The 113,732-nt window shown below is 63.2% G+C and carries 103 protein-coding genes (2 of these 103 cut by a window edge); 50 read left to right on the plus strand and 53 right to left on the minus strand.

Annotated elements, in window-relative coordinates:
- On the plus strand, positions 1–632 hold the end of the coding sequence (locus ACMDCR_RS31755; protein WP_413990435.1) for a bifunctional aspartate transaminase/aspartate 4-decarboxylase. Its footprint begins 994 nt before the window's first position; the window shows 632 of its 1,626 coding nt (coding positions 995–1,626); its start codon lies beyond the left edge, outside the window; the stop codon is at positions 630–632.
- Between the two features lie 195 nt (positions 633–827).
- A complete protein-coding gene (aspT, locus tag ACMDCR_RS31760; RefSeq protein WP_413993778.1) occupies positions 828–2,519 on the plus strand; it encodes an aspartate-alanine antiporter in 1,692 nt (563 codons plus the stop codon).
- 176 nt (positions 2,520–2,695) lie between these two features.
- Here the strand turns inward: aspT and ACMDCR_RS31765 are convergent, their stop codons facing one another.
- From ACMDCR_RS31765 to ACMDCR_RS31775, 3 genes are all read right to left on the minus strand, one after another.
- On the minus strand, positions 2,696–3,184 hold the full coding sequence (locus tag ACMDCR_RS31765; protein ID WP_413990436.1) for a DUF992 domain-containing protein: 489 nt from the start codon (positions 3,182–3,184) through the stop codon (positions 2,696–2,698).
- Between the two features lie 319 nt (positions 3,185–3,503).
- Complete coding sequence (locus ACMDCR_RS31770; RefSeq protein ID WP_413990437.1) at positions 3,504–4,142, minus strand: response regulator transcription factor; 639 nt, start codon at positions 4,140–4,142, stop codon at positions 3,504–3,506.
- Between the two features lie 78 nt (positions 4,143–4,220).
- A complete protein-coding gene (locus ACMDCR_RS31775) occupies positions 4,221–4,898 on the minus strand; it encodes an ATP-binding protein (RefSeq protein WP_413990438.1) in 678 nt (225 codons plus the stop codon).
- Positions 4,899–5,607: 709 nt separating this feature from the next.
- Between ACMDCR_RS31775 and ACMDCR_RS31780 the strand changes: the two genes are divergently transcribed.
- The 7 genes from ACMDCR_RS31780 (at position 5,608) to ACMDCR_RS31810 (ending at position 12,870) form a co-directional block, all read left to right on the plus strand.
- On the plus strand, positions 5,608–6,720 hold the full coding sequence (locus tag ACMDCR_RS31780) for an efflux RND transporter periplasmic adaptor subunit (protein WP_413990439.1): 1,113 nt from the start codon (positions 5,608–5,610) through the stop codon (positions 6,718–6,720).
- A 4-nt stretch (positions 6,721–6,724) separates the two neighbouring features.
- The gene (locus tag ACMDCR_RS31785; protein ID WP_413990440.1) at positions 6,725–9,934 is read left to right on the plus strand and encodes an efflux RND transporter permease subunit; all 3,210 of its coding nucleotides are present in this window, start codon (positions 6,725–6,727) and stop codon (positions 9,932–9,934) included.
- Complete coding sequence (locus ACMDCR_RS31790; protein WP_413990441.1) at positions 9,931–10,359, plus strand: hypothetical protein; 429 nt, start codon at positions 9,931–9,933, stop codon at positions 10,357–10,359. Before ACMDCR_RS31785 ends, ACMDCR_RS31790 begins: the two co-directional genes overlap by 4 nt.
- Positions 10,360–10,490: 131 nt before the next feature.
- Positions 10,491–10,883, plus strand: coding sequence for a hypothetical protein (locus tag ACMDCR_RS31795; protein ID WP_413990442.1), 393 nt, complete (start codon positions 10,491–10,493; stop codon positions 10,881–10,883).
- A gap of 16 nt (positions 10,884–10,899) precedes the next feature.
- Complete coding sequence (gene ppk2 / locus ACMDCR_RS31800; RefSeq protein WP_413990443.1) at positions 10,900–11,694, plus strand: polyphosphate kinase 2; 795 nt, start codon at positions 10,900–10,902, stop codon at positions 11,692–11,694.
- Between the two features lie 57 nt (positions 11,695–11,751).
- On the plus strand, positions 11,752–11,970 hold the full coding sequence (locus tag ACMDCR_RS31805; RefSeq protein ID WP_413990444.1) for a hypothetical protein: 219 nt from the start codon (positions 11,752–11,754) through the stop codon (positions 11,968–11,970).
- A gap of 393 nt (positions 11,971–12,363) precedes the next feature.
- On the plus strand, positions 12,364–12,870 hold the full coding sequence (locus ACMDCR_RS31810; protein ID WP_413990445.1) for a hypothetical protein: 507 nt from the start codon (positions 12,364–12,366) through the stop codon (positions 12,868–12,870).
- A gap of 294 nt (positions 12,871–13,164) precedes the next feature.
- Here ACMDCR_RS31810 and ACMDCR_RS31815 read toward each other — a convergent pair whose 3' ends face one another.
- The 5 genes from ACMDCR_RS31815 to ACMDCR_RS31835 form a co-directional block, all read right to left on the minus strand.
- Complete coding sequence (locus ACMDCR_RS31815) at positions 13,165–13,779, minus strand: OmpA family protein (protein WP_413990446.1); 615 nt, start codon at positions 13,777–13,779, stop codon at positions 13,165–13,167.
- Between the two features lie 35 nt (positions 13,780–13,814).
- Positions 13,815–14,252 (minus strand): hypothetical protein, encoded by a 438-nt coding sequence (locus ACMDCR_RS31820; protein ID WP_413990447.1) that lies wholly within the window; start codon positions 14,250–14,252, stop codon positions 13,815–13,817.
- Between the two features lie 221 nt (positions 14,253–14,473).
- Entirely contained in the window at positions 14,474–16,150 is a 1,677-nt protein-coding gene (locus tag ACMDCR_RS31825) for a SulP family inorganic anion transporter (protein ID WP_413990448.1), read from the minus strand.
- 167 nt (positions 16,151–16,317) lie between these two features.
- Positions 16,318–17,235, minus strand: a complete 918-nt coding sequence (locus ACMDCR_RS31830; RefSeq protein WP_413990449.1) for a DUF2950 domain-containing protein — start codon at positions 17,233–17,235, stop codon at positions 16,318–16,320.
- Between the two features lie 12 nt (positions 17,236–17,247).
- The gene (locus tag ACMDCR_RS31835) at positions 17,248–18,597 is read right to left on the minus strand and encodes a DUF3300 domain-containing protein (RefSeq protein ID WP_413990450.1); all 1,350 of its coding nucleotides are present in this window, start codon (positions 18,595–18,597) and stop codon (positions 17,248–17,250) included.
- A 724-nt stretch (positions 18,598–19,321) separates the two neighbouring features.
- Here ACMDCR_RS31835 and ACMDCR_RS31840 point away from each other — a divergent pair.
- The 4 genes from ACMDCR_RS31840 (at position 19,322) to ACMDCR_RS31855 (ending at position 25,074) form a co-directional block, all read left to right on the plus strand.
- On the plus strand, positions 19,322–20,533 hold the full coding sequence (locus tag ACMDCR_RS31840) for an acetate/propionate family kinase (RefSeq protein ID WP_413990451.1): 1,212 nt from the start codon (positions 19,322–19,324) through the stop codon (positions 20,531–20,533).
- A gap of 52 nt (positions 20,534–20,585) precedes the next feature.
- A complete protein-coding gene (locus ACMDCR_RS31845; RefSeq protein ID WP_413990452.1) occupies positions 20,586–20,783 on the plus strand; it encodes a hypothetical protein in 198 nt (65 codons plus the stop codon).
- A gap of 134 nt (positions 20,784–20,917) precedes the next feature.
- Positions 20,918–22,606, plus strand: a complete 1,689-nt coding sequence (locus tag ACMDCR_RS31850) for an ABC transporter ATP-binding protein/permease (protein ID WP_413993779.1) — start codon at positions 20,918–20,920, stop codon at positions 22,604–22,606.
- Positions 22,607–22,668: 62 nt separating this feature from the next.
- The gene (locus ACMDCR_RS31855; protein ID WP_413993780.1) at positions 22,669–25,074 is read left to right on the plus strand and encodes a phosphoketolase; all 2,406 of its coding nucleotides are present in this window, start codon (positions 22,669–22,671) and stop codon (positions 25,072–25,074) included.
- Between the two features lie 78 nt (positions 25,075–25,152).
- On the opposite strand, the gene ACMDCR_RS31860 is transcribed toward ACMDCR_RS31855, so the two are convergent.
- The 3 genes from ACMDCR_RS31860 to ACMDCR_RS31870 all read right to left on the minus strand — a co-directional run bounded on the left by ACMDCR_RS31860 (position 25,153) and on the right by ACMDCR_RS31870 (position 28,480).
- Entirely contained in the window at positions 25,153–25,926 is a 774-nt protein-coding gene (locus tag ACMDCR_RS31860; protein WP_413990453.1) for a CDP-diacylglycerol diphosphatase, read from the minus strand.
- Between the two features lie 852 nt (positions 25,927–26,778).
- Entirely contained in the window at positions 26,779–27,024 is a 246-nt protein-coding gene (locus ACMDCR_RS31865) for a DUF982 domain-containing protein (protein ID WP_413990454.1), read from the minus strand.
- Between the two features lie 703 nt (positions 27,025–27,727).
- Positions 27,728–28,480 carry a LuxR C-terminal-related transcriptional regulator gene (locus ACMDCR_RS31870; RefSeq protein WP_413990455.1) on the minus strand — a complete coding sequence of 251 codons (753 nt, stop codon included), beginning with the start codon at positions 28,478–28,480 and terminating at the stop codon, positions 27,728–27,730.
- A gap of 595 nt (positions 28,481–29,075) precedes the next feature.
- Between ACMDCR_RS31870 and ACMDCR_RS31875 the strand changes: the two genes are divergently transcribed.
- The gene (locus ACMDCR_RS31875; protein WP_413990456.1) at positions 29,076–29,363 is read left to right on the plus strand and encodes a DUF982 domain-containing protein; all 288 of its coding nucleotides are present in this window, start codon (positions 29,076–29,078) and stop codon (positions 29,361–29,363) included.
- On the opposite strand, the gene ACMDCR_RS31880 is transcribed toward ACMDCR_RS31875, so the two are convergent.
- Complete coding sequence (locus tag ACMDCR_RS31880; RefSeq protein WP_413990457.1) at positions 29,357–30,196, minus strand: c-type cytochrome; 840 nt, start codon at positions 30,194–30,196, stop codon at positions 29,357–29,359. The two genes, ACMDCR_RS31875 and ACMDCR_RS31880, sit on opposite strands and share 7 nt — an antisense overlap.
- A gap of 475 nt (positions 30,197–30,671) precedes the next feature.
- On the opposite strand from ACMDCR_RS31880, the gene ACMDCR_RS31885 reads away from it, so the two are divergent.
- The 4 genes from ACMDCR_RS31885 to ACMDCR_RS31900 all read left to right on the plus strand — a co-directional run bounded on the left by ACMDCR_RS31885 (position 30,672) and on the right by ACMDCR_RS31900 (position 34,073).
- Positions 30,672–30,821, plus strand: coding sequence for a hypothetical protein (locus tag ACMDCR_RS31885; RefSeq protein WP_413990458.1), 150 nt, complete (start codon positions 30,672–30,674; stop codon positions 30,819–30,821).
- Between the two features lie 145 nt (positions 30,822–30,966).
- Positions 30,967–31,680 carry an SDR family NAD(P)-dependent oxidoreductase gene (locus ACMDCR_RS31890; RefSeq protein ID WP_413990459.1) on the plus strand — a complete coding sequence of 238 codons (714 nt, stop codon included), beginning with the start codon at positions 30,967–30,969 and terminating at the stop codon, positions 31,678–31,680.
- Positions 31,681–31,683: 3 nt separating this feature from the next.
- On the plus strand, positions 31,684–31,977 hold the full coding sequence (locus ACMDCR_RS31895) for a DUF3303 domain-containing protein (RefSeq protein WP_413990460.1): 294 nt from the start codon (positions 31,684–31,686) through the stop codon (positions 31,975–31,977).
- 146 nt (positions 31,978–32,123) lie between these two features.
- Positions 32,124–34,073: a PAS domain S-box protein gene (locus ACMDCR_RS31900; RefSeq protein ID WP_413990461.1), complete on the plus strand. Its 1,950-nt coding sequence runs from the start codon at positions 32,124–32,126 to the stop codon at positions 34,071–34,073.
- A gap of 84 nt (positions 34,074–34,157) precedes the next feature.
- On the opposite strand, the gene ACMDCR_RS31905 is transcribed toward ACMDCR_RS31900, so the two are convergent.
- A complete protein-coding gene (locus ACMDCR_RS31905) occupies positions 34,158–34,970 on the minus strand; it encodes a YihY/virulence factor BrkB family protein (protein ID WP_413990462.1) in 813 nt (270 codons plus the stop codon).
- Positions 34,971–35,547: 577 nt separating this feature from the next.
- Here ACMDCR_RS31905 and ACMDCR_RS31910 point away from each other — a divergent pair.
- Positions 35,548–36,258: a DUF1223 domain-containing protein gene (locus tag ACMDCR_RS31910; RefSeq protein ID WP_413990463.1), complete on the plus strand. Its 711-nt coding sequence runs from the start codon at positions 35,548–35,550 to the stop codon at positions 36,256–36,258.
- A 121-nt stretch (positions 36,259–36,379) separates the two neighbouring features.
- Complete coding sequence (locus tag ACMDCR_RS31915; RefSeq protein ID WP_413990464.1) at positions 36,380–37,312, plus strand: threonine/serine dehydratase; 933 nt, start codon at positions 36,380–36,382, stop codon at positions 37,310–37,312.
- A gap of 81 nt (positions 37,313–37,393) precedes the next feature.
- On the opposite strand, the gene ppa is transcribed toward ACMDCR_RS31915, so the two are convergent.
- The 4 genes from ppa to ACMDCR_RS31935 form a co-directional block, all read right to left on the minus strand.
- Positions 37,394–37,930: an inorganic diphosphatase gene (gene ppa / locus ACMDCR_RS31920; RefSeq protein ID WP_413990465.1), complete on the minus strand. Its 537-nt coding sequence runs from the start codon at positions 37,928–37,930 to the stop codon at positions 37,394–37,396.
- Between the two features lie 111 nt (positions 37,931–38,041).
- The gene (locus ACMDCR_RS31925; protein ID WP_413990466.1) at positions 38,042–39,091 is read right to left on the minus strand and encodes an ABC transporter ATP-binding protein; all 1,050 of its coding nucleotides are present in this window, start codon (positions 39,089–39,091) and stop codon (positions 38,042–38,044) included.
- Positions 39,088–40,614: an ABC transporter permease gene (locus ACMDCR_RS31930; RefSeq protein ID WP_413993781.1), complete on the minus strand. Its 1,527-nt coding sequence runs from the start codon at positions 40,612–40,614 to the stop codon at positions 39,088–39,090. Before ACMDCR_RS31930 ends, ACMDCR_RS31925 begins: the two co-directional genes overlap by 4 nt.
- Positions 40,615–40,841: 227 nt before the next feature.
- The gene (locus ACMDCR_RS31935; protein ID WP_413990467.1) at positions 40,842–41,867 is read right to left on the minus strand and encodes an iron ABC transporter substrate-binding protein; all 1,026 of its coding nucleotides are present in this window, start codon (positions 41,865–41,867) and stop codon (positions 40,842–40,844) included.
- A 474-nt stretch (positions 41,868–42,341) separates the two neighbouring features.
- On the opposite strand from ACMDCR_RS31935, the gene ACMDCR_RS31940 reads away from it, so the two are divergent.
- Positions 42,342–42,935, plus strand: coding sequence for a hypothetical protein (locus ACMDCR_RS31940; protein WP_413990468.1), 594 nt, complete (start codon positions 42,342–42,344; stop codon positions 42,933–42,935).
- A gap of 198 nt (positions 42,936–43,133) precedes the next feature.
- Here ACMDCR_RS31940 and ACMDCR_RS31945 read toward each other — a convergent pair whose 3' ends face one another.
- Positions 43,134–43,643 carry an N-acetyltransferase family protein gene (locus tag ACMDCR_RS31945; RefSeq protein ID WP_413990469.1) on the minus strand — a complete coding sequence of 170 codons (510 nt, stop codon included), beginning with the start codon at positions 43,641–43,643 and terminating at the stop codon, positions 43,134–43,136.
- Positions 43,644–43,834: 191 nt separating this feature from the next.
- On the opposite strand from ACMDCR_RS31945, the gene hemH reads away from it, so the two are divergent.
- Together hemH and ACMDCR_RS31955 are read left to right on the plus strand one after the other, a co-directional pair.
- Positions 43,835–44,884 (plus strand): ferrochelatase, encoded by a 1,050-nt coding sequence (gene hemH / locus ACMDCR_RS31950; protein WP_413990470.1) that lies wholly within the window; start codon positions 43,835–43,837, stop codon positions 44,882–44,884.
- A 137-nt stretch (positions 44,885–45,021) separates the two neighbouring features.
- Positions 45,022–45,798 (plus strand): DeoR/GlpR family DNA-binding transcription regulator, encoded by a 777-nt coding sequence (locus ACMDCR_RS31955; RefSeq protein WP_413990471.1) that lies wholly within the window; start codon positions 45,022–45,024, stop codon positions 45,796–45,798.
- A gap of 49 nt (positions 45,799–45,847) precedes the next feature.
- On the opposite strand, the gene ACMDCR_RS31960 is transcribed toward ACMDCR_RS31955, so the two are convergent.
- The 4 genes from ACMDCR_RS31960 to ACMDCR_RS31975 all read right to left on the minus strand — a co-directional run bounded on the left by ACMDCR_RS31960 (position 45,848) and on the right by ACMDCR_RS31975 (position 50,598).
- Positions 45,848–46,651, minus strand: a complete 804-nt coding sequence (locus ACMDCR_RS31960; protein ID WP_413990472.1) for an HAD family hydrolase — start codon at positions 46,649–46,651, stop codon at positions 45,848–45,850.
- Entirely contained in the window at positions 46,644–47,966 is a 1,323-nt protein-coding gene (locus ACMDCR_RS31965) for an iron-containing alcohol dehydrogenase (protein ID WP_413990473.1), read from the minus strand. Before ACMDCR_RS31965 ends, ACMDCR_RS31960 begins: the two co-directional genes overlap by 8 nt.
- Positions 47,967–48,226: 260 nt before the next feature.
- Entirely contained in the window at positions 48,227–48,922 is a 696-nt protein-coding gene (locus ACMDCR_RS31970; protein ID WP_413990474.1) for a 4-hydroxythreonine-4-phosphate dehydrogenase, read from the minus strand.
- A gap of 233 nt (positions 48,923–49,155) precedes the next feature.
- Complete coding sequence (locus ACMDCR_RS31975) at positions 49,156–50,598, minus strand: xylulokinase (protein WP_413990475.1); 1,443 nt, start codon at positions 50,596–50,598, stop codon at positions 49,156–49,158.
- Between the two features lie 222 nt (positions 50,599–50,820).
- On the opposite strand from ACMDCR_RS31975, the gene ACMDCR_RS31980 reads away from it, so the two are divergent.
- Entirely contained in the window at positions 50,821–52,254 is a 1,434-nt protein-coding gene (locus ACMDCR_RS31980; protein ID WP_413990476.1) for an APC family permease, read from the plus strand.
- 96 nt (positions 52,255–52,350) lie between these two features.
- Here ACMDCR_RS31980 and ACMDCR_RS31985 read toward each other — a convergent pair whose 3' ends face one another.
- On the minus strand, positions 52,351–52,965 hold the full coding sequence (locus tag ACMDCR_RS31985) for an invasion associated locus B family protein (protein ID WP_413990477.1): 615 nt from the start codon (positions 52,963–52,965) through the stop codon (positions 52,351–52,353).
- Between the two features lie 232 nt (positions 52,966–53,197).
- On the opposite strand from ACMDCR_RS31985, the gene ACMDCR_RS31990 reads away from it, so the two are divergent.
- Positions 53,198–53,410: a hypothetical protein gene (locus ACMDCR_RS31990; RefSeq protein WP_413990478.1), complete on the plus strand. Its 213-nt coding sequence runs from the start codon at positions 53,198–53,200 to the stop codon at positions 53,408–53,410.
- A 90-nt stretch (positions 53,411–53,500) separates the two neighbouring features.
- Here ACMDCR_RS31990 and ACMDCR_RS31995 read toward each other — a convergent pair whose 3' ends face one another.
- Positions 53,501–54,829: a cytochrome-c peroxidase gene (locus ACMDCR_RS31995; protein ID WP_413990479.1), complete on the minus strand. Its 1,329-nt coding sequence runs from the start codon at positions 54,827–54,829 to the stop codon at positions 53,501–53,503.
- Positions 54,830–54,978: 149 nt separating this feature from the next.
- Between ACMDCR_RS31995 and ACMDCR_RS32000 the strand changes: the two genes are divergently transcribed.
- Both ACMDCR_RS32000 and ACMDCR_RS32005 read left to right on the plus strand, forming a co-directional pair.
- Positions 54,979–56,478, plus strand: coding sequence for an acid phosphatase (locus tag ACMDCR_RS32000; protein WP_413993782.1), 1,500 nt, complete (start codon positions 54,979–54,981; stop codon positions 56,476–56,478).
- A 402-nt stretch (positions 56,479–56,880) separates the two neighbouring features.
- Positions 56,881–57,828, plus strand: a complete 948-nt coding sequence (locus ACMDCR_RS32005) for an IS110 family transposase (protein WP_413987661.1) — start codon at positions 56,881–56,883, stop codon at positions 57,826–57,828.
- 24 nt (positions 57,829–57,852) lie between these two features.
- On the opposite strand, the gene ACMDCR_RS32010 is transcribed toward ACMDCR_RS32005, so the two are convergent.
- The 5 genes from ACMDCR_RS32010 to ACMDCR_RS32030 all read right to left on the minus strand — a co-directional run bounded on the left by ACMDCR_RS32010 (position 57,853) and on the right by ACMDCR_RS32030 (position 61,565).
- Positions 57,853–58,920, minus strand: coding sequence for a threonine aldolase family protein (locus ACMDCR_RS32010; protein WP_413990480.1), 1,068 nt, complete (start codon positions 58,918–58,920; stop codon positions 57,853–57,855).
- A gap of 70 nt (positions 58,921–58,990) precedes the next feature.
- Complete coding sequence (locus ACMDCR_RS32015; protein ID WP_413990481.1) at positions 58,991–59,494, minus strand: DoxX family protein; 504 nt, start codon at positions 59,492–59,494, stop codon at positions 58,991–58,993.
- Between the two features lie 19 nt (positions 59,495–59,513).
- Complete coding sequence (locus ACMDCR_RS32020) at positions 59,514–60,296, minus strand: DUF2063 domain-containing protein (protein WP_413990482.1); 783 nt, start codon at positions 60,294–60,296, stop codon at positions 59,514–59,516.
- 1 nt (position 60,297) lies between these two features.
- Positions 60,298–61,161, minus strand: a complete 864-nt coding sequence (locus ACMDCR_RS32025; RefSeq protein WP_413990483.1) for a DUF692 domain-containing protein — start codon at positions 61,159–61,161, stop codon at positions 60,298–60,300.
- A gap of 122 nt (positions 61,162–61,283) precedes the next feature.
- Entirely contained in the window at positions 61,284–61,565 is a 282-nt protein-coding gene (locus ACMDCR_RS32030; RefSeq protein WP_413990484.1) for a DUF2282 domain-containing protein, read from the minus strand.
- 506 nt (positions 61,566–62,071) lie between these two features.
- On the opposite strand from ACMDCR_RS32030, the gene argC reads away from it, so the two are divergent.
- Complete coding sequence (gene argC, locus ACMDCR_RS32035; RefSeq protein ID WP_413990485.1) at positions 62,072–63,031, plus strand: N-acetyl-gamma-glutamyl-phosphate reductase; 960 nt, start codon at positions 62,072–62,074, stop codon at positions 63,029–63,031.
- Positions 63,032–63,084: 53 nt separating this feature from the next.
- Here the strand turns inward: argC and ACMDCR_RS32040 are convergent, their stop codons facing one another.
- From ACMDCR_RS32040 to ACMDCR_RS32050, 3 genes are read right to left on the minus strand one after another with little or no spacing between them, the layout of a single operon-like run.
- Positions 63,085–63,618 carry an AAA family ATPase gene (locus tag ACMDCR_RS32040; RefSeq protein WP_413990486.1) on the minus strand — a complete coding sequence of 178 codons (534 nt, stop codon included), beginning with the start codon at positions 63,616–63,618 and terminating at the stop codon, positions 63,085–63,087.
- Positions 63,615–64,502 carry an ROK family protein gene (locus ACMDCR_RS32045; RefSeq protein ID WP_413990487.1) on the minus strand — a complete coding sequence of 296 codons (888 nt, stop codon included), beginning with the start codon at positions 64,500–64,502 and terminating at the stop codon, positions 63,615–63,617. The genes ACMDCR_RS32040 and ACMDCR_RS32045 overlap by 4 nt, the downstream gene beginning before the upstream one ends.
- Before the next feature lie 16 nt (positions 64,503–64,518).
- Complete coding sequence (locus ACMDCR_RS32050) at positions 64,519–65,433, minus strand: tagatose-bisphosphate aldolase (RefSeq protein ID WP_413990488.1); 915 nt, start codon at positions 65,431–65,433, stop codon at positions 64,519–64,521.
- Between the two features lie 260 nt (positions 65,434–65,693).
- Between ACMDCR_RS32050 and ACMDCR_RS32055 the strand changes: the two genes are divergently transcribed.
- Both ACMDCR_RS32055 and ACMDCR_RS32060 read left to right on the plus strand, forming a co-directional pair.
- Positions 65,694–66,587 carry a sugar-binding transcriptional regulator gene (locus ACMDCR_RS32055; protein ID WP_413990489.1) on the plus strand — a complete coding sequence of 298 codons (894 nt, stop codon included), beginning with the start codon at positions 65,694–65,696 and terminating at the stop codon, positions 66,585–66,587.
- 86 nt (positions 66,588–66,673) lie between these two features.
- Positions 66,674–67,843: a M20 aminoacylase family protein gene (locus tag ACMDCR_RS32060; protein WP_413990490.1), complete on the plus strand. Its 1,170-nt coding sequence runs from the start codon at positions 66,674–66,676 to the stop codon at positions 67,841–67,843.
- A gap of 31 nt (positions 67,844–67,874) precedes the next feature.
- Here the strand turns inward: ACMDCR_RS32060 and ACMDCR_RS32065 are convergent, their stop codons facing one another.
- The 4 genes from ACMDCR_RS32065 to ACMDCR_RS32080 are packed head-to-tail and all read right to left on the minus strand — an operon-like array spanning position 67,875 to position 73,026.
- Positions 67,875–68,438, minus strand: a complete 564-nt coding sequence (locus ACMDCR_RS32065) for a sarcosine oxidase subunit gamma (RefSeq protein WP_413990491.1) — start codon at positions 68,436–68,438, stop codon at positions 67,875–67,877.
- Entirely contained in the window at positions 68,431–71,436 is a 3,006-nt protein-coding gene (locus ACMDCR_RS32070; RefSeq protein WP_413990492.1) for a sarcosine oxidase subunit alpha family protein, read from the minus strand. Before ACMDCR_RS32070 ends, ACMDCR_RS32065 begins: the two co-directional genes overlap by 8 nt.
- Positions 71,433–71,768, minus strand: coding sequence for a sarcosine oxidase subunit delta (locus tag ACMDCR_RS32075; protein ID WP_413990493.1), 336 nt, complete (start codon positions 71,766–71,768; stop codon positions 71,433–71,435). Before ACMDCR_RS32075 ends, ACMDCR_RS32070 begins: the two co-directional genes overlap by 4 nt.
- A 7-nt stretch (positions 71,769–71,775) precedes the next feature.
- On the minus strand, positions 71,776–73,026 hold the full coding sequence (locus ACMDCR_RS32080) for a sarcosine oxidase subunit beta family protein (RefSeq protein ID WP_413990494.1): 1,251 nt from the start codon (positions 73,024–73,026) through the stop codon (positions 71,776–71,778).
- A 439-nt stretch (positions 73,027–73,465) separates the two neighbouring features.
- Here ACMDCR_RS32080 and ACMDCR_RS32085 point away from each other — a divergent pair, with 439 nt between their 5' ends.
- A complete protein-coding gene (locus ACMDCR_RS32085; protein ID WP_413990495.1) occupies positions 73,466–74,464 on the plus strand; it encodes a GlxA family transcriptional regulator in 999 nt (332 codons plus the stop codon).
- 135 nt (positions 74,465–74,599) lie between these two features.
- Here ACMDCR_RS32085 and ACMDCR_RS32090 read toward each other — a convergent pair whose 3' ends face one another.
- The 4 genes from ACMDCR_RS32090 to ACMDCR_RS32105 all read right to left on the minus strand — a co-directional run bounded on the left by ACMDCR_RS32090 (position 74,600) and on the right by ACMDCR_RS32105 (position 78,387).
- Positions 74,600–75,259, minus strand: a complete 660-nt coding sequence (locus ACMDCR_RS32090; protein WP_413990496.1) for a DUF1345 domain-containing protein — start codon at positions 75,257–75,259, stop codon at positions 74,600–74,602.
- Positions 75,256–76,167 (minus strand): polyprenyl synthetase family protein, encoded by a 912-nt coding sequence (locus ACMDCR_RS32095; RefSeq protein ID WP_413990497.1) that lies wholly within the window; start codon positions 76,165–76,167, stop codon positions 75,256–75,258. The genes ACMDCR_RS32090 and ACMDCR_RS32095 overlap by 4 nt, the downstream gene beginning before the upstream one ends.
- Positions 76,168–76,306: 139 nt before the next feature.
- The gene (gene phbB / locus ACMDCR_RS32100) at positions 76,307–77,032 is read right to left on the minus strand and encodes an acetoacetyl-CoA reductase (RefSeq protein ID WP_413990498.1); all 726 of its coding nucleotides are present in this window, start codon (positions 77,030–77,032) and stop codon (positions 76,307–76,309) included.
- A 182-nt stretch (positions 77,033–77,214) separates the two neighbouring features.
- Positions 77,215–78,387 (minus strand): acetyl-CoA C-acetyltransferase, encoded by a 1,173-nt coding sequence (locus tag ACMDCR_RS32105; protein WP_413990499.1) that lies wholly within the window; start codon positions 78,385–78,387, stop codon positions 77,215–77,217.
- Between the two features lie 221 nt (positions 78,388–78,608).
- Here ACMDCR_RS32105 and phaR point away from each other — a divergent pair, with 221 nt between their 5' ends.
- Positions 78,609–79,220, plus strand: coding sequence for a polyhydroxyalkanoate synthesis repressor PhaR (gene phaR, locus ACMDCR_RS32110; protein WP_413990500.1), 612 nt, complete (start codon positions 78,609–78,611; stop codon positions 79,218–79,220).
- A 15-nt stretch (positions 79,221–79,235) separates the two neighbouring features.
- Here phaR and ACMDCR_RS32115 read toward each other — a convergent pair whose 3' ends face one another.
- The 4 genes from ACMDCR_RS32115 to ACMDCR_RS32130 form a co-directional block, all read right to left on the minus strand.
- The gene (locus ACMDCR_RS32115) at positions 79,236–80,906 is read right to left on the minus strand and encodes an EAL domain-containing protein (RefSeq protein ID WP_413990501.1); all 1,671 of its coding nucleotides are present in this window, start codon (positions 80,904–80,906) and stop codon (positions 79,236–79,238) included.
- Positions 80,907–81,055: 149 nt separating this feature from the next.
- Positions 81,056–81,655 carry a TetR/AcrR family transcriptional regulator gene (locus ACMDCR_RS32120; protein WP_413990502.1) on the minus strand — a complete coding sequence of 200 codons (600 nt, stop codon included), beginning with the start codon at positions 81,653–81,655 and terminating at the stop codon, positions 81,056–81,058.
- Between the two features lie 7 nt (positions 81,656–81,662).
- Positions 81,663–82,835 carry a cell division protein ZapE gene (gene zapE, locus ACMDCR_RS32125; RefSeq protein WP_413990503.1) on the minus strand — a complete coding sequence of 391 codons (1,173 nt, stop codon included), beginning with the start codon at positions 82,833–82,835 and terminating at the stop codon, positions 81,663–81,665.
- A 2-nt stretch (positions 82,836–82,837) separates the two neighbouring features.
- Positions 82,838–83,470: a glutathione S-transferase family protein gene (locus ACMDCR_RS32130; RefSeq protein WP_413990504.1), complete on the minus strand. Its 633-nt coding sequence runs from the start codon at positions 83,468–83,470 to the stop codon at positions 82,838–82,840.
- A 195-nt stretch (positions 83,471–83,665) separates the two neighbouring features.
- On the opposite strand from ACMDCR_RS32130, the gene ACMDCR_RS32135 reads away from it, so the two are divergent.
- From ACMDCR_RS32135 to ACMDCR_RS32150, 4 genes are all read left to right on the plus strand, one after another.
- Complete coding sequence (locus ACMDCR_RS32135) at positions 83,666–84,061, plus strand: polyketide cyclase (RefSeq protein WP_413990505.1); 396 nt, start codon at positions 83,666–83,668, stop codon at positions 84,059–84,061.
- 293 nt (positions 84,062–84,354) lie between these two features.
- Complete coding sequence (gene ykgO, locus ACMDCR_RS32140; RefSeq protein WP_150941987.1) at positions 84,355–84,480, plus strand: type B 50S ribosomal protein L36; 126 nt, start codon at positions 84,355–84,357, stop codon at positions 84,478–84,480.
- A 98-nt stretch (positions 84,481–84,578) separates the two neighbouring features.
- On the plus strand, positions 84,579–85,136 hold the full coding sequence (locus ACMDCR_RS32145; RefSeq protein WP_413990506.1) for a tetratricopeptide repeat protein: 558 nt from the start codon (positions 84,579–84,581) through the stop codon (positions 85,134–85,136).
- Positions 85,137–85,398: 262 nt separating this feature from the next.
- Entirely contained in the window at positions 85,399–86,397 is a 999-nt protein-coding gene (locus ACMDCR_RS32150; protein ID WP_413990507.1) for an alpha/beta fold hydrolase, read from the plus strand.
- A 306-nt stretch (positions 86,398–86,703) separates the two neighbouring features.
- On the opposite strand, the gene pyk is transcribed toward ACMDCR_RS32150, so the two are convergent.
- The 3 genes from pyk to ACMDCR_RS32165 form a co-directional block, all read right to left on the minus strand.
- The gene (gene pyk / locus ACMDCR_RS32155) at positions 86,704–88,140 is read right to left on the minus strand and encodes a pyruvate kinase (RefSeq protein ID WP_413990508.1); all 1,437 of its coding nucleotides are present in this window, start codon (positions 88,138–88,140) and stop codon (positions 86,704–86,706) included.
- Positions 88,141–88,371: 231 nt separating this feature from the next.
- The gene (locus ACMDCR_RS32160) at positions 88,372–89,037 is read right to left on the minus strand and encodes a DUF1036 domain-containing protein (protein WP_413993783.1); all 666 of its coding nucleotides are present in this window, start codon (positions 89,035–89,037) and stop codon (positions 88,372–88,374) included.
- Between the two features lie 78 nt (positions 89,038–89,115).
- Positions 89,116–90,030, minus strand: coding sequence for a DMT family transporter (locus ACMDCR_RS32165; RefSeq protein ID WP_413990509.1), 915 nt, complete (start codon positions 90,028–90,030; stop codon positions 89,116–89,118).
- 80 nt (positions 90,031–90,110) lie between these two features.
- On the opposite strand from ACMDCR_RS32165, the gene ACMDCR_RS32170 reads away from it, so the two are divergent.
- Positions 90,111–90,896 carry an N-formylglutamate amidohydrolase gene (locus ACMDCR_RS32170; RefSeq protein WP_413990510.1) on the plus strand — a complete coding sequence of 262 codons (786 nt, stop codon included), beginning with the start codon at positions 90,111–90,113 and terminating at the stop codon, positions 90,894–90,896.
- Positions 90,897–90,948: 52 nt separating this feature from the next.
- Positions 90,949–91,197 (plus strand): DUF2312 domain-containing protein, encoded by a 249-nt coding sequence (locus tag ACMDCR_RS32175; protein ID WP_284310172.1) that lies wholly within the window; start codon positions 90,949–90,951, stop codon positions 91,195–91,197.
- Positions 91,198–91,307: 110 nt separating this feature from the next.
- On the opposite strand, the gene ACMDCR_RS32180 is transcribed toward ACMDCR_RS32175, so the two are convergent.
- A complete protein-coding gene (locus tag ACMDCR_RS32180) occupies positions 91,308–92,519 on the minus strand; it encodes an ROK family transcriptional regulator (RefSeq protein ID WP_413990511.1) in 1,212 nt (403 codons plus the stop codon).
- 177 nt (positions 92,520–92,696) lie between these two features.
- On the opposite strand from ACMDCR_RS32180, the gene ACMDCR_RS32185 reads away from it, so the two are divergent.
- The 7 genes from ACMDCR_RS32185 to ACMDCR_RS32215 all read left to right on the plus strand — a co-directional run bounded on the left by ACMDCR_RS32185 (position 92,697) and on the right by ACMDCR_RS32215 (position 100,544).
- Positions 92,697–93,896: an ROK family protein gene (locus tag ACMDCR_RS32185; protein WP_413990512.1), complete on the plus strand. Its 1,200-nt coding sequence runs from the start codon at positions 92,697–92,699 to the stop codon at positions 93,894–93,896.
- Positions 93,893–95,146 (plus strand): M20 family metallopeptidase, encoded by a 1,254-nt coding sequence (locus ACMDCR_RS32190; protein WP_413990513.1) that lies wholly within the window; start codon positions 93,893–93,895, stop codon positions 95,144–95,146. The genes ACMDCR_RS32185 and ACMDCR_RS32190 overlap by 4 nt, the downstream gene beginning before the upstream one ends.
- A gap of 38 nt (positions 95,147–95,184) precedes the next feature.
- The gene (locus tag ACMDCR_RS32195; protein WP_413990514.1) at positions 95,185–96,246 is read left to right on the plus strand and encodes a substrate-binding domain-containing protein; all 1,062 of its coding nucleotides are present in this window, start codon (positions 95,185–95,187) and stop codon (positions 96,244–96,246) included.
- Positions 96,247–96,376: 130 nt separating this feature from the next.
- Entirely contained in the window at positions 96,377–97,444 is a 1,068-nt protein-coding gene (locus ACMDCR_RS32200) for a substrate-binding domain-containing protein (RefSeq protein WP_413990515.1), read from the plus strand.
- A 174-nt stretch (positions 97,445–97,618) separates the two neighbouring features.
- Positions 97,619–98,563, plus strand: a complete 945-nt coding sequence (locus tag ACMDCR_RS32205) for an ABC transporter permease (RefSeq protein WP_413990516.1) — start codon at positions 97,619–97,621, stop codon at positions 98,561–98,563.
- A gap of 10 nt (positions 98,564–98,573) precedes the next feature.
- Positions 98,574–99,767 carry an alanine racemase gene (locus ACMDCR_RS32210; protein WP_413990517.1) on the plus strand — a complete coding sequence of 398 codons (1,194 nt, stop codon included), beginning with the start codon at positions 98,574–98,576 and terminating at the stop codon, positions 99,765–99,767.
- A 9-nt stretch (positions 99,768–99,776) separates the two neighbouring features.
- Positions 99,777–100,544, plus strand: coding sequence for an ATP-binding cassette domain-containing protein (locus ACMDCR_RS32215; RefSeq protein ID WP_413990518.1), 768 nt, complete (start codon positions 99,777–99,779; stop codon positions 100,542–100,544).
- 103 nt (positions 100,545–100,647) lie between these two features.
- Here the strand turns inward: ACMDCR_RS32215 and ACMDCR_RS32220 are convergent, their stop codons facing one another.
- From ACMDCR_RS32220 to ACMDCR_RS32240, 5 genes are all read right to left on the minus strand, one after another.
- Entirely contained in the window at positions 100,648–101,937 is a 1,290-nt protein-coding gene (locus ACMDCR_RS32220; protein ID WP_413990519.1) for a threonine/serine ThrE exporter family protein, read from the minus strand.
- 184 nt (positions 101,938–102,121) lie between these two features.
- Positions 102,122–103,750: an NAD-dependent malic enzyme gene (locus tag ACMDCR_RS32225; protein ID WP_413990520.1), complete on the minus strand. Its 1,629-nt coding sequence runs from the start codon at positions 103,748–103,750 to the stop codon at positions 102,122–102,124.
- 51 nt (positions 103,751–103,801) lie between these two features.
- The gene (gene fumC / locus ACMDCR_RS32230; protein WP_413990521.1) at positions 103,802–105,208 is read right to left on the minus strand and encodes a class II fumarate hydratase; all 1,407 of its coding nucleotides are present in this window, start codon (positions 105,206–105,208) and stop codon (positions 103,802–103,804) included.
- Between the two features lie 15 nt (positions 105,209–105,223).
- Positions 105,224–106,519 (minus strand): chloride channel protein, encoded by a 1,296-nt coding sequence (locus ACMDCR_RS32235; RefSeq protein WP_413990522.1) that lies wholly within the window; start codon positions 106,517–106,519, stop codon positions 105,224–105,226.
- Positions 106,520–106,738: 219 nt separating this feature from the next.
- Positions 106,739–106,933 (minus strand): hypothetical protein, encoded by a 195-nt coding sequence (locus ACMDCR_RS32240; protein ID WP_413990523.1) that lies wholly within the window; start codon positions 106,931–106,933, stop codon positions 106,739–106,741.
- A gap of 432 nt (positions 106,934–107,365) precedes the next feature.
- Here ACMDCR_RS32240 and ACMDCR_RS32245 point away from each other — a divergent pair, with 432 nt between their 5' ends.
- The 5 genes from ACMDCR_RS32245 to ACMDCR_RS32265 form a co-directional block, all read left to right on the plus strand.
- Positions 107,366–108,244: an MBL fold metallo-hydrolase gene (locus ACMDCR_RS32245; RefSeq protein ID WP_413990524.1), complete on the plus strand. Its 879-nt coding sequence runs from the start codon at positions 107,366–107,368 to the stop codon at positions 108,242–108,244.
- Positions 108,245–108,347: 103 nt separating this feature from the next.
- Positions 108,348–109,724 (plus strand): NAD(P)/FAD-dependent oxidoreductase, encoded by a 1,377-nt coding sequence (locus ACMDCR_RS32250; RefSeq protein WP_413990525.1) that lies wholly within the window; start codon positions 108,348–108,350, stop codon positions 109,722–109,724.
- Positions 109,724–110,956, plus strand: coding sequence for an NAD(P)/FAD-dependent oxidoreductase (locus ACMDCR_RS32255; RefSeq protein ID WP_413990526.1), 1,233 nt, complete (start codon positions 109,724–109,726; stop codon positions 110,954–110,956). The genes ACMDCR_RS32250 and ACMDCR_RS32255 overlap by 1 nt, the downstream gene beginning before the upstream one ends.
- A 10-nt stretch (positions 110,957–110,966) precedes the next feature.
- On the plus strand, positions 110,967–112,385 hold the full coding sequence (locus tag ACMDCR_RS32260; RefSeq protein ID WP_413990527.1) for an FGGY family carbohydrate kinase: 1,419 nt from the start codon (positions 110,967–110,969) through the stop codon (positions 112,383–112,385).
- Between the two features lie 534 nt (positions 112,386–112,919).
- Positions 112,920–113,732 carry the 5' portion of a DMT family transporter gene (locus tag ACMDCR_RS32265; protein WP_413990528.1) on the plus strand. Its footprint extends 75 nt past the window's final position, so 813 of the gene's 888 nt are visible here — the first part of the coding sequence; the start codon lies at positions 112,920–112,922; the stop codon falls past the right edge of the window.

Consider the following 113,732-nt stretch of genomic DNA (forward strand, 5'->3'; position numbering starts at 1 on the left):
TGGCCGTTGCTCAAGACAACATATTCGACAAGATGATAGGCGCGATGCCGGAGGCGACGCAAAAGGTCGTCGAGGCCCGGTACAAGGCGCTGACCCCGAAGCCGCGGGATATCAAGTTCATTGATCGTATCGTCGCCGACAGCCGCGACGTGGCATTGAATCACACCGCCGGGCTGTCCTTGCCACAGCAGGTGATGATGTCCCTCTTCGGCCTCGTCGAGATGATGGACGACGCCAAGATCTACCAGAAGGCCTGCATGGCGATCTGCCAGCGCCGCTTCGACAAGCTGATGAACGGGATGGGAATTGAGTTTCATGCCCGCCCCTATTTCGACCGGTATTACGGCATTATCGACTACGAATACTGGGCGCGGAAATACGTAGGCGATGAAGTTACCGACTGGGTTAAGCAGAACGTTCATCCGCTCGATATCGCCTTCAAGCTCGCCGAAGACCACGGCATCGTGGTTCTGAATGGGTCCGGTTTCGATGCGCCAAACTGGTCGGTGCGTGTGTCGTTCGCCAACCTTCCCGACGAAGCCTACGACTCCATCGGGCGCGCAATAAGAGCGGTCGCACGTGGCTACCTGCAGGCTTACCGCGCAGCCAAGGGCGAACTCGCGCAGCCGTAGCCGGCCCACAAATCCCGCTCTGCACTTTGATGGGCCAAAGCCGCGGCCGCCCTGCGGAGCCCTGTAGCATCGCCTAGAGCAAAACGCGTTTAGGCGCAAACGCCGCTTTGCTCTAACTCTTTGTTTCGACGCGTCTTTGCGATTCTTGACGATTCCGTCAAATCGCAAAACGCTTTAGCAGGAGGTCATGTCGTCATGCTCGAGTGGCTCGCCGAAACACTTCGAAAATATCCCGAGATCGCGATCTTCCTGTCGCTCGCCGTCGGCTATTTCGTTGGCAAGTTCACCTACCGCGGCCTGGGCCTCGGAGCCGTCACTGCGACCTTGCTTGCTGCCGTGATCATCGGCCAACTCGGCATTACCATTTCACCAAATGTCAAATCGGTCTTCTTTCTGATGTTCCTCTTTGCAGTCGGATATGGTGTCGGCCCACAATTTGTGCGTGGCATTGCGTCCGACGGCCTGCCACAAGCCGCCTTTTCGGTGATCGTGAGCATCTATTGCCTGGCAATTCCGGTGATCGTTGCCAAATTGGCGGGTTATGAGGTTGGCTCGGCGGCTGGTCTTTATGCCGGGTCTCAAACGATTTCGGCCTCCATGGGCCTGGCCACCGACGCCATAAACCGCCTTGGACTGCCACCCGACAAGGCCACGGCAATGCTCAACGCGATGCCGATCGCCTATGCCGTTACCTACATCTTTGGCACGGCGGGTTCCGCGATTGTTCTGGCTCTCATTGGGCCACGACTGCTTGGCATCGACCTTGCGGCTGCCTGCAAGGACTATGAAACGCGCCACAGCGCCGCCTCGGAACTTGGTGGGGCCGGTTCAGCCTGGCACCGCTTCGAACTGAGGGCGTATCGGGTCAAGGCCGACGGACCGGCGGCTGGCTTGACGGTGATCGAAGCAGAGGCGCTGGTACCGAACGCGCGAGTATTCATCGAACGAATCCGTCGGGACGCTACGATCATGGAGGCTACCGCCGATACGAAGCTGCAGGCGGGGGACATCGTGGCCGTGGTCGGCCCACGCGAGGTCTTGGTGAATGTACTCGGCCAGGCCGCGGAAGAGGTGAATGATCCCGAGTTGCAGAATGTTCCTGCCGAAGGTGTCGACGTGTTCGTCACAAGCAAGGAGCTCAGCGGCAGGAAACTCTCGGAGATCGCCAAGCTCCCCGCCGCGCGCGGTGTGTTCCTTCGGAAAATTGTTCGGGGCGCAACGGCGACCACCATCCCGATTTTGCCGGACACGATCATCAATAGAGGCGATATCCTGACGCTTGTTGGGCGCTCCAAGGATCTTGCGGCGGCCACAAAAAATATCGGTCACGCCGACCGCGTCACAGACATCGCCGACGTTGCGTTCATCGGCGCGGCGATAGCGCTGGGCGCGCTTGTCGGCTCGCTCGTCTTGAATATTGCAGGCATCCCTTTGACGCTCTCCACTGCCGGCGGCGCGTTGATATCGGGCCTTGTATTCGGCTGGCTGCGATCTGTGCGTCCAACATTCGGACGAATTCCATCGTCAACCGTATGGTTCATGAACTCGGTTGGACTGAACGTCTTCATCGCAGTGGTCGGCATCAGCGCTGGACCTGGGTTCATTGCCGGCCTGAAGGAACTCGGCATCAGCCTCTTCCTCTGGGGCGTGCTCGCGACAACCATCCCACTGATCCTGGCCATGTATACGGGCAAATACCTGTTCAAGTTCGATCCGGCGATTCTGTTTGGGGCCTGCGCCGGTGCGCGAACCACGACAGCGGCTCTCGGCATGATCACCGATGCCGCCAAAAGCCAGGTGCCTGCGCTTGGCTATACGGTGACCTATGCTATTGGCAACACGCTCCTCACGATCTGGGGAATGGTGGTCGTGATGCTGCTTGGCTAGCGGGCGTCTTGGTTCATTCGGGAGTCTTCTGGCGGTTGCCAGTCAAACTCCGGGCTCTTCGGGCGATCAATCGATAGCTAGGAATGCGTCATTGCCTCCAATGCCATTGCGCAGAAAAAGGGCAAGGCCTTGCCGCCTTGCCCTCCGAGACTGAGATAATCTTATCCTGTCCGCCCTCACGGAGCCTTCTGCAGCGAGATCTGGCCAACGCCTGCGGCGATATTCAGGCCCGTCTGGCCGGAGACTGAGAGGGGTTGCAAGGCAATGGATTTGCCCGATCCACCGATCAGGACGTTGGCGCCTAACCCGGCAGCGAAAGTGGCCTCGGCCGTCGCACCGACATAGGTGCCACCGAGATCGGTCCGATGCGGTCCCGCCTCGAACACACCCCATGCGATGGTGCCCACCTTCGTCACCCCAATATCGAGGCCGAATTTCTGGATATGGCCGACATAGCGCTCGGGATGATGTTTCGCGGCCCTGAACACGCAGTCGAGGTCTTTCTTGGAGGTCACGATCAAGCCGATGCCTGCGCCTACCTTGCAAGTGAGAGTGCCCGTATGCACCCGCCTGGCTTCGGCATGCGCGAAAGTGACGCCGGCTGCCATGGCCCCGGTCACGATACAGATATGCCAGAAGAGTTTGCGTTTGCTAGTTTTCATCATCCATTTCCTTCGGCTCAATCAGCTCTGCGATAAACAATGACGTCTGTTGTCCTTTGTACCAAGATGTCCCGCATCACCTCCAAGTTGCATGAACAAGATGTAAACTGATTATTTCACGTACGTCTATAACTAGCTCCAGCCCAACGCTGACGAATTAGCAAAAAGAGAAGACTCTATATTATTATTAACGAGCCGCTTCGGCTCAGATCTAAAAATACTCATAGGTTATGACTCATAGAGCCTGTCAGTCAGCCATCGATGTCGTTGTGAGAATAAGGCGAACCCGTCCCCTGCCCCGGCAGAGAACGGGTGTTCTTCGTCAATCGTAGGCATAGCTTTCCATGGCAGCGGCGATCGCGAGGGCCTGCCTTTTCAGGGTCTGCAACGGGTCCTCCGAGGCGCGCCTGGCTATCGACAAGGTGCCCAGCCGCTCGGCGATCGAGACCAACTCCGCAAGGGAACGAACCTGCATCTTTTCCATCACCTTGTGCCGGTGGGCCTTGATAGTCCGTTCAGTTGTACCAAGTTCATAAGCGATCTGCTTGTTCAGCTTCCCCTGCACGACGAGTTCATAGACTTCCTTCTCGCGGGGCGTCAGCGTGCCGACGCGCACACGCAACAAGCGCAGTTGCGCCTCCCGCTCCCGAACCGCGGAGAACGTTCCCATTGCGTGGTTGATCGCATTGAGAAGGGCATCCTTGGGCACGGGCTTTGTTAGGAAGTCCTCCGCGCCAGCTTTTATCGCCCGCACACTCATCGCAATGTCGCCATGCCCGGTCAGGAAGACGATGGGAAGGGTGGACCCGAGCTTTGCCAGGCGCTCCTGCAGTTCTGGGCCGCTCAGGCCGGGCATCTGCGCGTCGAGCAGGATGCAGGACGGTATGTTGTTGTCGGGCCTTCTCTTCAGGAACTCGCCGGCGGACCGATATAGTTCGACATCATAGCCAAAGGTGCGCAACAGACGGCCAAGTGCGGTTCGGAACGACATGTCGTCATCGATAAGGTGTATCAGTATGCGCATTGGAATCACCCCCGTTTATTGAAGCAAAGGAAGTCTTGCTTGAAACTCGGCTCCCCCCCGGGGCCGAATCTCCACCCAAATCTGCCCGCTATGGGCAGCTACAATCTTTCGGGCAATGGAAAGACCCATTGCCATTCCTTCGGACATTCTCGTATAGTAAGGCTTAAGGACGTTGTTCAACTTTGCCGGATCGACGCCCGGTCTATTGTCGACAATCGATATTTCTGCGGATACCTGATTCAGCCTCGCGGCAAGACCCGCGATCTCGCGACGCCCATTTGTCTTTTGCCTCATCGCGTCGAGAGAATTCATCACGAGATTGCGGAGCACCTGCTCAAGCTGAATTTCGTCCCCCCTCCCCTTCAATGGCCCGACGGAGCATTTCGCACGAAGATGGTTCTGCGGCCTGTCCTCATAGGCAGGCCGGTTGAAACGGCGAAGATCAAGGTTCTCCACATGAAGCGTGATGGGCTCGGTGGCATCCCAGTTCACGGTCTTGCGCATTGCGGAAAAGTTCTCCGCGTAGAAGGGGCTGCGCACATCCGATTGCGCGCGCACCAGAATGGCGCCAACAGCCACCCCCCTTGCCAGGAAAATTCTTGCAGCAAGAAATACCACGATATAGAGCATAAACTTGTCTAATGAGCACATCTGACAGTCACTGTACACGCCATCGCGGATAGTCAATTGCATTAAAGCATGCATATTAAGTTGTGGCACTACATATTGATGAGCCACGATGACGCTATATCGCAAGCAGGGGTTGGCATATATTTATATATGGTATTATTATACCCTGACCGCGATATCTCCTCGTATCAGATGCCGTAAAATACGCAAAATAATCCAGATTCACCAAAAAACACGAAAATTGAGGGGGCCCGCTATTGCCCCAAAGTACAATGCCTATTTGGACAATAGAGGCCAATTGTTCAGCGTTGTAGCCTTTTTCAGAGTAGGCACAGCACGGACGCCTAGTGCATAAAAATTTGCCATAACGCCTAAATATTTATCACAAATGCCCTCCTCTGTCACGCGAACGTTCGGCATTCCGTCACCACATGCCTCACGACATAGAGATAGTTTAAAATATTACCTCGTTCTTCTAATACATGTTTGATCTATTTTAAAGTATAAAATAGAAAATGGAAACAAGGAGGTTCTGATATATAAGACCTGCAAATATATATACCTGGTATGGCCGTTTGATTGAAAAAATAATCTCCAGGAGATTATAACCAAGATACCATGATCCGTGCAATATCTGAGCTATGTGATCCAGGAGATAGAACAACGTTTCGACGTCATATACGCTCAAGCAACCAATGACTTAGCGTAATGTGCTTTTCGAGGTGGGAGGTGAAAAGTGATAGATTTTGGAACCAAAAGTCTATCCGTTGCTTTGAAAAGAACAACGGCTTTCACTTTGCTCGCCGTCAGTCTTTCTGTGCCATTCCCGCCAGTGCTCCTGGCGGCGGAGGATACAGGGGTTGCGGTCGTGGCGGCACCGGCGGAGCGCAAGCCGATCTCAAACGCTCAGGAGTTCGTAGGACGCATAGACGCTCCCGAGAAAGTGTCCATCCGCGCTCGTGTCAAAGGCGTACTCGAGGAGGTGCTCTTTCGCGAAGGCGATACGATCAAGGCGGGAACGCCGCTCTACAGGATAGAGAAAGCCCTATTCAACGCCGATGTTGAACAGGCTCAGGGCACGCTCGAGCGAACTCAGGCCGAACTCACCCTTGCCAGCATCCAGCGCCAGCGCGCGCAACAATTGCTCGAGCGTAATGCCGGAACCGCCGTCGCTTTCGACCAGGCCGTTGCCCAGGAGGCACAGGCCAAGGCGGCCACGACCTCAGCCGGAGCCAATCTCGACACGGCCAAGATCAATCTTGGCTATACCGACATCACCGCGCCCATCGACGGCCGCATCGGACGCACGGCCGTGTCGAAGGGTAACGTGATCGGGCCTGACAGCGGCGAGCTGACGACCATGGTCAGCCAGGATCCGATGTATGTCACCTTTCCTGTGAGTCAGCGGGATATCATGGCCGCGCAGAAGGCCAACAAGGTCAACGATCCGAAATCGATCAAGCTTCGCATCCGTTTTTCAGATGGAACGCTCTACGACCAGATCGGCCAGATCAGCTTCGTGGATGTGAGCGTGGACCGCTCCACCGACACCCTGATCGTGCGAGGCGATATCGCCAATCCTGGCAAGACCCTGGTCGATGGGCAACTGGTGAAGGTTGAGCTGGAGGCCGGCAAGCCGGAAGAGCGTGTCGTCGTTCCCCAGGCCGCCCTGATCGCCGACCAGCAGGGTGTCTATGTCTTTATAGTCGAGGACGGCAAGGCTGCGATCCGGCGACTCAAGACGGCAGGGAGCAGCGGCCCGAACGTTGTCGTGTCGAGCGGCCTTGATGGAGGCGAACTGGTCGTCACAGATGGCTTCCAGAGCCTGCGTCCCGGCATCGCCGTACGAGCAAGCCCGCCCCCAGCCTTGAACACCGGAGGCTAGGTCGATGCTTTCATCGGTTTTCGTTGATCGGCCGCGGCTTGCCATCGTCATTGCAATCGTCACCGTTATCGCCGGGCTGCTCTCGCTACTGGCCATCCCGGTCGCGCAGTATCCGGACATCGTGCCGCCGCAGGTTTCGGTAACGACCAATTACCCCGGTGCCTCCGCCGATGTGGTGGATTCCACCATCGCTCAACCGATAGAAGCGCAGGTCGTTGGTGTCGACAAGCTCATGTACATGAAGAGCGTGAGCGGCAATGACGGAAGCTATACCCTTACCGGTTCCTTCGAACTGGGAACGGACCCGGACATCAATACCGTCAACATGAACAATCGCGTCCAGACCGCGATTTCGAAGCTGCCCCAGGACGTCCAGAAGCAAGGTGTGACCGTCAAGAAGAAGTCATCGGCTCTGCTCGGTGTGCTGGCGGTCTACTCGCCGAAGCACAGCTACGACCCGCTCTTCATCTCAAACTATGTCACCATCAATATTCTCGACGAAATCAAGAGTACGCCTGGTGTCGGCGACGCCACCCTCTGGGGGCCGCAGGATTATGCCGTGAGGGCCTGGATCCGCACCGATCGCCTCGCCGGCCTCAACCTCACCACCAATGACATCATCAAGGCCATCCAGGCGCAGAACATCCAGGCAGCCGTAGGGCGCGTCGGCGCACGCCCGATATCCGACGACCAGCAACTGCAGCTGAACCTGCAGACCAAGGGACGCCTGTCCTCGATCGCGGAATTCAATGCCATTGTTCTCCGGACCAACCCGGACGGCTCTCTCCTGCGTCTGGGCGATGTTGCCCGGGTGGAGATGGGAGCGGCCAATCTCGACCGCGAGACCCTGTTCAATGGCGGCCCCTCCTCGGTGCTCGCCATCTACCAGTCGCCGGGCGCCAATGCGATTACCACGCTCGACGCCATCAAGACCCGCATGGGGGAGCTTGCAGCACGCTTTCCAGACGATCTGGAATGGAAGATCACCTACGATCCCACGGTTTTCGTGAAGGACACTATTCACGAGGTACAGAAGACCCTGATCGAGGCGTTCATCCTCGTCATCATCGTGGTCTATCTCTTCCTTGGCAGCATCCGCGCAACGCTGATCCCCACACTCGCCGTGCCCGTCAGCCTCATCGGCACCTTTATCGTTCTCAATGCGATCGGCTATTCCGCCAACACGGTTTCGCTCCTCGCTATCGTGTTGTCGATAGGCATCGTCGTCGATGACGCCATCGTGGTCGTCGAGAACGTCGAACGCGTGATGGAGGAGAATCCTTCGCTCTCGGCGGCAGAGGCCACCAAGAAGGCAATGAGCGAAATCACCGCACCGATAATTGCCATCACCCTCGTATTGCTGTCGGTTTTCGTGCCGGTGGCCTTCATCCCCGGCCTGTCGGGAGAACTGTTCCGCCAGTTTGCGGTCACCGTGGCCGTGGGCATGTTCCTTTCCGCCATCAACGCCCTTACCTTGTCCCCTGCGCTCTGCGGCGTGCTGCTCAAATCCGGCCATCACGGCCCCAAGCGTGGCCCGATCGGCGTGGTCATGCGGGCTATCGATCACGTCCGCGACGGCTATGGCGCGGTCGTAGCCCGGCTGGTTCGCTTCGCCATCATTGGCCTTGTCTGCGTAGCGGCATCCATTGGAGGAATCTACGTCTTCGGCAAGGCGACACCGACCGGCTTCCTGCCGGAAGACGACCAGGGTGCTTTCTTTGTTGTCGCACAACTGCCCGGCGGCGCCTCGCTGAGCCGGACCACCGATGTGATCACGCAGACCGAAAAAGCCCTGCGCGAGGAAACGGCGGTCGCCGACTTCACCTCCGTGATCGGCCTCAACTTCATCGATAATTATTCGCAGCCAAATGCCGCCTTCATCGTCGTCACCTTGAAGCCCTTTGAAGAGCGTTCGGGAGAAGGACAGGGTGCCGCGGCCATCCTGGCGCGCCTCGGCGCGCGCCTGCGCCAGATCCAGGGCGGCACCGTCGTGCCGATTGCGCCACCCCCGATCATCGGCCTTGGTACGGGCGGCGGCTTCACCTATGTGCTTCAAGACCTGCGCAGTTCCGACCCCAAGACCCTGGCGCAGGTGCTGCGCGGTCTCATGGTCGCCGCCAACCAGGATCCCCAACTCTCGCGGGTCTTCAGCACCTATTCGGCGACCAATCCATCAATTTATCTCGATATCGACCGCGACAAGGCGCAGATCCTGGGCCTTTCCCTCAGCGACGTCTTCCAGGCGCTCCAGACATCTCTCGGCGGCTTCTATGTCAACGACATGAACCTCTTCGGCCGTACCTGGCAGGTTCAGGTGCAGGCCGAGGCTTCCGATCGTACCTCCGTCGACGATATCTACAGGATCAATGTCCGCAACGCCCAGGGCAACATGATCCAGATGCGCTCGCTTGTCGAAGCGCGGGTAGTTGTCGGTCCACCGGCGCTCATCCGCTACAACAACAAACGGGCCGTGACGATCCAGGGCTCACCGGCTGCGGGCGTGTCCTCCGGCCAGGCCCTGGCGGCCATGGAGAAGGTTGCGGCGGCGACACTTCCAGACGGCTATAGCGGTGCCTGGACGGATACGGCCTTCCAGGAGAAACGCGCTGAAGGCAAGACGGCCATCATTCTCGGCTTTGCCGTGCTGTTCGCCTTCCTCTTCCTCGTAGCCCTCTACGAGAGCTGGACGATCCCGGTGCCAGTGCTCCTCTCGGTCACGGTGGGCATCCTCGGCTCCTTCGCGGCAATCGTGATAGCCCACCTCACGCTCGACCTCTACGGCCAGATCGGCATGATCGTTCTGATCGGCCTTGCCGCCAAGAATGGCATCCTGATCGTCGAATTCGCCAAGGAGCAACGCGAGCGCGGCATACCGCTGCTCAAGGCTGCGACCGAGGGGGCACGGCTGCGCTTCCGCCCAGTGATGATGACGTCCCTCGCCTTCATCCTCGGGCTCTATCCGCTGGTTGTCGCGCACGGCGCCTCTGAGATCGCCAGGCGCAATGTCGGCACGCCCGTGTTCGGCGGCATGATCCTGGCCTCCTTCGTCGGCATCTTCGTGATCCCGCCGCTCTACGTCCAGTTCCAGGCCTTGCGCGAGCGGCTACGGCCCGGCTCACGTCCCAAGACCCCGGAACAGCCACAGCCTGAATCCGCCAAGGACAAGGAACCGGTTCTCCCCGCAGTTACGCTCCAGACAGGAGGGCACTCATGAAAAAAACGGCAGTTCTACCGGCCATGACCGTATTCGGCTTGCTCGCCCTCGGGGCGGGTGGTGCCAACGCAGACAAATCGCCCGGACTGTCGTCACTGCAAGGTGCCTGGGTTGAGCAAAGCATGAACTGCGAACAGGTCTACCGACCAGCCAAGCGTGGCATGGCCTATCGCAAGGATGTCAGCGTTTTCGCACCGGCCATCCTCGTATCCGGCCGCCGGCTATCGACCCCCGGTGCGAGCTGCAGCATCCAGAAAGTCTCCAACAAGGGCGACCGGATGATCCTGGATCTCGCCTGCACCACCACCATCACGACCAGCCACGTCAAGGCCTATGTCTCGGTCTCGGACGACGGAGCAGCACTCTATCGCTACAACGACGATATTGAAAAAGTCGGCAGCAGATACGATTCCTGCAAACCATGAACAACAATCAACCCATGGGAGGCTGAACCATGAACTCTCAAGCTTCGCCCAAACCTCCGAATACGGAGGTACTTCACGATGACAGCTTCATGTCCGCCGATGATCTGCGGAAATACATGACCGAGATGCGAATGGCTCAAGCTTCCAAAGAGCTCAACGCCATGAACAAGGCGGAGGAAGCTCGTAAGGAGCTCATGCGCTCCCTCGAGGCCCATGTCGATGTGACGCCGGAGAAGATCGTCGAGATCAAGCAGCGCCTGCGTGGAGTGATCCAGCGCGCGATCGAGAACGGGGAATCGGAGGCGATGGTGATGCGCTTTCCCAATGCCCTGTGCAGCGACGGCGGCCGGGCCATCAACAACACGGAGCCGGACTGGCCGGATACGCTAACCGGCCGCCCCCGGCAGGCCTACGAGTTCTGGAAGGAACATTTACAGCCGATGAAATACAAGCTGAAAGCAATGATCATCGAGTTTCCCGGCGGCTTTCCCGGCGATGTCGGCTTCTTCCTGAGCTGGTCGTGACACAAGGAGCAACGGGATGGACAAGAAGGTCGAGAAGCCGCTGGGTGACAAGGCCTATCTCAGCGCCCTGAAGCAGGCCCATATCGAGTTGGTCAAGCTTCAGGAGTGGGTGAAGCACAGCGGCACCAAGGTCTGCATCGTGTTCGAAGGTCGGGACGGCGCCGGCAAGGGCGGCACGATCAAGGCTATCACCGAGCGCGTCAGCCCCCGTACATTCCGCGTGGTCGCGCTCGCACCGCCAACCGAGCGTGAAAAATCACAGATGTATGTGCAACGCTATTTGCCTTATCTGCCGGCGGCTGGTGAGGTGGTGATCTTCGATCGCAGCTGGTACAACCGCGCCGGCGTCGAAAGGGTCATGGGCTTCTGCACCGATGACCAGGCTAGGAGTTTCCTCAACGCCGTTCCCGGGGTCGAGAGGGCCATCGTCGACTCCGGCATCATCCTTCTCAAATACTGGCTCGAGGTGAGCCCCGAGGAACAAACCCGACGCATCGAGGCACGCATCACCGATCCACGTAAGATCTGGAAGTTGTCGCCGATGGACCTGAAGTCCTACAGTCGTTGGTTCGACTACTCCCGTGCGCGCGACGAGATGTTCACCGCAACCGATACGGAATGGGCGCCCTGGTATGCGGTCCATTCGGATGACAAGAAGCAGGCGCGTCTCAATGTCATAGCTCACATCCTCGAATCCATCCCCTACAAGGAGGTGCCGCGCGAGAAGATCAAGTTACCTAAACGCCAGAAATCCGATGGCTATGAGGAACCGATCTTCGCCAGGCATTGGGTGCCGGATGCGCATGCCTAGCTGAGCAGCTGGTGGTTCATCGTCGCGACGAGGTCGGAGCGGAGAATCCATGGCAAATTGCTGACCCCGAGCGCGGCCGCGATCGCGGCAGTATTGTTCTCCGTCCTCATTTTGTCGGCCCTGCCGCTTCTGATCCACATGGTCGGGCCGGGCCTGAATTACTCCGGCGAGCGGCTCCGCAGCGACGCTTGGAAGGTCGCGCTCGCCCATAATCTGATCCCCTGCGCCGGCGTCGCCTTCCTTTGGTTCATCCATGGGCTCAGACACATGCTCTGAGATGCGGAGGACCGCCTCCTCGCGACCGTATTCCTCGGGAGGGGCTTGCTTTTCGTGGGCCCGCTCTTCGTGGCAGTCTCTGCACGCGGGGCCTGGAATAGACCCACGGCGTTACCCGATGTCATCACCTCAATCGGAATGCGTGATTGGGCTCATATCGGTCGATGATCAAGGCCCTTGGTATAAATCGCTCGCGCGGGGACCGCAGCTGAGACGCTCGATTCTATTGCGAGTCTGGACGAGAGGCCAGCCGAGCGCCGGCCGATTCAAAACGGACTCTTATTACATTTGTAACAACGTAGCGGCTGTCAGAAATGAAATTGAAACGTTGTTGGGAATATTCTCAGCCTTTGAGACAGTAATATGTTGATCTCGTATAACATTGAGGCAGAAATGACAATCAATGCTGCGTGCTGTTACCTTGACGACAGCAAGAGATGGAGCAAAGAATTCACCGGAAGTGCCGATCTAGGCACCAGCGACAATAAACATGCGGAGAGAGCCGCTTACGACGCAGCTGCCTCGAAAAAGTCTAATGCGACGACTTTCATCATAGTACAAAATGCCTTCCCGTGTATCAAATGTACGATGCACTTTTTAGGAGAATCAAAAAAGGGTAAGAAGTTTATTTTTCACTGCGAAAGCAATGTTGGTCACTATGCCAAAGAGTGTGGCTTTCTATCCAGACCTTTCGTGAAGGATCCTGACAATCCAAGTTATAGCGAAGCACAGTTGAACGGATTCATGTACTTCAAAGAGGGAAAGATAACCGCGAAGGGTAAGATGTTTACAATCGAGGGTGAAACCTCGAGCGATCCCAAGATTACGTCTTCACGAGCTGTGGGTGGTGATCTTAGACCTCCCGAACTCATCTCATTGCCCGACGCAAAGAAGGGGTAATACTAAAGGCCTCGATTTTTGACTCAGGGGGATTCCGCAACTCATCATGACCTGATCCCATGGCGTTGGGAGCGGTGAAACTATGATCGGATTACACGCCAGCCGAGTTCCAGTGGCTGGCGGCCAGTGGTAAGCATGCCAATAAGAGCCCGCGGGCTGGTGTCGCTGGCAGCGGTGTTGGAAGGACGCGGCCGCAAGGAGGAGGCGCGGATTGGCGGCGTGGGCCGGTCAAACGCTGCGCGACTGGGTTCACCAATTCAGCGAGCATGGTCCGGATGACCTCCAGGAAAGGCATCATTGCTTTGGCGGAAGCCACTTGCCGATATTGATGATCTGGACGCGACGATTGATGGGATTTGTCGGGTTCTTGGTGTCCTGCAGCGCCTCTTCTCCGAGGCCGACCGCTTCCAACCGGGACGGATCCACCCGGAAGGTTGTGATCAGGGCTTGGGTAACGGCATCGGCTCGTGCCTGGCTGAGCTTCATGTTGTCGGCGCGATCACCGCTGGCATCTGTATTGCCGGCCACTACGAATTTGTAACCGCCGAGAATGGGATGATGCAGGGCATCAGCAATGGCCCCTAGCGTAGCGTAGGATTCAGGCCGGATGATCGCGGAATTTAGCGCGAACTGAATCTGCACATTGATCTGCGCCAGATTATTCAGGCGAACACCCATGGGTTTCCAGGTCTGCGGCAATCCCGGATTGTCTTTCATGTGCTGGAGTGCGGCTTGCTGGATGATGGCGCCGCTCAATCCCTCAGGCGCAGCATTTGCAGCCTTCGTCAGGTTTCGCAGCATCTGGTCGCCACCGATCTTGGTTTGGGCGGAAGCTGCCAAGGGGAACATGCCAGAAGCCGATACGCAAACGGAGACGGCAATGACAAGACTGTTGAGACGGGACGTCATGAAATTGGCCTTTCTATGGACATGGGACATCGCACTTAGTTCCAACCGGCGTCTGCCAGCGCCTGCGTACAATCGGCACTGACAACGCGTTTGGACTTGTTCAGACAGCCCAGGAAATGCCCGTTGCCATAGGCGACACCGTTGCAGTATTGGCGCGCATCGGCCTTGCAGACATTTGGTACGGCAGCTTGAGCGGCTGCGCGTTTGGCAAGGGAAGCGGAAACCGTCTTATAATCCGCGACGCATCGTGGACTGAGCTTGGCCTGGGCCTGCATCATGCAATCATGGAGCGCGCCGCCGCCCATGTTCGCGGACGGACAGAACCTCGCTATGTCCTTGCTGCAGCTGCTGGCGATCAGGGCGCCAGCCTGGGAATAGCTCATCGTCTGAGCCGAAGCAGCCCCGAAGCCACCAGTCGCCATGAGCGCCGTGGCAAGTGCAATCGTCATCAATTTCATCGTCTGTCCCCGCAAGGTTTTATCTGGCTACGCAGCTCACTATCAACGACACGAGCAACTCATCTCCTCCGCCCTGATTATCTCCAAGGAACAGAATTGAAGCCTGCCCCGTTACTTCATCTACAGTTTCAGTTACCTATCTTTACACTCGATCAGCTCGAAGAACCTTCAGCTCCACGACAAAGAGCGTCACCACGCAATCGGGAAACCCAAGTGCGGCCGACATCCGCAACTTCCTACTTCTGCGACGAACGGTGCCTGAACGCGATCACGGCCTCCTCAAGATCGTCGAAGATCATGGCTTCGCCAATACTCTCGATGGTTCCCGCCCTTGAGAGAACTTCCATCGGCTCATGATGAAGTTGGGCGATGCCAAGCCGCAGCCCCTGCTCTGCAAGATCAGACCGCAAATCACCCAGCATTGCCGCTGCCGTCGAGTCGACTTGCGCAACAGCGCTGGCGTCGAGCACGAACCACCGCGTATTCGCCGGAAGCGCCTTCGCCACCTCGATGAGACGGGTTCGGACATAGTCGACATTGAAGAAGAGGAGGCTGCCCTGCACCAAGCAGACCGCCAGCCCCGGAATGGGAGCGGCATTCATCGATCGATGCAGCTTGTAGAAGCCCCGCCGCCCAGGCACGCGCCCCAACATTGCGTCACGCGGCCGCATCTCCTTGAGGAGCACATAGAGCAGTGTCGCAGCGACCGCGATAACCACACCGTTGAGCACGCCAAGGCTGATGGGCCCGGCCATGCCGATCAGCGCAAAAAGGAACTCCATCCGGCTGACCTGCCAGATCTGACGGAGGCCGGCCACGTCCAGGAGGCTCATTGCGGCGGCGACGAGGATGGCGCCGAGGGCAGGAATGGGCAGCAGCCGCACGGCGTCCTGCAAGTAGAGCAGCATGGCGGTGAGCGTCAGCGCCGCGACAAGGCCCGAAATCTGCGACTGGCCACCGACTGACAGGTTCACCGCCGTTCGAGAATCGGAGATCGTCACCGGAAAGCCGCTGAACAGACCGGAGGCGACATTGGCGGCTCCCAGCCCGACAAGCTCGGCATTGGCGTCGACTTCAAATTTGTCGCGCGCGCCGAAACTGCGAGCACCGACAATTCCGGAGCCAAAGCTGACGAGCCAGACGGCGCCAGCTCCGAGAATGATCTCCTTGACAGGCAAATTGGCATTGAAAGGAAAGGACGGGCTCGGAAAGACGCGCGGCAGATCGCCCACGACAGCGATGCCCATTCCGCTGAAATCGAAGAGGGCGGAGGCTGCGATAGACACCGCCACGACGACCAGCGGCGCCGGCACCGGCGAGCGCCAGCGCGTCAACAGCGTCAGGAAAGCGATGAGACCACCCCCCAGCGCCAGGGAAGGCCAGTGTATGAGCCCTATTTTCTGCAACAGCTCCCAAAGGGGTGGGAACAGCCCGTCCGCCTCGATACGCACGCCAGTCAGGCGCCGGATCTGCCCGATGATGATCGAGATTGAAACGCCGCTGATGAAGCCTACCAGGATTGGCCGTGACAAGAAGGCCGCGATGACGCCGAGCCGAAGCAGTCCCGCGGCGATGCAGAAGACCCCCACCGTCACCGCCAGGGCCGACGCCGCAACAACACGATCGGCGGGCGATGCCAGCGGCATAGTGGCGAGAGCCGCCGCGAGAACCGTCATCGTCGCGGCATCCGGCCCAACCATGAGTTTGCGGGAGGGCCCGAACAGGGCGTAGCCGATCAAAGGCAGTATGCTCGAATAGATTCCCACTTCCGCCGGGAGGCCTGCGATGGCCGGATAGGCAATGGCACTCGGTATTGCCACGGCCGCCACCGCCAGGCCCGCCGTAAAATCAGACCGCAGGAAGGCCACTCTATAGCCGCGGAAACCGCCGAGGACCGGAAGCTGTGTCAGCATCGACCGATCCTTCCGAAAATTGGGAGCAATCCCACATCACGGCGCGATGAGTGGTTCAGCTTCATCAGGCGCTCCAAGGTCGGCCAGCGGCGGAGAGGAGAGGTCAATGACAGGCGGCGAACCGATCGGCCCGCTCGATGAAGGCCACCTGCCCCGTCCATACGACCTCATTCATGCACCACCTCCCAGCCTTTGGTGGGATCGAAGGTTTCGATGTGCACGGCCTGGGGCGTGGTGTCCGGCCCTAGATTGCGCTGATAGACCACCCCCTGTTGATCACACAGGAAGGTCATCACGCCGGTTTCCCCCCAGCGCTCGGGATAGGCGATCATCGCAAACCCGGCGAGCATTCGGCCGCCCACGATGTAGCTGTAGGCACCGCCCGGAGCGGCCGCACCCTGCTTCGTCAGGATACGGTAGATATAGCCGTAATAGGGTGTCGGCTTATCATTCGAGGCGACCTTCTCGACCGCCGCGGCGGCGATGGTATCGCCAAGGGGGCTTTGGTCGCGGGGACTCTCCGACTGCCACCACAGACCATCATGCCGGCCAGCTGAACTGATGAACCGGCGAGCAAATTGCCGGACTGGCTCATCGTCGTGCAGGCTGTCATAATATTCGCGCTGCGCCCCGACATAATCCCCGCAGGCGGCGATGGCGGTCAATTCGTTCCGGCCGATTGCCCTGTCGCGGATCTCCTGCTTGCCGGCGGCAAGATCAAAGGTCCACTTGCCGTCCTTTTCCCGGAGGGGGACCGGAAAGCTCCAGCCATCTTGACCGAAAGTCAGGGTCGCAATGCCCGGCTTTTCCTGAACGACCCCTCTGCCGGCGTTGGCGAGAGCAAGGAAGTCGTCGATGCGTTCGCGGTCGACGTCCTGGTCGCCTGAACTGAGGATTTCTTTGGCACCTTTTCCGAATATGTCGTCCAGCGCCCCCTTGCCAGGGTTGCGGGCTGCATCGACCAGCGCATCGCCTGCCTCCTGAGGTGAGGCGAACACCCGCTGCGCCAGGCACGCCTGGCTGCCGCTTACCAGAAGGGCGGCGCTGAGAAGGGAACCGGCCAGTCCTAACTTAAGATTGAACATCGCTCCGCCTCCCTATCGACGCCGTCCACCACCGCCGCCGAAGCGCCGGCCACCACCGCCGCCCCCGAAGCCCCCGCGACCTCCGCCCCCGCGACCTCCGCCACCAAAGCCCCCGCGACCTCCGCCACCAAAGCCGCCGCGACCTCCGCCAAAGCCGCCGCGATTGAAACCACCGTAACCCGAAGGACGGAAAGCGCTGTTCCGGCTGGCCAAGCCACGCTGCGAGGCGAAGTTGGAGGCCCGGCCGCCCATGCGCGCGTCACCAAAGGCCGTATTGCGAGCTGGGCGATTGGCGCCCGGCCGGCGCGCGGGCCTTTGCTGGGCGCGATTTCCCTGCCCGCGATTGGAGATGCCGCCCCCTGGCCGATTGTTGCCGAGGCCGTTGCCGATCTGGCCGCGATTACCGCCCTGGTTCATGCGATCGGCAACGCCGACCCTGTCATTACCCGGGCGCGGGCTGCCGAGACCGGGTTTAGTGCCCTGTCCCGGACGATAACGGCCATTATCCGGCCGCCACGGCCGCGAGTCGCCGCCGATGTCAATCTTGTTGCCGATATTGATGTCACCGGCTGGGAGATGAGCGGGGCGGTTCCCTCCATAGCCCGGATAGCCACCATAACCCGGCGGATAGCCGCTCCAGCGCGGTGGATAGACCCAGCCATTGTTCCAGTTCCAGTAGTTGGACAAGCCGGCGCCCACGGCGACGCCGAGACCGAAACCAAGCAGCCCGGCACCGACAGTGTAAGCCGTAGAGTAATCATATTCCGGCACGTAGATCACACCCGGCTCAGCTGGTTCGACCGCGATATAGGACTTGCCGTTCTGGGTCTCCGTCTTCACCCGTTGCTGCTTGGTCGTCTTGAGCGTGCCGGCGGCCTGTGCCGCCTGCCGAAGCTCCTGGATCATGGCGGCGACATCAGCGGGCTGGTTGACGAAGGCGTCGCCGAGGTCACTGGTCGCGTTGAGATCCGTGTTGAGCAAATCGATCACCGTCGGAAATCGCGCCAAGGCTTTGACTGTTGGATCCAGGTCCAGCCGGTCAAGATCGGCAAAGTCATTCTTGGCCGCTGCCGCCTTGTTGCGCGCCAACCATCGGGAAGCCTGCACGATATCGAGCGGATATGCGGTTGCCGGCAGGAGTTGCGCCAGCAATGCGTCGGGATAGAGGGCGTAGGGCGCCAGCAGCTTGCGCAGCTCCTCCTTGCTGAAGACGCTGTCGGCCTTTTGGGCTGCCGGCGCCGGTGGGGCGGCAGCGTTCGGCTGTGCAACCGGAGCGGGGGCAGGTACCGGGGGCTCGGTCTGTCCGAAGGCTGAATTCGCCTCCGCCATGACGAGCATCGCGCCAACCATCAGCGCTGGCATGCACGTCCTCGACAACAATGTCCTGTTAAACCAAAGAGGCATGTAAGTCTCCCTTGATACCGGGACTGCATTGAAGAGCGGTCTTCCGGCCTATTTGATATGCGCGGAAAAACCTTGACCTTTGGAGGTGACAGCGGCCGCGCCGGCCGGCGGCCATGGGCGAAACTGGCCGAAGGGCAAGCACCAACCCATCCTGAAGCAGCATTCGGAGTCAGGGCGATAGTCTGTCTATGCTACTTGTGAGAACCGATTTTAATATTGTCCTCGAAGCCAGTGTCCCTCAGAACAACAGTCCAGGAATTCAAGAAGACGAATTTGGCGCAGCAGTGATTCACCATCTTGAATAAATGAGAAAAAAGAAACGCTTCCAGACAGGTCGTCGAGAGGAATGTCGGCACTCATGACATAGCGGTATGGATGCGGAGACATCACAAAGAGCTCCAAAAAATCGAGCAAGCGATCGACATCCAGACAAAACTGACCTGTACCCTGGGACAATAGCCCCGAGGGACCCCGGACGGCATAACTTCGCCGTAGCCGCGCTCAGATCATTAGGGCGATCGAGGCGGACGCCCTTAGGCCAGGAATTGGCCACTGTTTCACGAATGAATCCTCGACGCGCTTCTTCGACACTTCATGAGAGGCGAATGGCGTCACGTGCGGTGGCCTCACTTGTCGTGAATGTCAGGCGATCCGGGCCCACCGCCGGAAAGGGGTGATTGCAATGGTGCCCACCCTGCTAGTGCTGAACGCTGGCTCATCGAGCTTGAAATTCCAGGTGTTCGAGCAGCATGAGGGCAAAGAACCTCGACGGGTATTCCGCGGTCTCTTCGATGGCCTTGGAACGGCGCCAAACTTCATGGTGCGGGATGGCAGCGGTACCCGCCTTGATGAAGGCAGGTGGGAATCCGGCGAGCGCTTCGGACACGAGCAGGCGCTGCTGCATCTTGCAACATGGCTGAGCGAACATCGCGGCGGCTATCGCCTCGCGGCGGTCGGGCACAGGGTGGTCCATGGTGGCCCGGTCTTTCGTAAGCCCGTGCTGGTCGACGACGCGGTCCTCCGGACTCTAGAACAGTTCATACCACTCGCCCCACTGCATCAGGGTCACAATCTCGAGCCGATTCGCGTTGTCAGCCGACGGTTTCCGCAACTGCCGCAGATTGCCTGCTTCGATACGTCCTTTCACCAGACGCAACCTGAGATCGCAAGGCTCATCGCCTTGCCACGCGAGATCCGGGACAAGGGCGTGCAGCGCTATGGCTTCCATGGCCTGTCCTACGCCTATCTCGCGTCGGTATTCCCGAACTACGGGGCGCCGCTGGCCTCCGGCAAGGTCGTGGTCGCGCATCTCGGCAACGGGGCAAGCCTCTGCGCGATGGCAAATGGCGCGAGCGTGGCGACCACCATGGGCTTTTCGGCACTCGATGGACTGCCGATGGGAACGCGATCCGGCTCCATCGACGCCGGCGTGATTTTCTACATGCTGAGCGAAATGCGGCTCGACGTGGCGGAGGTGGAACAGGTTCTCTATTCCAGGTCCGGCTTGCTCGGGGTCTCCGGCGTCTCGAACGACATGCGCAAGCTCAGAGCTCTTGCTCCTACCGATCCAGATGCCAGGCTTGCCATCGATCTCTTCGTCTACCGGATAAACCGGGAGATCGGATCGCTCGTGGCCGCACTCGGCGGCCTCGACGCCCTCGTCTTCACTGCGGGCATTGGAGAGAACGACCCTGCAACCCGGCGCGAGGTCTTGCACGCTGCGCGCTGGGCGGGATTCAAGATTGATGAAGAGGCGAACATGCGCGGCACCGGTCTAATCACTCAGGAGGGAAGCCCGCAGGCCTGGGTCATTCCCACCGACGAGGAACTCATCATGGCGCGTGACATGCAGCGGATGCTCGCTGGCGAACAGCTCGCAGAGGCAACGGGATGACGACTGAAATAATGCCCCCCGATCGAACAGGACAGCGCCCTGGAGAACGATAATGCCGCACACACCAGCCGATATCTTGTCGAGCGTCGCCACCGTAACGGCAGCCGAAGCCATCACCCGCGCGCCGACGGGCGAACTCGCCGACATCGACGATATCCGCTTCACCGCGGCCCTCCCGGCATCCCCGTTCGCACCACGGCCGACCGGTATGACTGCACATGCCGACAGGGCCCTCAGCATCATCGCCTGAAGCATTGGACGGTCCGCCGGCATCGGCGGCAATGGCACGAACGTTCGACACAAGGAGTGACGGCAAGGAAGCGTCTCCAGCGAATGCGCTTGTTCAAAGGCGACCGAACCGTTTGCTCCACCCGGGTCATGGGCATGAAACAAGAGGCAACTTCCCTGCGGCGGACCGCGTGGCGCTTCATCGAGGCGGTGAAGCACTTTGCCATGTCCGATGTGGGCTGGAAGGCCGGCATTGTTTCGGCCGTGCTGATAACCTTGCTGTGCGGCATCAACGGCCTCAATGTCGTCAACAGCTATGTCGGCCGAAACTTCATGACCGCGATCGCCGATCGCAATCATGCAGAGTTCATCCGGCAGGCGTTCCTCTATATCTGTGTTTTCGCGGGCTCGACCCTGGTTGCCGTAACCGCGCGGTTTGCCGAGGAACGGCTGGCGCTGCTCTGGCGCAATTTCGCGACTCGGCGGGGGATCGATCTCTATCTATCCGAGGGGACGTACCATCGCCTGGATGTCTCCGGCGAACTCGCCAACCCCGATCAGCGCATCGCCGAGGACGTCCGCGTGTTCACAGCGAACACGCTGTCTTTCGTCATCATGGCATTCAACAGCACTCTCACCATTCTGGCGTTTTCCGGGGTGCTCTGTTCCATCAGCCCCCTGCTTTTCGGCGTGGCCGTTCTCTATGCGGCCATGGGATCGGGTCTGACGATCGCTTTGGGGCGCCCCCTCGTACGGCTGAACTACAATCAACTCGACAAGGAAGCGAGCTTCCGTTCGGCACTCATCCATGTCCAGGAAAATGCCGAAGCGATCATGCTGGCACACCGCGAGGAATTCCAGAGATCACGGCTCATGCGGCTCCTCGATGAGCTTGTCACGAACTTTCGGGCCATGACGCTAATCAATCGAAACGTGGGCTATTTCACCACCGGCTACAGCTGGCTGATCCAGATCATCCCCGCCCTGATCATTGCACCGGCCTATATGAGAGGCGAGATAGAGTTCGGCGTAGTCACCCAGTCGGCGATGGCGTTCTCGACGCTCGTGGCTGCGTTTTCACTGGTCATTACGCAAATCCAGCCCCTGTCAAACTTTGCCGCCGTGGTTTCGCGCCTCAACTCCCTGATCGAGACCATCGAACCATGGCAGACGGTGGCAAGTCCCCCAATCACGATTGCGGAAGCCAAGGATCAGCTGGCATTCGAACAAGTGACCCTGTTCTCAACCAGCGGCAACGATCTTCTCCTCAAGGACCTGTCGATCTCGATTCCCGCCGGCACCCGCGTTCTGATCACCGGTCCCAACCAGGCGGCGCGAACGATGCTCTTCAAGGCGACCGCCGGTGTTGCCGCTACCGGTCAGGGGCGCATCCTGCGTCCTGCCGACGACGAGATTTTCTTTCTTACCCAGCGGCCTTACCTGCTGCCCGGCATGCCGTGGCAAGCGATGACCCGCTCATCGCGCCGAACCGAGATCCCGGAGGAGCGTATCAGGGGGCTTCTGCGTGCGCTGGGTCTCGAGCAGGCTCTGAAACAGGCGGGCGGATTGGACTCGCCGGAGAATTGGCCGGCGCTGCTGTCCCCACGCGAGCAATATCTCCTGGCCATCATGGACATTTTGCTCGCGGCGCCGCGATTCGCCTTTCTTGACAGGATCGACGCGGTGCTGAAGGCCGAAGAGGTCGGCAAGATCTTGGATTTGTTGAACGAACGCGAAATCGCCTACCTCGTGAACGCGGATACCCGAGAGGGCCTTCATCGTTATGACACAGTTCTCGAATGCGCAGATGGCGGTAGTTGGAGATGTGGGCCTCCTCGGCCTTAGGTACAATTGACATGAGCCTCGCTCAACGCGAGCTTTACCCCACCATCATAGGGAGGATCATCATGACAAATTCAGATCCGAACAAAGAATTGCTTCTCCTGGATGCCTATTGGAGAGCAGCCAACTATCTCTCTGTCGGACAGATTTACTTATATGACAATCCACTTTTGCGTACACAGCTCACAAAAGACCATGTAAAGCCCCGCCTGCTCGGACATTGGGGAACGACGCCTGGATTGAATCTGATTTACGTGCATCTCAACCGGATCATCAAGCAACACGACCTGAATATGATCTATGTGATCGGCCCGGGACATGGTGGGCCGGCCATCGTTGCCAATGCTTATCTGGAGGGCACCTACAGCGAAGTTTATCCGAATATTCCACGCGATGAGGAGGGCATGAAGCGGCTCTTCACGCAATTTTCTTTTCCGGGCGGCATCCCCAGCCATGTCGCGCCGGAGACGCCAGGCTCCATTCATGAAGGCGGAGAACTCGGGTACGCTCTCTCCCACGCCTATGGCGCGGCTTTCGACAATCCGGATCTGATCGTTGCCTGTGTCGTCGGTGACGGTGAGGCCGAAACCGGCCCCTTGGCGACCAGCTGGCACTCGAACAAGTTCCTGAATCCCGTGACCGACGGCGTGGTGCTGCCAATCCTGCATCTCAACGGATACAAGATCGCCAATCCCTGTGTCCTGGCCCGGATCAGCGACGAGGAGCTGGACCAACTCTTCAAGGGCTATGGCTATACGCCCTATTTCGTCGAGGGAGACGAACCGGCCAAGGTTCACGTGTTGCTGGCGCAGACGCTCGACACGGCTCTTGCGGACATCAAGCGGATCAAGGCCGATGCCGCGGCCCACGGCTTCACCGAGCGCCCCCGTTGGCCAATGATCGTCTTGCGCACGCCGAAGGGCTGGACCTGCCCCAAGGAGATCGACGGCAAGCGCACCGAAGGATATTGGCGCTCGCATCAGGTGCCGATGGGTGAGATGCATGAGAACCCGGAGCACATCCGCATCCTCGAGGAGTGGATGCGCAGCTACCGGCCCGAGGAGCTCTTCGACGACGATGGTTCGCTGAAAGCGCATCTGGCCGAACTCGCGCCTCAGGGAAACCGCCGGATGAGCGCCAATCCCCATGCCAACGGCGGACTGCTTCTCAAGGACCTCCGCCTCCCGGATTTCCGCGACTATGCCGTCGCGCTGGATGCCCCGGGGAGCGCAATCGCGGAATCGACGCGCTCCATGGGCAAGTTCCTGCGCGATGTCATGAAGCTCAACCAGGACGCTCGCAATTTCCGGCTTTTCAGTCCGGACGAAAACAATTCCAACCGGTGGCAAGACGCTCTGGAGGTTACGAACCGCGCCTGGGTTGCCAACACCTACCCGTTCGACGATCATCTGGCGCCTGACGGCCGCGTGATGGAGATGCTCAGCGAGCATCAATGCGAGGGCTGGCTCGAGGGCTACCTCCTGACTGGCAGGCACGGCTTCTTCTCGTGCTATGAAGCCTTCATTCACATCATCGACTCGATGTTCAACCAGCACGCCAAATGGCTCAAGGTCTGCAACCACATCCCCTGGCGGCAGCCGATCGCATCCCTGAACTATCTGCTGTCGAGTCATGTCTGGCGACAGGACCATAACGGTTTCAGCCATCAGGACCCCGGATTCATCGATCACGTCGTGAACAAGAAGGCCGAAGTGGTCCGGGTCTATCTGCCTCCGGACGCCAATTGCCTGCTGTCGGTCACCGATCACTGCCTGCGCAGCCGAAACTATGTCAACGTCGTCGTCGCTGGCAAACAACCCGCGCCGCAATGGCTGACGATGGATCAGGCAATCAAACACTGCACCGCCGGGCTCGGCATCTGGGAGTGGGCCAGCAACGATCGTGGCGCGGAGCCCGATATCGTGATGGCCTGCTGCGGCGATGTTCCGACGCTGGAAATGCTCGCGGCGGTGGCGCTGCTGCGCGAATATGCCCCCGAACTGAAAATGCGTGTGATCAACGTCGTCAATCTCATGAAGCTGCAACCTTCCGACGAGCATCCGCACGGTATGTCCGATCAGGACTTCGACACGCTGTTCACCACAGACAAACCGATTATTTTTGCCTTCCACGGTTATCCGTGGCTGATCCATCGGTTGACCTATCGCCGGCACGGTCACTCAAACCTGCATGTGCGGGGCTATAAGGAAGAAGGAACGACCAGCACGCCCTTCGACATGTGCGTAATGAACGAGCTCGATCGTTTCCATCTGGTCGCGGACGCCATCGACCGCGTTCCAAAGCTGGGCGCGCGCGCCGCCTACGCTAAGCAAGCGATTCGCGACAAGCTGCTGGACCACAAGGCCTATATTGCCCGGTACGGCGACGACATGCCTGAGATTGCAAACTGGCGGTGGGGCAAGGCAAGCGCCTCGGCGACACAGCGCTCGACGGAGGCCGATAATGTGTAGAGCTGAAGGGGTCCGCCGTTTCTGGGGAGGTTCGTCGTAGGACGTGCTCGATTGGGAGCTGCGCAGGCAAGAAGACGTTCAACGGCCCATCACGCGGCATTCCGGATCGATGAGATCCTCGCCGTGTGCATTCATGGCAGAGCCTGCTTGGCTGGCGAGAACATAAAAGCCCTCCTGGCCATTGGGAAACGTCGCTCCTACGACGACGATCGTCATCAAGCCCATATGCCCGGAGGCGCCTGGCAATCCCTGCGCAACCAACCGAAAGGGGTTTGTGTTTGCGAGACTATCCTCGACGAGGCGAAGAACTGCGTAAGGATGATTCGGAGGCGGAAGATCAATCTCCTTCCATTGAGAGCCAGATGTCTGGTCATTCTCGTTCAATTTGGTGCGGACATCCGCGCGGACACAATCAATATGAATATGAAGCTGATCCTGGCTCCGATCCTGCATGGAATTGATCGCCAGGGCGATCATATCCCGTTGTGGACTTGTACCGAGTGACTTACCGATGAAGCGACGCGCCTCCCAAGCGTCCTCAAAGTAGTTGGGCGCTGACGGCTCGATCAAGCGAGGATCCTCGATCCCTGCAATACGCGTGGTGGGGATCAGCAGATATTCGAATGGCTTGCTTGTTGCGTTGTCTTTCAGAACCGCGAAGCCATGGTCGAGACCTTGCGAAATATCGACCTGCGCGCATGTCTGCTGTGGCCCTTGTTTCCCTTGCTCGGGGACACATTTGCCGCTGACAATATCCCACAGAGCACTTCGGTTACCAGCAATGGCTGTGTAACCCGCATAAAGAAAGGCGAGCAGGAGCAAAGTTAGGATGATTATTTTCCTGAGCACCATAGCTTTGCCTCACCATTTTAAGTTGCGACGTCCATGATTTAGCTATCAAAGCCATTGTTTGGACAATCACAGGCTTTTCTGTATGACCATCTCGCATGCCGTGCATCGCCCAGGCGAGATGAACGCGCGACTCCAGGTGATCTACATAAATTTAGTAATTATGATATCATTTTCACAGATTTTTACAATAAGTTATGAACTCACTAGAAGGACGAGTCACGTATAATTCGCGTTTATCGGCTTTTTGAGATAGAATAGAACCTTCGGAGGTTGGTAACCTGCTTTCGAATTTATGCACCTTAGTGTTATCATTGGATAGCTCAAGCTTCTAGGCATGTGCTTGGAGTAGTTTCTCGCCTTACCTGGTACAGTCGTTATTTGTATTTCTCATATCGGTAATTGACCACAATGCAGCCGCCAGGGCTGCCAGCCCGTGGGGTGCGAACGGGAAATTGAAACGCACGGAGCCGCCCAGGCGCGTGCGGTGAACGACATGGTCATACGGTGAGGTGCAGTCGATCTTGACGTACGCGCCAGCGTCGGGCGCACCGGGTGTACGCAACCGAGTGGCCGTCCAGGCGCTGCCAAGCAGACACCCGCCTCTACAAACGCCTGCATGGAAGTTCGACAGGTCAAAGTCCTGCTGCAGCGCCAGGGCACCGCCGCCTGTGGCCCGCGGCAATAGCAAGCATCGATGGCATCACAACGACGATAGCGAGAAATGATTACGACGAGTTATTTTTATACATCCTCTCCTTGTACAAGGATGCATATGACGTCTCTATCTCTGCCAAAGAAGCTTGTCTGACAAGGGGCACTCAAGAGCCAGCCAGGGACCTTATCTTTCAGGTCCTAGTTCAGAATAAACATCCGTGCTTCATGCAAGGCAGCGACCACGGCCTTGCGGGCGTCCTTGACGGAGCGCCTTCCTTCTATCGCAGCGACAAGCACTCGTTTGGCAGCCTGGCAGTACGTCCCTGCTTCCATCGGCCAGCTCATGGACAGGTAGCTAATCGCCTCGTCGAGATCGGCAATCTCCCGCACAGTCTGCCGGCTCACCATAAATCTTATCGGATTGGCGAATTGACTGTTGCCCATCGCAAGCACCCGGAGAGGCTAGAGCAGAAACTCTAGCAGGGCGCCGTGGTGCAGGCCTGCCTGACCCTGGTGGCGCCGAATCGCCTTTTCCATGGAAGCCCGGGAAGCAGCTGACATGGGGGACTGGCTCGCCGTCATCAAAGCGCCCATCAATTGCAGCTCAATCTGACCGGAGGTCATCGCCGGAGCGGAGCGACGCATCGAAGGGGGCAATGGGTTCGAAATAACTTGGAATGGCGGTGACATTAGAGCCCCCTGGGACGCTGGCAATCGACTTCTTGTGGCGGCTATCCGCCCTTTACGTCGATAGTACGTTGGTAAGTGACGATTGGATTTGCATATGTGCGAAAACGCACACGGCAATGGTCGCCGAAAGTCTTCAAGGGCCGGCAATTCACGGAGGCAAAAGTCTTTCCGATCAGCTGACGGCCTAAGTCATACAAGGACTTCCTTCGCGACGGGTTCGCCCGCCTCTCCATGACCATCGATCAAGATCGGCAAGACAGTCCCTCACTTGCTGTGGACCACCACAGGAGCAACCTGCGCCCCTACAGTAGCGGCCTTCGGCGCCGTCATCGAGGCCCACAACGCCGAATCAGCCAAAGCCCTGGTAAAGCGCTCCACCCGAAACGGGAGGGTGAAATCCTCGCAAGGACCACCTCAGCTCCGGACGGCCGGCAGGGCCGCATCCTCTGCGGCCAGCTCAGCCGATGCCCAGGAGCTCGTTGCTCTTGAAGATCAGCTCGGTGCGGTTCCGGGCCTTGAGCTTGCGCATCATGTTGCGCAGGTGAACCTTCACGGTTGCCTCGCTCATGCTCAGCTTGAAGGCGATGATCTTGTTGGGATCACCCAACCGCGCAAGTTCGAGCACTTCGAGCTGGCGCTGGGAGAAACCGCCCGTCTTGGGTGCGGGAGCAGCTGTTGCCGCCACCTGGGCCGCGCGGGCGGACATCAGGCCGCTGGCGGGAATGAAGGTGCCGCCCACGCTGACCAGCCTGATCGCACCAAGCGTAACGTCGAGATCGGTGTCCATGGTCACGAAGCCACGCGCGCCCATGGTCAACGCTTCCATCATGTGAGTCGGGCTCTCCTCATCCGATATGATGATGACGCGAGCGCCGCCGACATTGTGCAGGACCTCATTGAGATCGTTCCGGATGGCCGCTTCGGTTGCCTTCTGGCCCGTGGCGCAGAGCAGCACGATCCCGTCCGCGGGCTCCTCGCCGCCGGAAAGCCAGGCCTGCGCGCCGTCATGGCAGGAGACCTCGAAATCGTGCGTCATGGTCTGCAGGCAGCGCGCAAGACAGGTGCGGAAGATCTTATTGTCGGAAAGGATGGTGATGGACATCCTTCCGACGCCGAGGCGGGCTGCCGGAGTAGCCGGGAGGGCTTCGGGCATGGACACGGGATACCCAGCCAGGAGGTGGGAGGTGGAAGCGGGGGTATGAATGGACATATTCATAATCGACCTTGTCTCGGCAGTACTCGTTAGGTCGATTGGTACATGGAGTGCGTGAAACGGTCGTTAGCTATAATTCCTAAGATGTAACAATGCGTACGAAAATTCGTCCTGAGGGCGATTCCTGAACACCGCATAGGCCTTCGGCCTGCTCACAGATTCCCAATTGGTAATCTATGTACTTAAGATTGATGGCAGGGTGTAATTTCTGTCCGAAAGTAGTAGTCTCAGGCCCTCGACAAAAGGCGGCCGAGAGGTATGATCCTAATTAAGCGCGCGCTATGGACGTTCAGGGTTTGTGGGCCTTTTTTACCGGTTATTGCCTCATTCGAGAGGCGGTTAGGCGTAGAGCTGGCTTGTGAACGCACGTCCCTGACAATTATGTATAATCATACTTTCGATCGGGGGAGGAGGCTTACGTCTCCTCCCTTTTCATTTGAGTCCATCCTCCGGAAGGAGGCCGATGGCCCGAATGTCCTCCGAAGGCGCGGGTCTATCGCGACAGGCATCGCGATTTTTTCCCAGGCCCTGCCGGCCCGGACGGAACCGGCGCTCCCCCACCTCGTTTCATGGTTATGGGAGGGTAGGAACCATGATGACTCACCCCTTCGTCGGCGCCGTTCTCTTCGCCCGCGGCATGGGTGTGGCCAGCCATGTCGGCAACACCGAGGCGGCTCTTTACTATCTCGAGAACAAATGGCCGGACCGAAAAGGGACCCGGCACGATCGGGCCCGACGGATCTGCAAGCGGACGATCGCCGGCGAGGCCACGATCCAGGAAGCGAGGGACGCCTTCGTCCAGGCGCTGGCCGAAGCCCAATTCGATCTGCTCGATACCACCTCGTCACAGAACCCGCGAAGAAGGCCACGCAATCATTGAGGTGGATGTTGTGCCGCCTTGTAGGTGAGATAGGCGATGATGGCATCGAGATCGGTATCGCTCAGGGCCTGCCTGTCGAAGCCGGTCATCTTCATGTCGGGCCAGGTGCGGAGGGAGGCGGGTGCGCGGATATAGGCTCGCAGGGCCCAGGGCTGGAAATATTCGGTCGGGTTCCGCGGGCTGTTGAGGTCCGGCCCAACTTTCGCATCGCCCGAGCCGCCCAGCTGGTGGCAGACCATGCATTGCCGGGCGAAGACGGCCTCGCCCGTCCGGATGGGCGAAGCCGCGGGCACATCGTTCCCCACCGCGAGTGCGGGCCACTTCGAGGCCCATGTCGGCACGAAGCGCAGCGTCTCGACCGCGAAGGGCCATTGCTCGCTGGTCACGCCCGAGGCCGAGGGATCCAGCCAGACGAGATAGAACGGACCGGTGGCCTTGCCGCCCGGCGTAGGCGGCCAGGGGCTGTCCGCCGGCTCGATCGCCAGCCACGGCACGGCGCCCCCATCGCCGGGCGCATGGATGAGACTCGTTGGCAGATCGGTCACGAAACCATCCGTTGCGGTGATCTGGACATCCTGGTCCGCCGGCAGGCCCCCTGCGCCCAGCAGCGCCCGCAACGGAACGGCACGGTAGGTCATGGTGCGCCCATAGCTCACATCCGCCGGAACCTGGATGGTGACGGCGTCGGGCCGGCGCAGCAGTTCCTCGCTCGAAAGGACCGTTCTCGTGCCCATATCGACGACAAGGTCCGCGGCAAGGCCCGATGTGGCCGCCGACAGGATGTCCAGGACAAGCAATCCGCAGATGAACCAGCGGGCGAGAAGGATCTGCATGCTGAAAGCGTTGAGTTGGCCGTTTCTTACAATAGCGATACTCAAACGTTCAGGTCAATTGAGACTCGGCGGAGATTTTTTAAAAATCGCTGCAATATTTTCTTCGCAAGATCGAAAAGCCGTGTTCCTTTTCTTGCGAGCCGGCTGCAAGCCGGCCGAAGCTCGGCAGGTTTGCCTGATTTTTCTCTCACAATCGGCCATATGGGGTCGCCCAACCGCGATTCAGTTCTGCTTTCGGAGCCGATCGGATGCTCCCCCTTCGATTCGGCAAATGGACTTCGCTCCTCGTACCCATCCATCCGAAAAAACCGCCAAAATCACAAAGTTTTATTCGCCGGTCGGTTAAGCAATTAGGGCTTCTCGCATCAATATCGCTTTCCACAAGAATATCAGATTGATTTTCAATACTGTAACCAGCCTTAATGCACCATTCCGACTCGTCGAAGCGACGGTCACAGATTCTAGAAGGCATGCAATGACGCGCAATGCGACTATCGGACTTCTCATCATCGCCGTCGTCGTAGTCGCTGTCGCCGGCATCATGTATTACAACGCCACTCGGAAGGCGGTCGAGATCAATATCGGCAGCTATGAGAGCAAGATCTCGCTGAATAATAGCATCTAGAGCTAGACATAATACCGTTTAGAGCTGGGCGGCGAAGTCGGGCGTCCAACCGCGGCGACGAGGCCTTCCTCGGGACCCTCGCCCCCTTCCCATGGCTGGAGGGGCGTGACAGAGTTGCTGTCACAACAACGAGGGAGCAGCGGCCGTGAGCGAGGCAGGCGCGATCATCATCACCGGTGCGGCCGGCAATCTCGGAGCGGCGGTAGCGGACATATTGGCGCGGCGCGGGGCAAAGCTCGCCTTCATCGACCGCTCGCCGGAAAAGCTCGAGCGGCTCCTCGCCAGCCTGCCGGCCGGTACCGAGGCTCTGCCCCTCGCGGGTGTCGATCTCACCTCGCAGGAGGCCTGCAGTGTCGCCGTGGCGCAGGTGGCGGGAAGGTTTGGCAGCGTCTCAGCCCTGGTGAATACGGTCGGGGGCTTCCAGGCCGGGCCGGTCTCGACGGCTCTGGAGCAATGGGATGCGATGCTCACCGCCAATGCCCGCACGGCGCTCGCCATCAGCGCTGCGGTCCTGCCCGTGATGCAGGCGGCACGGCACGGACGCATCGTGCATGTCGCCGCCATGGCCGGTCTCAAGGCGCCGGCGGGGCTGGCGGCCTATGCCGCCTCCAAGGCGGCGCTCATCCGGCTCACCGAAGCCATCGCGGAGGAATATCGCGGCGACGGCATTACCGCCAATTGCATACTGCCGAGTGTGATCGACACGCCGCAGAACCGTGCCGCCATGCCCAAGGCCGACACGTCAAGCTGGGTAGCGCCCGAAGCGATCGCCCGGCTGATCGCCTTCCTTATCTCGCCGGCCGGCGGGGTTGTGACGGGCGCCGCCATCCCAGCCACCGGCACTGACGGAAATGCCTGAGCCATGCTGTTCATGGTTATCGAACACTTTCGCGACCAGGACGCCAAGGCGGTCTACCGGCGCTTTCGCGAACGCGGGCGCCAGGCGCCGGACGGACTCGCCTTCGTATCGAGCTGGGTGAGCGCGGACCTCGGCCGCTGCTTCCAGCTGATGGAATGCGAGGATGTCACGCTGCTGCAGCGCTGGGCGAGCGCCTGGTCCGATCTCGTCGAGATGGAGATCGTGCCGGTCGCGCCAGGCAAGGAGGTTGCCGCGGCGCTCGGCCCAGACCTTGACGCCTCCCCTCCCCTGGCCTGAACCCGCGCCGGTTGAACAAACCCGTGCTATGCCGCGTTTCGATAACGGAGGTCGGTGCGAACTTGTGGCATTCCCGCTCGGAACGCGAAACATGCCGGCCTCGATTTCTGGCGTTTCCGTCCTTGTGACGAGGTAAGGCAGTGTTGATGGAACAGGTCGAAGCACCGCAGGCCCGCCACCCCGACGAGGGGAGCTATCGCTTGCTGCTCGAAGCGGTGACTGACTACGCCATCTACATGCTCGACCTCGACGGCAGGGTGGCGAGCTGGAATGCCGGTGCCCGGCGCTTCAAGGGTTATGAGGCAAACGAGATCATCGGCCAGCATTTCTCGCGCTTCTACACCGAAAAGGATCGGGTGGACGGGCTGCCCGCGCGGGCCCTTGCGACCGCCGAGTCCGAGGGGCGCTTCGAGAACGAGGGCTGGCGCGTCCGCAAGGACGGTACGCGCTTCTGGGCTCACGTCGTCATCGATCCCATCCGGGATCCTGCCGGCCGGCTGGTCGGCTATGCCAAGATCACTCGCGACCTTACTGAACGCCGCGAGGCGGAAGACAAGCTCCGCCGCAGCCTGGAACAGTTCCGCCTCCTCGTTCAGAGCGTGACCGACTATGCCATCTACATGATCGACAAGGATGGCTTCATCTCGAGCTGGAACGCCGGCGCCGAACGCATCAAGGGCTATGACGCCGAAGAAATCATCGGTCAGCATTTCTCGCGCTTCTACACGCCGGAGGACCGCGCGGCAGGCGAGCCTGCCAAGGCGCTGGAGACGGCGGGTCGCGAAGGACGCTATGAAAGGGAGGGGTGGCGCGTACGCAAGGATGGCACGCGCTTCCGCGCCAGTGTCATCATCGACGCCATCACGGGCGATGACGGCACGCTGATCGGCTTCGCCAAGATCACCCGCGACATCACCGAGCGTGTCGCCGCCCAGCGGGCACTTGACGAAGCACGCGAGGCGCTGGCCCAATCGCAGAAGGTGGAGGCCATCGGCCAACTCACGGGCGGCATCGCCCATGACTTCAATAACCTGCTCACCGCCATCCTTGGCAGCTTGACCCTTGTGCGCAAGCGCGTGGGTGACGACGCCAAGGTGCTCTCCTTGCTCGACAACGCCATCCACGGGGCGGAGCGCGGCAGCGCCCTCGTCAAGCGAATGCTGGCATTCGCCCGCCGCCAGGAACTCAGCCTGGTCGCGGTCGACCTGCCCGAACTCGTCAGGAGCATGAAAGACCTCATGCAGACCTCGATCGGGCCGATGATCACCATCGACATACGCTTCCCTCCCGATCTCGAACCGGTGCGCAGCGACCGCCATCAGCTTGAATCCGCCCTGGTCAATCTGGTGGTCAACGCCCGCGACGCCATGCCGAATGGCGGCATGGTGACCATCTCGGGCCTGGCGGAGGAGATCCGTGAGAACCACCGCACCCGCCTGAAGCCCGGGCGCTATGTCTGCCTGAGCGTGGCGGACACTGGCATCGGCATGGACAAGGCGACGCTCGTCAAGGCGGCCGAGCCCTTCTTCACCACCAAGGGCATCGGCAAGGGCACCGGCCTTGGGCTACCGATGATCCAGGGTCTGGCGGAGCAATCGGGCGGGCGCCTGGTGCTGGAGAGCGACCTCGGTCGCGGCACCACGGCAAGGATCTGGCTACCGAGCGCCTTCGCCTCCACGGAAGCGCTCGCCGCGGCCTCCGGGCCTATGTCGGCGTCGTCCCCCATCGACCGCCGCCTCACCATCCTGGCCGTCGACGACGATGCGCTCGTGCTGCTCAACACGGCTGCCCTGCTGGAGGATCTCGGGCATGAAGTGCTGCCCGCCGCCTCCGGCGCCGAAGCACTCCGCCTCTTCGCGGATCGGCCGGACGTCGAGCTGGTGATCACCGACCAGGCCATGCCACACATGACAGGCCTGCAGCTCGCCCGCCAGATCTGGTCCATTCGGCCCGATCTGTCGATCATCCTCGCCACTGGCTACGCCGAACTCCCGCCCGACGCCGACCCGGCTCTCGCCAGGATCGGCAAGCCTTATGGCCAGGACGAGCTGGAGCGGGCGATCCAGGCGATCATGAACGCGAAGGGCGCCGTCTGAGAGCCTCGTTCCCTTCGCTGCATATCGGATCCTCCCGGCTAAGCCTGGCGCACGGGGCAGGGATGTCCGCGATCCCAGGAAGCCCTACTCCGCCAGCGCCGCGTTGAACTCGGCGCCCAGCAGAAAGGCAATCGCCACCAGCCAGAGGAAGAACAGCGCGGCGAAGACGCTGCCCAGACCGGCATAGAGCTTGGAATAGGTGTTGAAATCGGTGATGTAGATGCTGAACACGCCGCCGCCCACCAGCCAGAGCACCAGCGTGAGGAGGGCACCGGGCCAGATCTGGCGCAGTGGCGGGCTGCTCGCCACAAGGAAGATGTGCACCAGCATGATGGCGCTGCCGAGCACGAGCAGGGTGATGCCGTAGCGCGCGATCTGGATTATCGGTGCCAGCGGTTCCAGGAACGGCGCAAAGGTGATGGCCGCCTGCCACATCACCGGCCAGAGCACCACCAGAAGCGCCAGAGTCACCAGGGCGAGCGAGGCGACGAAGACGAAGAGCAGGCTCTCCAGCCGGCATAGCCAGAAGGAGCGCGTCTCCACCAGCCCATAGGCTCGGTTGACGCCGATGCGGATCGCCTCGACGCCATTGCTGGCCAGGGTGATGGCGACGATGGCCGAGATGGTGACGAGGCCGGGGCGCGAATTGCCCAGTACATTGTTGACTTCCTCGGCGATCGGCTCGGACACCGCATGCGGCCAGGTCTCGAACAGCAGCTTTACCACCTCACCCTGCAGCTGGCCGGTGCCGAGCACGCCGGCGAGTGAGGCGACGAAGATCAGGAAGGGAAACATGGCCGTAAGCGAGGATAGCGCCATATGGCTTGCCAGCGCAAAGTCGTCATGGGCCGAGGTCCGCACCACCATCCGCCAGATGAGGTTGAAGAAACGCTTCATGCGGAGGGCGCCGTCATGGGGCAGCCATCGGCGCAGCGATCATAGCGCGAGGAGCGGAGCCGAACGCCGGACTTCCCGAATACAAACCCCAAAGGATGGTGTTCATGGATTCTGGGTCTCCTCGCGGTCGCCCTGAACGACGAGAGTCGTGCTGCTGCCCTATCCAATATCATTTCTCCCCTAAGCAGATACCGGGAAAGTGTCCTACGGTTCTCCGACAGGAATCTACGACAAAACAAAGAACTGAGCGGACAAAGCGTTAACCTGCCAACGAAAGCGTGCCTGGTTCTGGGATATAGGAGTGGACTTGCCGCGTTCCATATTCGCAACGCGTTGCCGAAGCCTTTGTTTCGCAAGAGCGGCTGGAGGCCGGCCCGGGCGATGAGGGCGACCTGCCCCGCGGCCTGCCAACCCGCCGGGCAGTTGTAGCGAGGCTGAGGTGCAGCTCACGCCCCATCACGAATCGCGGCGCGACCGGCAACTCACCACAGCGTTACTCGCCCATTAACTTCGGGCAAGGTATGCCTTGCAATTGAAGGAGCCGAAAGTTTACCTGATTGCAAACCGGACGAGATCGATGCGTCGAACTGTTGTTGCAACCCTGTTCTTGTCGATCGCCTGCGGTCCGGCGATGGCGCAGCCGCGCGCGGTGATCGAACTGTTTACAAGCCAGGGCTGCTCATCCTGTCCGCCCGCCGACAAGATGATGGGGAACTGGTCGAAAGACCCCACCCTGATCGCGCTCTCCCTGCCGGTTGATTACTGGGACTATCTTGGCTGGAAGGACACGCTGGCCAGTCATAGCTTCTCCCAGCGCCAGCGCGCCTATTCTGAAGCGCGAGGCGACCGGGCCGTCTACACGCCGCAGATCGTCGTGGATGGCGTGCAGCACGTCGTCGGCTCGAATGACGAGGAAGTCCGCCGCGCCATCGAGGTGGCCGGCGCCCGCGCCAACGTGCTGGCCGTGCCCGTCGGCATCACGAGCAGGGACGGTTCCTACAGCGTCACGCTCGGCAAGACCAATTTGAGGGGCGAGATCTGGCTGGTGCCGGTGGAGCGCCAGGCCAAGGTGGTGATCGAGCGAGGCGAGAACACCGGCCAGACCGTCACCTATTCCAATGTGGCGCGCGGTTTCCGCAAGATCGCCGATTATGACGGCGCTGCCGCAACCCTCACCCTGAAGTCCGAGGACGTCACCGCGCCCGGCGCCGACAGCTTCGTGGTGCTGGTGCAGGCCACCACGGGCGGCAAGCCGAGTGAGATTCTCGGTGCGGCGATGCAGAGGTAGGGCGGCGCGGAAATCCCAGCCACGACCATCCTGATGGTTGTGGCGATGTCCGCCTCTTGGAAACGGCGCGCCCGCAGGATAGGAAGGGCGGACAAGATATCCGCGCTCCCAGTGGTCCCCCATGATCTCTCCTGACGATATCCGCGCCGCTTTTGCGCGCGTGGCCCCTCACATTCGCCGCACGCCCATCCTTGATCTCGAAGCCGGCGCCTTCGGCATCCCGAGTCCCCTGCAGCTCAAATTCGAATTCATGCAGCATGCAGGCTCGTTCAAGCCGCGTGGGGCCTTCAACAACCTCCTCTCCCGCCCGGTGCCGACGGCGGGGGTGGCGGCGGCCTCTGGCGGCAATCACGGCATTGCCGTCGCCCATGCGGCGCGTGCCCTCGGCCACAAGGCGCGCATCTTCGTCCCGGTCATCTCCAGCCCCGCCAAGATCGCTGCCATTCGCGCCCGCGGGGCCGATCTCGACATCGGCGGCGAGCGCTATGCCGATGCGCTGGCGGCCTGCGAACGCTATGTCATGGAGACCGGCGCCCTCTCCGTGCATGCCTTCGACGCCTGGGAGACCATTGCCGGCCAGGGCACGCTCGGCCTGGAATGGGAGGAGCAGGCGGGCGGGGCGCTCGACACCGTGCTGGTCGCCACTGGCGGCGGCGGGCTGATCAGCGGCATCGCTGCATGGTTCGCCAGGCGGGTGAAGGTCGTCTCGGTCGAGCCTGAGGGCTCGCAATGCCTGAAGGCGGCGCTGGCGGCGGGCGGGCCGGTGGATGTCGGTGTCGAGAGCGTCGCCGCTGATTCGCTGGGTGCGCGCAATTGCGGGCCGAGAGTCTATGAGGTCGCCAGCCGATATGTCGCCGAAGCGCTCACGGTGCCCGACAGTACCATCGTGGAAGCCCAGAAGCGTGCCTGGGCCGATCTGCGCGTGGCGCTGGAGCCTGGCGGCGCCACGGCGCTGGCCGCGTTGATCAGCGGCGGCTACCGTCCGGCGCAGGGCGAACGCGTGGGTGTGCTGATGTGCGGCGCCAATGTGGGGCTGGCCACAATTGAGGGGTAGGCACACCTGAGCGAAGGGCGCGGCGCAAGCCTCCCCCCCACGAGGCTGGGGAAGGTTTTGGGCGGCGTCCCTTATTCTGGTTCAGCCCTTGTTGGCCTTGTAGCGTTCGATAGCAGCGAGGATCATGCTCTCGGCTTCCTTTGCGTCGCCCCAGCCCTCGACCTTCACCCACTTGTTCTTCTCGAGATCCTTGTAATGCTCGAAGAAGTGCTCGATCTGCCTGATCGTGATTTCGGGCAGGTCAGTGTAACTATGAACCTTCTCATAGCGACGGGTGAGGCGCGGCACCGGAACGGCGATGATCTTCTCGTCACCGCCGGATTCGTCCCTCATCTTGAGCACGCCGACCGGGCGCACGGCGATGACCGCACCGGGGATGATGCCGCGCTGGTTGGCGATCAGCACATCGATCGGATCGCCATCGTCGGACAAGGTGTGGGGAATGAAACCATAATTGCCCGGATAGCGCATGGGCGTGTAGAGGAAGCGGTCCACCACAAGCGCACCGGCTTCCTTGTCCATCTCATACTTGATGGGCTCGCCGCCGACCGGAACTTCGACGATCACATTCACTTCGTGCGGTGGGTTGCGTCCCGTCGAAACGGCATCGATACGCATCGGCATCACATCCTGTAGAGCGGGTCTTGGCACACGATGCGCCAATCCCCCGGTGGGGATGCAGGCTTATGCGGAACCGAGCCACGTTTCAACCGGAAGATGACACAATTGTTAACTTGGCGTGTCGAAGACGTGAGCCGGCCCTGCCACATTGAGCCGGACGCGCGCGCCGGTCGGCGGCAGCTCCAATCCGGTGCCGGTGATGCGCAGTTTCATGCCGTTCGAAATCAAAACAACCGTGACGGCTCGCAGCGCCCCGCCAAACTCCACCTCCACGACACGGGCGAGGCACCCCTGCTCGGCGCCCTGCTCGACCGGCGTGAAACGGATCTGCTCAGGCCGCAGCATGATCTCGACCTCGCCGCGATGGCCATGCGTGCCGGCCGGCAGGCGGCCGAGCGCGCAGTCGACCCAGCCGACCCCGGCCTGGCCCTTCATCAGCACGGCTTCGCCCAGGAACAGCGCGGTCTTGCGGTCATGCGGACGGCGGTAGAGTTCGTGTGGCGCGCCGGCCTGCGCCAACCTGCCCTCGCTCAGCACCGCGACCTGATGGGCGAAGGAGAGCGCCTCTGTCTGGTCATGGGTGACGAGAATGGTGGTGACCCCGGCGGCCTCCAGCATGGCGGCGACGGCCTTGCGCGTTGCCTCGCGCAGGCCGGTATCGAGCGCCGAGAAAGGTTCGTCCAACAGCATGAGCCGGGGCTGCCTTGCCAGGGCCCGGGCAAGAGCGACACGCTGCTGCTGGCCGCCGGAAAGCTGGTGCGGCCGGCGTCCCAGCATGACCGGATCGAGATCGACCGTGCGCATCAGCGCCTCGATTCGGACTGCACGGTCGGCGAGGCTGCGTTCCAGGCCGAAGCCGATATTCTGGGCGATGGTGAGATGGGGAAAGAGCGCGCCGTCCTGCGTCACGAAGCCGATGCCGCGCCGGTGGGCGGGCACGATGGCCGACCCGTCGGCCAGCACCGCGCCATCGAGCGTCAGGCGACCGGCATCGGGGGCCTCGAAACCGGCGATGAGGCGCAGCAACGTGGTCTTGCCCGAGCCCGAGGCGCCGACGATCGCTGTGCGACTGCCGGCCGGCACCTCAAGGCTTACATCATCGAGCGCGGCCACGGCGCCATAGCGCTTGCTGGCACCTTCTATGGTGAGGAACGTCATTGGCCGATCGAGCGCCTGGATTGGAAATGGAGCAACAGGGTGAGCGGCAGGGCCAGCAGCACCATCATCAAGGCATAGGGCGCCGCGCGGGCGTAGTCGATATCGTTCGTGGCGGACCAGAAGCGCGTGGAGAGCGTCACCGTGCCACTCGGCGCCAGCATCAGAGTGGCCGTCAGCTCGGTGGTGATGCCGAGCGCCACCAGCGCCATGCTGGCGGCGACACCAGGCGCCGAGAGCCGCAGGGTGATCTGCCAGATCGCCTTGAAGGGCGTGCGCCCGAGCGCCATGGCGGCGCGTTCCAGCTCGACCGGCGCCTGGGCGATGCTGGCGCGCAGGCCGACCAGCGCACGCGGCAGGAACATCAGGGCATAGGCGGCGAGCAAGGTCGCCATGGTTTGGTAGAGCGGCAGTGCGACGCGCACGGTGATCGTCACCAGCGCCAGCGCCACCACGACGCCAGGCAGCGCGCCGACATAATAATGGCAGGCCTCCAGCAGCCTCTGCAGCCGCCCAGGGGCGCGTACCGAAAGCCACGCCATCGGCAAGGCGAGGAGCGAGGTCAGCACGGCGCCGAATAGTGCGAGGCCGAGCGTCTGGCCGAGGGCGCCGGCGATGCTATCGAGCGGCCAGACCCCGGCGCCGCCGATGGCAAGCCAGCGCGCCAGCGTCACCAGCGGCACGCCGAGCGACAGCGCCGCGGTAGCTGACGGCACCATCAGCCAAAGCAGCGTCGTGCGTCCGAGCCGAATGCGCGTTGCCGGCCGCGCTGCCCCGGAGCCGACGCGGGCATAGCGCTCGCGTCCACGCAACAGCGCCTCCAGCCCGAGCAGAAGGAGGCAAGCCACCACCAGAACGCCGCCGAGCATATTGGCGGCCGGGCCGTTATAGGACGACTGGAACTGGTCCACGATGGCGGTGGAGAAGGTGTCAAACTGGATCATGGCATAGAGGCCATATTCGGCCAGCAGATGCAGACCGACCAGCAGCGCGCCGCCGAGAATCGCCAGCCGCAGCTGCGGCAGCACCACGCGGAAGAACACGCGCGACGGCGAGAGGCCGAGAGAGGCGGCCACGTCCTCCAGCGCCGGGTCGAGACGGCGGAGCTGCGCCGAGACGGGCAAATAGAGGAAGGGGAAATAGGCGAGCACCGAGATCAGCACGCCGGCCGATAGTCCGCCCATGCTGGGCACTACGCTTACCCAGGCATATGAATGCACGAAAGCCGGCACACCGAGCGGCGCCACTGCCAGCCAGGACCAGATCCGCGCGCCTCTGAGGTCGCTGCGCTCTGTGAGCCAGGCGAGCGTCACGGCGAGGGCAATGGCGATTGGGATGGTCGAGGCCCCCAGGAGGAGCGTGTTGACCAGGAGTTCTCCCACGCGCGGCCGGAACACCAGCGCCGAGGCGGTCTGCCAGCCGATCTGGACGGTGATCCAGATCACGAAGCCGAGGGGCAACAGGGCAAAGAGCGAGACGAGGACCGCGGCGCCAGCAACCGCATCCCGTCCGGTGAATCGGGAGATGGGAACAAGCCTGAAGATGTCGGCCTGGAAACGCTGACTTGAAAGAAGAGACACCGGACGTCCTGAAACTCGAAGGCCTCCGGGTTACCCGGAGGCGCGATATTTCGCAAATAGGCAGGGATACGCAATCAAAACCTGGGATCGCGGGCATCCAGCCTGCTCTTGCGAGCGGTTCGCACTCCAACAAGGGAAGAGCAGGCTGGAACCTTGCGATCCCGGGAATCCTCTTACAGCAGTCCCGCAGCCATCATCAGCTCTGTGACCTTCCGGCTGTTGAGATCCGCCGGCTCCACCTTCGGAGCCTGGAGATCGGCGAGCGGCACCAGCTTCGGGTTGGATTGGTCGCCCTCGCCCACCGCATATTCATAGGAAGTGCCGGTCTTCAGGATTTCCTGGCCGCCCTTGCCGGTGATCCATTTCACGAAGGCCTGTGCCTCCGCTTGATGCTTGCTGGAGGCCAGCACGCCACCGCCGGAGACACTGACGAAGGCGCCCGGATCCTGGTTGCGGAAATAGTGCAGCGCCACGTTCTTGCTGTTCTCGCCGGTCTTGGCCTGATCGCCGAACCAGTAATAATGGTAGATCACGGCGCCCTCGACCTGGCCGGCATTGACTGCCTTCATGGCGGTGCTGTTGCCCTTGTAGAACTTGGCATTCGCCTTCATCGCCTTCAGCCAGTCGGCCGTGGCGGCCTCGCCCTTGAGGCTGAGCAGCGCGCTGACGATGGCCTGGAAATCGGCCCCGGAGGGGGATGCCGCCCAGCGGCCCTTCCAGGCAGGATTGGCGAGGTCGAGCAGCGATTTGGGCAGCTTGTCCTCGGTCAGCTTGGTCTTGTCGTAGGCGAAGACGGTCGAGCGGGCGGCGATGCCGGTCCAGCGGCCATGCGCCGGGCGGTAATTCGCGGGCACTTGGGCCAGCGTATCTGCCGGCAGCGGGGCGAACAGCTTGGCATTGTCGACCAGCACCATGGCCGGGGAATTCTCGGTCAGGAACACATCGGCTGGCGAGTTGGCGCCTTCCTGCACGAGCTGGTTGCCGAGCTCGGTGTCGCTGCCGTTGCGCAGCGTGACCTTGATTCCGGTCTCCTTGGTGAAGGCATCGGCCCAGGCCTGGGTCAGGTCCTCATGCTGTGCATTGTACACGGTGATGCCGGCATCCTTGGCCTGCGCAGCAAGGGGGGCGGTGAGCAGGGTCGCGGCCAACGCAGCTGCGCTGGCAAGGACCGCGCGGCGATGCGGCAGGAAAGCTCTCATCTGGACCTCTATCGGAATCGGGCTGCCGGTCGCTCACCGGCAGGACGGGAGCTGTGTAAGCGCGAGATCTTGGGAAAGTCAAACAATTTAGATTGGAATTAGAATTGTTAAAAACTGGAATGCAGTAGAATTAACTTGATATTCGATGGAATTCTTTTAGTTGCAATTAGAATTAGGACAGAATTAATAAAACCTTTTCTTTCTTCATTTTCCAGCCACTCCGAATAGTTGGCAATTTCGGAGCATTCCAGCGAGAATCACAGATGATCAACTCCGACGCCAGCAGTCGCGGCTACAGCCTCTGCGACGATGGCGGCCTGATGGCGCGAGCGAACCCCTGCCGTCGGAGAACCTCCATCCCGGCGGCGAGATTCCGTAGGCCAAGAAGGATGGCGGATGCAGGCTGGGCAAGCTATGAGGCCTTTCCCCCATCCGGCAATTGCAGTCGCTTGCCCGATATTGTAGCCCTTCACCATGCCGCCCGAGCCGGATGATATCCTCGCCAAAGCCTGGGAACACCATGCCCAGCTCCATCCCGTGCATCCGGATGAACGCTTCGTGCCCGACCACACCCATCGCATCAAGGCACCAGGCTGCTGGCTCATCCTGAGCGGCCTGGTGGGACTGCTGATGCTCGTGGTGATCTGGCGTGCGCCGGTCGATCTTGGCAGCGCCGAGATCCGGCGCGCGATCTTCGTCCTGTTCGCCACACTCGCCGTAGGCGGCGGCCTCGTCGCCCTGCGGCGCCACCGCCTGAACCTTGCCCGTCGGCCTTCCGCCGATCCCTTCGACAAACCGGAGCGGCCCTTCTCGCTCAGCGCCCTGCAATTGCTGTTCGTGCTTGCCTGCTTTGCAGCGATGATGGCCGTATTGCTGCTGACGGCCCCGGCGAGCCTGGTTTCCGCCGTGCTGCTGACCGCGCTCTTCGTCCTTCTCGTCGCGATCCTGTTCACCTGCGCCATCGCCACCTTGTTGCATGCGCTGCGCTGGCGCTTCGCCCGGCGCGCCTACGCCCTACGCTACAACGAGCCGGATCTCGGCTATTTCGCGGTGTGGGACAGAACGTAACCCTGGGATCGCGGGAGATCAGCACTGTCTTGACAAGGCGAGGCGCACCAAGCGCGGAGTGGCGATCACCGATCGCCATTTTCCTCATTCGCAAACGCCACGCCCTCAATGATGTCGATCGGTGATCGACACTCCAATCTCGCGCTTCCAATTGGCAAAGTCAGCGTGCATGGGCGTCGCTGCCTGCGATCCCAGGCTTCAAGCCGCCCAGCCGAAAGCGATCTTTTGCAGCTTGCTGTCACCAAAGCGCTCGACCATGGCGTCCACCTTCACGCCGCCGAGGCGCTGGTAGAAGTCGCAGGCGCGCTGGTTGTCCGCCAGCGCCCAGATCACCATGCCCTTGACGTCGTGGCCGCTGAGGTCACGGCGCACGGCATTGAACAGGCGCTTGCCGAGGCCGATGCCCTGATATTCCGGGCGCAGATAAAGTTCGAAAATCTCGCCCTGATAAGGCAGGCTCGCGGCGCGATTGCGCCCATAGGTGGCGTAGCCGGCGATTACGCCGCCGAAGGACATCACCACGATACGGGTCTTCCGGTCGATGGCGTAGCGCCACCATTTGGCGCCGCGCCGCTCCACCAGCCGCTCCAGCTCACGTCCGGGAATGACACCGCGATAGGCGTTGCGCCAAGCCGCATCATGCACATCCGCGATGGCATGGGCGTCGTCCGGTCGAGCCAGACGGATCTCTATGGCGTCGATGCTCATGGGGGAAGGATAATCGGGAGGGGGGCGATCCTGCAAGTCCTTTGCGGGGAGGCCACCGGGATTTGATCGCCTGGGAGCACGAACGACCCAAGACGGCAGGCTTCCGGCCAGCATCTCGGAAACGGGACCACCCGATTATTCTGTTGCAAGCCAGGCTCGCTCCCTGTTGAAAGGCGGCGAAAGGCAACCGCATGTCCTCCTTCCCCGTAGCCAGCCCCCTTCCGGTGCCCTCCGACCACCCCAGTCGCGCCAGCGGCAGGATCGGCGTGCTGCTGGTCAATCTCGGCACGCCAGATGCACCGACCTATTGGCCGATGCGCCGCTATCTCAAGGAATTCCTGTCCGACCGCCGCGTGATCGAGGTGCCGCGCCTCTTATGGTGGCCCCTGCTCAACGGCATCATCCTGACAACGCGGCCGGGCAAAAGCGGCGCGAAATATGCCTCGATCTGGGACAAGCAAGCCAATGCCTCGCCTTTGCTGGTGATCACGCGGCGCCAGACCGAGAAGCTCGCCGAGGCCATGGCAGCGCGCGATCCTCGCCTCATCGTCGAATTCGCCATGCGTTATGGCAAGCCCAGCATCGCCGAGCGTCTCGACGGCCTGCGCGCTGGGGGCTGTGACCGCATCCTGCTCGTGCCGCTCTATCCCCAATATGCCGCCGCGACCACGGCGACGGTCTGCGACAAGGCCTTCGAGCATCTGATGACGCTGCGCTGGCAGCCCGCCCTCCGTGTGGCGCCGCAATGGCATGACGATCCCGTCTACATCGAGGCGCTGGCAAGCTCGGTACGCCGGCATCTCGCCGGGCTCGATTTCGAGCCGGAAGTGCTGCTCGCCTCCTTCCACGGCGTGCCGAAGACCTACCTGCTCCAGGGCGATCCCTATTATTGCTTCGCCATGAAGACGGGCCGGCTGCTGGGCGAGGCGCTCGGCCTCGACGACAGCCGTTTCAAGATCACGTTCCAGTCCCGCTTCGGCAAGGAGGAGTGGCTGAAGCCCTATACGGACGAGACGGTGGATGCCCTCGCCAAGTCAGGCACCAAACGGCTCGCCATCGTCGCCCCCGGCTTCGTGGCCGACTGCCTGGAGACCCTGGAGGAACTGGGCGAGGAGAATCGCGAGATCTTCCAACATAATGGAGGCGAGAAATTCGCCTATCTGCCCTGCCTCAACGACAGCCCCGAGGGCCAGCGCGTGCTGGAGCATGTGGTGACGCGGGAGCTAGGAGGCTGGGCGTGAAGCGATAAGGGTAAGGGGCTGCACGACTTTCGAGTCTTGATGCGAGCCGACTTCGCGCCACTTGAAAAACCACATAAAATGTTCCAAGTCCAAAAAATCAGCGGCGGCCCCGCCGTTCCAGCGTGTGGGTAATCTCAATGGCCGGGACTCTTCGTAAACGTGACCGGCAGCAGGCGATCCTGGCCGAGCTGCATGCCTCGCCCTCGATCCGCATCTCGGAACTCGCCCAGCGCTTCGATGTCGTAACCGAGACCATCCGCCGCGATCTCGATGAACTCAGCGAGCAGGGCCTGCTCAGCCGCACCTATGGCGGCGCCGCCGGGCCGCCGCTCGACCTCGAGCCCTCGCTCGATGACCGCTACCGCACCAAAGTCGACCAGCGCTCGGCCATCGCCCGCGCGGTGCCCAGCCTCCTGCGCAATGGCGACACCATCATGATCGACGCCGGCGCCACCACCATCTATGTCGCAAGGCGGCTGGCGGCCGAACTGAAGAACCTCACCGTCATCACCACCAGCTTTGGCGTCGCCTCCGCGCTGGCCGTCAACCCGAGCATCCGGGTAATCGTTTGCCCCGGCGAGTTCGACGTGGGAGACGGCGGCGTCGGCGGCCCGGATACGCTGGCCTATCTGCGCAAGTTCAACCCCACCTACGCTATCATCGGCGCCAGTAGGGTCGACGCCAACGGCCCGAGCGACGAGAACTCGATGTCGGCCTGGAACAAGCGAGTGATGATCGAGCGGGCCGAGGCGGTGATCCTGGTGGCGGATCATTCCAAGTTCGAGCAGGCGGCGCTGGAGCATGTCTGCGCACTGGATGAGCTGGACTATCTGGTGACGGACGGCAGCCCTTCCGCGCAATTCGCCGCGGCCCTGAAGAAGGCAGAGGTCGGGGTGAAGGTGGCGGAGGTGTAGGCGCGGGGCCCCGAATGCCTTCCCCGCTCCGCAAAAGGCCTCCCGTGGCCTACTGCGCTCTCGCCCCGATCAACGCTTCCGCGAACTCTGCAAATCCCCGGCTGCCGCGCCTCGACGTCACCCATCTCGGCGGAGCGCTGAGCTGGTCGCGGAAGTCGAGCACATTGGCCACTCCCACCGAATTGGCGAAGAAGCCGAACATCGGCATGTCGTTGGGACTGTCGCCGATATAGGCGACGGCTACCGGCGTCCGATCCACGTCGACGCCCAGGACATCGGCGAGAAAGACCTTGCTCGTGGTCAGCTTGTCGTAGTGGCCGAACCAGCCATTGACATGAATGGACGAGACCTTGGCCGTCGCGCCCGCCTGCGCGAAGATCTCGACGATCCGTCCGATGGCCGATGGCAGCAGGCGCGGCACGTCCTCGCAGAAGTCGATGGCGAGGTCCGCCTCGCGATAGGCCTGGTCCGCGGAGACGGCGGCTCCGGGCACTTCGGCGAGCACCGTCCGGCGAACAGCCTCGAGCTTCTCGCGGTCGACATGCCTCTCTGTCCGGTCCCTGGCGTAGTGACGGATCATGGTGCGGCTGGCATCGTCATAGCGGAAATAGAAGGCGCCGTTTTCGCCCACCACGCCGGCCACCGGCCATTGGCGGGCGATAAGGTCGCACCAGCCGGCCGGACGGCCGGTGACGGGTACCACCGTAATGCCGGCCTCGGCCAGGCGTGCCATGGCTTCATAGGCGACAGGAGGCAAGCGGCCGTGGTCGGTGAGCGTATCGTCGATGTCGGTGAGCACCACCTGCACGGCGCGCCGGGCGTCAAGCGGGAATCCGGCGAGGGGCTCAAGCATGGGCGGCAGGCCGGGCCATCTCGGCCGCGACGAAATCGTCGAGCTCTCCGGCGGCCTCGGCGAGATCCAGCACGCCGAAGCGGTCGCGGATGCGGCGAGCATTGCGGAGCGCCTCGCTATAGAAAGGGTCGGGAATGCCGACATCGGCGGGCTTGACCGGGGCATCTACGCTCTGGAGCGCCGCCTTCACCTCCGTCGAGGGGCGGCTGACGGCAAGGAGGCGCCGGCGGATATCGGGCCAGTCGGCGGCAAGCCGCCGATTGAGCGCAGCGGCACCCTCCTCATCGAGCAATTTGGGCTCGAAAGCGCTCCAGCATTCGGCGCCGAGCTGGGCCCCGAATTCGCGGGCGAACAGGGCCGGCGTGTCGGCGCTCGCACGGATGGCAAGGCTGGTCCGGCCGAGCATTCGCTCCTGCAGCCGCGCCACCGTCACCGTGGTCACCGCGATATGTTCGCCGTGATAGGCCCTCGGCAGGTTCTGGCCACGCATGTCGATGTAATGAGCGACGAGATGCTCGCTCTGGCTGGCGGGATAGGACCCGCCCGCCAATGTCATGCCGAAGCCGGAGAGCACCAGCATGCGGGCGAGCAGGGCGACGGCCTCGCGATCGCCGGCGATCAGGCGGCCGGGATGGGCCATCAGTGCCGCCTCCTCCTCCCTCTGGAGCGCGAAGGGGATCTCGCGATAGCGCGTGTCGCGGATCAGGTGGGACATCAGCCAGTCGGTCTGCGCCGTGCAGCGGCAGATGGAATCGCCGAAACCGGCAGCGATCAGGCGCTTGGGCGCGGCCGCCAGGACGTCGAGGTCAAGGAAGACGCCCTGCGGCGCGGTGGAGGCGAGCGACTTCTTCAACCCCTTCTCGGTGATGGCTGCGGAAGAGGAGGTGTAGCCGTTCATCGACAGCGCCGTGCCGAACACGGCATAGGGCTTGCCGGACAGATGTGCCGCGTGCTTGACGATATCGTTGATCGAGCCCGAACCGACGGCGATGAGCCCATCCGCCTCGCGGCTCATCGCCCGGACCTCCTCGACAACCTCCATGTCCGGATGGGGATGGGCATCGAGTACGATGCTTTCGACGAGATGGCCGGCGGACAAAGCCCCGGCAACCGCCTCGCCCATGGCGCGGCGCGTGTCGGGATCCATCACCACGGCGAGACGCCGGCCAAGACCGAGCGACGCCACCAACTGGGCAGCGACGGGGCCGAGACCGGTACCGATCGTCACCTTGCGGACGGGTACGGACAGGCGCTCGCCGGTTTCGCTATCGGTGAGGGTTCCTTCGAGAAGCCGATGGAGAAGCAATTGCGACATGGGTATTCACACGCGGGGTATCAGCAGGGGCAGGCAAGACATCGCCGCAGTCCAGCATATTCAGGCACGGCGCCCGGAACTCCCTTCCCCCTTGTGGGGAAGGGTCGGGGATGGGGGTCAAGCAGAAAAGGTGAATCCTTGACCGATGGACCCCCACCCTTCCATTCCCTCCCCACAAAAGGGAGGGAGGACTTCGACGATGCGGCTCTCTCCTTGAAGACAGCATCTCGCGCAACCGTTTGGCCGGGCCACCAGCACCTTCAGCCCACCCGTCGTTCCCCGGCTTCGCTGCCGCAGGCTGCAAGCACGTCGGCGAGCTGGGACAGGGTCGAGCCCTTGGTCGGGCTGAACGAACCGTCGAAAACGGCCGAACCGATGGTGAAGGCGTCTGCCCCGGCCGCATCGAGAGCACGGATCTTCTCCACCGAGGTGACGGAGCCGGCGGCAATCAGGAGGCCCGAGCCAAGGCCCCGCCGCGCTGCCCGCACAAGCTCGAGCGGATCGGCCTCGGTGGCGCGATAGGCGAGAAGGTCGGCGCCGGCGCAACCCTTGCGCATGAAGGTGCGGCAGTGCTGCTCGATCTCCAGCGGGTGGCCACCGAGTTTGGTGGGATGGCCCGCCGGCCGGCCCGGGAACGGAAAATAGGCGGTGGGGCTGCCGGCAAGGATCTCCAGCGTCTCGTCCACCAGCGTGCCACCGAGCAGACGGTCGATGCCGAGGTTGCGGGCGATACGCGCCGAGCGCAGACAGTCCTCCGGACTGGTGGAGACCACCTCCATATAGGAGGTCGCGCCGGCATCGCGGATCGCCTGCGCCAGGCGCTCCAGTACAGGCAAGGGCACTCCGACATCCTTGAACCCGACATGGCCGAGGCGGAGCGGCCTGATCTCGCGCACCAGTTCCAGGCAATCCTCGACCGTCCTGTCGCTGCGCGTCAGCATGAAGACAAAATCCATGGCGGCGGCTTCTCCTGGTGTCGGCGATTGATAGTTGGAATTATCACATTTTATTTTGGAAGAGCAACATATATCCAACAAAGGTTGGTGCGGCGAGATGACTGCTACGGTGCGACGAAAAGGCAGGAGGCATCTCAGGAAGGGATTCGAGAAGCACCTTTGTCATCCCCCGCGGGGGCCGGGAACGACAACTGTGTTCCCAGTGCGATAATGCTGCCTCGCCCACCTCTCCTTCAAAACATCGGCGTCAGGGTTTCGAACAGCGTCCGGTAGCGCTGATAGGCCATCTCATAGGCTGGGACATCTGCGGCAACGGGTAACGTGCGGCTTGTCGGAAGCGGCAGGCGGGCGGCGGCTTCGGCGAGGGAGGGTTCGAGGCCGGCGGCGGTTGCGGCCAGCAGCACGCCCGCCATCGGCGCCGCATCGACGCTTTCGGCCCGCTCCACCGCCTGGTCGAGCACGCCTGCCCGGATCTCGGCCCAAAGCGTGCTGCGCGCCCCGCCGCCGACCAGAAGGATGCGATCCGTCGCGACGCCGAGTTCGCGCAGCCGGTCGATCACATCACGCATGGCAAAGGCGCAGCCCTCCAGCACCGCCCGGGCGAGGTGGCCGCGATGGTGGTGGGCGGTCAGCCCGTAGAACACGCCCCGCGCGCCCGGTTGCCAGACTGGCGCCATCGCCCCATTCAGCGCCGGAATAAAGGTCACGCCCCCGCTGCCTGCCGGCACGTTGGCAGCAGCCTCGGTGAGAGCGGCGGGATCGGCAAACCCCACGAGATTGCGCAACCAGGTCACCGCGCCGCCCGAGAGCCAGCCTGGATTCTCGATGAAGGAAAAGCCGGAGACAAAGCCATGCGTCTCGACCAGGTTGAGGGGATCGATGACCGGATGGGGGTGCACCGCTCCCACCACTTCGGCCGTGCCGAGAGAGCACACAACCGTGCCCGGGATGACGATGCCGGCGCCGAGCGGCCCAGCGAAATCATCGCCCGTTCCCATCGCCACCGGGACGCCCTCGCTCAGGCCGGTGAGCACGGCACCCGCTGGCGTCAACCCGCCGGCGCAGGCGCTGGCCTCGCCGATTTCGGGCAGTTCCCCTGCTGCGATACCAAAGGCCTCCAGCAATTCCGGGCAGAGGCGGCGATTCGCAAGGTCATAGAGCATCGTGGTAGAGGCCAGGCCATGGTCGAACACAGCCCGGCCGGTCAGCCTTTCCACGACATAGGAGACGGGCTGGTGGAAACGCGCGGCATCCGGCCGGCGCTGCTTCAGCCAGCGGATCTTGGCGGCCATGTGCGAGGGATCGAGGACGCTGCCCGTGCGCTCCCGCACCAGACCGGCCGGGATATCGGCAATTTCCGTTTCGGCGCGCCGGTCCATCCAGATCAAGGCCGGCCCGAGAGCACGGCAGGTGGCGTCGACGGCAATGCAGCCGTCGAGCTGGCCGACAAAGCCGAGCGCGGCGACGTCGCCGGCTCTCGCTCCCGCTGCCTCGAGACAGCCGGCGATTACGGGCCTCAGGGCGTCGAGCCAGAGCTGGGGATCCTGCTCCGCTTCACCTGGCGCTGGCGTCTCGAAGGGATAGGCGACGGAGGCGCTGCCAAGGGGACTGAGGTTGCGATCGGCGGCCACCGCCTTCAGTGACTGCGTGCCGATATCCACCCCGATCACGATCATGCAGGCGCTCCAACCAGGCACATGCCTGAATACATGCAGAAACGACAATCTGCCATTGTTGGAATATTCCACAATAAATATTGCAAGTCCAACATTCTTGGCGCAGTCTGTCACAAGTTGATGTTTGTGGCCGGCAGCCCGTCCAAACGTCCTTGCCGCCGCGAACGGACAGATGAAAGAGGACCATCAACGGTCCCGCATGCCATCAGCGGAGATCCTTCCATGTCGTCAGTCACTTCGGCAGAACCGGCGCAGCTACGGCGCAATTCTGTCGGCCTCGCCAGCGCGGTTATCATGTCCGCCGCCATCATGGGGCCGGCGGTCTCGACCTTCTTCAACCCGCAATTCTCGACGCCCTTTTCGGGCGAAGCCACGCCCTTCGTCTATGTCGCCTGCCTCGTCGTGATGCTGATCACGGCGAGCGGCGTGATGGAAATGGCGGCGGTCGCTCCCAGTGCGGGCTCCTTCTACACCTACGTCTCGCTCGGCCTTGGCCCCACCATGGGCTTTGTGGCCGGCGGGCTGATGTTCGTGGCCTATGCGCTGCTGCCGCCGATCGAGATCGCCCTGATCGGCGCCTATCTGCAGCAGACGATCAAGCAGGCCTTCGGTTTCGACCTACCCTGGATTGCCATATCCATCCTGCCCTGGATTGCCATGACCGTGCTGGCGCTGGAGGGCATCCGCTCCACCCTGCGAACCGCAATGACTCTGTTCGTCCTGGAAGTGGCCATCGTGCTCCTGATGGCGGTGATCGTCATGGCCTCGGGTGGCGTGCATGGCGTCACTGCCACGCCGCTGACGCCGTCAGCCTCCCCCAATGGATTGCAGGGCCTGATAACGGGTGGCGTGTTCGCGGCGCTCAGCTTCGTCGGCTTCGAGGGCGCCACCACCTTGGGAGAGGAAGTGCGCAACCCCCGCCGCAACGTGCCGCTCGCCATCGCGCTTTCCACCCTGGCCGTCGGCCTCATCTACATCTTCTGCATCTGGGCTGAGGTGATCGGCCTTGGGCCGGACAAGGTCAACGCCCTCACCGGTTCCTCCACCCCCTGGAACGACCTTGCATCCCTCTATGCCCCCTGGATGACGCCGCTGATCATCGTTGCCTCCGTGTCCTCGATGGCGGCGGTGATGGTCAACGGCAACACCGGCGTGGTCCGCGTGCTCTTCGCCATGGGTCGGGAGGGCATGCTGCCCACAGCACTTGCCTTCATCGATCCCAAGCATGGCACGCCGCGTAACGCCGTCTATTTCCAAAGCCTGTTCAGCGCTTTGGTGGTGATCGCGGTAGGGGCGCTTTCCGGGGGGCTCGCCAATCCCGATGGCGGCAGCAACGTTTATGGCTATTGCGGCTTCGTGCTGACGCTGGCGATCCTGCTGGTCTATATCCTCGCCAATCTTGCGGCGATCGCCTTCTTCCGCCGCCGCGGCGACGGGCTTTTCCTGCGACAGATGCTGTTGCCCGCGCTCGGCGCGCTGCTGATCGCGGCGCTGTTCGTCGCCCAGATCATCGAACAGACGGATCCGCCGTACACCTGGATGCCCTGGATGATCGTGGCCTGGCTCGTCCTGTGCATCGCCGGTGCTTGGTGGTTGCGCATGAACCGACCCGACGTGCTGGCGAAGGCCGGTGCCGTGCTGGCGGCGGAGGATTAAAGGGCAGAGATGGAGTGGCAGTCTCCGACTGCCATCCTGCCCTCGCTTGCATAAGCAATGGTCAGGAGAATGGCGGTCGGAGACCGCCACTCCAAATCACTTCGCGATGGCCAGTGCGCGATCGAGCGCCGTGCCGAAGCCCTTGAGCGAGACGGTGAAGACCAGCGGCTTGGCTGTGGCATCGACCGACCTGGTGTTGAGCTTGATCTGGCTGCCGTTGCGCAGCGCCGCGATGGTCCGGGCGTCCAGGCTCAGCGGCACAAGGCAGCCGGCGGGGATGCAAGTCTGGAAGGGCAGCGCCTGCCCGCTGGGGTTCTGGTCGAGGGCTAGGGCGACGCCGGCCGAGAACAGGAGGCCAAAGGGCATCACCAGATTGCCCGTCATACCGCCATCGGGCGTGGGCGACAGTTCGACGGCCAGGACACGCTGGCCGCTCTTCTGATCGGACAGCACCTGCTGGAGGGTGCATTGCCTGACATTGTTCGGCGCGCTGCAGAACACCCGCCAGTCCTCATAGGTCTCCTGGATCGAGGAGGCGCCGCCAGGCAGCGGCGGCGGCGCGGAGGCGGGGGTCTGTGGCTGAATGGGGACCGTGGGCTGGCCTTGGGTCTGGGGGAGGGACTGGGCTGGCGGAGTCTGCGGTGGTGTCTGTGCTTGGGCAACACCAGCGAGAAGAACGAATGCAAGGCTCAGGACGGTCTTCAGCATCATGTCCTCGAAGGGGCCGTGCGCACGCCCCGATTGCGAAAGGGAAGGCAGCCAATACACAGTTCTGGCATCCTGGCTATAGGCTCCTGTGGAAAAGTAACCACTCTCAGCGGGCTGTGTAATGCGACACCCGGATGTCACCGGCATGCCGAAACGGTGACAGCCTTTCGCCTTGACTTCACACCCTCTCCGAACTCAACTTCCCCTGGGATATTTTCCGGAGCAGGTGGCAATCATGGATGTTGAAAAGGCTATTGCGCTGGTCACCGCGGCCGGCATCGGGGTCACCGACCGGCGCCGCAACGAGGAAGACAGCGGCTGGTGGCTATGCTTCGCCAATGGCGCGGAACTCGAAGTAAAGGATAATGGCGAGCTTGCCGCCTCCGGCAAGGGCGCTGATGACGTGGCCAAGCTCCTCGACCTGCCGGGCAACCCGGGCGTCAGCTGAGACTGGTCCGCAGGCATCCCGTCCGCTCTTGCTTGTCAGCGAATGCTGCAAGCGAAAGCGTTTCGAGGCAAGGGCTTACGCCCCAGCCACCTATTTTGGCGCGCCGGTGCTTCCAAGAGCGGACGAGACGTCCGCGCTCCCGGGCTTGTACCCATCGGTGAGGGTGCCCAGGAAAGTCACGACATCATCGATCTCGCTGTCGCTGAGCGCTGGCTTGTCGCCCTGATGCCGGTCGAAGGGCGGGTCCGTATTGAGGTTGGCCTGTGCGCTCTTGGGCAGGTCGTTGTATTTGTCGATCGTGCCGTCGGGCTTGCGAGGATACCATTTGCCCGGGTCGGTCTCACGACCGACGTAGAACTCCACCGCCTGGCGCAGCGAGTGGAAGACACCGTTGTGGAAGAAGGTCTGGCGCAGTGCCACGTTCCGCAAGGTCGGCGTGCGGAACAAGCCGCAATAATCGGGCCGATCGCGGAAATCGGTGCGCAGAGGACCGCACAGGCCGAGATCGTAATAGTTCGGATCCTTATTGGCGGGAATGTCGGAATTGCGCGGTACGCCGAGCGCAATCAACCCGTAATCGGTGAATTGCGGGGGCGTGCCGTCATTGCCGCGCTGGCTGACATGGCAGGAGGCGCAATTGCCCTTGTCGGGATCGTTGAAAAGCTGGAGACCACGGGCTTCCTGCGCCGTCAGCGCGGCCGTACCAGCCAGGTAGGCGTCATATTTGCTCGAATAGGGATAGAAGGTCTTGTAGTCCTGCTCATAGACCTCGATCGCCTTGAGTGCGGTCTGTAGCAGGACACGCGGATTGGAATGTGCCGCAGGGCCGGCCAGTTCGGCCAGCTTCCCGGCATAGGTTGCCGCCTGCAGGCGGCCTATCAGCGCGGCCTCGTCCTTGTTGCCCATCTCGAAATCGGAAAGCAATGGGATCATCGCCTGGTCGCCGCCGCGGTCGACGCGCCCATCCCACGTCAGGCCGCCAGTCGGTCCGTTGTCGATGCTTTCGTCGGCATCGTCCTCCGATTCGAAGAAATGCTCGGTAAAGGGCGGCACCACCTGCAGGTAGGTAAGCGAGGGCACGGCGCGCAAGCCAGGCTGCCGCAGGTCGCCTCCACCCATCTGCACCGCCAGCGCATTGACGGGGCCATAGGCATGGGCGGGATCGTGGCAGGAGGAACAGGCGACCTTGCCCGAGCCCGACAGCGAGGGATCTCGGAAGATGTCGTGCCCCAGCGCCGCCAGGGCCTCCACCTGCCGGTTCACCGCGGCCCGCGACATCACGGGGCTGTCCGCCGCCTTGCCGTCGGGATCATTCGCCGCGACCACGCCAGAGGCCAGGCCGGCAGCAGCCAGCGCCAGCGTTCCCGCTACCCAGTGCTTTATTGTTGTGTCGTAAAGTGGCTTTATGTTGAATTTCATAGCCCGCCCTGAGGCACGTTTTCGGACGTTTCACGAGGCATGGTGCAAGATGCATATGAAGATATCAACACAAGTGGAATAGGAAGGGTGTCAGCATGCGGGCGCGGTTTATTGGAACGGTCTCGGCCCTCGGCCTCATCGTGGGCGCCATGACCCCGGCACTCGCGGGCGGGTACAATGACGATCCTTCAGTCAACCTGAAGCTGATCGACACCGTCGTGGTGATCTATGCCGAGAACCGCAGCTTCGACAATCTCTTCGGCAATTTCCCCGGCGCCAACGGCCTGCAGAATGCGTCCAGCACCGCCACCCTCCAGCTCGACCGCGACGGTACGCCGCTGAAGGAGCTGCCGCCGACCTGGGACGGCTTCACCGCCAAGGGTGTGACGCCGCCGGTGACGCAGGCCCAGACCGAGCATATGCCCAACCGTCCCTTCCGCGCCGACGATCCCCAGGGCCTCAACGTTAGCCTCGGCACCATCACCCACGACATGTGGCACCGCTTCTATCAGAACCAGATGCAGATCGACGGTGGCAAGAACGACAAATTCGTCGCCTATGCCGATGCCGGCGGCGCGGTTATGCAGACCTGGGACGGCTCGAAGATGGCGATGTGGGGCGTCGCGCAGAAATACACCCTTGCCGACAATTTCTTCATGGGCGCCTTCGGCGGCTCCTTTTTCAACCATCAATGGCTGATCTGCGCCTGCGCGCCCTATTACGCCAATGCCGACACCAATCCGGCCAAGCCTTCGATCGCCGCGGTCGAGGCCGACGGCGTGACGCTGAAGCTGGCGGCGAATTCGCCGAAATCGGCCATGGACGGCATCCCCAAATTCGCTGCCGACGGCAATCTCACGCCGGACTTCTATGCCGTGAACACCATGCAGCCGCCCTACCAGCCGAGCGGCAATGATCCTGCCAAGGGCGGCGATCCAGCCACGGCCGACCCGGCCAAGCCCACCACCCTGCCCCCGCAGACCGAACCCACCATCGGCGACCTGCTCAGCCTCAAGCACATCACCTGGGCCTGGTATGCCGGCGCCTGGCAGGAGGTGCTGGACCACGGCAACAAGACGCCGGTGCCCAACTTCCAGTACCACCACCAGCCCTTCAACTATTACGCCAATTTCGCCCCGGGCACCGCCGCTCGCACCGAGCATCTGCGTGACGGCGGCCTCGTCGGTGCGGAGTTCATCAAGGCGATCGATGCCGGCACCCTGCCGCAAGTCTCCTTCTACAAGCCGCAGGGCAACCTCAACGAGCATTCGGGCTATGCCGACATCCAGTCGGGCGACACCCATCTTGCCGACCTGATCAGCCATCTCGAGAAGAGCCCGCAATGGCCGCACATGCTGGTTGTCGTCACTTATGACGAGAATGGCGGCATCTGGGACCAAGTCGCCCCGCCCAAAGCCGACCGCTGGGGACCGGCCACGCGCATCCCGGCGATCATCGTCTCGCCTTTTGCCCGCCGCGGCTTCGTCGACCATACGCCGATGGACACGACCTCGATCCTGCGCTTCATCACTCGCCGCTTCGAACTGCCGACGCTGCGCGGCATCGAAGTGCGCGACAATGCGGTCGCGGCTAACAACGAGCCGCCACTGGGCGACCTGACAAGCTCGCTGGACCTGAAGGGCAAGTGAGCAACTTCCCGGGATCGCAGGCGTCCTTGCCCATCGGCGCTAACTTTGCTGGAAGGGCACGCAATTGGAGTGTCGATCACTGATCGACAATTTCGCAAACGATACGTTTTGCGGGGAGGGAAGAGGGCGATCGGTGATCGCCCCTCCAGTTTCCATCGCCTACCCCCGCAAAGTTGGCGCATATGGGCAAGGATGCCTGCGATTGTCTATTTCAATCCCATCGTGCAAGCCTAGCTTTTGGATGCCTCCAGCTCGGTGGCCGCCGAGCTGGAGGCGGGAGGGGACGGGTCGTGCCTGCGATAATCGAAGGACTGACTTAGGAGTCTGACCACCCCTCTCTTTTCCATGAGGCCTGAACGGATACCGGCATTGCTCCGGAGACAAGCAGAGGACTTGGAAAAGATGACGAGCAGCCTAGCACACAATGTCGGCACCGACATCGGCAAGGATCATTTGGATGTGGCTGTCCACCCGGCAGGCCTCATCAAGCGCTTTGCCAACACCCAGGCGGGCCATCGCGCCCTGCTTGCCTGGCTTTCTTCCTGGACTGTCGAGCGTGTGGTGTTCGAAGCAACGGGGGCCTATCATCGCGCCTTCGAACGCGCGCTCAACCAGGCCGGCCTGCCGGCCGTCAAGCTCAACCCGCGCCAGGCCCGACGCTTTGCCGAAGGTATTGGCAGGCTGGCCAAGACCGATCGCATCGATGCCATGACCCTGGCCCGCTATGGCCAGGCCGTCCAGCCCGAGCCGACCCTCATCGTCAGCCAGGCCCTTGAGGAGATGAAGCAATTGGCCGCGGCGCGGGACGCCCTGATGAAGATCAAAGTGGCAACCCAGACCCGCCAGCAAACCGCCGAACTCCCCCTGATCAAGCGCCAACTCGCCAAGACACTGGCTCTGACCCAAGCGCAGATAAACGCCATCGACGAGGAGATCGCCAGGCGGGCCGACAAGGATCCCGCCTTCAAGCGCAGAGCCGAAATCCTCGATTCCATCCCCGCCGTGGCACCCATCACAGCTCACGCCATGCTCATCCACATGCCTGAACTGGGCACCCTGTCTCCCCCTCAAGCCGCAAGCCTGGCCGGCCTCGCCCCTGTCCCACGCGACAGCGGCAGCAAAAATGGCAAGCGCTTCATTCGCGGGGGAAGAGCCCTTCTGCGACGAGCCCTCTATATGCCCATGGTCGCCGCTATCCGATGGAACCCCGACCTCGCCGCTAAATACCAGGCCATGGTCGCCGCCGGAAAACCCAAAAAAATCGCCATCGTCGCCATCATGCGCAAGCTCATCATCCTCGCTAACGCCCTCTTGCGAGATAATCGGATTTGGACGCCTAAAGCTGCTTGACCGAATACGGATACTCCCAGGCCCTTACCCCCTCACGATCTCCAGGAACCGTTCGACCTCGCCTTCCTTCGTGGCGAAGGAGGCCACAAGCCTGACCAGGTCGGCATCCGTGCCGGGGCGCTCGCTCTCCGACAGGGTCGCGGCCGGCCATTCATAGAGCTTGGCGCCTTCCTGCCGCAGACGCGCGATCAGCGCCTTTGGCAGCACGGCGAAGACCTCGTTGGCCTCCGTCGGAAAGCCCAGCGCATGGCCTGATGCGACCAGCCCCTCCGACAGGGCCACCGCCATGGCGTTCGCGTGTCGGGCGAGTTCGAGCCAGTGGTCGTTCTCCAGCATGGCCAGGAACTGAGCGGCGATCGGCCAGGCCTTTGAGACGACATGGCCGCTGCGCTTGCGCAGCCACTCGATCTCGGCCGCCTTGTCGGCCTCGAACAGCACGACGGCCTCGGCCATCAGCGCACCGTTCTTGGTGAGGCCGAGGGAAAGCGCATCGACGCCCGCCTTCCACGTGATATCGGCGAGCCGCGCCCCGCGATCGGCCTTCTCCAGGAAGGCGACGGCATTGGCAAAGCGCGCGCCATCCATATGCACCTTGAGGCCGCGCGCCTTGGCAATGGCGGTGAGGGCGGAGATCTCCGCCTCGCGATAGACGGTGCCACTCTCCGTCGCCTGCGATATCGAGAGTGCCGCGGGTCTGGGGATAGGCGAGCCGGAGCCGCTGCCGCGGGCCACGGCCGCCTCTAGCGCCTCCGGTGTCAGCTTGCCGGCCGGACCGGCGAGCGGCATAAGGCGCGCACCGTGGGTGAAGAACTCCGGCGCGCCAGCCTCGTCACCCACGATATGGGCGTCCTGATGGGCATAGATGGCGCCGTAGGACGGGCTGAGCGAGCTCAGCGCCAGTGAATTGGCGGCCGTTCCCGTTGCCGCGAAGAGCAGGCCGACATCGCGCCCGAACAAGGCCGACAGCCGCGCCTTCAACTCGCGCGTAAGATCGTCATTGCCATAGGCAGGAGCAATGCCGCCCGCGCCGCGGGCGAGGGCATCGATGATACGAGGGCTGGCTCCAGCCCAATTGTCACTGGCGAAATTCATGCTTTGAAGTAGAGCGGGCGGGGAGGAGGATGCAAGTGGATAGGTCGGACCAAATGTCGCTCCTGAGAAGTTACCGCCCCCTCACCTTCGCGATCAGCGCATCCAGCGAAAACACCCCGCCGCCCCACTTGATCAGCACCAGGCAGCAGACGGCCCAGGGCAAGTGCTCGTTGTAGTTCTCGGGATAGATGCTCTCGATCACCGCCGTCATGCCGAGCAGGCCGAGGCCGGCGAAGCGCGTGCCGAGGCCGAGGACGAGCAGGATCGGGAAGAGATGCTCGCAGGTCATGGTGATGGCGGCCATGACGTCGGGCAGCGGAAAGCCGAATTCAATGCCACCGGGCAGATGGACCTTGAACTCGTTCTCGAACAGATAGGTGGTGGTGTCGTTCAGCGTGAACCAGGTGCCGGGCACGACGCGCGTGCGGGCCGACCACCAGAACACTCGGATGAGGGCGACGCGGGCGGCGATCGCGATCAGCCAATAGGGCAGCAGCGTGCACAGCTGGATGACGCGGTCGAGCAGAGTCGTGGGCGCGGGCGCGGCGGCCGGCGCAGCGGATGGCATGCTCATGATCTTGTCCTCGATGCCGTCAGCCCGGGAGAGCCGCGGTTTCAGGTTGAAGCTCGAACCGGCAGGCGATGCCGGCATTGACCAGCGCCGCCAGGGCGCTGGGAAGATCGAAGTCCGCCGACTCGGCAAAGGCGCTTTCGGCGGCGACACCCAAGGGCTCGCCAGCCTGCAGCGAGGCGAGGAAGGCATAGCCACCGGGCGGCAGGATCTGGACGGTGACGTCGAGATGCGGACGCGTCACCAGTATCTCCTCGCCGGACCAGTCAGCGATCTCCCTGATCTCGCCGCCCGAATTCATTTCCCAGATGGTCGCCGCCGGGAAGGCCGAGCGCAGCAGGCGCACGGCTGGATGTAAGATCACACGGACTTCGCCGAGCTGTTCGGGCGGAAAGGCGCTTAACGCATCGAGTGAGCCGGGCTCGGCGTCGGCAGCATGATAGGCCTGGCTGCGCGCGATCTCGAGCCGCATGACATCCGCGAGATAGGGCACCTCGCGCGCCGGCTCGAAGCCTTCGGTGAAACCTGGCAGCTCGTCGCCGTAAATCAAGAGCAGCGGCGAGCGCGGCGGGTGGGCCCGCACGAACAGCGTGGCGAGCGCCCGGAAGAACTCTTCGCCCACCAGCGCGATCGAGGCGGGGAAACGGCTCTCCACCGCCCCGGCGAGGCCGACCGTCACGTTGTTGCGGTAGACTGCGAAGCGCCGGCGCGGCGCCACGCCATTATGGGCGGTGAGGCCGGGAGGCGTCGCCACCGCCGGATCGAGAACGGCCTCGCGGAAGGCGGATTGCAGATCTGCCAGCATCTCAGGCCGCCCGCTTCTTGGCAGCACGATCCATCGCTGCCTCGGCCAGGGCGGCCTCGCGGGCAAGGACGGGCCATTCGGGCACGTCGTTGTCCCATTCGATCAGGGTGGGGAGGCGGCCTGCCTTGCGGATGACGCGTTCATAGAGCGCCCATACCGGATCGGCGACCGGGCGGTCATGCGCATCGATGAGGAGCGGCGCGCCGGCATCGTCGACCGTCTCAGCGTGGCCGGCGAGGTGGATTTCCGCCACGAGATCGAGCGGGAAGCGATCGAGATAGGCCTCGGGCGAGGTATCGTGGTTGGTGGAGGAGACGAAGACATTGTTCACGTCGAGCAAGAGGCCGCAGCCGGTGCGGGCAGCGATGGCGCGCAGGAAATCGGTCTCCTCGATCGTGCTCTCCTCGAACAGGAGATAGGTGGAGGGGTTTTCCAGCAACATCGGCCGGTTCATCGCCTCCTGGACCTCGTCGATGTGGTCGCACACGCGGCTCAGCGTCTCCTGCGTATAGGGCACCGGCAGGAGATCGTTGAGGAAGACATCCTCATGGCTCGACCAGGCAAGATGCTCGGAAAAGCTAGCCGGCCGGTAGCGCTCGTTCAGCGCCTTGAGGCGGGCAAGGTGCTCCTTGTCGAGGGGCCTGGCGGCGCCGATGGACAGGCCGACGCCATGCAGCGACAGGGGATAGGTCTCGGCAATGGCCCTGAGCTGGGCATGGGGCGGACCGCCTGCACCCATGTAATTCTCGGCATGGACCTCAAAGAAGCCCATCTCGGGCCTGCGTGCCAGGATATCGTTGATGTGCTCGGACTTGAGCCCGGCGCCGGCGCGAAGGGGCAGCGTGTTGAAGCGGTCGGTGCTCATGGGGCTCTCCCTGACATTCGAAGCTTACTACGGCGGCGAGGGGGAAGGTGTTACGATTCGAAACCCTCAACGCCTCGCCTCCGTCCCCTCTCCCACCGGGAAGAGGGGAAAAAGCGCAGCGATCAGCTCTTGACGGGGGTCAGCGAGCCCATGCCGGTCGGCGTCTTCATGGTGACGCAGCTGCCCTTCGGCACGAGCTTGAAGGACTGGCCGTCATAATCGATGGTCGAGGTGCCAGCACAGGAATGGTTGCCGGCGGCGCAATCGTTCTGGCCCTTGAGCGAGACGCCGTAGCACTTCTCCTTGGCGTCGTCGGCGCGGGCGGGAGCCGAGAGAAGGGCTGCGGCGCTGGCGACGGCGCCGGCGAGGGCGAAAGCGGTGGTGGCCTTGGTGAAAACGGACATGGGATGTTCCTTCTGAGTCTCTGGTGCAGGGACCGGGGGAAGGTTGGCGTCCTCTGCATGAACGGGACTATGCCTCTTTTCGGTTCTCACTGCCAAATCAAGTGAGCGTGGCAAATTACGCACTTTTTGCGCGAAAAAATGTGATATTTCAGCTTGTAACAAAGGGAATGGCGAGTTCGTAGGAGGGTGTTCGGCATCGGTGCACGGGGCTGCGGACCCGCCATGAATCAGGTCTCGGGGCGCCGATCTCCAGATCGGCATGTTTTCCGACAGACGAGACCGGTTCGGATGACGCGGTGAGGCCTCGAAGTCGTTTGCCGTTCCCGCCACATCGACTGAAAGTCTATGTGGCTGAGAAGACCGGGACACCAGTCCTGCGGCTCACTCCGAAACGGAGCGGAACTATCGCCTCTTGCATACCCCATGATCATTGACAGCAACATCAATGCCCCCGATATAGCCAGCGTTCCCTTAGACCCGCCCGCGCTCCTCGAGGAGGACCTGCCATGGCCGCCCTTTCCGATCTTGCTGACAAGCCGCACCAGGCCAGCGCCGTCCGCGCCGTCTTCATCGACGGCGAGGCCGGCACGACAGGGCTCGGCATCCGCGAGCGATTGGCCTCGGTCCCGGGCGTGACCCTGCGCAGCATCGCGCCGGAGCTGCGCAAGGATGTCGCCGCCAAGAAGGCGCTGCTGCGTAATGTCGACCTCGTGGTGCTCTGCCTGCCCGACGCTGCTGCCAAGGAGACCGTTGCCCTGGTGCAGGAGCTCGGTGCAGACGGCCCGAAAGTGCTCGACGCCTCCACGGCCCACCGCGTCGCGCCGGGCTGGACCTTCGGCTTCGCCGAAATGGCTCCCGGCCAGGCCGAAAGGATCGCGAGCGCCCGTCTCGTTTCCAACCCCGGCTGCTACCCCACCGGCGCCATCGCGCTGCTGCGCCCGCTGGTCGACGCCGGCGCGATCCCGGCCGACTATCCCGTCGCCATCAATGCGGTGAGCGGCTATTCCGGCGGCGGCAAGTCGATGATCGAGGCCTATGAGGCAGGCACCGCGCCGGCCTTCGAGCTCTACGGCCTGACGCTCGAGCACAAGCATGTGCCGGAGATCCAGGAATATGCCCATCTCACCCGCAGGCCGATCTTCGTGCCTTCGGTAGGGAATTTCCGGCAAGGCATGCTGGTCTCGGTGCCGCTGCATCTCGACACCCTGCCGGGCAAGCCCAGGGCCGCCGACCTGCATGCCATCCTCGCCCGCTACTACGAGAGCGCGCGGCTGGTGAGGGTCCTGCCGATTGACGGCTCCGCCAAGCTAGAGCCCGAGGCGCTGAACGACACCGACCATCTGGAGCTGCGCGTCTTCCCACATGAAGCGCACGGCCAGGCCATCCTGGTTGCAAGGCTTGATAACCTCGGCAAGGGCGCTTCTGGCGCCGCAGTGCAGAACATCCAGCTCATGCTAGGGATGTGATTCCAACGGCCCTACGCGATGACACGAATGGGTCGTCCTATGGCGGATCGGCATTACCCTGCCAACACCTCGTCCACCCAGCCAAGCAAGTGCGCTCGATCGAGCGGCTGGGTGGTATCGACGTCGAACATCGGTCCGCAGCGGAGCGGTTCCGCGCGCCGGGCGAGGGCGTCGAGCTCGGGCAGGAAGGCCTCGCCCGGATGGCCGGCGTGGCGCAGGTCCAGTCGCGCACGATAGCGCTCCACCAGCACCTCCGGCGGAGCATGGCACCAGATCTCGACGGTGATGCCGACCCCGGCGCGGGAAAGATGCATCTCCAGTACCTCGCGGGGCTGGAAGCCGAACCAGGCGTCCGCGATGAAGGTCATGCCCTCCGGCGCATCCCGGACGACCGACCACATCGCCTGGTAGCTCGCCCGCCCAAGCTTGCGATTGAACTCGCGGTCGCCGATGCCGAGATGGTCGAAGAAGGGCTCCTTGATGCTGTCGAGGGCAAGGATCGCCCAGCCCCGCGCATCCGCCAGCGCGCGGGCAACGCTGCTCTTGCCGCTCGCCGGCACGCCATTGACGAGAACGGCCTTCTTCATGACACCAGCATGTCTCGCTGCGCTCCGGCCAGGGCCGCGCCGATGACGCCGGCATCATCGCCCAGCGTCGCCGGCCTTACCGGGCACTGATACCACGGTGACACCGCCGGCGCCCATTCCAGGGCCGCGCAGGCCGCCTGGCCGAGGCCGCCGCCGAGCAGGAAGAGCTCGGGGTCCACAGCCGCGACGATGCTGTCGATGGCCGCCCGAAGTGGCGCGGCCCAGGCCTGCACCACGTCAATCGCCCTGGCCTCGCCACTACGGGCGAGGGCGAGCAGGCCATCGGCCGTAACGTCGGGGGGCAGGCCGGCCTCGACGATATGGCGGCCAAGGGCGGTGCCTGAACTCACGGTCTCGACGCAGCCCCGCCGGCCGCAATTGCAGGCCAGTCCCCCGGCCTCGACCGTGACATGACCGAGCTGGCCGGCGCTGTGCCTGCCGCGCAGCACGGTTCCTTCCAGTAGCACGGCGCCGCCGATGCCGGTGCCGATGGTCAGCATTGCCACATGGCGGCAACCGCGCGCGGCGCCGATGGCGACCTCGGCGGTCAGCGCCATGTTGCAATCATTGTCGATGAGGGCGCGTTTGCCCGTCTCACGGCCGATGATATCGGCGAGGGAGACGGCAGAAAGGTCGACGTAGCCACCCGAGAGCACCAGGCCGCGACGGGCATCGACCCGGCCGGGCACGCCGATGCCCACCGTCGAGACCCCGGGCCGGTCTAGCTGGCGGACCATGGCGACGAGCCGGGCGAGAAGCGCAGGCGCCTCCCGGCTGGTCCGCTCGGTGACATAGTCGAGGATCTGCCCGGACGCACTGACGCAGGCGGCCCGCACATTGGTGCCACCGATATCGATGCCGATCGCCGGGTATGGGGGATGCATGACCGGTCCGGCGTCCTCAGGCGGCCTGCGCCGGGCTGGCGGCGTAGCGAGCGATCACGGCCTGGATCTCGCGCAGGCGCGGCACGGCGACATTGGCGAGGCGCCTTGCCTGCTCGCCGCGATCGAGCGAGATGCAGTCCTTCCACAGAGCGCGCCCGGCGATCACGCCGGAGGCGCCGTTGCGCATGGCCGTCTCGACCTGGGCGAGGAAGGTCGTATGATCGACGCCGGCCGAGAGCACCGCCCACGGCACGGAGCCGGCAAGATGCGAGACCGCGGCACAGGCTTCGGGCGTACCGGGATAGGGCAGTTTAAGCACCTTGGCGCCGCAGTCGAGGCAAATGCGGGTGCCCTCGATCACCAGTTCCGGCACCTTGGCCGCATAGTCCTCGCGGCTCTCGCCCGGCAAGTCATAGGTGAGGAACTCCACCACCAGCAGCAGGTCCTCCCTGGCGAAATCGGCAATGCAGCGTTGCAGGATCTCGATATTATGTCTGTTCGCTCCCACCCTGTCGGCACGCAGATATACCATGATCTTGCCGCCAGTGCCGCCCAGCTCGCGCACACGGCGAGCGTCGATGCCCGGCACAAGGCGCGACAGACGGTAACCCTCCGGCGTCTTGTCGAAGCCGGAAGCGTCGAGACCGACCAGCAGTGCCACATCGCGCGCCAGCACGCCGTCATCGACCACCTTCGGTACGGCGCAGATCGGATCGAGCAGCACGCAGGATGCCTGGTTTGCCAGATACTTCACGATGTCCGACTTGGTTTCGCCGAGTGTAGCGTCACTGATCGCGGCCTGATCGGCAGGTTCGCTCGCCAGCAAGGTGCGCATGCCGCCCCGCTGGTCGCAGGCGACGACCATCATCGCTCCGTTGGGGCCGCAGATCTGTTGATAGCCGCGAAGTTCCGACGTCGTCATTCTGGCCATGGGCCTGTTCCTATCCTTGTGCTCGTACCCCGCAAGGGGCGGATCGGTCAGCCGGAAAGCGCACTGAGGGCATGAAAAACTTGCGGCCGATGATCGATTTGCGTTGAGCAGGCAGCAATTTTGCGGCACCGCTCGTGTTCTGCCCGGAACGGACAAACACTTTTGTTTCACCGAGTATTGTGTAACATGTTTCTGAAAGGAATTGCAAACTGTCTGACAACGCCTCCACGGACGGCTCGGCCACGCGCAGGACGCTGCATATGGTCGCGCGTCTCCACTACGAGTCCGACCTCCCGCAGATCGAGATCGCTCGCCGGCTCGGCCTTTCGACGGCCACCATCTCGCGCCTGCTGCGCCGGGCCCGCGAGGAAGGCATCGTGCGCATCGAGATCCGCGATTTCGCCGCGCCGGACGAGATCACGCGCGAGCTGATCGAGGCCCTTGGCCTAAAGCAGGCCGCGGTGGTCGATACTGTCGAGGTGGGACTTCTGGGCTCGCTCGCCCAGCCGGTCGGCTCGCTCCTCAGGACGGCCGGGCTGAAGGACGGCTCCGTGCTCGCCATCGGTTGGGGTCGTGCCGTGCGCGAGGTAATCCGCGCGGGTCTCCCACGTATTCCAGGCGTCATCACCGTTCCGGCCACCGGTGGCATGCAGCAATCGGCGCCGCATTTCCAGATCAACGAATTCGTTCGCCTGGCGGCCGAGCAGCTCGGCGGCGTGCCGAAATTCATCTTCGCGCCCTATCTGCCGTCCCCGGAATATCGCGATGCGTTCGTGAACGATCCCACCGTGCGCGATCAGATCGCACTGTGGGACCGAATCGACGTGGCGCTTGTCGGCGTCGGCCTGCCGCACACGGTGGATCCGATCCATGCCGGTACCGTGACGTCCAGCGAGAGGGCGCTGGCCCATGTCGCGGGCGACGTGATTCGCCATTATTTCGACGAGGCCGGCAATATCGTGCCCTGGGAGGGCGACAAGAGCCTGATCGCCGTCTCGCCGGCGCAACTGCGGGCCGTGCCGCTGGTCATCGGCGTTGCCGTCTCGCCTGAGAAGGCCAGGGCGATCATCGGCGCCGTGCGGGCCGGACTCATCAATGCCGTCGTGACCGATGTTGCCACCGCGCAAGCGATCCTGGGCGTGCTGCAGGGGTGAAAGGCATGCGCGCTTCGGCTTGAAATGCCGGCACGAAATGGCGTCTGATGCGCCACGCCCCTTCAGAAGCCTTTGCCGGGATTGACATGAACATCCATTCCAACCTGCTCGACAGCGTGCCGGAACTCGTGGCGATCCGCCGGGACCTCCATGCCCATCCCGAACTTGGCCTCGAGGAGGTCCGCACATCCTATCTGGTGGCGCGCGCGCTCGAAAGCTATGGCTATAAGGTCACGCGGGGCATCGCCAAGACCAGCGTGGTCGCCACGCTGAGCAACGGCACCAGCCGCAAGTCGATCGGTATACGCGCCGACATGGATGCCCTGCCGATCCTCGAGGAGACCGGGCTCGATTATGCCAGCAGGACGCCGGGCCTGATGCATGCTTGCGGCCACGATGGCCACACCACCATGCTTCTGGGCGCCGCCCGCGCCATCGCCGAACGCCGTGCTTTCGATGGCACCGTCCACCTGATCTTCCAGCCCGCCGAGGAAAACTTCGGCGGCGCCCGCATCATGGTCGAGGAAGGCCTGTTCGAGAAATTTCCCTGTGACGCCATCTTCGCCCTGCATAACGAGCCGCGCGCGCCCTTCGGCCAGTTCCTGCTGCGCGACGGCCCGGTCTGCGCCGCCGTGGACGAGGCCCACATCATCGTCAACGGGTCCGGTGGGCATGGCGCCGAGCCGGAGGCCACGGCCGATCCCATCGTCTGCGGCGCCAGCATCGTGATGGCTCTGCAGACCATCGTCTCGCGCAATATCCATGCCTGCGCCCCCGCGGTGGTGACAGTCGGCAGCTTCCATGCCGGCACGGTGAGCAACATCATCCCCTCGCGCGCCGAAATGGCGGTGGGCATCCGCTCCTTCGACCCTAAGGTGCGCGACGAGCTGGAGCGGCGTATCCGAATGATCGCGACGGCGCAGGCCGAAAGCTATGGGATGAGCGCGACGGTCGATTACCAGCGCTTCTATGATGCCACAGTCAACCACACGGCTGAGACCGATTTCGTGCGCGACCTCGCCCAGCGCTTCGCCGGGCCGGAACAGGTGAGCGAGCTGCAGCGCCCCTTCCTGGGCAGCGAGGATTTCGCCTTCATGCTGAAGGAAAGGCCGGGCTGCTATTTCTTCCTGGGCGGCAGCCGTGGCGATGGCAGCGACCGCCCGCTGCATCATCCTGGATACAACTTCAATGACGACCTGCTGCCCATCGGCGCGGCGTTCTGGACGGAGCTGGCGGAGGCGTTTTTGAAGGGATGAGAGAGCGGACGAGGACGTTCGCGCTCCCGGGTTACTTCACATATTCCCTCGCGGCCTGCTCGAGCTGGCCGTGCAGGTACTCGGCAAAGGAGCGCCAGACTTCGATGTGGAAGTCGTTGACGCCCTTGCGCCACAGCACGATCTCAGCCTTGGCGAACAGCGTGCGCGTGGCCGTGCCGATCGGGAAGGACTTGGGATCGAGATCGAGCATCACGCCGAAATTCAGGACGTCGGCGGCGAGCGAGCCGGAAACGAGGATGCCAACATTGCGGTGGCTGACATCGACGAGGGAATGAGGCTCCTGCACCGCGCCTTCGATGGCGGCATAGGCCTCGGCCTCGCCATTCTCCGGTGCCAGCAGCAGCCATTCGTCGGGGCCGAGCTTGAAGGCCGTACGAGTGCCATCGGTCGTCGCCGTATTCATCTTTCGCGGTAGCGCCAACCCGAAGGCCTGGCCGGCGGTCGCCGCGGTGCTGTCGGGCCCGCGCAACACCAGGCGGGCGCCGCGCGGGGCGGCCTCGATGGTGAGGCGGCTGCGGGCGGTGAGCGGGGCGACGCCGTCGAGCGGATCGCGGCGGGTTGCAATATCAGCCATTGAGCCGCGTTCCTTCCTTGTCGATGAAGATCGGGTCAACCACCTTCACAGCGATCGAACCGCCGGGCATCGGCACATAGACCGTCTCGCCATAGAGCGAGCGGCCGCGTTCGAGATTGCACAGCGCGATGGAACGGCCGAGATTGGAGCTCCAATAGGCCGAGGTGACATGGCCGATGGCATGCTCGCCGAGGGCGGGCTCGGCCATCCCGGTGATCTGTGCGCCCTCTTCCAGCACCACGCCGGGATCGGCGGTAAGAAGGCCGACGAACTGCTTGCGGTTCGCGTCCAGCAGGTCCGGCCGCATCAGGCCACGCTTGCCGACGAAATCGGCCTTGGCCTTGCCGACCGCCCAGCCCACGCCCGCCTCGTCCGGCGTCAGGGTGCCGTCCGTATCCTGACCGACGATGATGTAGCCCTTCTCGGCACGCAGCACATGCATAGCCTCGGTGCCATAGGCGCAGCCGTCATGTTTGACGACCTCGGCATGGATGGCCTCCCATACCGCGCGGCCATAGGCGCTGGGCACGTTCACTTCGAAGCCGGTCTCGCCGGTGAAGCTCATGCGGAACAGACGGGTGGGAACGCCGCAGATGCGGCCTTCCTTCACCGACATATGCGGCATGCCGTCCTTCGAGATATCGATGCCCTCGACCAGGGGCGCCAGCACGTCGCGGGCATTCGGGCCCTGCACGGCGATGACGGCCCATTGCTCGGTGGCGGAAGTCAGCCAGACCTTGAGATCGGTCCACTCGGTCTGGAGATAGTCCTCCATATGCGAGAGCACGCGCGGCGCGCCCCCCGTTGTGGTGGTGACATGGAAGCGGTCGACAGCCATGCGGCCGACCACGCCGTCATCGTAAACGAAACCATCGTCACGCGTCATGATGCCGTAGCGCAGCCGCCCCGGCTCCAGCTTCATGAACGGATTGACATAGATGCGGTGCATGAACTCGGCTGCATCCGGGCCGACCACCTCGATCTTGCCGAGCGTGGTGGCGTCGAACATGCCGACCTTGTCGCGCACCGTCTTGCATTCGCGATTCACCGCCTCGTGCATGCTCTCGCCGCGACGCGGATAGTACCAGGCGCGCTTCCACAGACCGACATCCTCGAAGGCGCCGCCGAGTGCAGCCTCGGCGTCGTGCATCGGCGTCTTGCGCACGGGGTCGAACAGGTCGCCACGCGCCGTGCCGGCGAAGAGGCCGAAGGTGGTGGGCGTATAGGGCGGGCGGAAGGTGGTGAGACCAACCTGCGGCACGGGCTTGTCGATCGCCTTGGCGGCGATGGCAAGCGCGTTGATGTTCGAGGTCTTGCCCTGGTCCGTCGCCATGCCCGTGGTGGTGTAGCGCTTCACATGCTCGATGGAGCGGAAGCCCTCGCGGGTGGCGAGCTTGATATCCTTGGCCGTGACGTCGTGCTGGAAGTCGACGAAGGCCTTGACGCGGTTGGCGTCGCGCTCATGCGGCAAGGCGCCTGTGTAGAAGCCTTCCGGCGCGGTGGCATCGTCGACGTCGAAAGTCTTGAGAGCGCCGTTCGAGAACCCGGCATCGCGGCCCGCTTCATGGCCGGCGGCGAAGCCGTCGTTGATGACAGCGTCGAATTCGAACACGCCGCGGCAGGCACCGGCGGAGCGTTCCTCGTCACGGGCCGTCCCGGGGATGAAAATCTGCTTGGATTCGTCGAACTTGAGCTTGCCGCGCGACTGCGAGAACAGATGCACCGTCGGCGTCCAGCCGCCGGACATCAGCACGAGGTCGCAGTTTACCATCTCGCGGTCATTGATGCTGACGCCGTCCGTGCCGACGCGGCCGAGGCTGATGGCGCTGACGCGCAGGCGCCCCTTGGTGCCGCGCACCGTGGCGCCCGTGATGACGCGGATGCCCGCGCTTTCGGCTTCGTTCATCACAAAGCCGCCGTGCGGGCGAATATCGGCAATGACAGGCACATCGACGCCCGCTGCCTTGAGATCCAGCGCGGCCTGGTAGGCACTGTCGCAGGCGGTGACGACCACGGCGCGGTTGCCGGGCTTGACACCATAGCGGTTGAGGAATGTGCGGGCGGCGTCGGCCAGCATGATGCCCGGGCGGTCGTTCTCCGGGAAAACCAGCGGGCGCTCGATGGCGCCGGCAGCGATCACCACCTGCTTGGCGCGAACCTGCCACATCCGCTCGCGCGGCATCCTGGCATCGGGCTCTGCGACATGGTCGGTGAGACGCTCGCAAAGTGCGACGAAATTGTCCGAATACCAGCCGAAGGCCGTGGTGCGCGCCATCAGGCGCACGCGGTCGTTGAGGGCCAGCGACATGATGACATCGGTGGCCCAGTCGCGCGCAGCACGGCCTTCGATGGTGGCCTTGGTCTCCGAGAGCAGCGAGCCGCCAAGTTCGGCCTGCTCGTCGCACACGATTACCGAGGCGCCGCTCTCGGCCGCGGCGATGGCGGCGGCTAGCCCGGCCGGGCCGGAACCGACTACCAGCACATCGCAATGGGCAAAGCGGTTGAGGTAGCGGTCGGGATCGGCTTCCTTGGGCGCCTCGCCGAAGCCGGCGGCGGCGCGGATCTTCGGCTCGTAGACGTCCTTCCAGAAGCTCTGCGGCCACATGAAGGTCTTGTAGTAGAAACCCGAAGCGAAGAGCGGCGAGAGCTTGTCGTTGATTTCGCCGGCGTCGACCTTCAGCGAAGGCCAGCGGTTCTGGCTGATGGCGGAGAGGCCCTCATAGATCTCGACCTGCGTGGCGCGCAGGTTTGGCGTGGTGCGGCCGGCGTCACGGATGACGGTGACCATGGCATTGGCTTCTTCCGATCCCGCCGCCATGAAGCCGCGCGGCCGGTGATATTTGAAGGAACGGCCAACCAGATGCACGCCATTGGCGATCAAGGCCGAGGCGAGCGTATCGCCACGCACACCCTGATAGGCGACGCCGTCAAAAGTGAAGTTGATCGGCTTGGAACGGTCGATGCGACCGCCGGAGCTGGTGCGGAAGGAGGCGCTCACGAGCGGGCCTCCCGATTCACCGGGGCGGACGCCGCAAGCCGTTCGGCCAGGGCGGCCAGGTCCGGCTTGGGCTCGCCCTGCTTATAGGTCACCACGAATTTGTCGGTCACGGTGTGGCGCACGGCATTGAAGAAGCGAGCGCAACCATGGATGTGGCGCCAGCGCTCGGCGATCAGCCCCTTGGGATTGGAGCGGGTGTAGAGGAAGCCCTCCCACTCAACGTCGGTGATCGCGTCGGAAAAGGTCGGGCGGGCAATATGGGCCTCGCCCATGTTGCGGAATTCGAGCTCGGGACGGTCCTGCTCGCAGTAAGGGCAGCGGATGAGAAGCATGTCTTCCTCAGTGCGCGACGGCGGCTGCGGCCGCTTCGTCGATCAGGCGACCGGTGCGGAAGCGGTCGAGGCTAAAGGGAGCGGCGATCGGATGGGGTTCACCCGTAGCCACCGTATGGGCGAAGACATGGCCTGAGCCGGGAGTCGCCTTGAACCCGCCGGTGCCCCAGCCGCAATTGACGAAGAGACCTGGCACGGGGGTCTTGGAGAGGATCGGCGAGCGGTCCGGCGTGACGTCGACGATGCCGCCCCAGTTGCGCATCATCCGGGTGCGGCGCACCACCGGGAAGAGCTCGCAGATGGCGTCCAGCGTGTGGGCTGCGATATGCAGGCCTCCGGTCTGCGAATAGGAGACATACTGGTCGGTGCCGGCGCCGATGACGAGGTCGCCCTTGTCGGATTGCGACATATAGGCGTGCACGGTGTTCGACATCACCACGCAGGGCATGATCGGCTTCAAGGGCTCGGAGACTAGCGCCTGCAGGGGATAGCTTTCGAGCGGCATGCGTACGCCTGCCATGTCCATCACCACCGAGGTGTGGCCGGCTGCGACGACGCCGATCTTCCCGGTCTTGATCGTGCCCCTGGAGGTCTCGACCCCCTCCACCGCGCCGGTGGCATCGCGCAGGATGCCGGTGACCTCGCAGTTCTGAATGATGTCGACGCCGAGCGCGTCGGCGGCACGGGCATAGCCCCAGGCCACGGCGTCATGGCGGGCGACCCCGCCCCGGCGCTGCAGGGCGGCGCCCATGATCGGGTAACGGATGTCCTTGGAGATGTTGAGGATCGGGCAGAATTCCTTCGCCTCTTCCGGAGTCAGCCATTCATTGTCGATGCCGGCGAGGCGATTGGCATGCACGTGGCGCTTGGTGACCTGCACGTCGTGGACATTGTGCGCCAGCATCATCACGCCACGGGCCGAATACATCACGTTGTAGTTCAGCACCTGGGAGAGATTCTGCCAAAGCTTCATCGCGTGGTCGTAGAGCTTGCCGCTCTCTTCCCACAGATAGTTGGAGCGGATGATCGTGGTGTTGCGGCCGGTGTTGCCACCGCCGAGCCAACCGCGCTCGATGACGGCGATGTTGCGCATGCCATGCTCGGAGGCCATGTAGTAGGCCGTGGCGAGACCATGGCCGCCAGCGCCGATGATGATGGCATCATAGCTCGCCTTGGGCTCGGGCGAGCGCCATTGCTCCGGCCAGTTCTGGTGACCGCTCAGCGCGTTGCGCGCCAGGGAAAAGACAGAAAACCGCACGTCTTGCCGCCAGTTCGAGGAATCGTGAGGGGGCGACTATCAACATCCCCCGACGCCACGTCTAGCACGGAAGCGACGCGCCTTTTGTCGCATCAGAAGAAAATGTTCTACGACGGCCATCGCTGACGTCGCTGGAGCGGCGCTTTCAGGACAGTATTTGACCAAGAGGTCGCAAGCGAGCGCCTTGCATTTGTCAAATTACGACATTAAAAGCGACATCCCGTCGATCCCAAATCAGAACTCTTCCAGAAATGTCGCAAGATCGCCCCCGGCTGTCGTTTCCAACAAGACGGCTAAAAGCAACAAACGTTGTACCCAGGACGCATCAGACGTCCGCCACCAGTCCCGAGGGTGATCGCTCCATCCGGTGCGCTTTCCCGCTTTCTTTTGTTTCGCATGGCCGGCCTCGAGCCGGCCGTGACCCAATGGAGAACAGCGTATGAATATCCGGCCGGATATCGGCGCCACGCACACCGTCGGCTTCCTGCTCACCCCCAATTTCTCGATGATCGCTTTCGCGGCAGCGGTCGAGGTCCTGCGCCTGACCAATTACGTGACAGGCGCCAAGGCCTTCGCCTGGCGACTTTATTCGCCGGACGGCCAGCCGATCGAAGCCTCCAACGGCGTGGCCGTTGCTGTTGACGGCGCCTATGGCGATGTCGGCCCGATGCCCGAGATCATCGTCTGCTCCGGCCTGGACGTGCAAAAATACGACCATAGCGCCCTGATCGCCAAGCTGCGCAAGCTGGCCTTCTACGGCGTCTCGATCGGTGCGGTGTGCACCGGCACCTATATCCTCGCCAAGGCTGGCCTGCTCGATGACCATCGCTGCGCCATCCATTGGGAGAATTTCGACAGTTTCCGCGAGGAATTCCCGGAGATCGACGCCACGCAGGAACTGTTCGAGATCGACCGCAACCGCTTCACCTGCGCCGGCGGCACGGCCTCGATCGACATGATGCTTGCCTTGATCACCGCCAAGAAGGGCGCCGTGATTGCCGCCCTCGTCACGGACGAGCTGATCCACCACCGCATGCGCGACTCGCATGAACGCCAGCGCATGGAACTGCGAGCCCGCCTCGGCGTCTCCCATCCCAAGCTCCTGGCGGTGATCGGCGAAATGGACAAGCGCCTGGAGCGCCCGGTCTCCTGCGCCCAGCTCGCCCGCACGGTGCGCCTCTCGCCCCGGCAGCTCGAGCGCCTGTTCCAGCGCTATCTCGATACCACGCCGACGCGCTACTACCTGGAAATGCGCCTCAATCGCGCCCGTCAGCTTTTGCGCCAGACCTCGATGCCGATCCTCTCAGTGGGCCTCGCCTGCGGTTTCGTCTCCGCCTCGCATTTTTCGAAGTGCTACAGCGAGCATTTCGACCGCACGCCATCGGAAGAGCGCAAGGGCATGCGTGTGGAGCGGAATGTGGCGACGGCGATCGCATAACCTGGGAGCGCGGACGTCTGTCCGCTCTTGAAACGATAGCGCTATAGAAATGATGAAGGCGGGTCTCGCAACGGGCCGGCCTTTTTCTTTGAATGTCCCGGTTCAAGAGCGGACGAGACGTCCGCGCTCCCAGCGTCAATTCCCGCCCAGCAATCCCGCCGCGATGTTGATGGCCAGCGCCAGCACTGTCGCGTTGAAGAAGAACGAGAAAATCGCATGGGCCGCCACCAGGCGACGCATCACGCGTGAGCGCAGATTGGTGTCGGAGGTGGCGGAAGAAGCGCCGATCGCCACAGAGAAATAGACGAAATCCCAATAGTCGGGCGGCGCATCGTCGCCGCCGAAGTCGAGGCATGGCTTCGCTTGATGGCCGCCGTCGTTGTAGAAGACATGGGCGTAGTGGATGGCGAAGATGGTATGGATGAAGAACCAGGAGCAGACGATGGTCGCCACCATCAGAGGCAGGGCGAACGCGCTCTGATTGGGCTGGTTGTGGATCGCCTGCAATTCGAAGACCACGCCTGCGAAGCTCGCGGCCGCCGCCAGCATGCTGAGGGCAAGGATGGTGACCGCGCCCTCATCGAGATCATCGACCCTGCTGCCGAAGCGCTGAACAGGCAGCGTGCCGAGCCACCAGCTCACCACCACGACGAAGAAGCTGGTCGACACGCACCAGCCCGCCAGCAACCGCTCCAGGAGGGGCACGTCGGGCCAGACGAAAGCGAGCACGAAACCGGCCACGAAGGACCACACCAGCGTCGGCCGGGTGGTGATCGACCGGAGGATCCGCCTCATGAACGCCGTTCCGCCGTAAAGTGCGCGGCAGCCCGCAGGATGTCGGCTTCCTCGCCGAACAGGTCGAGGGCGTGCACGGCCTCGCCGACCAGACGGGCGAGTTCCGCCTTGGCCTTGTCGAGCCCCCACAATCCCACCAGAGTGCCCTTGCCCTGGCCGGCGTCCTTCCCGGTGGCCTTGCCGAGCTCGGCGCTGGAGGATTCCACATCGAGGAGGTCGTCGGCGATCTGGAAGGCGGCGCCGAGCGCCCTGCCGTAGGAAAGAAGCGCCTGATATTGCTGGGAATTCGCCCGGCCAATAGTCGCACCCATTTCCACCGCGCACGACAGGATCGCGCCCGTCTTCATGGCCTGGAGCTGGCGGATGGCGTGAGCGTCGAGTTCCATCTCGGCGCTGAAGCGGCCCTCCGCCTCGAGGTCGAGCATCTGGCCGCCGGCCATCCCGGCTCCACCGGCTGCCTTGGCCAGAAGCAGGACGAGCTCCGCCCGCATGGCCGGATCGGTGCTGGTGGCGGGATCGCTCAGGGTCTCGAAAGCCAGGGTCTGCAGGGTATCGCCCGCGAGGATGGCGGTCGCCTCGTCGAAAGCAAGATGCAGCGTTGGTTTGCCTCGGCGCAGTTCGTCGTCGTCCATCGCCGGCAGGTCGTCATGGGCGAGACTATAGACATGCACGAATTCGATCGCCGCCCCGGCGCGCAGGGCCGTGCCGACGTCGCCATTGAGAAGGCCGGCCGTCTCCACCACCAGGAAGGGCCGCAAACGCTTGCCCCCACCAAGCGCCGCATAGCGCATGGCGTTGAGGAGACGAGCTGGAACCGGCGGATCGGTGGCGACATCGAAGATCGTCACGAGCACATCCTCGATCTCGCTTGCCACTGAAGCGAGACGGCGATGGAAGTCGATAGTCATGGAACGCTCATTGCAAAGGCCCGCCTGGGGTGAGCTTAGCGCGGATGGGGCTGCGGGCGAAGCCATTCCGAGCCCAACAAGGCAGGAGCCCTCCGCAGGTGCTGGGGAGGGCCCGTGCTTCACGCCTTGAAGTCTGCCCTCATGCCATGTTCTGGCCGCCATTGATGCTCAGCGTCGAGCCGGTGATGTAGCCGGAATCGTCCGAGGCCAGGAACAGCACGGCGCGGGCGATCTCCTCGGGCTGGCCGAGGCGGCCGGTGGGGATCAGCGGCAGGATGCGCGTCTCCAGCACCTTGGGATCGATGGCCTGAACCATCTCCGTGCCGACATAGCCCGGCGCAATGACATTGGCGGTGACGCCCTTGGCCGCGCCTTCCAGCGCCAGCGCCTTGACGAAGCCGATATCGCCCGCCTTGGCGGCGGAATAATTGGTCTGGCCGATCTGGCCCTTCTGGCCGTTGATCGAGGAGATGACGATGACACGGCCGAAACCGCGGTTGCGCATGCCCTCGATCACCGGGCGGGTCATGTTGAACAGGCCGTCGAGATTGGTGCGGATGACGGCCGACCACTGGTCCCGGGTCATCTTATGCAGGAAGCCATCGCGCGTGATGCCGGCATTGTTGACCAGGATGTCGACGGGGCCCAGATCCTTCTCGACCTCCGCCACGCCGGCGGCGCAGGCGTCGAAATCGCCGACATCCCATTTGTAGGTCGCAATCCCCGTCTCGGCTTTGAACTTCGCCGCGGCCTCGTCATTGCCCGCATAGCTTGCGGCAACCTTGTAGCCAGCAGCCTTCAGTGCCTTCGAAATGGCAGCGCCGATACCGCGCGTGCCGCCCGTGACGATCGCAACTCTGGTCATGGTTCCTCCTTGGTGATCTCGATGGTGTTCTTGAGGGGGATATTCATGTCATCCCGGACGCGATGCGTCACGCAGTGACGCTTCGCAGATCCGGGACCGTAGGCAAATGGGGCGCCAGCAATACGCGGTCCCGTGTCTGCGAAGCGTCACTGCGTGCCGCATCGCGCACGGGATGACTAGCCTTACCGTTCCACGGTCAGCGCGATGCCCATGCCGCCGCCGATGCATAGCGTGGCAATACCCTTCTTGCCACCACGGCGGGCGAGTTCGTGCAGCAACGTGACCAGCACGCGGGCGCCGGACGCACCGATCGGGTGGCCGATGGCGATGGCGCCGCCATTGACGTTCACGATTGAGGGATCCCAGCCCATGTCCTTGTTGACGGCAAGAGCCTGGGCGGCGAAGGCCTCATTGGCCTCGACGAGATCGAGATCGCCGATTTTCCAGCCGGCCTTTTCCAGCGCCTTGCGCGAAGCCGGGATCGGGCCGGTGCCCATGATGGCGGGATCCACGCCTGCGGTCGCCCACGACGCAATGCGGGCGAGCGGGGTCAACCCGCGCCTTTCGGCATCCTTGGCGCTCATCAGCACCACGGCGGCGGCACCGTCATTGAGGCCGGAAGCGTTGCCGGCGGTCACCGTGCCGTCCTTGTTGAAGGCAGGGCGAAGCTTGGCCATGCCTTCGAGCGTCGCGCCGTGGCGAGGATACTCGTCGGCATCGACGATGATATCGCCCTTGCGGCTGGCGATCGTCACCGCGGCGATCTCATCCTTGAGGCGGCCGGCCTTCTGGGCGGCTTCGGCCTTGTTCTGCGAAGCGACGGCGAAAGTGTCCTGCTCCTCGCGGGTCAGTTGCCACTTGGCGGCGATATTCTCGGCGGTGACGCCCATGTGATAGCCATGGAAGGCGTCGAGCAGGCCGTCCTTCAGCATCGAATCGAGGAACTTCATGTCGCCCATCTTGGTGCCGGCGCGCAGATGCGCGACATGCGGCGCCAGCGACATCGATTCCTGGCCGCCCGCCACGATGATCGAAGCATCGCCATTGGCGATCTGCTGCAGGCCGAGGCCGACGGCGCGCAGGCCCGAGCCGCAAAGCTGGTTGAGGCCGAACGCCGTCTTCTCCTGCGGGACGCCGGCTTCCATGGCGGCCTGGCGAGCGGGATTCTGGCCCTCACCGGCGCTCAGCACCTGGCCGAGGATGACTTCGTCCACTTCCGAGCCTTCGACCTTGGCGCGGGCCATGGCTTCCTTGATCGCGACAGCGCCGAGCGTATGGGCGGGTGTGGCGGCAAAGGCACCGTTGAAAGAGCCCACGGGCGTGCGCGCGGCGCTGACAATGACGACATCACTCATGGCAATTTCACTCCTTTGAAGCTTTTCTCCGGCAGCCCGTTCGCGGGCCAACTCCCCTGGGCATATGGGCTGGTTCAGATGTCGGCGTCAATGCGCCAAGTGAGTTTACCGCGCTTGCACAAAGATGTTTTCGCGGTCGCGAAAAGAGCCTAGATTCAGGTTTCGGGTAGAGGCCAGAGGCCTCTCCTTATGGCAAGGGCGACGGCGAAGGGCATGCTGGCATGGCGAAAGCGAAAGAGCCGACGACAATCAAGAAATACGCCAACCGGCGACTCTACAATACCGGTACCTCTACCTATGTCACCCTCGAAGACCTGGGCGCCATGGTAAAGGCGGGCGAGGATTTTGTCGTGCATGACGCAAAGACGAATGAAGACATCACCCGGCAGGTGCTGACGCAGATCATCTTCGAACAGGAAAACAAGGGCCAGAATCTGCTGCCGATCACCTTCCTGCGCCAGCTGATCCGCTTCTATGGCGACAGCATGCAGGCCCTGGTGCCGAGCTTTCTGGAGTTCTCCATCGACAATCTGACGCGGGACCAGCAGAAACTGCGGGAGCAGATGACGCAGCACCTCACTTCGGGCTGGGGACAGGCGCCCTGGGTGAACGGCGGCTTCGGCGCCCTTGAGGAACAGGCCCGCAACAACATGGCTGCCTTCCAGCGCGCCTTCCGCATGTTCTCGCCCTTCACCCAGCCCGTCAGCGACGAGGTGTCGGAACCGGCTACCACCGCCACCTCGCGTGGGGGTGATGATCTCGATGACCTCAAGAAGGAACTGGCCGAGATGAAGTCGCGGCTGGACCGCATGACGGACGAGAAAAAGTCGTAGGCCAGCGGCTGGGCGTCACGTCCCCGTCAGCGTCATCGGTGTCTGGCGCCCAGCGCCGCGCGGGCGGGGTAGGTCGAGCCGTAGCGGGCCGGCCACCATGCCGAGCAGCCTGTCGCACCCCCAGCCGATAAGCTGGCGGGCGATCGTCTCGTCGTCGACCCATTCGGCCCCGACGCCGATATCCTGGCTGGTTGCCGCCTCGATCAGGCGGCGCAGGGCATAGCGTCCCTGGGCGACCTGGCCGGCGGTTTCCACCAGCGTGCCGTTGAGGGTGACGTGGCCGACGCCGAGGCTATTGAGATCGGCGAAAGAGAGATGGCCACCGCCGAAGCCGGAGATGGCGAGCCGTGCGCCTGAAGACAGAATGGCGCGGCAATAGCGGCCATTGTTGTGGAGATCGGCCCTGGCCAGCGTCTCGCCGAGCTCGATGTTGAGCCGCTCATAGGCATTGCCGCTGCGCCTGGGCGGCTCGACCACCACCGGCAATGGCAGCATCACCTCGACGCCGGGATGGCGGGAAAGCACGGCTCCAGCAAGATCGACCAGGCGCAAGGCAAAGCGGCGGGCAAGGGCGCGATCGCAGTCAGGCGTCAGATGTGCCGGCTGCAAGGGCGCCGCGCCGGCCTCATCGCGGATGAAGGCGCGGGCGCGGAAGAGGGCCGGTCCGGCCTGGCGCGCCCGCAACACTGGCTCGAAGGCGAGGAAGATGCGCTCTTCGTTCAGCGCCGCCGCGAGCCGCTGCGCCGCACCGGCGGCGGCAATCCTGGCGTCGTCCTCGGCAAAAGCGGCGAAGCCCCCGGGCGTCTCGCGCTCGCAGCGGTCGAGAGCGCATTGGGCAGCGTGGAGGGCGGTGCCAGCATCAACAGAGGCCGGCGTGATATGGACGCCCCCGATGGAAACGCTTGGGTCGATCTTGCCCTGCCCGGCCTCGATGCGCACCTTGCCGACGGCACGGTGCAGGCGCTCGGCGGCCTGGCACAGATCTTGGGCGCCGCAGCCTGACAACACGAGGGCGAACTTGCCGTCGGCGACGCTGGCGAGGCTGTCGCCGATGCGCAGCACGGCGCGCAGGCCGCGCATCACCTGGGCACTGACGGCATCGGCGACCACGGGGCCGAATTCGGCATGGATGCGGCCAAGCCCCTTGATCGAAACCAGGAAGAGGCCGGCCTGCCGCCCGCTTTCGCAGGCCTTTGCGAGGGAGGAGGCGAAGGCATGGTCGAGAATGCCACCGGTGGGCCCGCGCAGGGCGCCGGTCTCGTCGTCGGCGCATTCGGCCACTACCCGGACAAGGCCGCGCGCGTTGGCTGGGCGCCCATCGGGACCAGCGAACCAGCGCCCGCGATCCTCGATCCAGCGCTTCTTGCCCGTACCATGCGGGCGATAGGCATAGCGCAGGCAATACGGCACGCCCTCGACAGGGCCTGCCGATACGCCTTGGATCATCGCCTCGTGCCGGCCGCCGGGCGTGTCGAGATCGATCAGGCCGGCAAAGGCCTTGCCACTGGCGATGGCACTCTCGTCATGCACGCCGAGCACCCTGGCCGCGCCGGCGCTCCAGGCGAGGCGGTCTGTCTCCAGGCACCATTCATAGCTGGCCTGGCCGAGGGCAATCAGGAGAGCTCGGGGATCGAGCTTAGCCTTTTCAACACAAGTGCCAAAGCCCGGCACGGCACTATCAAACATCTTACGCGTCCTGCGCCCGAGCGAGCGAACACCATCGGAAAGCAAGAACAATGCCGGAAAAGAATTAACGGGCGGTGTTGGCAAACGGGTGGTCCCGGGTCTGCGACGCGACATTGCATGTTGCATCGCGCACGGGATGACGTTCTCGCTCACACGCTCCCCGCGACCATGGCGCGGATGACAACCCGCAGGAGACGGGCCAGGCGCTGGTCGAGTTCGTGACGGTTGGCGTCGCGATCGGCGTGGATGGCGACGGGGTCGGTGAAGCGATGCAGCGCATCGGCGAGAAAGGCGATCAGCCTTTCGTTCGAGCGGGCGCGGAAGAGTTCGATGGAGCGCCCCTCGTCCACCACCCGCTCGATCAGGGTACGGATGCGGCGGCGATGCTTGCGGACCACGGCCCTGTTTTCGTTGATGGCCGAGAGCCAGGCAGCGTAAAGATTGGGCTCCTGATCGAGCCGCTCGCGATAGAGCCGGGCGAGGAGCAGCATCATGCGCTCGAGCTTGTCATCGGCCGGATCCGGCGCGTCGGCGACCACGGCGAGCTGCGTCTCCACCACCTTGTGCCAATCGGCGGTGACGGCGTCGATAAGCGCGTCCTTCGAGGCGAAATAGCGGTAGACTGCGGCGTGGCTCACCTGCGCGTCCCGAGCGACCGCCACCACCGATGTGCGCTCCAGCCCATGCTTGCGCACATGGTCGGTGGCGATGTCGAGCAGCCTTGCGCCGGTGGGTTCCGCCTTGCCCATGCCAGACCTAAGTGTCGACCAGAGAGGATTTCGGCGGTGCCTGATGAGGCTGCGCCAGGTAGGCCTCGGAGCGCATTTCGATCAGGCGTGATTCCGTACGCTGGAACTCGAAGGCCTCGCGCCCCTCCTGATAAGGATAGAGCCCGCCAGGTTCGGCGGCCGCCGAAACAACCAGCTTGACGCCACGATCGTAGAGGCAGTCGATCAGCAGGATGAAGCGCTTGGCCTCGTTGCGCTGCGACTGGTCGATGACCGGCACATCGTCAAGCACCAGCGTATGAAAGTGTTCGGCCAGCGCGAGAAAGTCGGCCGCGCCGCGGGGCTGGTTGCAGAGCTCGTCGAAGGAGAAACGGGCAACGCCCATCGCTGCTTGCGGTACGACGAACTCGCGGCCCTTGACGGCGAGCACCACCCGCCCGCCCTCACGCTGGCCGGTTAGGCGCTCGAAAGCCTCATCCATCCTCGCCCGCACCTCGGCGCCGCCGCCGACGATATAAGTCTCGCCGCCAGAAAGCTTCTCCAGCCGGTAGTCGGTGCGCGCCTCGAGCTTCACCACGTCCATATGCTGCTGCAGGAGATCAACGAAAGGCAGGAACAGCGCGCGGTTGAGCCCGCCCTCATAGAGTCGGTCAGGCACGACATTGGAGGTGGCGACCACGGTGACGCCGCGCTCGAACAGATGCGTGAACAGGCGCCCAAGGATCATCGCATCGGCGATGTCGGTGACAGAGAACTCGTCGAAGCAGAGCAGGCTCGCCTCGTCCGCCAGCACTTGGGCGACCGGGCCGATCGGATCGTCGCCCTTGATGCGTCCAGCGCGCACTTCGTTGCGATAGCGGAAGATGCGCTCATGCACATCGTTCATGAAAGCGTTGAAATGTACACGCCGATGGGAAAAGTGCGCCGGCACAGCCGCGTAGAAGAGGTCCATCAGCATGGTCTTGCCGCGCCCGACCTCGCCCCAGATATAGAGTCCCTTCGACCGCTCCTGCGGCTTGGCGCGTCCGAAAAGGCGGCCGAACATGCCGGATTTGGCCGCTGGCACCCCCTCGCCGAGCCGATCGAGCAGCACCTGCAAGCGGGCGAGTACCGCCTCCTGCGCCTTGTCACGCTCCAGCCCGCCGGACGCGACAAGGGCAAGATAGCGTTCGAGCAGGGATGTCGAGGCAGGCGCGTGCAAGATCAGCCTCTCGCCTTGGGGGCGTGGGAAACCATGTCGTACGGTGCCCTCCAGCCGGGCATGGCGGCGATGCGCCCGCGCCACGCGAGGATGTTGGGATAATCGGCGAGATCAATGCCGGTCTCCTCGTTGAAGAAGATGTAGCCGGCGAGGGAGAGGTCCGCGATCGTCAGGCGATCGCCAACCAGGAACTCGCTCGCGGCCAGATGCTTGTCGACGATACCGAAGGCCGCCTTGGCCCGCCCGCGCAGGAATTCGGTGACCGGACTTTCGCCGCTCTTTTGCAGGCCCACCAGGAAGCGCAGCGTGGCGTAATAGGAGGTGAATTTGTGGTTGTCGAACAGCATCCAGCGCAGGATCTCGCGCCGTTCGTCCTCATTCTCAGGCCCGAAGCGGCCGGTCTGGGCCGCAAGGTAATCCAGAATGACGCCGGACTGGCTGAGCACCTTGCCATTGTGCAGCAGCACCGGCGCCTCGCCCATTTCATTTATGGCCCGAAAGGCCTCGCCCCGCGTCTCACCGTTGAAATAGTCGACCGGAAGGCGCTCCCATTCCGTTCCGGTGAGAGCCAGCATCATGGCCACCTTGTAGCAATTGCCGGATTCGCCGAAGGCATAGAGCTTGTAGTCGGCCATGCTGGTCTCCTGTCAGAGGCGTCACTCATAGCCAATGATAGGGCGGCGGCATAGGGGCGGGTTGGCGGTACGAGATTTTGCAGAAAGGCTTTTTGGCGGGCGCTCTCGATGCCGGTGCCAATCATTGCAAGCTTGCGGCTGGCACCATGCAGACCCATGTTTTCCGGTAACGGGCGCAGCCACAAGGGAGTGGACATGCTGGAAGCCACCACACTCGGCATTACCATCGACCGGTCATGGCGCGAACTTTATGACGCGATCTGGGAGCCGCAGTTCTTTCCCAAGTGGGCCTCGGGCCTCAGCCAATCCTCGTTGCAGCGCGAAGGCGATCGTTGGCGTGCGAAGGGGCCGGAGGGCACGGTGTGGATCCGCTTCACGCCACCCAACGAATTCGGCATCATGGATCACCATGTCGATGTGGGCGGCGGACGCGAGGTCTATATCCCGCTGCGGGTGATCGAGAACGGCGAAGGTGCCGAGGTGATTCTGACGCTGTTCCGCCAGCAAGGCATGTCGGACGAGAAGTTCCGTGAGGACCAGGACTGGGTGAAGCGCGATCTCGAAGGGCTTCGGGCGCTGATGTCGGCTTAATGCGTATCGAGCAGCGACAGGTTCAGATGCTGCTCGGCGCGCCGCACCCTGCTTCAAGCTAGTCCTTTCGCTTGCTCCCCATTTGGATACGCATCTCACGAAGCATTTTCAGAATCCGGCAATCGGCTTCGTCACTCAATCCGTCCCCAAACCATGGCGCTTTTCGTAGGATAGCCGATCGGCCGGTGCCCAGGCCGTTGACATCCCGCCGCCTCGCCGCTAGAACCCCGCATCTTTCGAATTTGGGAGCTCCTGCGGTTCATTCGCGTGCTCCAACCTGAGGCACGAGAACCATGAAGATCCGCAACTCGCTCAAGTCGCTGCGCGGTCGCCATCGCGACAACCAGCTGGTCCGTCGCAAGGGCCGCGTCTACATCATCAACAAGACGCAGAAGCGCTACAAGGCCCGCCAGGGTTAAGCCCACTCCGGCTTGCCGCGTTTTCAAGGCCCGGTCACGGTGACGTGACCGGGTTTTTTGGTTTGAAATCGCCACAATCAACCGGCACACTCGCTGCCATGAAGATCGCGATTCTTGCCCTGATGGGGCTGCTTGCCATCCCCGCGGCTGCGCTGGCGCAGGACCAGCCGACGGCGGCGCCTACGCTCGACCATCTCTATGAGCGGCTCGGCAAGGCGCAGTCGGAGACGGAAGCGCGCAACATTGCGATGCAGATTGAGCGGATGGAGCTGAAATCCGGCAGCGACACCACCGATTTGCTGATGGACCGCGCGCTCACCGCCATCCAGGCCTCGAACACCGGCAAGGCGATCAAGATCCTCAGCGCTATCATCCACCTCAAGCCCGATTATGCCGAGGCCTGGAACAAGCGCGCCACCGCCTATTTCATGCAGAAGAACTATGTGCGCTCGATTGCCGACATCGCGGAGACCCTACGGCGCAATCCGCGCGAATATGGCGCCTGGAGCGGCCTGGGCATGATGCTGGCCGACATGGGCGACAAGAAGCATGCCTATGAGGCGCTGAAGAAGGCGCTGGAGATCAATCCGCAGATCCCGGGGGCCCAGAAAGTCCTCGATGACTTGAAGACAGACGTCGAAGGAAGGGACATCTAGGGGTCTGCCGGCATCGGAAGCTTCCTGTCAGCGCTGATTTTGCTGGTGGGGTGCCGAAACACGGAGTCGCGATCACCGATCGCCATCTTCCTTTTCGATAAGCACACCGTTTCCAAGATTGTCGATCAATGATCGACACTCCAATACTCCGCAACGCCTGCGATGCCAGGAATGGGCTTCCAGCGCCCTTTCAAACGGATTACGTTGGGTGACGAAACGCAGGGCTTTCGGCCTGCGCACCCGGATTCCCTGAAGGCCCTGATTGACCGTCTTCCTGCTTTTTCTTCTCGTCCTTGTGATCGCCCATGTGCTTGGTGCCATCCAGGCCACCCATATCATTGCGGCCCGCATTGCCGAAGAGAACCCACCCGAGGGAGCCTTCGAACCCGTCTCGGGCGGCCGGCTGCATCTGTTCGATCTGGGTGCCGGCCATGGCGACGGGCGCCTGCCCGTGGTGCTGCTGCATGGCGCGACTTCCAATGCGCGCGACATGGTCTATGGCCTGGGCGAGGACCTTTCCCGCCACCGGCGCGTGATCGTGCCGGACCGACCGGGCCATGGGTGGAGTGACCGGCCCGGTGGACGGCGCGATGCCTCGCCTGCCGAGCAGGTCAAGCTGATCGCGCAGGCCCTGAAGCAGCGCGGCGTCGATCGCTTCATCGTGGTGGGCCACTCGCTGGCCGGCTCGCTCGCGGTCAACTTCGCCTTGGAACACAAGGACAAAGTCGCCGGCCTGGTGGTGCTGTCGGGCGCCACCCATCCCTGGCCCGGCGGCATATTGTGGTATTACCGTCTCTCGGCCATGCCGGTACTGGGACGCATCTTCGTGCATACGGTGATGACGCCTGTGGGCAGCTGGGGCCTGCGGAGATCAGCTGCGGAGGCCTTCACTCCCGGCATCGGGCCGGCCGATTACATCAGCCGCACCAGTGCCGCCCTGGTGCTCCGGCCGAAGGAATTCCGCTGGAACGGCCAGGACGTCGCCATCCTCAAATCCTTCCTCGAAGTTCAGTGCAAGCGCAATGGCGAGATCACGGTGCCTACCGCCATCATCGCCGATCCGGCCGACCACGTCGTCTCGACCGCCTTCCATTCCGAGGCGCTGCATGGCCAGGTTGCGGGGTCGCAGCTGGTTCTGATCCCAGGCGCGGGACACCAGATCCATTATATCGCCAAAGATCAGGTCCTGGCGGAAATCGAGCGTGTTGCCAGCGAGGCGGAGGAATTGGAGCAGGACGGACTGCGCAAGGCCGCGGAATAGGGAGCCGACCGCAGAGGTTCAGGACGCACGCGCCAGTGCAATTTGGACCGCGCTTGATAGGATCACACAATGTCTTTTGCCGGCTATTTAACAGAGCCATGAATGAGCTTTATGCCGGCAACATAGACGAATGAGCCCATCCAGCGAAGATCAAGTGTCGCTTCTGCGGCGCCCGGAATGGCGGGAAATCGCGCCAGGATAGACAGAAAGTGGCAAATCGATATCGAGGCCTCCTGATTTGCCGGCAAATAAAAGGGCGCGATGAAAAAGCACCGCGCCCTGCCAATCGACGTGCGAGAGCCGTTCTCAGGCGCCCTCGGCATCCTCTCCTTCCACGACGGCGATGCGCACCATGTTGGTGGCGCCGGGGGTGCCGAAGGGAATGCCGGCCATGATCAGCACGCGTTGGCCGGGCTGGGCGAAGCCATCGCGCGAGGCATGACGGCAGGCGCGGTGGACCATATCCCTCTCATCCCGAGCATCGTCGGTGAGCACAGCGTGGACACCCCAGACGAGGGCAAGGCGCCGGGCCGTCGAGACATTCGGCGTAAGCGCCAGCAACGGCTTCTCGGCACGCTCGCGGGCGATGCGCAGACCCGTCGAGCCCGAGGCCGTCCAGGCGATCAGGGCGGCGATGTCGAGCGTCTCCGACACAGTGCGCGCGGCGGCTGCGATGGCGTCGGCGCCGGTCTGCTCGGGCTCGTTGCGCTGGGCGTTGATGATCGTGCGGTGAAGCTGGTCGCGCTCCACCTCCTCGGCGATGCGGTTCATGGTCGAGACCGCCTCGAAGGGGAACTCGCCCGAGGCGCTCTCGGCCGAGAGCATCACCGCATCGGCGCCTTCATAGACGGCTGTCGCAACGTCGGAGACTTCGGCGCGGGTCGGCACCGGCGAGGCGATCATCGATTCAAGCATCTGCGTGGCGACCACCACCGGGCGGCCGAGGCGGCGGGCACCGCGCACGATGCGCTTCTGCAGGCCAGGCACCTTTTCGAGCGGCAACTCGACGCCGAGGTCACCACGCGCCACCATGAGTGCGTCGGAGGCCTCGATGATCTCCTCCAGGCGCTGTATCGCCTGGGGCTTTTCGATCTTTGACATCACCAGGGCACGGCCGCGCACAATATCGCGCACCTCGTGGACGTCTTCCGGCCGCTGCACGAAGGAAAGCGCGATGATGTCGACGTTCGCCGGCAAGGCAGCTTCAAGATCGGCATGGTCCTTCGGCGTCATGGCCGAGACCGGAATCTCGGTGTCGGGCAGCGAGACACCCTTGCGGTTCGACATCTTGCCGCCGACGATGACCTGCGTCACCGCGCGGGTGCCGGTGGACTCCGTGGTCTTCAAGCGCACCTTGCCGTCGTCGAGCAGCAGCGTATGGCCAGGGCGCAGGGCGGAGAGGATCTCGGGGTGAGGCAGATAGACGCGCTCGACGGTGCCGGGCGTCGGATCGGAGTCGAGCACGAAGCTTGCGCCGTTGACGAGCTGCACCGCGCCTTCGGCGAATTCGCCGATGCGCAGCTTTGGGCCCTGCAGGTCGACGAGGATGCCGATAGGGCGGCCGAACTCCTTCTCCACATCGCGGATCAGGCCCACCATCTCCCGCATGCGATCATGCGACGTGTGACTCATATTGATGCGAAACAAGTCGGCGCCGGCGCGGAAAAGCTTGGCGATCATTTCCCGCGACGAGGAAGCAGGCCCTAGGGTGGCGAGTATCTTGACTTTTCGCTGGCGTCGCATGCGGCTACTTCTCTCTTTTCCTAAAGCAAAGCGCGTCTATCTGGAAACGCATCTTGCTTTACTTCTTTATTTTGGTGCGTCTTTGCGATCCGACAGGTCTGGCAAATCGAAAAACGCCTGGGACATTTTGTGCGGATGTCGCCGCCGCAAGGCAACGCACCCACAAGGGTGAGTTCAAACTCTAACCTTATTTTCACGCCAGAAACGTGACATAAAAGACACGGCCCGGCGCTAATTCGCTTGAGGTGACGTTCCGGGAGGGGCGGGGAGCTTTTCCGGAGCAGGGGTCGGCGATTGCTGCGGCGTCTGGGGCGCCGGCGCGGCCGGTGAAGCTGGAACGGGTGTGGCAGGGGTCACCGGTGTGGCAGGCGCCGGCGCAACGGTGGGAGCGGGTGTTGCCGGCTGCGCCGAAGGCCCGTCGGGCGCTGGCGGCGTATCGCCAGGGGCGTCCGATTTCGGGTTGGCACCATTCTGGGCCTGTTCGGAGAGCTGCACCGTCCATGCCTTCTGTTCGCCTGTATCGATCTCGAAATAGCCGGTGCGATCATAGCCGCGCGCCAGGCAGTTCTCGAAGCCGCGAATGGTGAACTCCTTGTCACGGGTGCACATGAAGGCGCTGCCGCTCCATTCGCCGCCCTGGTCGTAGTCGACCGCATAGACATAGTAATAGCGCGAGGCCAGCGGGCCCTTGAGGATGGATTCGCAGCTGCGCGCCGCCACATTCCACCACCCTTCAGTCAGCCAGCCCTGCTTGTCCTTGTAGCCGACGGCCACGCCGACGCGGCTCGAGGTATTGTTGCAAAGGCGAAAATCGGCCCAGGCGGGCCCGGTAACCAGGAATGGCGCCAGGCAAATGGCAGCAACCACAGGCAAGAGGTGGGCAGTAAAGCGTTTCATCCAGAGCGATTCGACCTTGGGGGCTGTCATCATTACAGATTCGTTCGGGCGCAAGAAAGGCGGCAAAACGGCGTATGCCTACGCCATCCGAGGCCGCGCGATCCAGATGCCGGCAATGATGACCAAGCCGCCCAGCGCCTGCAGCGGCGACACGGCTTCGCCCAGGATGAGCCAGCCGAGCGCTGCGGCCGCCACCGCCTCCAGGAAGATCACCAGCGAGGAGAACACCACGGGCAGCGAGCCGAGCGCCACCGACAGCAGGCCCTGGCCGCCGGCATGGCTGACCCAGGCGAGCGCGAAAAGAGTAAGCCAGCCGAGAGCGCCCGAGGGCATGAAGCGCTGGCCTAGGCTGTAGGTGGCCCAGAGCGCCACCAGCGCCAGGATCGCCGCTGTGAGGACGGACATGTAGAAGGTGAGACGCGCGGCCCGGTGGCGCAGCCGTGCCTTTTCCACCGCCAGGAAATAGAGACCGAAGAACACCGCGGTCGCCTCGGCGAAACCGTCACCGACGAGATGCCCGGGCGCGAAGGCGAAGGACTGGCCGACCAGCGCCAGGCCGCCGAGCAGGCAGAGGCCGAGGCCGATGAGGGCGCCGGGGCTCGCTTTTCGTCGAAAGAACAGCCAGCCAAAGATCACCACCCAGACCGGCGCCGTTGTGGCGAAAAATGTGGCGTTGGCGACCGTGGTCTTGGCGATGGCTAGATGCCAGAAGAAGAGATCGGCGGCAAAGGCGAGCGCGGTGGCGATTACCGGCAGCGAAAAGACGGGTCCAGTGTCGGGCGTGCCGGCTTGTCGCTCCTCCAGCCGCATCCAGGCATAGAGAACCGGCAAGGCGAGGAAGACGCGATAGAAGGCGCTGGCGAAGGGGCCGACGTCGGACAAGCGTACGAAGATCGGCGAGATGCCCATCGCCATGGCACCGCCGAGCAAGGCGGCGAAGGCGGGCCAGAAGGCATTGCGTGCGGGGCTCGCCGGCTGCGCGGCAGTGCTCATTGCGATGTCCGATGCGAACTATACTCAAACAAGGCACGTCTTTATGCTGCCCCGCCCGATCCCACAATGTCAGTGATACCGTGCAGTCCGATTTTCCGCCTATCGAAACGCTGGATGGCCATCCCGAATCCGGCCTGATCCTGCTGTGCGACCACGCCTCCAACGCCCTGCCGAAAGAATATGGCACGCTCGGCCTGCCTCCTGCCCAGCTGGAGCGCCATATCGGCTACGACATCGGGGCACGCATCGTCACCCACGCGCTGTCCGCCCGCCTGCAGGCCCCGGCGGTGCTTACCCGTTATTCGCGGCTGCTGATCGACCCCAATCGCGGAGCCGACGACCCGACCCTGGTGATGCGCCTGTCCGACGGCGCCCTGGTGCCGGGCAATGCCCGTATCGGCCATGAAGAGATCGTAAGGCGCATCGAGCGCTACTACCGGCCCTATCACAACGCGATCGCCGATCTCGTCAACGCCCGGCTGGAGCGTGGCATCGTGCCGGTGATCTTCGCCGTGCACTCTTTTACGCCGGTTTGGCGTGGCCTGCCGCGGCCCTGGCACGTCACGCTGCTCTGGGACAAGGATCCGCGCGTCGCGAGGCCAATGATCGAGGCCTTCGCCAGGGACGCCTCCTTGGTCGTCGGAGACAATGAACCCTATGACGGAGCACTGGAAGGCGACACGCTCTACCAGCACGCGACGCTGCGCGGCCTGCCGAACGCCCTCATCGAGGTGAGGCAGGACCTGATCGGCACGCAGGAGGGCGCCGAGGACTGGGCCCATCGTATCGCCCGGGCGCTCTCGCCTCTGATCATCGACCCCGCAATCAGGCGCATCGAACATTGGGGAACGCGCACGGGTACTTGACCCGACTCGGCTTTTTCAGCCACATCGCGCCCAAATTTCTCAGGAGTAAGACATGACGGACGCAACCTCGGTCGCCGCCGACCAGCTTAAATCGATCATCGAGCGCATCGAGCGCCTCGAAGAGGACAAGAAGGCGATCGCCGACGACATCAAGGAAGTCTATGGCGAGGCCAAGGCCAACGGCTTCGATGTCGCGATCCTGCGCAAGATCGTGTCGCTACGCAGGAAGCCCGCCGCCGAGCGCGCCGAGGAAGACGCCATCCTCGAACTCTATCTCCAGGCCCTGGGCATGGAGGGCTGAGGCTCCCGGCTGGTGGTCTCATAGTCCGTGCCCGGAACCAAAGGCAGCGGACAGACACGAACTCGGTGCGGTTCCGTGCGAGTTGCACCGATATCTCCAATACGGCGGCGTCAAGCCGCCACCCCCTTCGGAACCGGAAGGGCAAGATCCCCCGGAAGGTCCGGCACGCCGAACAGGGCTTCGTGAAGCTGGCTCAAAGCTGCGGCCAATGCTCCGACGACGCCAGCGCGGTTCTTGAGGGCGCTGGCTCGCACCTCGATCATGCGAGGGGCACAACCCTTCAGGTCCTCCCGCACGAGGTCGAGAATCTCCTGCCGGCCGCCGATGGAGCCGCCCAGCACAAGCAGCTTCGGGTCCAGCACGGCCGAGACGCTGGCGATGGCCAGGGCGATCATGCGCGAGGTTTCGCCGATGACCCTGCGGGCGATCTCATCACCCTCTTCGAAATATTCGAAGATCTGACGCACATCTGCGGCGTTCCGGCCGCCGGCGGCATCGTAGCGTCTGACGATCCCCACCGCGCCGACCTCGAATTCGAGGCTGCCATGAATGCGGGCCTCGGACGTGAAGGGATCGCGCCCCAGGGGCAGGAAGCCGATTTCGCCAGCGGCTCCCGTCTCGCCACGAATGAGCTGGCCGTTAGAAAAGATGCCGAGGCCGATGCCGGTACCCAGGGCGATGAAGGCGACGTTGGAGACATCATGGGCACAGCCCTGCCAGATCTCGCCCAGCAGCGCGAGATTGACGTCGTTCTCGATCCTAACCAAGCCCTTGAACTTCTTGCTGAAAAAGCCCAGCGCATCGACGCCGCCGAGTTCGGCGATGTTGGGCGCGAGGTCGATTCCCCCGGTCTCCATGCTGACGACGCCGGGCGTTCCGATTACGACCGAGCGCACCTGCTTCAGGCTGGTGCGCACGTTCCTGGTCAGCTGCGAAGCGAGCGCCACCACCTGGTCCAGAACGGCCTGACCTCCGCGGGGGTCGGTCGGCTCGGTGATCTCCGAGAGGATGTCGCCGGCGATGTCGGCAATCGCCGCCGTGACCTTGGTGCCTCCGAGATCGACTCCCACGACATAGCCCGTGTCACGAGAGATCTCGTAGAGAACGGCGGTGCGGCCGACATTGCCGCTCGTGCGGCCGGTCTCGCGCACCCAACCCTGCTGGTCGAAGCTGTCGACAATTTCCGAGATAGTCTGCTTGGAAAGGCCGGTTTCCTTCGACAGATCCGCCCGGGAGATCGGACCCTTATGCAGGAGGGATTCGAACACCAGGCGTCTGGAAATCAACCTGGAGACACGGTGCTGGGGTACTTGTTGCGTCATCCCTAGTCTTCTCCCGAAGCCCGCAGAATTAGTTCGTTTGATTGCCGAATGAGAGGAGTCTGCGGACGGCATCTTGTCAAGGGTCGCATCTGCGGGGGCATTCGGGCGCACATCTCTTGACGTTGTCTTCCATCTGTCCTATTAGTTCGGTATGCGAATGAATTAATAGGCAGCCCGGTGAACCCACGTCGCCCCTCCCTGGTCGGTCGCATCTCTCGCCGCATGGTCGCAGAGATCCTCTTGCGCAAGACGCCTCTGTCGGGGGAAGCGCTGGCGCGTGAGACGGGCCTGCCCAAGCGGATCCTGCGGCAGGCGATCGTCGAGCTGGAAGCGCAGGGCCTGATCGAGCGCAGCGCAGTGGCGGGGCGAGACGATGCCCTCTACAGCGTGCGGGGCAGCGCCGCCTATTGCATAGGCGTGGATCTCGGCGGCACCAAGGTCACGACAGCCGTAGCCGACCTCTCGGGCAGTATCCTCGCCGAGGCCACCGAGCCGACGGACCGACGCGGCGGGCACCATGTGCTGGAACAGATCCGCGATCTGTGCCGCCGGCTGGCTGCGACGCGGAAGATCGAACCGCATCATATCGACAGCGTCACCGTCGGCATGCCCGGGGTGATCCATCCTCTTACGGGGGCGGTCAGCCTGGGACCGAACATTGCGGGCCTGGCCGACCTCGACGTTCCCAAAGCCCTCGGTCGGCTCTTCGGCCAGGCGGTGCAAGTGGAAAACGACGTCAACCTCGCCGTGCTGGGCGAGACGTGGATGGGGCACGCCCAAGGCTGCCTGAATGTCGGCTTCCTGGCGCTGGGCACGGGCACTGGCCTCGGCCTGGTCGTCAATGGCAAGCTGGTGCGGGGCGCCAGCGGCGCGGCCGGCGAGATCTCCTATCTTCCGGTGGGAGACAACCTGACTTCTCCCGCTGCCCTCGATGTTGGCGCCTTCGAACTCGAGATTGGCGCGGCCGGCATCGTGGAACGCTACAAGGCCCGCGGCGGCGCGGGGGCGAAGACGGTCCGCGACATCTTTGCCCTCCTTGAAGCGGGCGACGGCCTCGCTACGAGGGTTATCGACGATGTCGCCCATGTCGCGGCACTGGCCATCGTTGCCCTGCAAGCCGCGCTCGACCTCGAAAAGATCATTCTCGGCGGCAGTATCGGCGCCCGGCCCGAACTGGTGCAGCGCATCCAGAAAGCGATTCCGCAGATCTTCGCGCGTCCGGTCGATATCGCTGCCAGCGCCCTCGGCAGCCGGGCAGGCTTGGTCGGCGCCGTGGCGTCGGCTATGAGTAAGCTGCACCGGCAATATGCCGGTCTCACCGGCACGGCCCATGAAGATTTCTTCCCTGAACTTGATTTGGCGGGGGCTGCCGAATGACAATCGACACCGGCCTGATCCAAACCCTCGAGGCGGCGCTCGACAAGAACGCGGCGCTTGATCTTCTGCGCCGCGCCGTCGGTACGCCGAGCATCACCGGCACCGAAGCCGCATTCGCCACCATGCTCGCGGCCGAACTGACGTCCCTGGGCGCCGAAGCCGTCACCCTCACGGAGTTCGCGCCCGGCCGTCCCAATGTCCGCGGCCTACTCAAAGGAGCGGGGTCAGGGGGGACGCTGCTGCTGACGGGGCATACGGACACAGTGCATGTGCGCGGCTGGGCGGAACGCTGGGCGGGCACGGAGCGCGAGAGTCCTTTCGCGGCGCCGATCATCGACGGCGAGATGTGGGGCAGAGGCGTCGGTGACCTCAAGGCCGGCATCTGCACCGTCGTGGCGGCGGCGCGCCTGCTCGCCACCGCAGGGATCAAGCCCCCGAGCGATCTGTTCTTCGCCTTCATCGGCGACGAGGAGAGTGGCGAGCCGGGATCGGGCATCAGCGCCGGTTTCAAGGCGCTCGTCGAGGAAATCGAGGCCGGTCGCACACCCAAGCCGGATTTCGCAATCTATGTCGAGCCGACCCAGCTCAACATCTACGCTGCCCAGCTTGGCTTCCTGATCTGCGACATCACCGTCAGCGGCCGCTCCGCCTATTTCGGCGTGCCGGAACTCGGCATTGACGCCCTGAAGGCCTCGCACGCCATCCTCTCAGCCCTGTTCGCCCATTCGGCAGAACTCGAAAGGAGGGCGCTACACGATCTGGTCGGGCATCCTTTCGTGCTCGTCACCGCCTTCGAGGGCGGGGGCTACATCGCTGTGCCCGGCGAATGCAGGATGAGCCTGATCCTGAAGCTCATTCCGGGGGAGACCCTCGACAAGGCTGTCGCCGATCTGGAAGCCGCCGTTCGCGGTGCACCGGTCGAGGCGGGCATCTCGATCAGCCTCGCCTATCCCGCCGGCCGCGATCACGAGTTTGGCGGCACGCCAAGCGAGATCTCGCAGGACCTGCCCGCCGTGCGCCTGCTCGCGGAGGCGGTCAAGGCGGTCCGTCCCGATCGCGGCGCCATCGAGGGAGCGCCCTATTGGTCGGAAGCCCCCTTCCTGATCAATCGCCTAGGCGTCCCGGCCGTCTACTGCGCGCCAGGCGACATCCGGGTCTGCCACACGCTGGAAGAACGTATTTCGGTTGAAGAATACCTCGACGGTATCATTGTCATGGCCGCCTTCCTGGCCCGCTTCGGCGGCCGGTAGGGCGGGGCCGCCAAAGCCAAAGAAGAGGGACGTGGAACATGTTGAAGAAAAGCCTGTCAGCGCTTGCCATCGGCGCCTTCCTGACGATGGCCTATCCCGCTCTTGCCGGAGAAACCGTCGGACCCGGCGGCGAGAAAGCGACGCCTTCGTCCGAACTGGTCCTCTCTGACGCCGAGGCTGCCAAGCTGAAGGAGGGCAAATACACCGCAGCCCTGCTTTGGCATACCTCGTCGGATTTCGTGAACGCCGTAACGGCCGGCGCCAAGGATGAATTTGCCCGGCTCGGCATCGAGGTGGTCGCCCAGACCGATGCCGGCTTCGATGCCGCCAAGCAGAAGAGCGATGTCGAGACCATCCTCGCCAAGAAGCCAAGCGCGATCCTGGCCTTGCCGCTCGATCCCGTCACCTCGGCCGAAGCCTTCAAGCCGGCTGTGGCGAGTGGTGTGAAGATCGTATTGCTGTCCAACAAGCCCAAGGACTTCGTCCAGGGCAAGGACTATGTCACCATCGTCACGGATGATCTCTTCCAGATGGGCAAGCACGCGGCCGATGCCCTTGCCGCCTCGCTCGGCAAGAAGGGCAAGATTGCCTGGATTTATCACGACGCCTCCTATTACGTGACCAACCAGCGCGACAACGCCTTCAAGGCGACGATCGAGTCCGACTATCCCGACATCAAGATCGTAGCGAGCCAAGGCATCTCCGACCCGGCCCGTGCCGAGGATATCGCGCAGGCGCTGATCCTCCAGCATCCCGATCTCGACGGCATCTACGTCACCTGGTCCGAACCGGCCGAAGGCGTAATCTCGGCCCTCAGGGCGGCCGGCAATACTCACACCAAGGTGGTAACGCTCGACCTTTCCGAACCCATCGGCCTCGACATGATCAAGGGTGGCAACGTCACGGCGATCGCCGCCGACAAGGCCTATGAACTTGGACGCGCCATGGCCGATGCGGCCGGCTACGGCCTCCTCGGCAAGCCGGCGCCTGCCTTCGTAGTGGCGCCTGTGCTGACCGTAACCAAGGACAATGTCGCTCAGGGCTGGAAGGATTCCCTGCATCGCGATGCGCCTCAGAGCATCCTCGACGCGATCAAATAACCGCCTCCGCCGAGGAGCATGGCAGTGATCTTACAGGAGCGGCAGCGAAGTTCGCTGCCGCGTTGAAACCGGCTGTTTGCGCCAGATGGCCGGGAAACGACAGGGCGAACACACCACGGGAGACCCAAGCATGCTTAGCCGACGCAGTTTTCTGATTTCAACAAGTGCGATGGCCGTCTTCGCCTTCGCCGGTCCGGTCCATGCCGAGCTCAAGCCGAGCGCCGGCCCCAATGGCGAGCCCATCACGCTGGCCAAGTCGTTGACGCTTGCGCCCGAACAGGAGGCCAAGGTCAAGGCCGGCGCCTTCACGGTCGCCATCGTCTGGCACGAGTCCTCCGACTGGTCGAAAGCCGTAATCCAGGGAGCCAGCGACGAATTTGCGCGCCTCGGCATCAAGGTCGTGGCCCAGACCGACGCGAATTTCGACGCCGCCAAGCAGAAGAGCGACGTGGAGACCGTCATGGCCAAGAAGCCGAACGCCATATTCTCGGAGCTGGTCGATCCCGACACGGCGCCTGAGGCGTTCAAGCCCGCCAAGGACATGGGCACGACCCTTGTCTTCGTCGACCAGCCGCCCAAGGACTTCAGGGCGGGTCAGGACTATGTCTGCGTCGTCTCCGATGATTTCGCCCAGATGGGCAAGCATGCTGGCGATGCGATGGGCTCCGCGCTCAACGGCCAGGGCAAGATCGCCTATGTCTATCACGACGCCAATTTCTTCGTGACCAACCAGCGCGACAGCGCCTTCAAGCAGACCATCCTCGACGACTACAAGGGAATTCAGATCGTCACGGAACAGGGCCTGGCCGATCCCACCCGCGCCGAGGACGTCCTCAACGCGCTCGTGACGAAACATCCCGACCTAGACGGCATCTACGCCACCTGGTCAACGCCGGCCGAAAGCGTCCTGGCGGCGCTGCGCAACGCCGGCAACACCCACACCAGGATCGTGACCTTTGATCTCTCCGAACCCCTGGCGCTCGACATGGTGAAGGGTGGCAATGTCGCCGGCATCGTCGTCGATCAAGCCTATCAGATCGGCCAGACCGGCGCGCGCGCCGCGGCCCTCGGTCTGATCGGGGAGAAGACGGCCCCCTATTATGCGGTGGACGCTCTGACCGTCACCAAGGCCTCGGTCAAGCAGGGATACCAGGATTCGCTCCACCGCGATCTGCCGCCCTCGATGACCGGCCAATAAGCTGCGGTATTTTACTGTCGGATTGCATCACCAGGACTCTGAGAATGCTTCTATCTCCAATATCCTAGTCCCGAAGATCGTTGCGACCCGAACGCATATTGCTCCGGGCGGCGCAGAGGATCTGCGCCTGCCATCTTCCATTGGCCTTTGCCATGCCGCTGCCGGGATCCACCCATGCTCGCTTTTCTGCGGAACACAAATCCCAGCCGATATGTCATCTATGTCGGTTTCCTGCTGATCTTCCTGGCCTTCTCCGTCATCCTGCGTGACGATGGCTTCCTGACCACGTTCAACCTCTTCAACATCGTGCAGCAGGCGGCGCCGATCACCGTCATGGCCGTCGGCATGGTCTTCGTGCTGACCGCGGGCGAGATCGATCTCTCGATCGGGTCGATCGTCGCGGTCAGCGCCCTGCTCGCTGCCATGGTCCTGCGCAACTGGCCCTGGCCCCTCGGGGTCGCGGCGGCCCTCGCCGCCGGCGGCCTGATAGGGGCGCTGAACGGCGGCCTCGTGGCCTATGCCCGGCTGCCGTCCTTCCTGGTCACGCTGGCGACCATGGGCGTGTTCGCCGGAGTGGCGCGCCGCTTGACCGCCCTGCAGTCCGTACCGATCGAGAATGACGCCTTCAACGCCCTGTTCGGATCCGGGAGCCTATTCGGCATCCCCTCCCTCATCCTGTGGACGATCGTCGCTGTTGCCGTCGGTTCATTCGTATTCCGGCAGACCCGCTACGGTGCCCATATCCACGCCACCGGTGATAGCGCGCGCGCCGCCCGTGCCGTCGGCATCAAGGTGCTGCGGGTGCGCTTCAGCGTGCTGGTTCTCAGCGGCATGCTAGCCGGCCTCGCGGGGATCCTCTATGCGGGCCGCCTGCATGGCGCGCGCTACACCCTCGGCGAAACCGACCTGCTCACTGTAATCGCCGCCGTCATCGTCGGAGGAACGCGTCTGAATGGCGGCATGGGGACCATCATCGGCGCGCTGATCGGTTCACTCCTGATGAGCATGCTGAACAACGGTCTCATCCTCATGGGCTACCAGCCATCGGACCAGATGATCGCCCGGGGCCTCATCATCCTCATAGCCGTCGCGCTGACCTTGCGCGAACCCAACCGCTGAGGAGCCGACTATGTTTCTCGACCTCATCCGCCGCCGCAATCCGGCGCTCATTGAACAGTCGATCGCCCTGCATCAGGCCGGCAAGCTGCCCGCCAACACCTATGTCATCGATCTCGACGCAGTTGAGGCCAATGCCCGCCATATCGCAGGAGTCGCCGACAAGCATGGCCTGAAGGCCTATGCCATGACCAAGCAGATGGGCCGCAACGGCTCCTTTTGCAGAGCCATCGTCAAGGGCGGCATTGCCAAATCAGTGGCCGTCGACATGGAATGCGCCCGCGCCACCCACAAGGCCGGGATGGGGCTCGGTCATCTCGGCCATCTGGTGCAGGTTCCGCGTGCCGAGGTCGATGCGGCGGCGTCCCTGGCACCCGACAATTGGACAGTGCTCAGCCTCGAGCAGGCAGAGATGGCCGGTGCGGCAGCCCGGAAGTTCGGCCGGACCCAGAATATTCTTGTCCGCCTGGTTGCCGATGGCGACAAGTTCTACCGCTGCCAGGAGGGCGGGCTACCGGCTGCCAATGCGGTGAGGATTGCCGACGAGATCGACGCGCTTCCAGGTGCGCAATTTGCCGGCATCACGACCTTCCCATCCCAGCTTTTCGATCACGCCACTGGCACGGTGAAGCCGACACCCAATCTCGCCACCTTGGAGCGTGCCGCCGAGGCCCTCGCGAAGGCCGGGCGCAACAGCATCGAGATCAATACGCCCGGCACGACCTCGTCCGAGATCCTGCCTCTGCTGGCGGCTGCGGGCGCCACACAGGTCGAACCCGGCCATGGCCTCACCGGCACGACGCCGCTCCATGCAGTGCGGGACCTGCCGGAAAGGCCGGCCGTGGTCTATCTCAGCGAGGTCTCTCACCACATCGGCTCGGAATCCTTCTGCTTCGGCGGTGGGCTCTATATCGATCCGGTCTTTCCCGATTATCCCGTCAAGGCGATCGTCTCCTCCGAGCCGACCGCCGCCGAGAAGGACCTGCTCGGCGTCGAAATCCCCGTGCCGGCCTCCATCGACTACTACGGCATGATCGATGCCCGTGTCCGCCGGCCGGCGATCGGTGATAGCGTCGTCTTCGGCTTCAGGCCGCAGGCCTTTGTCACGCGCGCCTACACGGCCGGCGTCTCCGGCCTCTCGAAGGGCAATCCCCATGTCGAAACCATCTATGATGCCTTCGGCCGCCCGGCCGACTGGCCCCTGTGAGGATCGGCCATGAGCACAGCAGCGGCAATTGCGGAAGACAGGGCCGAGCCGGTCCTCTCCCTGCAGAACATCCACATGGCCTTTGGCGGCGTCATCGCCATCGAGAAATTCAGTCTCGATATAGATGCCGGCGAGGTGGTTGCGCTGGTCGGCGATAACGGCGCCGGCAAATCCACCCTCATCAAGATCATCGCCGGCGTGCAGCAGCCGACCAGCGGCCACATCCTGGTCGATGGCAGGGAAGTGGCATTCCGGGATCCCTCCGACAGCCAGGCCCTCGGTATCCAGGTCGTCTACCAGGACCTGGCACTTGCCGACAGCCAGCCCGTCTACATGAACATGTTCCTCGGCAAGGAACTGGTCATCGGCCCATTGCGGCGGCTCGATCGCAAGCGCATGATAGCCGAGACCGAGGCCCTGGTGAAGGAACTCGACGTCCGAATTCCCTCGGCAAAGGCGACAATCCGCGAGATGTCTGGCGGCCAACGTCAGGGCGTCGCCATCGCGAGGGCCACGCATTGGGCCACCAAGCTCGTGCTGATGGACGAACCCACGGCGGCGCTCGGCGTGGCCGAGACGGCCAAGGTCGAGAAGATCATCGAGGGCTTGAAGGCCCGTAACCTGCCGATCCTGATCATCAGCCACAGCCTCGACCAGGTCTTCCGCCTGTCGGACCGCATCTGTGTTCTGCGGCGCGGCAAGCAGATCGGGGTACGCAAGACCAGCGAAACCGACAAGAACGAGATTGTCTCCATGATCACTGGGCTGGCGACATAAGCATCTATTTCCGACAGTTAAATATGCTCTTAATACCAGTACGTTAGTGCCAAAAATCCGCTCCCACCTGAACGCATTCCAGGGTCCATGGCGTAAGGCAGGTTCACCCCGGCCAGACGCGTTCGATGAGGAATTTCGGCACGATCAGGCCGAAGGCCATGGCGAGCAGGATGAGCAAGGCGGTTCCACCGTCTGCGATAATGCCGGCGAGGAGATCCGTGGGAGCCTTGGAGCCGAGGGCGACGAAATCGACCAGCCCGCCTGCCATCCGGAACAGGAAAACGCCGGGCATCAGCGACACGACAGAGGCAAAGCCGAAGGCGGCGAAGGGCGCGCGCAGCCGGTCGGCGATCGGGGTGACCAGGATGCCCACCAGGAGGCAGGCCACGAAGGCCGCCGGTGCGACACCAGCGCCTGCCTTCACGATCAGCAGCCAGCGGCAGGCGTGGGCGAGCATGCCGATCAGGATAGGCACCGGCAGGTTCCGCCATGGCATGGAGAAGAAGCTGCCGAAGGCGGATACGGCGATACCGGCGGCGATGAGGTCCCAGAAGAAGGGCACGGCGACGCTGGCGCCCTCCACGTCGAGCGTTTCACCGCCGAGGGCGAGGCCTGCCAGCAAGCCGGCGCAAATCATCAGGATGATCACGCCGGCATAGGTGAAGCGTGCGAGACCCAGCGAGATGCGTCCGCGCGCGAGGTCAAGGGCGCCGTTGAGGAGATGCGGCCCCGGCACCAGGATCATGCAGGGGCAGACCGTAACGAGATGCAGGGCCGAGGAGAGCTGCAGCCGCTCGGCGCCAGCGCCGATGATGCCCGCCAACAGTGCGGCGCAAAGCGGCTGGACGAACAAATTGTGGCTCATCCCGGCCAGGCCCCGGCGCAACAGCGCGCCCGCGCCGGCCGACAGGGCGATCAAGGCGAGGCTGAGAAGCTGCGTCTCGCCGAAGATCACCGCGAGGGCGGCGGCGCCGGCAGCGGCCATCACGGCAAAGCGCGGGTTCGAGGCCGGCGGTAGATGCGCGATGGCGGTGAGGGAAGACCGCGCGGCAGCGATATCGGTGCGGCCGGAGGCGATGTCGTCGACCACCGCCATGCAGCGGGCCACGCGGTTCATATCGACGCCGGCGGGCTGCGCTTCGGTGAGGTCGAGGCGCCCGGATCCCTCGATCTCGATCGCGAGCTCGCCCCAGCGCGGCAGCACCCTCACATCCTGGCCGAGCGCCTTGCCGATGCGCTCGGCCGCCTCGACGGTGCGCGCCGTCGTTTGCCCGTTCTCGAACAGCAGAGTTACCACCTGCCGCACCAGCGCCAGGGCGTCGCCATCGCCGATCCGGCCCGAAGCGGCACCGGAACCGGGGGCAACAACCTCTTTCTCGCCAACGTCGGCCATGGCAGACATTTTCCTGATATGCGCGAATATTGCCCGCATGGGCGCACCAAACGCGGAGTGGCAGTCTCTGACTGCCAGATTCCTTGCCAACAACCTCGCGGTTCCAAGAATGGCGGTCGGAGACCGCCACTCCAATCTTGCGCCCCGCTCCGCGGGGTTGGCAGCTATCCCCCTGCCCCATTCATCACGCGGCATAGGCGGGATGATAGACCCGGGAAGCGATCAGCCCGGCAATGTCGGCTGGCCGTTCGATCCGCGCGAGATTGTGGTCGAAGATATATTCTGCCACCCGCGCCGCGACATGGAGGGAGGCTTGGAAGATCTGGCTCTGCGGCGGGTAGATCAGACCGGTCGCCAGGCTCTTGTCAGTAACCTGCTCGGCCACGGCCTTGGCCGCCACGATGAACATCTCCTCCGTCACGCGGGTCGCCTCGGTGGCGAAGACGGCCATGCCCATGGCCGGGAAGATATAGACATTGTTGCCCTGGCCCGGGACAAGGATTTTTCCGGCGATCTCGACCGGGCCAAAGGGGCTGCCGCTGGCGAAGATCGCCCGCCCCCCGGACCAGCGATAGGCCTCCTCTGCCGTGCATTCCGAGCGCGATGTCGGGTTGGAATAGGGGAAGATGATCGGCCGCTCGTTGATCTCGGCCATGGCCTCGATGACCCGCTGGTTGAACAGCTTCGGCACGGTGCTGACGCCGATGATACCGGTGGGACGCAGGGCGCGGACGGCCTCGACGAAGGTCGATACCGGCGCGTGATCCAGGGCGAAGGGCTTCTGGAAGTCGGCGAGATCGGTCCTCGACCTGACCATAAGGCCGTTGATGTCGAACAGCGTGTTGCGCGCCCGCGCCGCGGCGATGTCCAACCCCTCCAGGGCCATGGCCTGGCTGATCAGCTCGGCGATGCCGGTAGCCGCCGAGCCGCCGCCGAGGAAGAGGAAGCGCTGGTCGGTGAGCTTCTGGCCGGAAATGCGCAGGGCGCCGTACATTCCCGCGAGCGCCACGGCCGCCGTACCCTGGATGTCGTCATTATAGGTACAGACCTTGTCGCGGTAGGTTTCGAGGATCGGGACGGCGTTGATATTGGCGAAATCCTCCCATTGGATGCAGCATTTGGGATAGAGAACCTGCACGGCCTGCACGAATTCGTTGATGAAGGTCATGTAGTCGGCCCCGCGCACCCGGTGCTGGCGTAGGCCCAGATAGAGCGGGTCCTCCAGGAGGCTCTCATTGTTGGTGCCGACATCGAGCGTTATCGGCAGGCAATATTCAGGCGGCACGCCGGCGCAGGCGGTGTAGAGCGCGAGCTTGCCGATGGGGATGCCCATGCCACCGACGCCGAGATCGCCGAGACCGAGGATACGCTCGCCATCGGTGACCACGATGAAGCGCACGTCCTTCATCGGCCAGTTGTCGAGCAGCTCCTTCAGCCGTCCCCGCGCGGTGATCGGCAGATAGAAGCCACGGGAGGCCCGGAAGATATGGTCGAACTTCTGGCACGCCTCGCCCACAGTAGGCGTATAGACCAGCGGCATGAAGGAAGCGGGATCCGACATCAATACCGCGTAGAACAGGGTCTCGTTGCGGGCCTGCAGGTCGGAGAGCAGCAGGTATTTCTGCAGGTCATTGTCGAGATTGCCGAGTTCGGCGTGGATGCGGGCGACCTGGAGCCCAAGGGTGGTCGGCACCGGGGGCAGCAGCCCCTCCAGGTCAAGGGCGCGACGTTCTTCCTCGCTGAAGGCGCTGCCCTTGTTTAGGCGGGGATTGCGCAGGAGGGCGTAACCGGAATCTGCACTCTGGTCAGGCATCGGGTGGGCTCCAGATGATTATCTTAATCGCTTGAAAGAGTGGATCAGCCCTCAGCCGGCGGTGGCTACATAGGGCTTTACCATCTTGGCAGGATCGACCACCCGGTCGAACTCTGCCTCGCTGACGAAGCCGAGCTCGAGTGCGGCGGCCTTGAGGGTAAGATCGTGGTCCATGGCGTGGTGGGCGATCTTCGAGGCCTTGTCATAGCCGATCACCGGCGCCAGCGCCGTGACGAGCATGAGCGACCGCTCCACATATTCGGCGATCTTCTTGCGGTTCGGCTCCGTACCCTCCACGAGGAACTTGCGGAAATTGGTGCAGCCGTCGCTGAGCAGAGTGATGGACTGGGCGATATTGGCGATGATCAGCGGCTTGTAGACATTCATCTCCAGATAGCCGCCGGCGCCGCCGAAACCGACCGCGACATCGTTCGCCATCACCTGCACGGCGAGCATGGTGAGGGCCTCGGCCTGGGTGGGATTGACCTTGCCGGGCATGATGGAGGAGCCTGGCTCATTCTCCGGGATGATCAGCTCGGCAAAGCCGGCACGCGGGCCGCAGGACATCAGGCGGATGTCATTGCCGATCTTGTAGAGCGAGGTCGCCAGCGTGCGCAGCGTGCCAGAGAGCTGCACCAGCGCGTCATGCGAGCCCTGCACGGTAAACTTGTTGGGGGCGCTGACGAAGGGCAGGCCCGTGTTGCGGGCGATCTCCGCCGCCACGGCTTCGGCAAAGCCCGGCGCGGCATTGATGCCGGTACCAACCGCAGTGCCGCCCAGCGCCAGGCGATAGACGCCCTTCAGCGCGTCGGTCATGCGCTCGAGGCCATCCGTCAGCATGCCGGCATAGCCCGACCATTCCTGGCCGAGCGTCAGCGGCGTTGCGTCCTGCATATGGGTTCGGCCGATCTTGACGATGTCGTCCCACCCGCTCGCCTTGGCGGAGATGGCATCGCGCAGGGCGGTGACGGCGGGGACGAGGCGTGAGGTCACACCGACGGCGGCCGCGATATACATCGCCGACGGGAAACTGTCGTTCGACGACTGCGACATGTTCACATGGTCGTTGGGATGAACCGGCGTCTTGCTGCCGAGCGCGGTACCCGCAAGCTGGCAGCAGCGGTTCGAGACCACTTCGTTGACGTTCATGTTGAACTGGGTGCCGCTGCCGGTCATCCAGACATGCAGGGGGAACATCTCATGGTGCTGGCCGGCCAGCAGCTCGTCGCAGACCTTGAGGATAAGGTCGTGACGCTCCTTGTCGAGCCGTCCGCCCGAGAGATTGGCCTGGGCGGCCGAACGCTTGAGCACGGCATAGGCAGTGATCATCTCGCGCGGCATGAGGTCCTTGCCGATGCTGAAATGCTCCAGGGAGCGCTGCGTCTGGGCACCCCATAATTTGTCGGCCGGAACCTCCACCGTGCCGAGGCTGTCGGATTCGATGCGGATATCGGACATCACCTTTTCCTTTGTTCAGAGATGGGAAGCGCTGGGCACGGCCACCGGCTGCGGCGCCGCCCGGAACGTCATGGCGCAGAGCCTTTCGGCGGCGATTGAGCCGCTGACGGCAAAGATGAGAGGAAAGAGAAAATCCTGGCCCACACGGGTGAATTCGAGGATCAGGGCGATTGCGGTCAGCGGCATGTTCATGGAGGCGGAGAGAAAGGCCGCCGCGCCGATCAGGGCAAAGGCACCGAGGGGTGCGCTAGGCCAGGCAAAGGTCCACAGGCACCCGAGCACGGTAGCCAGCAGGGCGCCGATCGTCATGCCGGGGGTGAGCAGCCCGCCCTTGGCGCCGGCACGCAGCGCCGCCAGGGTGACGGCGAGGCGCAACACCAGCAGCGTGGCGGCAAGGCCGAGGGAGAGATCGTTGGCGAAGGAGAGCTGCAGCGGCCCCCGGCCATTGCCAAGCAACTGCGGAAAGCTCATGGCGGCAAGGCCGATGCCGGTGAAGACGGCAAGGTTCCACGGCACCAGGCGCCAACCCTCGGGAGAGCGCGCCGTCATCGCCGTCGAGATGCGCTTGAACCCGTAAGCGGCGGCGCCGAAAAGCGGGCCCGCCAGCACGGACCACACCACCAGTGATGGGCTGATGTCGAAGGGCATCACCGGGTATTGCACCTCATCGCCAAGGCCGACCCAGGCAACGAGCGCGGCGATGCCGGAAGTGACGATAGCCGGCAGCAGCGCGGGCAGGCTAAAGGTAGCCAACAGCACTTCGAGGACGAAGAGGGCACCGGCAAGAGGCACATTATAGACGGCGGCAAGGCCGGCGCCGGCGCCGCAGGCGATGAGAATGCGGGCTTCCTCGGCGTTGAGGCCGGTCTGGCGAGACAGCCAGCCCGTGAAGGCGGCGGCGATCTCGCGCGGGGCGACCTCGCGACCCAGCGGCGAGCCGAGAGCGACCGTGCAGATCTGCAGGAGGACGTGAAGGGTCGTCTCGGGCAACGGCATCGCCTCTCCAGGCACCCGCACCGCCTTGGCGATGCTGACCAGGGGTCGGCCAAAGCGATAGAGCGCCCACCAGCCCCCGCCGGCCACCAGACCGCAGAGGACAAGAACGGCCGCCCGACGCCAAGGCGGCGCGGCGCTTACGCCCTGCAGGAAGCTCTCGCTGCTGATCACGGCATCGAGACTGTAGCCATAGGCAACGTGCTGGATGAGATGCAGCAGCAGCGCCAGGGCCATGCCGCCGAGCCCTGCTCCGACACCGGCCAGGACAGTGACCACGGCAAGTCTGGCAAGAGGAGTCTTCTCGGGGAGGGACATGGGCTGGTCTCCACGGCGGGATAGAACACCGGATCCGGCTCCGGTTCAATCCGGTGCCGGAGTGCTGCCGCGGGGCATCGAGCAAAAATTTGGATCGAGTGACGTGGAAAAGGCTGACGAAATCCGCAACGACAGGCGAAGCGAGACCCCAAACACCAGACGGGCCTCCGATCGCGAACAATCGGGGGCCCGACAGGTCATCATCTACGGCAGATAAGATCAGCTGCGCTGTTCGGCAGGTGGAATGACTTCGCGGCCGGCGCCAGGAACGACCGAATGCATGCTTTCGGGCCTGCCCCGGAAGTTCTGCTGGGAGGGCGGGATCACGGTGCGGCCAGAACTAGCCTCGGCCATGGTGGCCGACAGCGACAGGGCCATGGCAACGAGAGTGGCAGTGACGAGGGTCTTCCTCATGATAGGTCTCCTGGGAGTTCAGGTTGGTGGTCAAGATCGAGTCATGGCGCCACCCGATGATCTTCCCGCGAGTCGTCGTTTCGCGAAGGCATCCACGGTGCAGTATTGGTACCCTGACTTCTTGCCGGATCACCCTGCGCAGCGGAAAAGGGCCGCTTTTCGGCAAAAAAACTGCGATAACACAGATGTGTGGGGATCTGTCCGAGCCGTGATTGCAGTTGATCAACCTCGGGCGGGAAATCGGGCAAAGTCGATTTCTCAAGAGATGGAAGCAAGGACGGCCAGCAACTCCCGAGCCTGGCCAGGGCCATGCCATAACAAGGCATCTCGGCGTTTGATGCGCCTTACATCGCCAGGTTAGCATCCATATAGGGCGGCTCGATCTTCGAGGTGCCCGCCACGAGCTGCAGCGAACAGGCGAGGGAGTGGGCGATGGGTGCGTATTCGAAGCCGGATCGGCAGCCGTGCGGCGTGCAGCATATCGCCATCGGCGAGGCCGTGGTGAGCGTCGTCAATGACGGCACACACCCCGTCGATTTTCCGGACCTCGTCACGACCGAGCCGGAAGCCTGCGAGAAGGCACACCGCGACGCCTTCTGCATCGTGCCACCATCGCTCACCATCAGTTGCTTCGTCATCCGCAGCGGTGGCAGGCTGGTGCTCGTCGATACCGGTTTCGGAAGCAAGACGCCGGCTACCGGCAGGCTTCTCCACAACCTCCGGTCCATCGGCATCGCGCCCGATGATATCGACACCGTGCTGATGACGCATATGCATCAGGATCACGACGCCGGCCTGGTCGATTCCGCCGGCAAACCCGTCTTCACCCGGGCCGAGCTGGTGTTGCATGAGAACGAATATGCCTTCTGGGGAAACGATGGGGAGCGTGCCCGGGCCACAGGCACAAGATTCGTCGAGTTCGGCCTGGCGGAGGCCGCCTTCGCCGCCTACGGCGAACGGCTGCGGACCGTCAGCAATGGCGAAGTGCTGCCGGGCATCCGCGCCGTTCCGACACCGGGTCACACGCCCGGCCATACGGCCTGGCTGGTGGACTCGGGTCGCGATGCCCTGCTGATCTGGGGCGACATCATCCATTTTCCCGGCATCCAGTTCGCCATTCCCGACGCGAGTGTTGCCTTCGACCATGACAGCGCGGCGGCGGCATTGGCACGCCGCAAGGTGCTGGCCTTCGCCGCCGGCGAAAAGCTGCGCGTCGCCGGCGTCCACCTCGACTTCCCTGCCTTCGGCCATGTCGTGACGGAGGGCAGCGCCTACCGCTTCATTCCGGAAATCTGGCGCCCGGTGCTGTGAAGGGAGCAAATTAGCGGATGGGGCGTCCCGCCTTGCCAGACGACAGTAGCGGAGCAGCCGTGGATTTGCTGAGATACGCGGTGTTTCGGGGAGAGGCTTTGCAATGGTCAGCGATGTTGCCATCATCGGCGCCGGAGTGGTCGGATGCGCGCTGGCCCGACGCTTTGCTCTGGAAGGCATAGGCGTCACACTGATCGAGGCCGGCTCCGACATCCTCTCCGGCGCCAGCAAGGCGAACAGCGCCATCCTGCATACCGGCTTCGATGCCCCACCAGGCAGCCTGGAGCTCGCCTGCATCAAGGCCGGGCACGCCGAATATCTGGCGATCCGCGAGGCGATGGGCCTGCCCCTCCTGCGCTGTGGCGCGCTGGTGGTGGCCTGGAACGAGGCGGAGGAGGCGGCGCTGGAGGGCATCCGCGCCCAGGCGCTCGGCAATGGCGTCGGCAATGTCGAGCTGGTTGGCCAGGAGAGGCTTCGCGCAGTGGAACCGGAGCTGTCGACGCAGGCCCGGGCAGCGCTATGCGTGCCCGACGAGGCGCTGATCGATCCCTGGAGCCCCTTTCTTGCCTATGTCGAACAGGCGATGGCACACGGCGCCACAGTGAAACTCAACACCCGCGTGACCGGCGGCTCCTTTGACGGCGAGGCCTGGCACCTCGACACGAATACCGGAAGCCTTTCCGCCCGCGTCGTGATCAATTGCGCGGGCATCCAGGGCGATGTGATCGAGAAACTGCTGCTCGGCGCCTCCGATTTCGAGATCCGGCCTCGCAAGGGCCAGTTCGTTGTGTTCGACAAGGCGGCCCATGGCCTTGCCTCCGCCATCATCCTGCCGGTGCCGAACGAGCGCACCAAGGGCGTGGTGGTGACGCGGACGGTGTTCGGGAACCTCCTCGTCGGCCCGACCGCCGAAGAGCAGGAGGACCCCGAGTGCACCGAGGTCGACCATGACCAGCTCGAGGCGCTGATTCGCCGCGGCGTCGAGATCCTGCCGGCCCTCGCCCACATGCCGGTGACCGCCTGTTATGCCGGCCTGCGCCCGGCGACGGAAAAAAAGGACTATCGCATCGCCTCCAAGCCTGGCCAGAACTGGATCAGCGTCGGCGGTATCCGCTCGACGGGCCTGTCTGCGGCGCTCGGCATCGCCCGCTATGTCTTCGGCCTCTATGCCAGCCGAGCCAGCAAGGGTAGGCCTATCGACAACCCCACCATCCCTGTGGTGCCGAACCTCGCCGAGAATTTGCCACGAGACTATGCCAGCCCAGGCTACGGCGAGATCGTCTGCCATTGCGAGATGGTGACTCGTCGCGAGATCGAGACAGCACTCGCGCGGCCACTCCCGCCCGGCGATTTCGGCGGCCTCAAGCGCCGCACGCGCTGTGCCATGGGACGCTGCCAGGGCTTCAACTGTGGTGCGCGCCTGGCGAGCCTGACCCGGGGCCGGTTTCCCGTCTCCCTCGATGCCGGGGAGGCCCGCTGATGGTGGAGGAGATTGTCGAGGCCGATGCTGTGGTGGTCGGCGGCGGTCCGGCCGGCTTGTCGGCGGCCACGGCGTTGAAGCGACTCGGCGTCATCAGCGTGGTGCTTCTCGAACGCGATTCTGTCGTGGGCGGTATCCCTCGCCATTGCGGCCATTCACCCTTCGGCATGCGGGAATTCCACCGGATTCTGTCCGGAACGCGCTATGTGGCGCGGCTGGAAGCAGAGGCGAAAGAGGTCGGCGTCGATATCCGCACCCGTCACTCCGTGCTGTCTGTCGGCGAGGGCGAGGTCTCCGTCATCTCGCCGGATGGCCCGCTTCGGGTCCAGGCCAACCGCACGGTCCTGGCGACGGGCGCGCGGGAAACGCCGCGCTCGGCCCGGCTCGTCTCCGGAGAGCGTCCGCTCGGCGTGCTCAACACCGCCGCCCTGCAGGCCTATGTGCATCTCGAAAAGCTCGTGCCCTTCAAGCAACCGGTGATCGTCGGAACCGAGCTGGTGGCGATGTCCGCTTTGCTGACCTGCCGTTCGGCGGGGATCCGCCCGGTCGCCATCGTCGAGCCGAATGATTGGCCGACCACCCGTTTCCCCTTCTACCTGCTGCCGCGCCTCCTGGGCGTACCCCTCCATTATGGCACTTCCCTCGACGCCATCGGCGGCAAGGGGCGTGTATCCGAAGTTACGATCAGGAACGGCACGCAGACCCGCACCATCGCCTGCGACGGCGTGCTCTTCACCGGTGCCTTCACGCCTGAATCCGCCCTCGCCCGGATGTCCGGTCTTGCCATCGACGACGCCAGCGGCGGGCCGATGGTTGATGGCTTCGGCCGGACGTCCTCGGCCTCGGTCTTCGCGGCGGGAAACCTGCTGCGCCCGATCGAGACCGCCGGCTGGTGCTGGGCCGAAGGAAAGCGCATAGCCGCCAGTGTGTTCGCGGATATCAGGCAGAGACTTCCCGACCGCGGGCGGACCGTCCGCGTACATGCCGGGGAGGGCATCAAGCTGGTGATGCCGCAGGAGATCAACCAAGGCACCGCGCGGCTCGCACTGCCCGATCTGCAGGTCCGCCTCAGCGCCAAGATACGGGGGACGTTGAAACTTTCGTTGGGAACAGGCACGATATGGTCGCGCACGATCGACAGCACTCCGGAACGACGCATCCTGATTCCAATCGCCGGACTCACCATTCCCGACGGGGCGACAGACCTGACGCTCAGCGTCGATAGCCAATAGGTCCGCCGCGATGACACGTATCGTCTCCATCGACCAGGGAACCACATCGACTCGCGCATTGGTGGTCGAGGAGGATGGCTCCATTGCGATCGCCAAAGCCATCAGGCACGGGCAGCACTACCCTCAAGCTGGATGGGTCGAGCACAGTCCGGAAGAGCTGCTTGCCAATGTCGTGGCCTGCCTGGAGGCCGCCGGACCAGCCGATGCGATCGGGCTCTCCAACCAGGGCGAGAGCTGCCTTGCCTGGGATGCGGTCAGCGGCAAGCCGCTGTCATCGGTGATCGTCTGGCAGGACAACCGCACGTCCCCCGCGATCGAAGCACTCCAGGCGGCCGGCAAGGCGCCTCTGGTGCTGGATCGAGCAGGCCTGCCGCTCGATCCGTATTTCTCAGCAAGCAAGTTCCGATGGTTCATCGACAACGTGCCGGCCGTCGGGGAGGCCCTGGCTGAAGGACGGCTGCGGCTCGGCACCACCGATGCCTTCTTCCTGAGACGCCTCACCGGCGAGGCCGCTACCGATGCGGCGACGGCATCCCGCACTTCGCTGATGAATCTGAAGACCGGCGCCTGGGATCCCGAACTCTGCGACCTGTTCGGTGTGCCGCTCGCTTGCCTGCCCGAGATCAGGCCGAGCGTCGGCGCCTTCGGAAAGGCGGCGACAGGGCCGATCACCGCCTCCATCGTGGACCAGCAGGCCGCGCTCTACGGCCATGGCTGCCGACAGCCCGGCGATCTCAAGATCACCTTCGGCACCGGCGCCTTCTGCCTCGCCTTGACTTCGGGAGTGCCCGATGCGCCTTCCCTTGCCGGTGGCCTGCTGCCGACTGTGGCCTGGCATATCGGCGAGGAGACCGCCCATGCCCTCGACGGCGGGGTCTACGATGTCGGCTCCAGCCTCGAATGGGCGCTGAAGGCGGGCGTCGCGCAGGAAATCGGCGATTTCGCGGGCTTCGACCGGCCCCCGGCGATCGAACGCGGCCTCGTCTTCGTGTCGGCCTTCTCGGGCCTCGCCTGCCCCTATTGGGACCGCAGTGCCGCACCTGTCCTCATCGGCCTGACCCCTGCCTCGGATCTCGCCGATATGCGCCAGGCCCTGCTGGAAGGCATCGCGCTGCTGACCTGCGGCATCCTCGAGGCGATGAACCAGGAGGTGGCGATCCGCGACACCGTCTCCATTGACGGGGGCGTCTCGCGCAGCCCCTATTTCTGCCAGTTCCTGGCGGATGCCTCGGGCCGTAACATCGCTCTCTCCACCCTCGACGAGATCACCGCCTTCGGCGCCGCCCAACTCGCAGGCTTGGGCATCGGACGAGAGATCGCGGCACCTGCCGATGCCAGGGGGCAGATCTATCGGCCCCGTGAGGTGCCACGAGAGGTTTGGCGGGCGCGGTTCCAGTCCGCCGTGGGACGGACGTCGGGCTGGCGGTAGCACGGGCACGACCGCATCCGGGACCCCACTGTTTCCTTCCAATCCGGGGAAAGGGGCTCAATGGGAGGCCTTTCCGGCTTCCTCCTGATAGGGGCCTAAAGCGTTTTGCGATTTGACGGAATCGGCAAGAATCGCAAAGACGCGTCGAAACAAAGAGTTAGAGCAAAGCGGCGTTTACGCCTAAACGCGTTTTGCTCTGGGGATCCCCGACTTCATTCAAGTTTCAGAACTATTTCAGCGTCGTTTCCGGACTCGCCTATTGACCTCTGCCACCATCGCATTGCTTGACGGCAAAGTTTGCGCCGGGATCTGCCGGTCCCGACGCTCGCGAACAGGGAGGGTGGCCCCGCACCGGCCGATCCAGCCTTGAGGCAGCGTGCCCTGGCATCCCCTCGGAAACCCGGCTCGCAGGGGGCGCATTGGCACGCTGTCGCTTCAAGCGGCACGCTGTCGCTGAAGAGACGCGGCACGATCAAGCAATGCGATGTTGCGGGCTGCCGGATGAGATGGGCGCCCTCATGGCGAGGAGCGCCCATGTCGAGAATGCTGGCAAACTGCCTGCTGTTGCTCGCAGCTGCGTTGTGGGGCTTCGGCAATGTCGCCCAGAAAACCGTGCTCGAGCATCTCGATCCCTTCAGCGCCGTCGGTTCGCGCTGCCTGATCGGCGGCCTCCTGGTCATGCCGCTGCTGTTGATGGAGCGCCGCTGGCGGTTCGGCCCCGGCCACCGGGCCTCGCTGGTGCGGCTCAGCGCCCTGTTCTCGATCGCCATCGTCCTGCAGCAGGCAGCCTATCTCACGACCACCGTCACCAATGCGAGCTTCCTCGTCAACACCTGCACGGTGATGACCCCGGTCGCCGCCTGGCTGGTCATCGGCGAAAAGCCGACCCTCGTCGTGGCCTTTGCGGCCAGCCTCACGCTGATCGGCATCCTGCTCCTGTCGGGTGGCCTATCCGGCACCATCAATTCGGGCGACATGGCGGCGCTGCTCTCGGCCGTGTGCTACGCCCTGTGGATGGTCGAGCTAAGCCGGCACATGCAGAATTATGGCGGCGCCGTCTCGACGGCCATCGCCCAGTTCCTGAGCTGCGCCATCGTCGCGCTGCCGCTCGGCGTCCTCTATGGCAATTTCTCGCTGCAAAGCGCCTGGGCCGCGGCACCGGAACTGGCGGTGCTCGGCATCTTCTCGACCGCAGTCGCCTTCGGGATCCAAACCATCGCCCAGCGCTTCACGCCCGCCAGCCATGCCGCCGTGATCGTCAGTGGCGAGAGCGTGTTCGGCGCAACCGGCGCGGTGCTGTTCCTGGGCGAAAGCCTGAGTGTCGTCGCCGCGCTCGGCGGGACGATG

Source organism: Labrys okinawensis (assembly GCF_047345005.1).
Lineage (GTDB): Bacteria > Pseudomonadota > Alphaproteobacteria > Rhizobiales > Labraceae > Labrys > Labrys okinawensis.

Bases quoted from the DNA above. Each gene is read 5' to 3' on its own strand.
- ACMDCR_RS31935 (WP_413990467.1), bottom strand. From the start codon at position 41,867: ATGAGAGCTTTCCTGCCGCATCGCCGCGCGGTCCTTGCCAGCGCAGCT.
- ACMDCR_RS31910 (WP_413990463.1), top strand. From the start codon at position 35,548: ATGCGTCGAACTGTTGTTGCAACCCTGTTCTTGTCGATCGCCTGCGGT.
- ACMDCR_RS31990 (WP_413990478.1), top strand. From the start codon at position 53,198: ATGGATGTTGAAAAGGCTATTGCGCTGGTCACCGCGGCCGGCATCGGG.
- ACMDCR_RS32095 (WP_413990497.1), bottom strand. From the start codon at position 76,167: ATGACTATCGACTTCCATCGCCGTCTCGCTTCAGTGGCAAGCGAGATC.
- ACMDCR_RS32180 (WP_413990511.1), bottom strand. From the start codon at position 92,519: ATGACGCAACAAGTACCCCAGCACCGTGTCTCCAGGTTGATTTCCAGA.
- ACMDCR_RS32190 (WP_413990513.1), top strand. From the start codon at position 93,893: ATGACAATCGACACCGGCCTGATCCAAACCCTCGAGGCGGCGCTCGAC.
- ACMDCR_RS31785 (WP_413990440.1), top strand. From the start codon at position 6,725: ATGCTTTCATCGGTTTTCGTTGATCGGCCGCGGCTTGCCATCGTCATT.
- ACMDCR_RS31960 (WP_413990472.1), bottom strand. From the start codon at position 46,651: ATGCTTGAGCCCCTCGCCGGATTCCCGCTTGACGCCCGGCGCGCCGTG.
- ACMDCR_RS32015 (WP_413990481.1), bottom strand. From the start codon at position 59,494: ATGAGCATGCCATCCGCTGCGCCGGCCGCCGCGCCCGCGCCCACGACT.
- ACMDCR_RS32200 (WP_413990515.1), top strand. From the start codon at position 96,377: ATGCTTAGCCGACGCAGTTTTCTGATTTCAACAAGTGCGATGGCCGTC.
- ACMDCR_RS32165 (WP_413990509.1), bottom strand. From the start codon at position 90,030: ATGAGCACTGCCGCGCAGCCGGCGAGCCCCGCACGCAATGCCTTCTGG.
- ACMDCR_RS32205 (WP_413990516.1), top strand. From the start codon at position 97,619: ATGCTCGCTTTTCTGCGGAACACAAATCCCAGCCGATATGTCATCTAT.
- ACMDCR_RS32260 (WP_413990527.1), top strand. From the start codon at position 110,967: ATGACACGTATCGTCTCCATCGACCAGGGAACCACATCGACTCGCGCA.
- argC (WP_413990485.1), top strand. From the start codon at position 62,072: ATGGCCGCCCTTTCCGATCTTGCTGACAAGCCGCACCAGGCCAGCGCC.
- ACMDCR_RS31915 (WP_413990464.1), top strand. From the start codon at position 36,380: ATGATCTCTCCTGACGATATCCGCGCCGCTTTTGCGCGCGTGGCCCCT.
- ACMDCR_RS32195 (WP_413990514.1), top strand. From the start codon at position 95,185: ATGTTGAAGAAAAGCCTGTCAGCGCTTGCCATCGGCGCCTTCCTGACG.
- phbB (WP_413990498.1), bottom strand. From the start codon at position 77,032: ATGACCAGAGTTGCGATCGTCACGGGCGGCACGCGCGGTATCGGCGCT.
- pyk (WP_413990508.1), bottom strand. From the start codon at position 88,140: ATGCGACGCCAGCGAAAAGTCAAGATACTCGCCACCCTAGGGCCTGCT.
- ACMDCR_RS31875 (WP_413990456.1), top strand. From the start codon at position 29,076: ATGATGACTCACCCCTTCGTCGGCGCCGTTCTCTTCGCCCGCGGCATG.
- ACMDCR_RS32145 (WP_413990506.1), top strand. From the start codon at position 84,579: ATGAAGATCGCGATTCTTGCCCTGATGGGGCTGCTTGCCATCCCCGCG.
- ACMDCR_RS31925 (WP_413990466.1), bottom strand. From the start codon at position 39,091: ATGACGTTCCTCACCATAGAAGGTGCCAGCAAGCGCTATGGCGCCGTG.
- phaR (WP_413990500.1), top strand. From the start codon at position 78,609: ATGGCGAAAGCGAAAGAGCCGACGACAATCAAGAAATACGCCAACCGG.
- ACMDCR_RS32210 (WP_413990517.1), top strand. From the start codon at position 98,574: ATGTTTCTCGACCTCATCCGCCGCCGCAATCCGGCGCTCATTGAACAG.
- ACMDCR_RS32130 (WP_413990504.1), bottom strand. From the start codon at position 83,470: ATGGCCGACTACAAGCTCTATGCCTTCGGCGAATCCGGCAATTGCTAC.
- ACMDCR_RS31810 (WP_413990445.1), top strand. From the start codon at position 12,364: ATGACAATCAATGCTGCGTGCTGTTACCTTGACGACAGCAAGAGATGG.
- ACMDCR_RS31765 (WP_413990436.1), bottom strand. From the start codon at position 3,184: ATGATGAAAACTAGCAAACGCAAACTCTTCTGGCATATCTGTATCGTG.
- ACMDCR_RS31945 (WP_413990469.1), bottom strand. From the start codon at position 43,643: ATGAGCATCGACGCCATAGAGATCCGTCTGGCTCGACCGGACGACGCC.
- ACMDCR_RS32115 (WP_413990501.1), bottom strand. From the start codon at position 80,906: ATGTTTGATAGTGCCGTGCCGGGCTTTGGCACTTGTGTTGAAAAGGCT.
- ACMDCR_RS32220 (WP_413990519.1), bottom strand. From the start codon at position 101,937: ATGGCCGACGTTGGCGAGAAAGAGGTTGTTGCCCCCGGTTCCGGTGCC.
- ACMDCR_RS32055 (WP_413990489.1), top strand. From the start codon at position 65,694: ATGGTCGCGCGTCTCCACTACGAGTCCGACCTCCCGCAGATCGAGATC.
- aspT (WP_413993778.1), top strand. From the start codon at position 828: ATGCTCGAGTGGCTCGCCGAAACACTTCGAAAATATCCCGAGATCGCG.
- ACMDCR_RS31825 (WP_413990448.1), bottom strand. From the start codon at position 16,150: ATGCTGACACAGCTTCCGGTCCTCGGCGGTTTCCGCGGCTATAGAGTG.
- ACMDCR_RS31845 (WP_413990452.1), top strand. From the start codon at position 20,586: ATGCCGCACACACCAGCCGATATCTTGTCGAGCGTCGCCACCGTAACG.
- ACMDCR_RS32105 (WP_413990499.1), bottom strand. From the start codon at position 78,387: ATGAGTGATGTCGTCATTGTCAGCGCCGCGCGCACGCCCGTGGGCTCT.
- ACMDCR_RS31815 (WP_413990446.1), bottom strand. From the start codon at position 13,779: ATGACGTCCCGTCTCAACAGTCTTGTCATTGCCGTCTCCGTTTGCGTA.
- ACMDCR_RS32075 (WP_413990493.1), bottom strand. From the start codon at position 71,768: ATGCTTCTCATCCGCTGCCCTTACTGCGAGCAGGACCGTCCCGAGCTC.
- ACMDCR_RS32005 (WP_413987661.1), top strand. From the start codon at position 56,881: ATGACGAGCAGCCTAGCACACAATGTCGGCACCGACATCGGCAAGGAT.
- ACMDCR_RS32065 (WP_413990491.1), bottom strand. From the start codon at position 68,438: ATGGCTGATATTGCAACCCGCCGCGATCCGCTCGACGGCGTCGCCCCG.
- ppa (WP_413990465.1), bottom strand. From the start codon at position 37,930: ATGCGTATCGATGCCGTTTCGACGGGACGCAACCCACCGCACGAAGTG.
- ACMDCR_RS32240 (WP_413990523.1), bottom strand. From the start codon at position 106,933: ATGAGGAAGACCCTCGTCACTGCCACTCTCGTTGCCATGGCCCTGTCG.
- ACMDCR_RS31870 (WP_413990455.1), bottom strand. From the start codon at position 28,480: ATGTCCATTCATACCCCCGCTTCCACCTCCCACCTCCTGGCTGGGTAT.
- ACMDCR_RS31830 (WP_413990449.1), bottom strand. From the start codon at position 17,235: ATGTTCAATCTTAAGTTAGGACTGGCCGGTTCCCTTCTCAGCGCCGCC.
- ACMDCR_RS31865 (WP_413990454.1), bottom strand. From the start codon at position 27,024: ATGGGCAACAGTCAATTCGCCAATCCGATAAGATTTATGGTGAGCCGG.
- ACMDCR_RS32060 (WP_413990490.1), top strand. From the start codon at position 66,674: ATGAACATCCATTCCAACCTGCTCGACAGCGTGCCGGAACTCGTGGCG.
- ACMDCR_RS32010 (WP_413990480.1), bottom strand. From the start codon at position 58,920: ATGAATTTCGCCAGTGACAATTGGGCTGGAGCCAGCCCTCGTATCATC.
- ACMDCR_RS32040 (WP_413990486.1), bottom strand. From the start codon at position 63,618: ATGAAGAAGGCCGTTCTCGTCAATGGCGTGCCGGCGAGCGGCAAGAGC.
- hemH (WP_413990470.1), top strand. From the start codon at position 43,835: ATGTCCTCCTTCCCCGTAGCCAGCCCCCTTCCGGTGCCCTCCGACCAC.
- ACMDCR_RS31795 (WP_413990442.1), top strand. From the start codon at position 10,491: ATGGCTCAAGCTTCCAAAGAGCTCAACGCCATGAACAAGGCGGAGGAA.
- ACMDCR_RS31850 (WP_413993779.1), top strand. From the start codon at position 20,918: ATGAAACAAGAGGCAACTTCCCTGCGGCGGACCGCGTGGCGCTTCATC.
- ACMDCR_RS31775 (WP_413990438.1), bottom strand. From the start codon at position 4,898: ATGCAATTGACTATCCGCGATGGCGTGTACAGTGACTGTCAGATGTGC.
- ACMDCR_RS31880 (WP_413990457.1), bottom strand. From the start codon at position 30,196: ATGCAGATCCTTCTCGCCCGCTGGTTCATCTGCGGATTGCTTGTCCTG.
- ACMDCR_RS31985 (WP_413990477.1), bottom strand. From the start codon at position 52,965: ATGATGCTGAAGACCGTCCTGAGCCTTGCATTCGTTCTTCTCGCTGGT.
- ACMDCR_RS31940 (WP_413990468.1), top strand. From the start codon at position 42,342: ATGCCGCCCGAGCCGGATGATATCCTCGCCAAAGCCTGGGAACACCAT.
- ACMDCR_RS32215 (WP_413990518.1), top strand. From the start codon at position 99,777: ATGAGCACAGCAGCGGCAATTGCGGAAGACAGGGCCGAGCCGGTCCTC.
- ACMDCR_RS31955 (WP_413990471.1), top strand. From the start codon at position 45,022: ATGGCCGGGACTCTTCGTAAACGTGACCGGCAGCAGGCGATCCTGGCC.
- ACMDCR_RS32225 (WP_413990520.1), bottom strand. From the start codon at position 103,750: ATGCCTGACCAGAGTGCAGATTCCGGTTACGCCCTCCTGCGCAATCCC.
- ACMDCR_RS31965 (WP_413990473.1), bottom strand. From the start codon at position 47,966: ATGTCGCAATTGCTTCTCCATCGGCTTCTCGAAGGAACCCTCACCGAT.
- ACMDCR_RS32245 (WP_413990524.1), top strand. From the start codon at position 107,366: ATGGGTGCGTATTCGAAGCCGGATCGGCAGCCGTGCGGCGTGCAGCAT.
- ACMDCR_RS32025 (WP_413990483.1), bottom strand. From the start codon at position 61,161: ATGAGCACCGACCGCTTCAACACGCTGCCCCTTCGCGCCGGCGCCGGG.
- ACMDCR_RS32020 (WP_413990482.1), bottom strand. From the start codon at position 60,296: ATGCTGGCAGATCTGCAATCCGCCTTCCGCGAGGCCGTTCTCGATCCG.
- ACMDCR_RS31995 (WP_413990479.1), bottom strand. From the start codon at position 54,829: ATGAAATTCAACATAAAGCCACTTTACGACACAACAATAAAGCACTGG.
- ACMDCR_RS32090 (WP_413990496.1), bottom strand. From the start codon at position 75,259: ATGAGGCGGATCCTCCGGTCGATCACCACCCGGCCGACGCTGGTGTGG.
- ACMDCR_RS31980 (WP_413990476.1), top strand. From the start codon at position 50,821: ATGTCGTCAGTCACTTCGGCAGAACCGGCGCAGCTACGGCGCAATTCT.
- ACMDCR_RS31855 (WP_413993780.1), top strand. From the start codon at position 22,669: ATGACAAATTCAGATCCGAACAAAGAATTGCTTCTCCTGGATGCCTAT.
- ACMDCR_RS31905 (WP_413990462.1), bottom strand. From the start codon at position 34,970: ATGAAGCGTTTCTTCAACCTCATCTGGCGGATGGTGGTGCGGACCTCG.
- ACMDCR_RS32175 (WP_284310172.1), top strand. From the start codon at position 90,949: ATGACGGACGCAACCTCGGTCGCCGCCGACCAGCTTAAATCGATCATC.
- ACMDCR_RS31895 (WP_413990460.1), top strand. From the start codon at position 31,684: ATGCTGTTCATGGTTATCGAACACTTTCGCGACCAGGACGCCAAGGCG.
- ACMDCR_RS32045 (WP_413990487.1), bottom strand. From the start codon at position 64,502: ATGCATCCCCCATACCCGGCGATCGGCATCGATATCGGTGGCACCAAT.
- ACMDCR_RS32030 (WP_413990484.1), bottom strand. From the start codon at position 61,565: ATGTCCGTTTTCACCAAGGCCACCACCGCTTTCGCCCTCGCCGGCGCC.
- ACMDCR_RS32135 (WP_413990505.1), top strand. From the start codon at position 83,666: ATGCTGGAAGCCACCACACTCGGCATTACCATCGACCGGTCATGGCGC.
- ACMDCR_RS31840 (WP_413990451.1), top strand. From the start codon at position 19,322: ATGGTGCCCACCCTGCTAGTGCTGAACGCTGGCTCATCGAGCTTGAAA.
- ACMDCR_RS32085 (WP_413990495.1), top strand. From the start codon at position 73,466: ATGAATATCCGGCCGGATATCGGCGCCACGCACACCGTCGGCTTCCTG.
- ACMDCR_RS32160 (WP_413993783.1), bottom strand. From the start codon at position 89,037: ATGAAACGCTTTACTGCCCACCTCTTGCCTGTGGTTGCTGCCATTTGC.
- ACMDCR_RS31970 (WP_413990474.1), bottom strand. From the start codon at position 48,922: ATGGATTTTGTCTTCATGCTGACGCGCAGCGACAGGACGGTCGAGGAT.
- ACMDCR_RS31790 (WP_413990441.1), top strand. From the start codon at position 9,931: ATGAAAAAAACGGCAGTTCTACCGGCCATGACCGTATTCGGCTTGCTC.
- ACMDCR_RS31860 (WP_413990453.1), bottom strand. From the start codon at position 25,926: ATGGTGCTCAGGAAAATAATCATCCTAACTTTGCTCCTGCTCGCCTTT.
- ACMDCR_RS32050 (WP_413990488.1), bottom strand. From the start codon at position 65,433: ATGGCCAGAATGACGACGTCGGAACTTCGCGGCTATCAACAGATCTGC.
- ACMDCR_RS32120 (WP_413990502.1), bottom strand. From the start codon at position 81,655: ATGGGCAAGGCGGAACCCACCGGCGCAAGGCTGCTCGACATCGCCACC.
- ACMDCR_RS32235 (WP_413990522.1), bottom strand. From the start codon at position 106,519: ATGTCCCTCCCCGAGAAGACTCCTCTTGCCAGACTTGCCGTGGTCACT.
- fumC (WP_413990521.1), bottom strand. From the start codon at position 105,208: ATGTCCGATATCCGCATCGAATCCGACAGCCTCGGCACGGTGGAGGTT.
- ACMDCR_RS31975 (WP_413990475.1), bottom strand. From the start codon at position 50,598: ATGATCGTGATCGGGGTGGATATCGGCACGCAGTCACTGAAGGCGGTG.
- ACMDCR_RS32255 (WP_413990526.1), top strand. From the start codon at position 109,724: ATGGTGGAGGAGATTGTCGAGGCCGATGCTGTGGTGGTCGGCGGCGGT.
- ppk2 (WP_413990443.1), top strand. From the start codon at position 10,900: ATGGACAAGAAGGTCGAGAAGCCGCTGGGTGACAAGGCCTATCTCAGC.
- ACMDCR_RS32250 (WP_413990525.1), top strand. From the start codon at position 108,348: ATGGTCAGCGATGTTGCCATCATCGGCGCCGGAGTGGTCGGATGCGCG.
- ACMDCR_RS32000 (WP_413993782.1), top strand. From the start codon at position 54,979: ATGACCCCGGCACTCGCGGGCGGGTACAATGACGATCCTTCAGTCAAC.
- ACMDCR_RS31835 (WP_413990450.1), bottom strand. From the start codon at position 18,597: ATGCCAGCGCTGATGGTTGGCGCGATGCTCGTCATGGCGGAGGCGAAT.
- ykgO (WP_150941987.1), top strand. From the start codon at position 84,355: ATGAAGATCCGCAACTCGCTCAAGTCGCTGCGCGGTCGCCATCGCGAC.
- ACMDCR_RS31900 (WP_413990461.1), top strand. From the start codon at position 32,124: ATGGAACAGGTCGAAGCACCGCAGGCCCGCCACCCCGACGAGGGGAGC.
- ACMDCR_RS31885 (WP_413990458.1), top strand. From the start codon at position 30,672: ATGACGCGCAATGCGACTATCGGACTTCTCATCATCGCCGTCGTCGTA.